This is a genomic window from Achromobacter veterisilvae, assembly GCF_037619525.1.
In the GTDB taxonomy this organism is placed as follows: domain Bacteria; phylum Pseudomonadota; class Gammaproteobacteria; order Burkholderiales; family Burkholderiaceae_B; genus Achromobacter; species Achromobacter veterisilvae.
Map to the genome: position 1 here is coordinate 5,592,030 of NZ_CP148753.1, position 110,696 is coordinate 5,702,725.

Genomic DNA, 110,696 nt, shown 5'->3' on the forward strand with positions numbered 1-110,696 from the left:
GAACAATCTGCGGCTGGTCGACTACGCGATGACGGCGCAACTGGACCAGGTGATCCGCACCGGCTGCCGGGTCTGGCGCTCGCGCGGCGCGTTCGACCATTCCAAGCTGATGACCGTGGACGACGCCTGGGCCTATGTCGGGTCGTCCAATCTGGATCCGCGCAGCCTGCGGCTGAACTTCGAACTGGACACCGAAATCTACGACGCCGGCGTGGCGCGCTGGATCGCCGCGCGGGTCGACGAACTGATCGGCCAGGCCCGGCGCGAGACGCTGGAAACCCTGCAGCAGGCGCCTTTCGCCAAGCGCCTGCGCAACAAGGTGATCTGGCTGGCAACGCCCTATTTGTGACGCCGCCGCCGCAACTACGGTAATCTTGCGCGATGCGCTATGAACTTACCGATCTCCGCCTGTTTCTCGCGATCGCCGAGGCGAAAAGCCTGTCCGGCGGAGCCAACGCGGTGCACTTGACCGCGTCCTCGGCCAGCTATCGCCTGAAGAACCTGGAGTTCGCGATGGGCGTGCCGCTGTTCAAGCGCGAGGCCCGCGGCATGGAACTCACGGTGGAAGGCGCTTTCGTGCTGAAACACGTGCGCTCGCTGCTGGCAGGCGTCGAACGCATGCACGGGGAGGTCAGCGGCTTCGCCAGCGGCCTGAAGGGCAGCGTCAAGCTGTTCGCCAACAGCAGTTCGCTCAACGGCTTCATCGTCCCCAGCCTGAGCCGCTTCCTGTCGGCCAACCCCAACGTCAATATCCTGCTCGAAGAGCGTTCCAGCAATACCATCGAGGCCGCCATCGCCGGCCAGGAAGCGGACATCGGCATCTTCGCGGGCCGGGCGGAATCCGCCGGGGTCAACGCAACGCGCTATGCGGTCGACGAACTGATCATCGCGGCGCCCTTGAACCACCCCGTGGTGGAAAGCTCGCCGGTGCGCTTCCCGGCGGTGCTGGACCTGGATTTCGTCTGCATGAGCCGCACCAGCAGCAATTACGTCTTCCTGCGCGACATGGCCAAGCTGGCCGGGAAGGCGCCCAAGGTGCGCATCCACGTGCATACCTTCGACGCCGTGCTGTCCATGGTGGAGGCTGGCGTAGGCGTGTCCCTGGTGCCGCGCAGCGTTGCCGCCAGCGCGCTGCGCGAAGAGCGGATCGCGGCCGTGGCCCTGCGCGAACCCTGGGCCCTGCGCGAACTGACGCTCGTCACCCAGGCCGGCGTGCCGCCCTCGCCCTTCGTCGAACAGGTGGCCGAATACCTGCTCGACGATCCTATCGTGGCGGCCACGCGCGAACAGGATTGAGCGTCCTCGCGGGACGCGGGAGCGCTCAACTGCCCAGGCAGGCCTGCGCCGCGGCGACTGTGCGCTGAATGCTGCGCTCCAGCCTGTCGGCCGTCAGGCCATAACCGGGCAGGCGGCGCCACAGGACCAGCCCGCCCGTCTGCGGGTCGATGCCGGCGGCGGCGCCGGCCAGGTTCTGCCCCAGGTAGGCGTCGCCCAGCAGTTCGACGGCGGCCTCCCCGTCCAGCTCGATCGGCTCGGCGCCCACGGGGGCCAGCAGCAGCAGCTCTTCTTCCGCGGCGTCCCATGCCAGCACGACCGCCTGCCCGGGCTGCGGCAGGAGCACGCAATGTTCGTTCTCGAGCACGGCGGGGGGCAGGCCGGCCCGCGTGCAATAGGCATTGACCAGGGCGAGGAAAGTGTCGATGTTCATGTGGCGATACGTTCGGCTGGAAAGTCCGGAATCAGGCGAAATTGGCCGGCGTGAAAATCGGCTGTTCGGGCGCAACGGCAAGCTCGGCCGGATTGTCGTCGCCCGGCTGGCCCAGCCGGGCGCCCCAGTTGAGGGCGGCATCGCTGAAGGCATGGAACCTGCCCGCCAGGGCTTCGGCGTCCAGCTCGGCAAGGTCCAGCCGCAGCATCAGCATTGCGTGATGGCGCGTATCGTCCAGGGCCAGCGCGCCGCCGGCGACCGAGCGCCACGAGGTATTCGCCGCCAGCATCATGGGATAAACGCGGGCGCGCGCGTCCGGCGCCACGGGGCCCAGGTCGGCGGCCAGCACCAGGGCCTGGACTTCGCCTTCGACGAAATACTGCAACAGCAGGGTAACGCCGCCGACCCGCAGCGCGCCCGCGCCCTGCTCGTCGAAAAGCGTGGCGTCCTGGCCCAGGGCCTTCGCCAAGGCCGCCAGTTTGGCGGGCAGAGAAATGGACATTGCGGATTTCCTTTGGAGGCGGAAAGGATGGAGCCGGGACGGCTCAATGCTTGTGGTTGAGGATGGAGGTGGAGGTGAGCATCGCGCCGATATGCGGCACCATGCCGACGGGCACGCGCAGCGAGACCTCCTTGCCGTTGGGGGACGTCGTAAGAGCCGTCCCCCCCTGGCCCATGAGCGGCCCGAGGTAGCTCTGAAGCGCTTTGTTCATCTTGGCGACGTCGCTCTTCGAGCCCGAACACGTGAACAGCAGGTCATTGGTGCCTGCTTCCTGGCGGATATGCCATTCCTTGCGCTTCGATGGATCGGAGATCTGCGGATGCCGCAACGGAATGCCGCTGTCGGTCTTCGCGGTCGTCGGGGAGGTCAGCTTCTCCAGGCCGTCGAGCAGGTTGAGGGAAATGTCGCGCAGGTTCGTATGGTCGATGCCGGTGTTCGGGACGCCGAAATCGAAATCGTCCACCGCAAGCCGCTCCTGGAATATCTGCAGGATGTCGTCGCGGCGCCCCTCGTACTGAGCCTTGATGCCCTGGATATGCTGGCCGAAATTGGCGGAATCGGGCCGTTGGTCGCCGAACTGCTGGGCATACAGGTCGAACAGTTGGGAGTCGGCGCCGGATTCTTTCAGCCTGGCGATCTGCCGCACTCCCTCCATTTTTTCGGAAAGCGGGCTCTGGTCGAACATGGAGAAATTCTTGTAGCCCTGGCCCGGGAGGATACTGGGCTGCTTGAACGAGAAATCCGAATTGATGTCGCCGCGCCGGCCCAGCAGGCCGCCCTCCAGCGCATGGCCGGGATCGATGCCGACAAAGGTGTCGCCCACGTAACCCTTGTTTCCGCCCTTGGAGCCGAGCGCGTCGCGGTCGGCCATCAGCAGCAGCAGGATCTTGTTGCGGCCCAGTTCCTTCATGCTGGAATCCAGCGTGGGCGGCCCGCTGTATACGCCGTTCGCATCGCCCTGCGCCTTCGTGTTGCGCACCAGCACGCCATCCTTCAGATAGCGTTCGCCTCGCAGGGGCTTGCCGTCGAAGTCGCTGAACGAGTGCTCGTCCGTGCCGTCCACGTGCGTGCCGTCCAGCATGAGCTTGGGCGTCCCGTCGGCATATTCGCCCTCCACGATCTTGAGCTTCTGGCTCTGGATGCCCAGGCTGCGCATCAGGTCGTTGGCCAGCGCTTCGCGCACCGCGCCCTCGTTGCGGTCCTTGGCGGTGGCGCCCGTGAACCAGCGGTGCAGCGCGTTCTTCGCCTTGTCGCTGGGAATCTGGTAGCGGTCCCCGGATTTGTCGGCCTCGTAATAATCGAGCTTGATGTAGTGGTTCTTGTTGAACTTCGGCTGCGTTTCCATGATGCCGTGGCGCAGGCTGTCCATCATTTCGTTGGCGTGCCCGGCGCGCGCCCCGTCGGCGGTCTGCGCGCTTCCGGCGAAGGCCTCCTGCACCAGGCCCGAAACCAATGCGTTCGTGAAGCCAGGATCCCGGTCCTGGTCGGCCCGCAGGCTTGCCAGCACGTCCGGCGCATCGCCGTCCTTAACGGACTGCAAGAGTTCCCGGGCATTTTCCGCATGCGGCGAATCGGACTCGGAGAGGGACGTCAGCACCTGGTTCAGCATGGCCTGCAGGGCCTGGTCGCCGGGCGCGCCCTGCGGGGGTTGCGGGCCCAGCCACTCCTCTGTCATCCGCAGGGCGTCCTGGTGGAACTTGTGCTGCGGATTCTGCAGTTTGACGGAGTCGCCCGGCGTCCAGTCGCGCTTGGCGATGAAACCCGGTTCGACGCCCTTCGCCTTGTCGCCCATGACCCGGTAGCCCGCCACGCTGCCCTGGAAGGCGTTTCCGTTGACCGGGGCGTAGCGGCGGCCGAACTGGGGTGCGGGATCGTCCTGCGCGCGCGCCAGGACGCGGCTCAGCCCCTGCCCGATCGCCGCGGCGAAATTCTGGAACTGATTCCCGATGCGGGCGAGCAAATTCGTTTGAAGTTGGCCCGAGGCTCCCTGCACTTGCGTAACCATGGCTTTCCCGTGAATCGATGTCCGAAGGGCGACGGACATGGACTGCCCGCCAGGCTCATGGTCTGAGTAACGGGGCGCGCGGGAAAGTTCCAACGGCGGTCCGGCACCCCGGGGACGTATTCAACGTGGGGGCCAGGTCTACCGGCGGCGCTTGCTTTCCAGGAATTCATTCATGAACTTCTGGGGTTCGCCGGTATTGAAAGCGGCCCCGAATTCCGCGACGCTGTCCTCGATCGCCTGGTCCACCGACATCGTCTCCCAGCGGCGCAACAGCTTCTTCTGCTGGCGCAGCGCCGCCGGGCCGAGCGCGGCGAAGCCCTCGGCCAGCTTGCGCACGGCGGCGTCCAGGTCGGCCCGGGGCACCGCGGCGTTCACCAGGCCCCAGTCCCGCGCGCGCCTGGCGTCGATCAGATCGCCCGTGAGCAGCATCCAGGCGCTGTTGGCGGCGCCGATCAACGGCGGCATGAGCGCGGCGTGTATCACCGAGGGAATGCCCACCTTCACCTCGGGCATGCCGAACTGCGCGTCGTCGGCGCTGATGCGCAGGTCGCAGGCCAGGGCGAACTCCAGGCCGCCGCCCAGGCACCAGCCCGGAATGCGCGCGATGACGGGCACCGGGAAGTGGCGGACCGCATTGCAGAGGTCGCGCAGGTTCGAAATGAAGGTCCGCGCCTTCTGCTCGTCGAGCGCGGCCATTTCCGCGATGTCGGCGCCGGCCACGAAGGCGCGGTCGCTGGCGCCTCGCAGGACCAGCACGCGCACCGCATCGTCGTCGCGCAGTTGCGCGAGCGCTTCTCGAAGGCCATCGATCACCGGCGTGCTCAGGATATTCAGCACGCCGGCGTCCTGCATGGTCAGGGTGGCGATGCCGGACGCCTCGATCTCGGCGCGGGCATGGGGAACGGTAAAGGATCTGGTGCTCATGAGGGTTCCTGGTTACTGCATTTTCTCGAATTTGATGTCCTCGACCACGGTCTTCCAGTGGCCGTAGGATTGCGCGATCAGCGCGCCGAACTCGTCGCGCGACATCGGACTGGGCATGGCGCCCTGCTTCTCGATGGCGTCGGCGGTGGCGGGATCGGCCAGCGCCTCGCGCACCGCCGCGTTCAGCTTGTCCAGCACGGCGGCCGGCGTTCCGGCGGGCGCGGCCAGCCCGAACCATGAAGGATGGTTCATCGCCGGCAGGCCCGCTTCGGCGTAGGTCGGCACGTCGGGCAGGACTTTCAGCCGCTGCTTCGCCGCCACGGCGAGCGGGCGGATACGCTGCGCCTGGATCAGGGGATTGGACGACGGGATATTGTCGAACACGACCTGTACCTGCCCCGCCACCAGATCGTTGAGCGCCGGCCCCAGGCCTTTGTAGGGGACATGCAGCATGCGGGTGCCGGTCGTCTTCAGGAACAGCTCGCCATTCATGTGGCTCAAGCCGCCGTTGCCGGAAGAACCGAAGGCGTACTTGTCCGGTTCCGCCTTCAGCAGCCGCAGGAATGCCGCGAGGTCCGGCGCGGGCAGCGCCGGGTTCACCACCAGCACGTTGGGAACGTCGGCCAGATTGCTGATGGGCGCGAAATCCTTGACGGGGTCGTAGGCGCTTCTTGCGTAGACGTTCGGATTGACGGCGTGGGAGCTTTCGACCGCCATCACCAGGGTATAGCCGTCGGCGGGCTGCTTGGCGGCATAGGCCGAACCGATGCTGCCGCCGGCGCCGGGCCGGTTCTCGACGACGACGGATTGGCCAAGCCGCTCGCCAAGCTTGTTGCCGACCACGCGGGCGATGATGTCCGTCGTGCCTCCGACGGCATAGGGAACGACCAGGCGGATGGGCCGGTCGGGATACTCGGCGGCGGCCATTGCCGGCAATACCAGGCAGGCGCATGCCGCCGCCAGAGGGAATCGTATGGATTTCATTGTTGTCTCCTCGGATGAATCACAAAGTGGCGGGACTCGGCAGCACGATATCCGTGTGCTCGCCCAGCAGCGGCGGCGCGGCGCCCATCGCTGCTGGCGGAGTCCCCGCCAGCAGCGGGTTGCGCACCAGGCGCAATTCGCCCAGCACGGGATGCGTGGCGGTCTGCAACAGCCCGCGGTGCAGCACCTGCGGATGCGCGAACACCTCGTCCAGCGTGTGGATGGGCCCCCAGGGCACGCCAGCGGCGTCGAAGGCGTCCGTCCAGCGCTTGCGCGCGGCGGCCGCCAGCGTTTCGGCTATCAGCGGCCGCAGGCTGTCCATGTGCGCCAGGCGCGCGCTGTTGGTGGCGTAGCGCGCATCGGCCGCCCATTCCGGGCGCCCCGCCACGCCGCAGAAACGCGCGAACTGGCCGTCGTTGCCGATGGCCAGGATGAGGTGGCCGTCGGCGCAGGCGAAAACCTCGTACGGCGCGCAGTTCGGGTGGGCGTTGCCGCTGCGTTTGGGCGCCTCGCCGGACACCAGGTAGTTGGCGCCCTGGTTCGCGTTCAGCGCCACCGCGACGTCGAGCAGGCAGATATCCAGCGGCATGCCTCGCCCGGTCTGGTCGCGCTGCCGCAACGCGGCCAGCACGGCCGAAGTGGCGTACATGCCGGTCATCAGGTCCACCACCGCCACGCCGGTGCGCAGCGGCCCCGCGCCCGGCGTTCCATCGGGCTGGCCGGTGTAGCTCATCAGGCCGCCCATGCCTTGGAACACATAGTCGTACCCCGGCTTGCCGGCCATGGGGCCGGACTGGCCATAGCCGGTGATGGACAGATAGATCAGGCGCGGATTGAGGCTCGCGAGCGAGGCGTAGTCGAGCCCGTACTTGCGCAGGCCGCCGGCCTTGTAGTTCTCGACCAGGACGTCGGCGTCGGCGACCAGCTCCCGCACGCGGGCGGCGCCCGCTTCCGTGGAGAAATCGATGGCGACGGATTGCTTGCCTCGGTTGCAGGCCATGAAGTACGCCGACATCGACGCGCCGCCGTCGGCCGACCGCAGGTCTGGCGGCCCCCAGCCGCGCGTATCGTCGCCGCGTCCGGGATGTTCGACCTTGATGACCTGCGCGCCGAGGTCCGACAGGTTCTGCGTGCACCAGGGGCCCGCGAGGATGCGCGACAAGTCCACGACTTTGACGCCGCGCAAGGCATTGTGAAGCATAGTGTCTCCGTGATTCAGGCGATCCGGAAAATTATGCCGGCCGCGTTGCGCGGCGAGGAGTCGAATGTTTCGAACGCTGTGTTCGTCGGCGTTCAAGCGGCGAGCGCCCCAGCCGGGCCGCCGCGCCGCGTTAGAAAGCCGCGAACGTTGAGTTCGAATATTTCGGATGGAGTATTGCGCGAGGCGCCGCCATACTGCCCTCGCGGAGGCGCATTGGCAGTCGCGCCCCCCTCACGATAAGACTCCTGGAGACAACCATGATCCGCAACATCCTGCGACGCGGCGCGCTCGGCGCGCTGCTCGTGAGCAGCCTGGCCGCGGGCGCCGCCCGCGCCGACTATCCCGACCACCCCGTCACCGTCGTCGTGGCCTTCGCCCCCGGCGGCATGACCGACATCGTCGCCCGCCTGCTGTCGGCCGAACTGGGCAAGCGCTTCAACCAGACCTTCGTGGTCGAGAACAAGCCCGGCGCCGCCGGGCAGGTCGGCACCGAACTGGTTTCGCGCCAGAAAAACGATGGCTATACGCTGCTGGTCAGCGCCACCGGCCACGTGATCGGCCCGGCGGTCAACGACAAGGTCCGCTATGACCCGGTAAAGGATTTCGAGCCCATCGCGATTCTTGCGCGCGCCCCGAACCTGGTGGTGGTCAACGCGGGCCTGCCCGTCAAGACCATCCCGGAATTCCTTAGCTGGGGCAAGTCGCAGCCCGGCGTGCCCTACGGTTCGGCGGGCTTCGGCGGCTCCACCCATCTGGGCGGCGAATGGCTGAAGAAGATCACGGGCGTGCCGATGGAACACGTGCCCTACAAGGGCGCGTCCCCGGCCACCAACGCGGTCGTGTCGGGCGAGCTGAAGGTCGCGGTGCAGGACGCGATGAGCGTGGCGCCCTTCATCAAATCGGGCCAACTGCGTCCCATCGGCGTCGCCAGCGCCGAACGCAGCAAGCTCTTCCCGGACCTGCCCACGTTCGCCGAATCGGGAGCGCCGGGCCTGGACGTCTACACCTGGCTGGGCTTCTACGCGCCGGCGGGCACGGACCCGGCGATCGTGGCCAAGCTGAACGAAGCCACCAACCAGATCATGAACTCGCCCGAGATGGTCCAGCGGCTGGCCGGGCAGAACAGCGAACCGCTCGGCCCCATGACGCCGAAGCAGGTAGCGGGCTTCGTCGCGGACGAAACGGCCAAATGGCGCAACGTGGTCCAGACCACCGGCGTCAAGGTGGAGTAAACGGGATGGGCTAGGGCGGGCCGCTCCCGCGGCCCGCCCTAGCCGTCCGACGCCGGCGTGTGCGCCGCGCGCACGGCGAACACCGCGTTGGCCTTGAGCATGACGCGGCCCTCCACCTGCAGCAGGCAGGTGGCGTAGATCAGGCGCCGGCCCTGTTTGTCGATCCGGACGTGCGCCTCGAGCCAATCGCCGGGCTTGACCGGATTCAAGAACTCCACCGACATCTGCACGGTCACGACCGAGACCTGCGCCTGGTGCGCGATAGTGTGCCCCAGGGCGCTGTCGGCCAGGGTCGCCAGCAGCCCGCCATGGGCGATGGAGTGCATATTCGTGTGCGCGTGCTCCACGCGCAGGGCGAGCACGCTGTCGGCGTCGCGCTTGTACAGCGCGCCGAGCTCAGCCAGGTGCGCCATGAAGGGACTGCTCGGGCGCCAGGGCGCGAAACCGGAAGGAATGGAGTCTGTCATGGCTGGGGCCAAGGTCTAGGAAACGACAGTATCGCAAAGAAGGCCGCGGCCGGCTGGACGCCGGGCGCGGCCCTGGCCATGGCGCGGACGCGTCAGAAAACCGTCGCGCCCTCTTCCACCCGATGCTCGAGCAGGGCTGCGGGGGCCCAATGCCCGCCATGGACGCGCTGCAAGGCCCGGATTTTCTCCAGCGTCGCCGCCAGCCCCAGCGTCTGGGCATAGAACATCGGGCCGCCGCGCGCGCCCGGAAAACCGTAGCCATGGACATAGACCACGTCCACGTCCGAGGCACGCTGCGCGATGCCCTCCTCGATGATCCGCGCGCCCTCATTGACCAGCGCCAGCATGCAGCGTTCGACGATTTCCTCGTCGCTCACCGGCCGGCGGACGATGCCGGCCTCGCGCGCGCATTCCTCGATGATGCCGTCCACCACGGGATCGGGCAGCGGCTGCCGGCTGCCCGGCTCGTAGCGGTAGTAGCCCGCCTGGGTCTTCTGGCCGAAACGGCCGAGTTCGCAAATGCGGTCCGCCACCTTGGAATAGCGCAGGTGCGCGGGCCGCGTGGGGGCCAGGCGCTTGCGCGTGGCCCAATTGATGTCCATGCCCGCCAGGTCGGCCATGGCCAATGGCCCCATGGCCATGCCGAAGCGCGTCAGCGCGCCGTCGATCTGCTGCGGGCTGGCGCCCTCTTCCAGCAGGAAGCCGGCCTCTCGCCAGTAGCCCGTCAGCATGCGGTTGCCGACGAAACCTTCGCACACCCCGACCAGTACGGGAATCTTGCCGATTTTCTGCGCCACGGCCATGCAGGTGGCGATGACGTCGGCGCCGGTGCGCGCGCCGCGCACCACCTCCAGCAGCTTCATGACGTTGGCCGGGCTGAAGAAGTGCAGTCCGATCACCGCCTCCGGACGCGCCGTGCAGGCCGCGATCTCGTCGATGTTCAGGCGCGACGTGTTGGTGGCCAGAATCGCGCCCGGCTTGCACACGGCGTCCAGTTGCCGGAACACGGCCTGCTTGACCGCCATGTCCTCGAACACGGCCTCGATGACGAGATCGGCTGGCGCCAGGTCCTGGAGGTCCAGGCTGGGCGCGATGCGCGCCAGCCGGGCCTCGACGCCGGCGGCGTCGAGCTTGCCCTTGGCGGCGGTGATCTCGTAGTTCTTGCGGATCAGCGCCATGCCCCGGTCCAGCGCCGCCTGATCGCGTTCGTACAGCGTCACGGAATAGCCGGCGTTGGAAAACGCCATGGCGATCCCCCCGCCCATGGTGCCGGCGCCCAGGATGCCCACGCGTCCGACCTCGCCCGCACGGCCGCCGCCGGAAACGCGCGGCGCTTCCTTCTCGGCGAAGAACAGGTGGCGCAGCGCCTTGGAGGCGTCGCCTTCGACCAGCGCGTCGAACAACCGGCGTTCCTCGTCCAGACCCGCCTCGATCGGCAGGCGCGTCGCGGCCTCGACGCAGTCGACCGCCGCGCGTTGCGCGATCGCGTTGCGGGCCTTGGGATTGACGCGGGCACGCGCCGCTGAAAAATCCACGCCGTCCGCGCTCAAGGCGCGGCGCGAAGCGACCGGATGCGATGCCAGGTGCGCGCGCTCGAGGGCGTAGGACAGCGCGGCATCCAGCAGATCGCCTTCGGCGACCGCATCCACCAGCCCCGCGGCCAGGGCGGCCGCGGCATCCAGCGGTTTGCCGGACTGGATCATTTCCAGCGCGGGCAACACGCCGATCAGCCGCGGCAGGCGCTGCGTGCCGCCGCCGCCCGGCACTAGGCCAAGGTTCACTTCCGGCAGCCCCAGCCGGGCGCCCGCCTGCGCCACGCGGTAATGGCATCCCAGGGCCAGCTCCAGCCCGCCGCCCAAGGCGAAACCGTGGATGGCGGCCACCACCGGCTTGCCGGACGCCTCGATGGCCGCGATCACGTCGCGCAACATGGGCCTGGCGGTCGCCGCCGGCGTATTGAACTGACGGATGTCGGCGCCGCCGCAGAAGGCCTTGCCGGCGCCGGCGATAACGATGGCGTCGACGCCGGCATCCGCTCGCGCCAGGGCCAGGCCTTCATGGACCCCGCGGCGCACGGTATCGCCCAGGCCATTGACGGGCGGGTTATCGAGGAAGATGACGGCCGCGCGCCCATGCAGGGCGTAGCGGACGGTGTCGGAAAGATCGCGGGACGGCGAGGTGGCGGTCAAGCTCATGGGTATACCCTTTCGGCGGCGCGGCTCAGGCCGTCGCCAGCCGCTGATAGCGGTTGAGATGGTGGCGGGCGTCGCCCAGCGTGTGTTCGATGGCCAGCAGGCGTTTGACGTAATGGCCCACGGGCAGCTCGTCCGTCATGCCCATGCCGCCATGCAGTTGGATGCTCTGCTGGCCGATGTAGCGCGCGGCCGCGCCGCAACTGGCCTTGGCTGCCGACACCAGACGGGCCCAATGCCGCGCATCGGCCTGGTCCGCGCCGGCCGCCAGCCAGGTCAGCGAGCGCGCCTGCTCCAGCGCCAGCAGCATGTCCACCAGCCTGTGCTGCACCGCCTGGAAGCGGCCCAGCGGCTGGCCGAACTGGCGGCGAGCGGCCACGTGATCGCGGGTGGCGTCCAGCAGCGCCTGCATGGCGCCCAGCGCTTCCGCGCACAGGGCCACCCGCGTGGCGTCGGCCGCCCGTTCCAGGGCTTCGCCCGCCAGGCCCAGGCGGGCATCGGCATCGACGCGGCAACCCTTCAGCACGATGTCCGCGTAGGGGCGGCCGTCCAGTCCGGGCGCGCCGTGGCGCTCCAGCCCCGCCGCGCCGGCCTCGACCAGGAATACGGCCATCCCCTCGGCATCGCGCGCCGTGACCAGCAACTGCCGGGCGCCCGCTCCGTAGGGAACGCGCCGTTTGACGCCGTTCAGCACCCAGCCGCCGCCATCGCGCTCCGCCGTCGCGCAGGGCGCGTCCAGCGGCCAATCCGAATCCGGCTCCGCATGGGCCAGCAGCGGCGCCGATCCCTGCGCGATACCGGCCAGCAGGGCTTGCGCCCGCCCGCTCTCGGGCAGGCGCGACAGCATCTGGCCGCAAAGCAGCGCGCTGGCGTCGTACGGTTCGGTCACCCGATGACGGCCGAAACGCTGCATCAGCACGCACAGGTCGCCAAGCCCGCCCCCCATCCCGCCGGCCGACGCCGGCAGCCCCAGCCCGAGCAGCCCCATGTCGGCAAAGGCGCGCCAGTGCGGCGAGGCCTCGGGGTCCGCGTCGGCCGGCAGCGCCGCCCGGGCCGCCGGCGGCGGGTATTCCCCTTGCAGATATCGTCCGACGGCGTCGTCGAGCGCGCGCTGGTCGTCGGTATAGTCGTCGGCCTCGCCCAGCGCGAGCTTGGCGATGATGTTCTTCTGGACCTCGTCCGTTCCGCCGTAGATCGAGATCTTGCGCAGATTCAGGTAGAAGCCGGGCATGGCTTCCAGTTCTTCTTCCAGGGTCGGGCCGCCTTGCGCATAATCGCGCTCCAGCGCGTCGGAGCGATAGGCGAGCGCGTGCGTGCCGGCGGTGTCGACCAGCGCCTCGCTGATGCGCTGCGCCAGCGTGGACCCCAGGTACTTCAGTATCGAGGCTTCCGCGCCGTGTCCGGCGCCGCGCTGGTCGCGCGCGATCAGCCGCAGATTGGTCTGCTCCAGCGCCAGGGTGTCGATCTCCAGTTGCGCCAGCCGCTGGGCGAACACGGGGTCTTCGGCCAGCGGCCGGCCGTCCGCCTTGCGCTTGGCCGCCAGCCGCTGCAGGTGGCCCAGTTCCCGTTTGGCGCGCCCCACCCGCGCCGCGCCGAAGCGTTCGTGCGACAACAGGTACTTGGCATAGGTCCAGCCCCGGTCCACTTCGCCGACCAGGTGCGACGCGGGCACCCTCACGTCGTCGAGGAAGACTTCGTTGATCTCTTCGCCGCCGTCCAGCGTCCGGATCGGCCGCAGCGACACGCCGGGACTGCGCATGTCGATGAGCAGGAAGGAAATGCCCTCCTGCGCCTTGGCGTCGGGATTGGTCCGCGCCAGGCAGAACATCATGTCGGCGTATTGGGCGTAGGTCGTCCAGGTTTTCTGGCCGTTCACCACGAAGACGTCGCCTTCGCGGCGGGCGCGGGTGGCCAGCGACGCGAGGTCGGAGCCGGCGCCCGGCTCGGAATACCCCTGGCACCACCAGTCCTCCCCGCTCAGGATGCGCGGCAGGAAGTGGCTTTTCTGCCAGTCCGAGCCGTAGGCCATGATGACGGGCGCGACCATGCGCAGCCCGAAGGGCACGGTTTCGGGCGCGCCCGCCAGCGCGCATTCTTCGTCGAATGCGTTGCGCTGGCCTATGCTCCAGTCCGCGCCCCCGTGCTCGGCCGGCCAGTTCGGCGCGACCCAGCCCTTTTCATGCAGGATGCGGTGCCAGCGCAGGAAATCCTGCTTGTCCAGCCGCTGGTGGTCCAGCACCTTGCGCCGCAGGTCGGCGGGCAGGCGCTCGCGCAGGAACGCGCGGACCTCGCCGCGGAAATCCTCCAGCGAAACGTCATTCGGCATCGCGCAGATCCTCCGCGAAACGCAGCGGCGCGTCGGTCGCGGCCTGCAGCGCGGCGCGCGTCAGGCCCGGGGCCATGTCGCGCACCACGAAACCCTCGGGCGTGACGTCGAGCGTGGCGAGGTCGGTATAGACCCGGTCCACGCACGCCGCGCCCGTCAGCGGCAGGTCGCATACCCGGCGCAGGCGCGGCACGCCTTCGCGGGTCAGGTGTTCCATCAGCACGTGGACCCGCTTGGCCCCCACGGCCAGGTCCATGGCGCCGCCGACCGCCGCGGCGACGCCAGGCTGTCCCAGCGACCAATTGGCCAGGTCGCCGGTCTCCGAGACCTGGTAGGCGCCCAGGATGCAATAGTCCAGGTGGCCGCCGCGCATCATGGCGAAAGAGTCCGCGTGGTTGAAGAAGCTGCCGCCCGCGGCCATGGCGACGTTCTGCTTGGCCGCGTTGGTCAGGTCCGGATCGACCGGATCGGCGTCCGAGCGCGCCCGCATGCCGAGGATGCCGTTCTCGCTGTGGACGATGACGCCATGCGCCGGCGTCCAGTAGTCCAGCGCCCTGACGGGCAGGCCGATGCCCAGGTTGACGTAGGAACCGGCAGGGATGTCGGCCGCGGCGCGGCGCGCGATGTCCTCGCGGGAATATCGTTGGGTCATTGCAGGGCTCCGGTCAATTGGGCGTCGGGAATGCGCAGCACGCGCTGCACGAAGATGCCGGGCGTGACGATGTGCTCGGGATCCAGGCCGCCGACCTCCGCCAGCGCATGGACCTGGACGACGGCGGTGGCCGCCGCCATGCACATGAGCGGGCCGAAGTTGCGTCCCGCCTTGCGGTAGACGAGATTGCCCATGGGATCCGCGCAGTAGGCCTTCACGAGCGCGTAGTCGGCATGCAGGGGCTCCTCGAACACGTGGCCCACGCCCTTGATGATCCGCGTCTCCTTGCCTTCGGCCAGCAAGGTGCCGTAGCCGGTGGGCGTGAAGAAGCCGCCCAGGCCCGACCCGGCCGCCCGCAGGCGCTCGGCCAGCGTGCCCTGCGGCACGCATTCGTAGTCGATCAGTCCGTCGGCGTAGGCCGACTCGAAGGCCTGCGACTCCGCGCCGCGCGGATACGAGGCGATCAGCTTGCGCACGCGGCCCAGCCGGATCAGGCGGGCCAGGCCGCTGTCGCGGGCGCCGCTGTTGTTGCACACCACGGTCAAGCCGCGCGCGCCGTGCTCCACCAGCGCGTCGAGCAATTCGACGGGTTGTCCGGACAGGCCGAACCCGCTGACCAGGACGGTGGCGCCGTCCGGAATATCCGCCACGGCCTGCGCGGCGGAATCGACTGTCTTGTTCATCATGGCGTGCGTCACAGGGAATGGGAAAGAATGGCGGTGGCCTGGCTGGACAGCACCCCGCCGTTGCCGTGCACCAGCGCGACATCGGCCTTGGGCACCTGGCGCTCGCCCGCTTCGCGGCGCAGTTGCGCCACAGCCTCGATCACCAGGAAAATGCTGTACATGCCGGGATGGGTGAACGACAGCCCGCCGCCGTTGGTGTTCATCGGCAGGTCGCCGCCCGGCTCGATGCGCCCGCCGCCGATGAACGCGCCGCCCTCTCCCTTGGCGCAGAAGCCCAGGTCTTCCAGGAAAAGGATGGGGTTGATGGTGAAGGCGTCGTAGAGTTCGACCAGGTCGATATCGGCGGGCGTCAGCCCCGCCTCGGCGAACGCGGTCCGGCCGGAGTCCACCGCCGGGGTGACGGTAACGTCGGGCATGCACGATATCTGGCGGTGCCAGTGCGCATGGCCGGTGCCCAGCACGTAGATGGGACGCGGATGCAGATCGCGGGCCCGGTCGGCGCGCGCGACCACGAAGGCGCCCGCGCCGTCGGTCACCAGGCAGCAATCGCGCACGGTCAGGGGGTCCGAGATCATCTTCGCGCCCAGCACCTCGTCGATCGTGAGCGGCGTGCGCAGGAAGGCGTCGGGATTCAACTGCGCCCATTTGCGCGCCGCCACCGCGACCTCGGCCAGTTGCCGCCGGGTGGTGCCGTACTGGTGCATGTGGCGCGCGGCCGCCAGCGCGTAGCTGGATACCGGGTTGAACGGCTTGTAGGGGTGCTCGTAGGGCTGCGGATCCAGCGCCGCCCGCATCTGGTTGATCTGCGTGCTGCTGGGCGCGCTGCGCGGATTGGCGCCGTAGCAGACCAGCACGTGGTCGCACTGGCCGGCCTCGATGGCCATCGCCGCGATCTTCAGGTCGGCGATGAACGACGATCCGCCGAACATGGTGCTGTCGGAGAAGCGAGGCCGGATCCCCAGGTACTCCGCCATCCGCATCACCCACCAGGGCGAGGTCAGGCTGGAAGTGATGATGCCGTCGATATCCTGCATCTTCAGGCCGCTGGCGGCCACGGCGCGGTGGGACGCCTGCGCGATGATTTCCTGTTCGGTACGGCCTTGGCAATCGCCCAGTCCGGCCATGCCGGTTCCCAGGACGGCGATCGCGCCGCGATGGCTTCGGCTCATGCCCGTTCCTCCGTCTGCGCCACGAATACCAGCAGCGGCGCGCCGTCCACGGCGTCGATCCTTGCGCGGACCCGCAGGCCGATGGCCACGGCCTCCACGGGCATGTCCACCACGCGGCTCATCAGGCGCGGGCCCTCGTCCAGGTCCACCAGGCAGACGGTGTAATCGCCGCCCTTGCCGCGCACGACGGTCGAGGAATAGACCTCGCCCCGGCCGCTGGGCTCGACCCACCGAAGCGAGTCGGACCCGCAATGCGGGCAGACCACCCTGGGATAGAAATGGTGCCGGGCGCAGGCCTGGCATTGCGGGATGACGAAGCGGCCCTGCGCGAGCTGCTCGAAATAGTGTCGTTCGGCGCTGGGGGCCGGCTCGTTTTCGGTTTGCGGCATGCTGATGTGTTCCGCCCGGCGGGCGGCTGTCTCCGTTGTATTTCGATCCGCGCCAGGCATGGCCCGCGGCAGTGGAACGATTTTAGGAATGGCTCCCGCCGCTTACCATCCGAAAGATTCGAAGGCTTCTTTCGGCATATTCGAAGCGCCGCGAGTCGGAGTAAGATTTACGCGATAACAAACACCCTTACATGGCAGGAGCACTGGAAGATGGCGAAAGTCGGCATGGTTGGAATCGGCCTCATGGGCCATGGCATCGCAAGCAATCTGGTCAAGCACGGTCACGCGCTGACGGTGCTCGAACACCCCGGCAACCAGCCGCTGGACGCGCTGAAGGCCGCCGGGGCGGCCAGCGTCGCCGATGGCGCCTCGCTGGCGGCGCAGTCCGACGTGATCATCCTGTGCGTCACCGGCAGCCCGCAGGTCGAAGCCGTGCTGCTGTCGGCGGGAGGCGTGCTGGAAGGCCTGCGGCCCGGCACGGTCATCATCGACTGCTCCACCGCCATCCCCTCCTCCACCGAAAAGGTGGCGCAGGCCGTGGCGCAAGCCGGCGGCCGCTTCCTGGATGCGCCGATGACGCGCACCCCCAAGGAAGCCGCCGAAGGCCGGCTCAACCTGCTGGTGGGCGGCGAGGCGGCGCTGTTCGAGGAATGCAAGCCCTTGCTGGCCTGCTTTGCCGAGAACATCACGCACGCCGGCCCCGTGGGCGCCGGCCACCGCATGAAGCTGCTGCACAACTACGTGTCGCTGGGCGTGATCGCCCTGTTGTCGGAAGCGGCGGCCTGCGCGCTGCGCGCGGATATCGATCCCGCCGTGTTCGCCGACGTGCTGGCCAAGGGCGGCGGAGGCGGCGTGGCGCTGGAGCGCATCAAGCCGTACCTGCTGGAACAGGACCCGTCCTCGCTGCGGTTCTTCATGTCGAACGCGCAGAAGGACCTGTCCTACTACAACACCATGGCCGCCGAAACGGGCGCCGTGCGGGAAATCGGCGCGGCCGTGCTGCACACCTACGACCAGGCCGTGACGCAGGGCGGCGGCGACCGCTACGTGCCCGAACTGGTGTCCCTGCTGAAAGACCGCTAGCCGGCTCAGCGTCCGCCGGCGGCGGCGGCCGCCTGCCCGCGCAGCAGGCCGCGCACCGGCAGGCGCAGGGAGATCAGCGCCGCCGCCAGCAGCAGCGCCCCGGCCGAGCCGAAGGCGACCCAATGCGTGCCGAAGGCTTCGAAGGCCCAGCCGCCCAGCCATGAACTGATCATGCCGCCCACCTGGTGGCCCAGGTAGGCCAGGCCGTACAGCACGCCCACCAGGCGGATCCCGTAGACGTCGGCCAGGATCGCCGACGACAAGGCGACGCTGCCGGCCCACACGATGCCGCCGATGGTGGCCGCGGCGTACAGTTCCCAATGCGCGCCCACCATGACCAGCGCGAAGAATCCCAGCCCGCGCACCAGGTAGATGGCGGCGAGGATGTTGCGCCGCTCGACCTGGTCCGACAGCCGGCCCAGGACCAGCGTGCTGAAGATCGCCACCAGGCCGATCAGGCCGATGCCCAGCGAACTGGTGGTGGCGTCGAAGCCATGGTCCATCAGCATGGGCACGCCGTGCGTGCCCAGCAGGTTCATGCTGAAGCCACAGGCGAACAGGCCCAGCGCCACCTGCCAGAAAGGCAAGGTGCGCAAGGCGTCGCGCACATTGGGAGCGGGCCGCTTGGCCGCGGGCTTGGCGGCCCCGGGTTTATCGACGATCTGGTGGGGCAGCAGGTCCGTGTGTTCGGGCGCCTCGTCGCGCATGACGAAGAGCGCCACCGGCACCGTCAGCAGGGCGAACAGGACCGCGAACCCCAGCAGCGTTTCCTTCCATCCCACGGCCGAGATCGCGAAGGTCAGGGTGGGCGTCATCAGCGCAATGCCGGCCATCGAGCCGGTGGACAGGAAAAACAGCGCCATGCCGCGCTGGCGCGTGAACCAGCGGCTGATCACCGGCGTCAGCGCCACGGGGCTGGTGAAGGCCAGGCCGATCGACAGGGCCACGCCGAAAGACAGCAGGAATTCGATGGGCCCGCTGGCGAACACCGTCCAGATCGACGAAGCGACGACGATGGCCGCGCCCGTCAGCAGCACGAAGCGCGTGCCCTGCGTGCTGACCAGATAACCCGCCAGCGGCATGCCCAGGCCATAGCAGAGCATGCCGATCGCCACGATGCCCGACAGCGTGCTGCGCGTGAAGCCCAGGCTTTCCGCCATGGGCAGGAAAAACGGCCCGATGCCCATGCGCAGGCCGACGGTCAACAGGGTGAGTGCCGTAGCGGCGCCTACGATATTCCAGCCGAAATACCAGCCGCCCGACTCTTGCTTGTCCACGTATGCTTCTCCTCGATGTCTTCTTGTGGCCGCTTGCGCGCCCAGGTTCGTAGACGCCGCCGGAAGCGCGCGCGGAAGACGGGGCTGACGGCAAGGCGGGAAGGACGAGGCGCGAATCGGCTTGTGATCCGGCAACCGAGGGCCGCCGGACGCGTCATATTACTCCTGGCTATATGCCGAACAGGCGGAAGCCCCCAGAACCTGTTCGGTGAACGGGCACCGCGGCCGGCGCGGCGCAGTATATTTGCCCCCACTCGTAGCACTCAAAGTAAGCCGTGACGTCCAAGACATCGATGTTCGCCCTGTCCCGCCAGGAAATCGCCCTGGTGCTGGTCACCATGCTGTGGGGAAGCACCTTCCTCGTCATCCACATCGCCATGCAGCACAGCGGGCCGCTGTTCTTCGTAGGCGTCCGCTTTACGATCGCCGGGGCCATGGCGCTGCTGCTGTTCCGCAAGCACATGGCCGCGATCACCCGCCGCGAGATCGGCGCCGGCATCGCCATCGGCAGCGCCCTGTTCCTGGGCTACTTCCTGCAGACTTACGGATTGCAGACCATCACCAGCAGCCAATCGGCCTTCATCACCGCGCTGTACGTTCCCATCGTGCCGCTGCTGCAATGGGCCGTGCTGAAGAAGCCGCCCGGCCTGATGAGCTGGGTCGGCGTGGCGCTGGCCTTCGCCGGCCTGGTCCTGCTGGCCGGCCCGCAGGCGGGCGCCCTGAATTTCAGCGCCGGCGAAGCCGCGACGCTGGCCGGGGCCGCGGCCATCGCCGCCGAAATCATCCTGATCGGGCTGTTCGCGAAGTCGGTGGACAGCCGCCGCGTGACCGCCGTGCAGCTACTGACGGCGGGCCTGGTCTCGTTCGCCCTGATGCCGGCCATGGGGGAATCGGTGCCGGCGTTCTCCTGGCTGTGGGCTGGCGCGGCCATTGGCCTGGGGCTGGCCAGCGCCATCATCCAACTGACCATGAACTGGGCGCAGAAATCCGTGTCGCCCACCCGCGCCACCGTCATCTATGCGGGCGAGCCCGTCTGGGGCGGCATCGTCGGGCGCCTGGCCGGCGACCGCCTGCCGGCGCTGGCGCTGGTGGGCGCGGGCCTCATCGTCGCGGGAGTGCTTGCCAGCGAGGCCAAGCTTCCGCGCCGGAAAAAGCCGCCAGCCGCGGCGCCGAAGGCGCGGACCAGCTAGCGCGCCAGGCGCGCGATCAGGTCGCCCTGGGCCGGATACTGGCGGCGCAGTTCGGCGGCGTCGGCCAGTTCGAACTCGCTGAATTCGAAGCCGGGCGCGACGGTGCAGCCGGTCAGCGCGTAGCCGCCGGGTTCGGCCAATTCGGCGGCGAACCAGCTACCGGCCGGCACGACCGCCTGGAACTCGGCGCCGGCGTCCTCCAGCGTGTTGCCCAGCCGCAGGCGCCGGTAGCCGCCGTCCGGCGCCAGCACATGGATATGCAGCGGCGCGCCGGCATGGAAATGCCAGAGTTCGTCGGCGCGGATGCGGTGCCAGGTGGACCACGCGCCGTCGCACAAGAGGTAATAGATGGCGGTGCTGGCCGCGCGGCGCGCGCCGTCGGCGCGCGTCACGGAATCGGCGGCGCGGTAGGTTTCGCGGTAGTGGCCGCCTTCGGGGTGCGGCAGCAGGTCCAGGCGGCGGATCAGGGTGGCGGCGGAGTCGGTCATGGCAGGGCTCATCGCGTTGCGGATGGCCCCAGTCTAAGCCAGGCCCGGCCCTTCAGGCAGCCTGTTCCAGGAACGCCTGCAAGGCGGGCACGGTATTCAGCACGTGTTGCCGCATCGCCGCCTCGCAGCGCGCCGGATCGCGCGTGCGCAAGGCGTCGATCAGTTCCTGGTGCGATTCGCGCACGCGCAGGACGCGCCCGGGCTGGGCCGCCCACAGGCGCATATAGGGTTCGACGACGGAATGCAGTTCGGATATCTGGCGCAGCAGGCGCGGCTGCTGGCAGAAACTGCACAGGTACTCGTGGAATTCGCGGTGGGCGGTGGTCCAGTCCAGGTCCTCGCCCGGCCCCTGCTCCAGCAGTTCCAGTGAATTCGACAGGCGGCGCAGATGCTCGGCATTCATGTGCAGCACCGCATTGCGCATCGCCAGGCCTTCCAGCACGGAACGCATTTCGAATACTTCCAGCATTTCCTGCTGGTTCAGGCCACGCACCACCGCGCCGCGGTTGGCGCGGATTTCGACCAGGCCCTCGGATGCCAGCCGGCGCAGGGCGCCGCGCACCGGCATGCGGCTGGTGCCGATCTCGGCGGCCACGACCTCGGGCACCAGGCGCTGGCCGGGCGCGTAGCGCCCAAGCCGGATCTCACGCTGCAGGTGCAGGTACGCCTCGTCTTCGGCGCTGATCGCTGTCTTCTGGAATTGCAGCATCGTCGTCCCACGGCTCGGAAAGCCGCCATGATAGATAAACGCAAAAATAACACAAATTGGATCCAATGATCCATGGATGCAAACACCAATAGATGGCGTCCGGTCCATTCCCGTCTAATCCCCTCCACGCTTTCCATAACGCGATCAAGGGGTATCCATGAAGTTTCGTCTCATCCGGGCGCTGGCAGGCGCCGCGGCCATGGCCTTCGCGGCCCAGGCCGGCGCCCAGGCCACCGATTGGCCGCAGCATCCCGTGCGCATCGTCGTGCCGTTCCAGGCAGGCTCGGCCACCGACCTGATCTCGCGCCAACTGGGCGCGGCGCTGTCGACGGAACTGGGCCAGCCCTTCGTCGTCGAGGCGCGTCCCGGCGCCGCCGCCGCCATCGGCAGCGCCTCGGTCGCGCGCGCCGCGCCAGACGGCTACACGCTGCTGATGGGCGGCCCGGCCGCCATCGTGACCAACCGCTATCTGCAAAAGCGCCTGGCCTACGATCCCGACGCCTTCGAGCTGGTGTCGATGGTGGCCTACACGCCCAACATCCTGCTGGCCAATCCCTCGCAGCCTTTCAAGACCCTGCCCGAAATGGTCGCCTATGCCCGCGCCAACCCCGGCAAGCTGACCTATGCCTCCTTCGGCACCGGCACGACCTCGCACATGGCCGGCGAAATGCTCAAGTCGGTGGCCGGCATCGACATCCTGCACGTGCCCTACAAGGGCGCGGGCGAAGCCATCCCCGCGCTGCTGAGCGGCCAGGTGTCGATGTACTTCGACACCATCATGACGGGGCTGCCGCAGGCCAAGAGCGGCGCGCTGCTGGCGCTGGGCATGTCCAATTCCAAGCGTTCGGCGCTGGCGCCGGACATCCCCACCATCGCGGAACAAGGCTACGCCGGCTACGACATCGCGCCGTGGTACGGCCTGGTCGCCCCCGAAGGCACGCCGGCCCCGGTGCTCGACAAGCTCAACCGCGCCGTCAACAAAGTGCTTGCCGATCCCGCGCTGCGCGGTAAGCTGGCGGAAGCCGGCGCCGAGCCCCGCGGCGGCTCCCGCGAGGAATTCGCCGCCTTCATCAAGGCCGAAATCCCGCGCACCAAGCAGTTGATCGACCAGGCCGGCATCACCCCGCAGTAATTTCCACGACGAGCTCCAGTACCCATGTCCTCACCCTTCGATTGGTCCTTTCCGTACGCCTCCCGCAAAATGCCTGTACTGGCCGCCAACGCGGTCGCGACCAGCCAACCCCTGGCGGCGCAGGCCGGCCTGCGCATGCTGCTGGCCGGCGGCAACGCGGTCGACAGCGCCATCGCCACCGCGATCGCGCTGACGGTGCTCGAGCCGGTCATGAACGGCATCGGCGGCGATATGTTCGCGCTGGTCTGGCACGACGGCCGCCTGCATGGCCTGAACTCCAGCGGCTGCGCGCCAGCCGCCTGGACGCCGGAATATTTCAGCGGCCGCGACGCCATGCCCGGCACGGGCTGGGGCACGGTCACCGTGCCGGGCCAGGTGGCCGGCTGGAAGACGCTGTCCGACCGCTTCGGCAAGCTGCCTTTCGCCAGGCTGTTCGAACCGGCCATCGCCTATGCCGAAGAAGGGTTCGCGGTATCGCCCACCATCGCCCGCCAGTGGGCGGCGCAGGCGCCCAGGCTGGCGCAGGAACCGGGCTTTGCCGCCGCCTTCCTGCCCCAGGGCCGCGCGCCCCAGGCCGGCGAATGGTGGCGCTTTCCGGCGCAGGGCAAGACGCTGCGCGAGATCGCCGAAAGCGGCGGCGAGAGCTTCTACCGGGGAGAACTCGCCCGCAAGATCGCCGACTTCGCCAGCCAGACCGGCGGCGCGCTCAGCGCGGTGGACCTGGCGGAACACCGCCCCGAATGGGTCGCGCCCATTTCGCAGTCGTTCCGCGGCTACGAACTGCACGAGATCCCGCCCAACGGCCAGGGCATTTCGGCGCTGATGGCGCTGGGCATGCTGGAACAGTTCGACCTGGAAAGCATGGGCCGCGACAGCGCGGACTACTATCACGTCAGCATCGAGGCCATGAAACTGGCCTTCGCGGACCTGCATCAGCACGTCGCCGATCCGCGCCACATGCGCACCGACGCCAACGCCCTGCTGGACCGTTCCTACCTGGCCGAGCGCGCGCGCCTGATCTCCATGGACCGCGCCAGCGTGCCGGTGGCGGGCACGCCGGCCACCGGCGGCACGGTGTACCTGACCGCGGCCGACGCCGGCGGCACCATGGTGTCCTTCATCCAGTCCAACTACCACGGCTTCGGCTCCGGCGTCGTCGTGCCGGACACCGGCATCAGCCTGCACAACCGCGGCCTGAACTTCGTGCTCACGCCCGGCCACGCCAACCAGGTCGCGCCGCGCAAAAAGCCGATGCACACCATCATCCCCGCGTTCGTCACGCGCGGCGGCCAGCCCGCGATGTCGTTCGGCGTCATGGGCGGGTCGATGCAGGCGCAAGGGCATTTGCAGATGGTCACGCGCCTGGCCGCGTTCGGCCAGAATCCGCAGGCCATGAGCGACGCGCCGCGCTTCCGCGTGGAGAAGGGTCCCGTGGTGAACGTGGAATCGCACTTGCCCGCGGACGTGGTCGACGCGCTGCGCGCCCGCGGCCACAACGTCGCGGTGGCGCCCGCCGACAGCCTGGAGTTCGGTTCGGCGCAATTGATCTGCCGCCTGCCGCAGGGCGGATACGTGGCCGCCTCGGATTCGCGGCGCGACGGTCAGGCCGTAGGGTTCTGATCCCGGGCAGGCCCCAGGGCGCGGCCTGCGCGCCTTGGGGCCTGCCCCGGCGGTCCCATCGCAAGAAACGGAGCCCCGGGCCCGCGCCCGCGATCTACACTGGACGCGTTGCCCACGAACATCCGGTGAAAGACCATGGAATCCAGTATTTCCCCTGGCCTGGACGCTGTCGAGGGGCGGGATTGGGAAGCCATCGGCCGGTCGCTCGACCGCCACGGCAACGCCGTGCTGCCCGGATTTCTCAGCCCCGCCCAATGCCGGATGCTGGCGGCGCTGTACCCGCGCGAGGACGGCTACCGCTCCCGGATCGTCATGGCGCGCCACGGGTTCGGCCGCGGCGAATACAAGTATTTTTCCTACCCGCTCCCGCCGCTCGTCGATGCCCTGCGCCATGCGCTGTATGCCCGGCTCGCGCCGATCGCCAACCGCTGGAACCGCCTACTGGGCCTGGACGTGCAGTACCCCGGCGCGCTGGACGACTTCCTGGCGCGGTGTCACCGCGCCGGGCAGCATCGGCCGACGCCCCTGATCCTCGAATACCGCGAAGGCGACTACAACTGCCTGCACCAGGACCTGTACGGCGAACACGTGTTTCCCTTGCAGACCGCGATATTGCTGTCCGAACCCGGAAAGGACTTTACCGGCGGCGAATTCGTCATGACGGAAACCTCCTCCGGCGGGCAGGTGGCCGAGGTGGTCCCTTTGCGTCAGGGAGACGCCCTGGTATTCACCGTGAACCGGCGCCCCGTCGCCGGCAAGCGGACCGGCTTGCGCAAGGCCGCCATGCGGCATGGGGTCAGCCGGCTCCTGGGCGGGCGGCGGCACACGCTGGGGGTTATCTTCCATGACGCGAGCTGAGGCCATGCAGGCGGAACTGCCCCTGGGGCCGCCCCCCGACGTGGACAGCCCGATCCCCCTGGGCATGGGCGCGCCCGTCATCGACGGCCTGGATTGGACCGGCATCGCCGCGCAACTCGACGCGGAAGGCTACGCGCTCCTGCCGCGATGGCTGGCGCCGGAACAGGCGCGCGCGCTGGGCCGCCAGGCCGCCAGCCTCCGGCGCGCGCCGCTGGCGCACGGCGGATTGGGCCAGGGCGACCTCTGCCGTTTCCCGGCCGGGCTGCCCGCGCCCTTGGCCGGGTGGCGCGAAGCCCTTTACCGCCATCTCGCTCCCATCGCCAACCGCTGGAGCGAGCGGCTGGATTCCGCTTATCGCTATCCCGGCGAACTGGCGGACTTCCTGCGGCGCGGCCGGCAGGCGGGCCAGGCGCATGCGCTGTCGCACCTCAGCCTGCTGCGCGAAGACGGCTACGTGGCGCTGCACCAGCGCGGCGAAGGCGCGCACGTGTTTCCCTTGCAGTGCGTCGCCCTGCTGTCCGAACCCGGCCAGGATTTCACCGGCGGCGAATTCGTGATGACGGAACAGCGGCCGCGCATGCAGTCGCGGCCCATGGTGCTGCCCTTGCGGCTGGGCGACGCCGCCCTCATCGCCACCGCGCACCGCCCCGCCCGCGGAACCCACGGCGATTACCGGGTCAACCTGAAGCACGCCATCAGCCGCGTGCGCGGCGGCGAGCGCGTCGGGCTGGAACTGTCCTTCCACGACGCGCCCTGAATGCGGGGCCGGCACGCCGCTTGCTGCACAGCCTGGGCCATCCCTGGCTGGCTCAGCCATTCGGAGAACCGTCATGCCCCGCTCGCCCTCCCCCTTCCGCCCCGACCTCGAGTCCGAAGAGTCGACCCGCCCCGACCTCGGGCCGAGCGATTCCTCCGATTCGGCCAGCGACCTGCCGCCGGACCTGGTCCATACCGACAGCGACTCGCAAGGCACCGGCGACCGCGAGAGCGCCAATCCGCGCGACCGCGACCATGAGGGCGCCGACATCGGCGCCGACCACGTCACCGACGCGGAACACGCCGGAGTCTCGCGCAGGCGGCCCGACCCAGTGCGCAACGGCGGCTAGGCCGCGGACACCGGCCGGTCCGCGCCATCCGCCATGAACGCCATTGAACGGGTCGCAGCCTTTATGCATGAACACGGCTTGACCCTGGTCACCGCGGAGTCGTGCACGGCGGGCCTGATCGCCGCCACGCTGGCCGACGTGCCCGGCGCCGGTTCGCTGCTCGACTGCGCTTTCGTGGTCTATTCGCCCGAGGCGAAGGCGCGCTGCCTAGGCGTTTCGGCGCGGACCCTCGCGCGGCACAACCTCACCAGCGAAGCGGTGGCGCGGGAAATGGCGCAAGGCGCTTCGCGGAAAAGCCCGGCGCTGGTCGCCATTTCGAACACAGGCGTCACGGACTCCATAGACAGCGACATTCCGGCGGGCACGCAATGCTTCGCCTGGGTCTTCAAGGCGGGCCGCGCCGACGCGGCGCCTGCCGTCTATTCCGAAACCCGGCGATTCTCCGGCAGCCGGAACGGCATACGGCAGGCCAGCGCCCGCTACGCGCTGGTCCGCCTGGCCGAGTACTACGCCGGACTGGGCGGCGGCCCGAACCCCGGGTGAGCGGGCCCTTCGCCGGGAACGACGATTGCTGGCGGAGGTTGAACACCGGCTCTCAACGGCGCCTCGCGCCCAACTTGGAGGTTTCCATGAAAACCCGTTACCTGACCGCTACCCTCCTCGCCACGATGACGCTGGCCGCCGCTCCCGCGGCTCAGGCCCAGACGGCGCCGCCGGCGGCTCCCATGGCGTCGGAAGCGAAACTGGACAGCGCCGATCGCGACTTCCTGGAAAACGCGGCGCAAGCCGGCAATATGGAGGTCGCGGGCAGCAAGCTCGCCCTGGAAAAGGCCCGGGATCCGGACGTAAAAGCCTTTGCGCAGAAAATGATCGAAGAACATGGCAAGGCCGGCCAACAGCTTGCGTCGCTCGCGCAAAGCAAGGGCTACGAAGCGCCAACCGAGCCGTCCCTGGTGCAGCAGGCGAAGCTGAAAGCGCTGGGCCTGCGCGACGACAGCTTCGACAAGGCGTACATCGACGAAATCGGCGTATCCGCGCACCAGGACGCGGTCAAGCTCTTCGAAGAGGCCTCGAACGAGGTCAAAGACCCGGACGTCAAGCAATTCGCCACACAGACCCTGCCCGTCCTCCAGCAGCACCTGGAGATGGCGCAGGCCCTTCAACAACGGGCCAACGCGGCGAAGCAATGAGCGCCCGGCCAAGGCGGCAGAAAGCAGGAAGAGGGACTGACACGCGCACTGCAGGCGTGTAGAGAACGATAGGGTAGCTGCGGGACACGCATATGGATCGAGAGGAACTATTGGCACAAATGATCGCCACCCCGGCGGCCGATCGAAGCTTTCAGGATTGGCCCGAAGTACTGGCCAATTACGCGGAATGCCTGGCTGCGATCCAGCCCAGGCTCCGCCGCGAGGAAATGGACAGGCTGATCCAGGCGGGTGCGGATTTCTACCGCACGCTGGCGCGCGCCGAACAGTACCGGCGCGCTTCCGTGTGGGACGAGCCTCCTCCCTAGCGCCTCAATCGTAGGAATGCCGGCGGTATGCCTGCTTCACATACCGCTTCAGCTCCGCCTCGACCGACACGACCGGCGCCACCGACTGGGGGTCCATCAGGCGCCGGGCGGCCTCAAGCGTGCGTTGCGCCCTGAGTTCTCCCTCGCTCAATTCACCGGAAGGCTCCACCATCGCACTGCGCTCGAACTTGTCCATGACGACTCTCCGAAAAGGCTGGGGAATGCAGCAGCCGACCGGATCAGCAAACGCCGTGCCCGCCGCCGCCGGAAGTCCCGGCGCGGGGCGCCGGCCGGCACGCCGCTTGCTGCACCGCCGGTTTCCGCCCTGGAGACGGCATGCACGCAGACTGGCTTTCCGGCATCCCCGCGCTTCCGGATCATCCCATCATGCTGTGGGCGTTCGCGCTCACGGCGGGCGCTGCCCTGTTCTTCGCGATGAGCGCCGCGTTGCGGATCCTGCGGTCCCGCCTGCGACAGCGCGCCGAGACGCCCGGGCACCCGCTCGCGAGGTCGTTGTCCGAAGTGTTGCGCCGCACGAACAGCGTCGTGCTGCTGATCCTGTCGATGCTGATCGGCGCCGCGATCGTCGGCGCGCCCCTGCCCTGGAGCGGCAGGAACGCCCAGCATCTCTGGTTCGTCCTGCTGACGCTGCAGATCGCGCTGTGGCTGGACCGGGCGGTGGACGTGGGGCTGGATCACGCGCTCGCCTCGCGCGGGCAAGTGAGCACGGTCACGGCCACCCTGTTCCGGTTCCTGCTGCGCACCTTGGTGTCGGTCATCGCCCTCCTCGCCATGCTGGACAACCTGGGGGTGAACATCACCGCGCTGGTCGCCAGCCTGGGCATAGGCGGGGTCGCTGTCGCGCTGGCCGTGCAGACCATCCTGAGCGATCTTTTCGCATCGATTTCGATCGGGCTCGACAAGCCCTTCGAGGCGGGCGACTTCATTGTGTTCGGCCAGGTGGCCGGCAGCATCGAACACGTCGGCCTGAAGACGACGCGCATCCGCAGCCTGGGCGGCGAACAGATCGTCTGCTCCAACACGGAGCTGCTCAAGCAGACGATCCAGAACTACAAGCGCATGCAGCAGCGGCGCATTATTTTCACCGTCCGCATCACCTACATGACCGATGTCGACCGCGCCGCCGCCGTGCCGGCGCTGATCCGCGGGCAGATCGAACGCCAGCCCGACACGCGCTTCGACCGCGCGCATCTGGCCCGCTTCGGCGAAAACGCCCTGGAATACGAGGCCGTGTACTACGTAATGACGGCCGACTACAACCGCTACATGGATATCCAGCAGAACATCAACCTGGGCATCATGCGCGACCTGGACGCCGCGGGAATCGCGCTGGCGCTGCCCGAACGCATCGTGCACCTGCCGCCCGCCGCGCCGTCCGATGAAGCCCCCGCCTGACGCCCGCCGTCCTGGGCACGGCGTTTGCTATACCCCGGCACCACATAGACCGAGGGGCTCAAATGAAGCGCATCCGTATTGCCGTTTTCCCGGTGGCGGGCCTGGGAACCCGCTTTCTCCCCGCCACCAAGGCCATGCCCAAGGAAATGCTGCCGGTGGTCGACAAGCCGCTCATCCAGTATGCCGTGGAAGAGGCCGTCGCCGCCGGCTTCACGGAACTCGTGTTCGTCACCGGCCGGAACAAGCGCGCGATAGAAGACCATTTCGACCGGGTCCCGGAACTCGAACTGGACCTTGAAGCAAAGAACAAGGTCGCGCTGCTCGATTCCGTCCGCAATGTCCTTCCGTCGCACGTCAACTGCGTCTATACCCCCCAGCCCGCCGCGCTGGGTCTCGGCCATGCCGTGCTGTGCGCGGCGCCTATCGTGGGCGACGAGCCTTTCGCGGTATTGCTGGCCGACGATATGATCGACGCGCCCGCCCCCGTCATCGGGGAAATGGCGAAGGTGGCGCGGGAGTTCGGCGGCAGCGTCCTCGCGCTCCAGAAAGTCCCCCCATCCAGCACGCGCCAATACGGCATCGTGTCGGGATCGCCGCTGGCCCGCGGCGTCCTGAAGCTGAACGGCATGGTGGAAAAACCGGACCCGGCCGACGCGCCCTCGGACATGGCGGTGGTCGGGCGGTACATCCTGGATCCGCGCATTTTCGACTGCCTGCGCCGGACGCAGCCGGGCGTGGGCGGGGAAATCCAGTTGACGGATGCCATCGCCGCGCTGCTGCGCGAGAACGCGGTCTTCGGATACGAGTACGAAGGCACCCGGTATGACTGCGGCAGCAAGGCGGGCTTCTACCAGGCCACCATGGAAATCGGCAGGAAATACCACGGGCTGGGCGAGCGGAACGCCTAGCGGACCGGCTCCGGCGGCAATGCCCGCTCCAGCAGGCCGGCCAGTTGCGCCAGGCCCGCCTCGAGCGGCCCGGAGATGTGGACGCGCAGGCACGGCCGGCCCCGCGCGGCCAGTTCCTCCATGTCGCCCAGCGCCTGCGCGCGCTGCGTAGCGGAAAATCCCAATGCCTGGCCGGGCGCTTCCAGTTCGGCCGGCGCATCCGCCGTAATGAACAGAAACCGTCCGCCCGCGGGTCCTCCCTTGTGCAACTGCCCGCAGGAATGCAGATAGCGGGGGCCGAAGCCGCCCATCGTCGCGGCCCCGGTGGCCTGCCTCAGCCGGCCCCGCATCGACGCGAGCCACGTCTCGTGCCCGGCGTCCCGCGCGACATAGGCGAGCAGCGCGGCGTAGCCGCCCGCGCCCAGGCCGCCGAAGCAGGACGCCAGCAGTTGGGCCGCCGATGCGGCGCCCTCGAACTCGCCATGAAAAGCGAGCGCGCCCTCGACCAGCAACGGCTTCCCGTCCGCGGCGCCGATGCCGGCCTGATGGCGCGACGCCAGGGCGCGAGTGCGGACCTTGCTCGCCTCCACGTCTGGCTGGTCGAACGGATTCACGCGCAGGACGGCGGCGGCGACGGCGGTGGCCATCTCCCAGCGGAAGAATTCCTGGCCCAGCAGGCGGGCCGACGGCAGGTCGCAGCGCAACACCGGAAAGCCCGCGGCCGCCAGGCTCCGCACGTGGGCGTCCAGTTCCGCGCACGGCGCATCGCTTTTCGCAAGATGGACGAACAGGCGGTCGCGCCCATAGTCGGACGGACATCCGACGGGCTCATGGTCCACCGGGACGATGCCCCGCCCGTCCTTGCCGGTGGACTCGGCCAGCAATTGTTCCAGCCAGCAGCCCAGGCTTTCCAGTTCGGGATTGGCCAGGATGGTGAGCTTGTCGCGCCCGCCTATCGCGGCCTCGCCCAGCAACGCCCCCAGCAGCAGGCCCGGATTGGCGCGTTCCGGCGTTCCCGCCGCGCAGGCGCGCAGCATGGGCCGGGCGCCGCGCAGAAACGCGGCCGGATCGTGGCCCAGAAGCGCCAGCGCAACCAGGCCGAAGGGCGACAACACGGAATTGCGCCCGCCCACCGACGGCTCTCCATCGAACACCGCGGCATAGCCTTCCTCGCGCGCGCGGGCGTGCATGGCCGACCCGGGATCGGTAATGGCGACGAACCGCCTGCCCGCCTCCTGCCGTCCGAGCTTCCGCGCCAACTGCTCATGGAAGTAGGAGGCCAGCATGCACGATTCCAGCGTCGAACCGGACTTGCTCGCCACGATGAACAGGCATCGCGTCAGGTCCACGGCGGACTGCAACGCCAACACTTGCGCCGCGTCGGTGGAATCCAGCACGTGCAGCCGCAGCCCTCCGCCACCGACGCCCAGCGTATGGACCAGCACGTCGGCGCCCAGGCTGGCGCCGCCCATGCCCAGCAACACCGCATCCGAAAACCCGGCGACGCACAGCCGGCGGCACACGGCCGTCAGGTGGCCGAGTTCCCGGGGCGCCGTTCCGGGCCTCAGCCAGCCCAGCCATTGTCCTTCGTCCGAGCCTGTCCACAGCGTCGCGTCGCGCTCCCACAGGCGCGCCATCCACGCTTCGCTTTCCGCTTGCGCCAGCCGCAGGCGGACCCGGCGAGCCAACGGCGGCGGCACGTCGAAGGAAAAGCCGTTCAGCGGCGGATCCCGCCGCGCGGGGCGCGCGGCAACGCTTTTCCCAACGGGATTGCGGGCGCGCGCCGCGGAATAGGAGTTGAATTGAAGATGACCGTGCATGGCGGAAGGCCGGCCGACCGGCATGGGACGAGGGACGCTGGGGAAACGAAGTTCCGGCGGAGTGAACACGCCGGGTTCCGCGCAGACAGGCGGAACCCGGCGAGAGCAAGGCGGGCATGGCCGCGGCCCCGCCGGACGCGCCGCCTACCAGTAGGGATCCTGGTTGTAATACTTGTGCAGGCTCAGGGCCCAGGTCTCGTCCGCCATCCTGGGCCAGTCGTCCTTGTCGAAGCCCGGCGCGTTCTTCAGGACTTCCTTGTCGATGTTCAGGACGAAGCACTTGCGGTCCGTGTCCAGCGTCAAGGCGGCCCAGGGAATGGCGAACAGCTTGTCCCCCATGCCCAGGATGCCGCCGCGCGACAGGACCGCGTAGGCGACGCGGCCCCGGGGAACGTCGATCATGATGTCCTTGATGGACCCCAGCTCCTCTCCCCCGGCGTTGTAGACGTCATTGCCTTCCAGGGTATCGGCCGCCATGATCTCGGGGCCCGGGCCGGTGGGCGAGCCCTTGGGTCCGCCAACGATATTGGTTTGATGCTCCATGCTGCTCTCCTGTACGGGGCCAGTCCCCGCGTTGAACTTCGGTTTCGGCGATACCGCCGCGCCGTCTTCCCGCATGCCTGCGCCTGCCGGGTCTTCCGATCCGGCACGGGAAGCAAACGCCGTGCCCGCCTCGCTCTGCCGGATGGGCGGTTTCAGACCTTGCTTCGCGCGCCGGCGCCGCGATTACGCTGGCTCTGCTGGTCCTGTCCCGTGCCGATCTGCGCGACGTGGCCTTCCTTCTTGGTCCGGTTCTGCACATCGCGATGACTGGCCTGGGCCTCGCGCGGCGTATCGTCGCCGGACGGATTGGGCTTGCTCTCTTTGGATTTCATGGCGGGCCTCCTTGGGTGGACGGAATCCTCGTTCCGTAGCAAGCGTCATGCCCGTCCCCGGGGCACGGCGCTTGCTTCGCCTGCGCCATGGACACATTCATCGAAGTCTTCGCGCTGCAGGCGGGATTTGCCGAGATGGCCATCCGCGGCACGACCATGTACTGGGTGCTTTACGCGTTGTTGCGGATTTCCGGACGGCGCGACCTGGGCTCCCTGGGCATGGCGGACATGCTGGTCCTGGTGCTGGTGGCGGACGCCGCCGGCAATGCAATGTCCGGAGACTCGTACTCCATGGGCGACGGCATCATCGTGGTCGCCACCATCGTCGGCTGGAGCTATCTGCTCGACCGGCTGGGCTACTACGCACCCCCAGTGCGCCGCCTGCTCGAACCGCAGCGCGTCTGCCTGATCCGGTCCGGCCGAGTGCTTGCCAGCGGTCTCAAGCGCGAACACATCACGCGCAGCGAACTGATGGAGCAACTACGGCTCAAGGGCATCGCCAACCTGGCGGAAGTCGAAAGGGCCTACCTCGAGTCGAACGGCGAATTCAGCGTGATCCGCGCCCCGCGCGCGTCCGGCGACGGGCCTTCCACGCTGGACGACGACGACCGGTCCGACTGAGTCCACCGTCCGCCGCCTTGGCCTTTTGGCGCAGATATTCCATATGCCGGTACATTTTTCCGATGCCGCTCCGGGCCATCCATCGGCCAACGCGCGCGCCGAGCAATGGGCATGGCGCTTGCGGATCCGCCCAGGCCCATTCCCACAAGGAGCGTACCCATGAAGATTCGAGCCCTCACCTATGCGCTGGCCCTGTCGGCAGGACTGGCTTCGGCGGCGGCGTTCGCCCAGTCCGCGACACCTTCCTCGCCGTCCAATACCCCGAACGACGGCACCGCCGTCCCCCCCAACCAGCCGGTTCCGCCGGGGCAAATACCGCCCGCGCCAAACGCGACGCCCAATACGCCGGCCAATCCGCCCAACCTGGACAAGCATGGCCAGATGAAGTCGGACAGGCATACGAACGGAAAATCGGGCCACCACCGCGAAGCCAACGACAATGTGCCGAGCACGCCGAGCGGCGGCGCCGCGCCGCCTCCCGGATACCCGAACACGGGCGGCTCGAAGTAGACGAACCCGCCGGGTCATCGCCTGGGGCGGGCGCCGAAACCGTCGCGACACGGACGGAATGGAAAAGCGCGCCCGCCGATTTTCTCCCTACTGAAGAAAGCGTTTTGGCTGCCGGCAGACACTCACGTCCGGCCGGCGCGACGGTTTCGCGGCTCCGCGGAAAGGAAATAGGTTTGTTTCAAAGGAACCCTAAGCAAGTTCAAAGACTAGGCGAGGCTCCGTTTTTTCCTGTAATGCCTCGCGCGACACACCGGGCGCCATCTCCGTCACCACGAGCCCTTTTTCGCTGACGTCCATCACCGCCAGGTCGGAAATGATTCTATGCACAACGCCTCGGCCGGTAAGCGGCAAAGAACATTCGTCCAGAATTTTCAGCCCACCGTCTCGCGTGTTGTGCTCCATGAGCACAATCACTCGACGGGCGCCGCCGACCAGATCCATGGCCCCGCCCATGCCTTTGACCATTTTCCCGGGAATCATCCAGTTGGCCAGATCTCCCCGCACGCTGACCTGCATGGCTCCCAAGATCGTGAGATCCATATGGCCGCCCCGGATCATGGCGAACGACATCGACGAGGAACAGATCGATGCGCCGGGCGCCATGGTCACCGTTTGTTTGGCGGCGTCGATCAGGTCGGGGTCGATTTCATCCTCATAGGGAGGAGGCCCGATGCCGATCAGCCCGTTCTCCGATTGCAGCCAGACCTGCATGTCGTCGGGAACATACTGAACTACTTTCGTGGGCAGACCTATGCCCAGGTTTACATAGTCGCCGTCGTGCAGTTCCCGTGCAGCGCGCGCCGCCATTTGCTCATGTGTCCAAGCCATCGCGGATTCTCCTTATTGGGGCCGTGAACGGAAACTCTTGCGCTCGATACGCTTTTCCGGATTGGGCACAACGACGATGCGATCGACGAAAATTCCGGGCAAATGCACTTCGTCGGGGTCGATGTGTCCTTCGTCCACCAGATCCTCCACTTCAGCGATCGTCACCGCTCCGGCCATCGCCACGTCAGGATTGAAGTTTCGCGCCGTGCGCGCGAAGACGAGGTTGCCGGAGCGATCCGCACGTTTCGCCTTCACCAGCGAGACATCCGGGCGAAGCGCCAGCTCCATGATGTAGGTTTGGCCGCCGAACTGCCGCGTCTCTTTGCCATCCTCGACGACGGTGCCTACGCCGGTTCTTGTAAAAAAAGCTGGAATTCCCGCACCACCCGCGCGCAGGCGCTCGGCCAATGTCCCCTGGGGGTTGAACTCCAATTCCAGTTCACCGCTCAGGTACTGCCTTTCGAACTCTTTGTTCTCGCCCACGTATGACGCGATCATGCGCCTTATCTGGCGCGACTGCAGCAGCAGCCCCAATCCGAAATCATCGACACCGGCATTGTTGCTGATGCAGGTCAGATTGCAGACGCCGCTGGCGCGCATCCCCTCTATCAACGCCGAGGGGATGCCGCAAAGGCCAAAGCCTCCCACGGCAATGGTCTGGCCGTCCATGATCACCCCGTCCAGGGCGCCGGCCACATCTCCGAATATCTTTCTCATTCTCTAACCGAGTTATTGGGGGTTGAGTGCGTGGTTTAACCCCCCAGATACTAGGGACTCGAGCAGTTCGGAACAATGGATTTGCCGCAACCTTATTGTGCAATTCTGCACAGTGATCACGAGGGGGGGTAGAAAAACTCCGGCTGGGATTCGACTTGCTCCCGGATGAAGCGCCAAGCGAACTGGTAACGCTTGATCCTCAGCAGGTCTTCCGGGGCCGCGATCCAGAGACTGCGGGTGATAAGGGGCTTATCGGGAAAAACGCTGATCAGGTCACCGCTCCGGATATTCGCCACATAGGGCGTGAGCAACACCAGCCCCAGCCCGGCCGCGGCGGCTGAGCGCTGGGCGAGCACGCTGTTGGAGGTGAAACATCGCTTGGGCTGGGAGACCAGCTCCTCGAGCACGCGATAGCGCTCGCTGACCGAACCATCGTGGATATAGTCCACGAAATCATGCTGGGCGAGGTCGCCGAGTTCGCGAATGGGAGGATGCTCCTTCCTGTAGGCGGGAGAGCAGTACAGGAAGTAATCGATCTGCGCGAGCTTGGCGACTTTATAACGGCCCATCTCCGGCGGATCGAGCGTGACCAGTATTTCGACTTCCCGCGTCACAAGGCTGGGGAACTGGGGCTGGGCCATCAATTCTATGCGCAGCCCGGGATGCTTCTGGCGCAACTGGGCCATGCCAGGCGCAAGGACGTGTATGCCGAACGCCTCCGGGGTCCCCACGCGCACGTTCCCCTTGATGAAGTCCGCGACCTCGAGGCTCTCCTCCACCGCCGCGAGCAGCGCGCTTTCCATCTTCTCCGCGTGGGGGATCAGCGCATGGCCGGCATCCGTCAACGAATAGCCGCTGCGGCGCCGATCGAACAGGACCACGCGCAACGTCGCTTCGAGCCGGTCGATACGGCGCGAAACCGTGGAGTGCTCGATTCCGAGTTTCTCTCCCGCATCGGAGATCGTGCCAAGCCGGGCGACGGCAAGGAAAACTCTCAGGTCGTTCCATTCGGGGTGCTTGTCCATGGCTCATTGTGCATCAGCGCACAGTAAGGGTGCAACGGTGACCTTTGATAAAGCGAATGCGGATCGCACAATTGCGCCAGCAGCTACGCGCAAGAAGGCGCGTTTCCGCCGGCCTCGGGCGCACGCAACGCCGAGACCGTCCGCCGAATTACCTGTCTGGAGTTGGAGTCGAGGATGACTGAAAGCCATCGCTATAAGAACTACACGGCAATCGAATTTGACCGTCCGCTGGAGCGCGTCCTGCGCCTGACGCTGAACAATCCCGAGCGCATGAATTCGCTGGATTCAAGGGGCCACGCCGAACTGGCGGAGGTCTGGCGCGAGATCGACACCGACCCGGAAGTGAGCGCCGTGGTGATCCGCGGGGCCGGACGAGCCTTCTCGGCCGGCGGAGATTTCCGCATGCTCGAAGAAATCAACGATGATTTCAAGGCCAGGGCCCGAGTGTGGCGCGAAGCGCGCGATCTTGTCTACAACATCATCAACTGTTCCAAACCCATCGTCTCCGCCATTCATGGCCCGGCGGTCGGCGCCGGCCTGGTCGCTGCCTTGCTGGCCGACATCTCGATCGCGGCGAAATCCGCCCGCATCGTGGACGGCCATACCAAACTGGGCGTGGCCGCGGGCGACCATGCAGCCATCATCTGGCCATTGCTGTGCGGCATGGCAAAGGCCAAGTACCACCTGATGCTCTGCGAACCCGTAAGCGGCCAGGAAGCCGAAGCGTTGGGCCTGGTTTCGCTGTGCGTAGAAGATGATGCGCTTCAGGAGAAAGCGCTGGAGATCGCGGGGAAACTCGCGGGAGGCGCGCCGGCGGCGCTGCGGTGGACCAAGTATGCCCTGAACAACTGGCTGCGCCAGGCCGGCCCCATCTTCGATACTTCCCTCGCGTTGGAATTCATGGGCTTCGGCAGCCCCGAGGCCAGGGAAGGCGTGAGCGCGCTGCAGGCACGGCGCCCGTCGAAGTTCGACCCGGACATCGCCGTCTAGGCGGAGCGGATCGCATGGAATCGATCAAAACGGTAGCCTTCATCGGCGCGGGAAACATGGGCGCGCCGATGGCGCGCCGCGCATGGCGCGGCGGTTTCGATGTCATGGTCTGCGATATCAGTCCAGCCACGCGGGAAAGTTTTTCCCGCGAAGGCATCCCGACGACCGCCGACGTGGCGGACTGCGCCGCCGCGGACGCGATCATCGTGCTTCTCGCCAATGACGCTCAAATCACGGACGCCCTGCTGGGCGAGCGCGGGCTGGCAAACGCGATTCCGCCTGGCCACCGCCCCGTCGTGTGCATGATGAGCACGACCCTGCCCGATACCCTGCGGACACTCGAAGCGCCGCTGGCCGCGGCGGGTGCGCGCCTGATCGACGCGCCAGTGAGCGGCGGCATCGTCGGGGCCCGGGATGGCACGCTCACGCTGATGCTGGGCGGCAGCCGGGCCGACATACAACAGGTGCGACCGCTGATGAGCACGATGGGAAAGCGAATCTTCCATTGCGGCGCCCTGGGATCGGCCGAGGTCGCCAAGATCATCAACAACATGCTGTGCGTGACCAATATGTTCCTGACCGCCGAAGCCATCGAATTGGCGCAAGCGCACGGGGTGGCCTTCGAAGATCTTGCCCCCATCCTGGCCGTCAGCACGGGAATGAACTTCCTGACGGCGGACGCGGCCGTGGGGCGGGCGCAGTACCGCGCGTGGGCCCCGAGCGAGGACGCTTATCCGGCCATCCACCGCATCGTCAGCAAGGACCTGCATCTGGCCCTGGCACTGGGCGATCTGGCCAGCCTGGACCTGGGTCTTCTCAAGCAGGTTTCCAGCTACGTGGACGACGGCGGCCCGACGGCCGCCGCCCGTTGGACACACGCGGGGCAGGCATCCCGCCGCGCGTGACGACATACCGGAAATCCGGTAAGGCCGGCTCGTGCCGGCATCACTACACCTATAAATACGGAGACTACAGGATGAAGAACTTCAACAGCGTTCTGGTTGCAGCATCGTTGGCGGCAGCCTCATTCACGTCGGGCGGCGCCTTCGCGCAGGAATCCAAGACCCTGATACTGGGTGTGTCCGCACCGATGTCGGGCGCCGCGGCAACCTGGGGACTGGGACAGGAATGGACTGCCAAACAGGCCGCCAGGGAGATCAACGACGCCGGAGGCGTGAAGATCGGCGGCACGACCTACAAGTTCGAAGTCCGCGCCTACGACAACAAATACAACGCCGCCGAGGGAACCAAGGTCGCGCAGAACATCGTGAATCGCGACAAGTCGCGTTACGTCGTCGGCAGCATCGGCACCGCGCCCATCCTGGCGCTGCAGTCGCTGACCGAACGCAACCACGTCATTCTGTTCACGTCGGCCTGGGGCAAGACCGTGAAAGGGCCGACCAAGCCTTATACGCTGACTCAATCGGCGACGCCCTTCGAAATCCTGGAGCCGCTGTATGCCTATGTCAAGGACAAGCACGCTTCCATCAAGACGGTCGCGATGCTCAATCCCAACGACGCGACCGGCAAGGAAACCGAACCGGTCGCGCAACAGGCGTGGGAAAAACTCGGCGTGAAGGTGGTGTCGGTCAACTGGTACGAACGCGGCACCACACAGTTCCAACCCATTGCGCAGAAGCTGGCCGCGGCGAAGCCGGACGTCATCGACCTGGGCGTCTCGCCGCCGGCCGATGCGGGCGTCCTGTTCCGGGAATTGGGCGTCCTGGGCTGGAACGGCGTCAAAGTGCAGCCGGTGGGCACCGGCGCGGCGCAGCTCGTGGACATCGGCGGCAAGGCGGCCGACGGTGTGTACATGGGTTTCTCGGGAGATTACGCCGGCGGACAGGCGACCAGCAAGCAGCGTGAGCTCAACGAAGGCATGAAGAAAGCCGTCGGCGAATCGCTCAACCCCTTGCAGCTTGCGCCCTACGACTCTGTCTACGCCCTCAAGGCAGGCATGGAGGCCGCGCAAAGCATCGAGCCCGCCGAGATCCTGAAAGTCCTGCCCAAGATCATCTTCGAAACCTCTTACGGTAAGACCGCATTCGGCGGCGAGGCAACTTACGGATCGCCCCAGCAATTGCTGGTCCCGGTCATGATCACGCAGATCCAGGATGGCAAGCTGGTCGAAGTCGAGCGCGTGGTTCCGGAGGAACTCCAGAAACGCCTGGCCGCAACCAAGTAAACAAAATACCGGACGGCTATAAGTCGGGGGGGAGACAAGTTGGACGTTTACATGCAATTGACCATGAACAGTATGCAGATCGCCGCGGCGTACATACTGTTCTCGCTGGGTTTGACGCTGATATTCGGTGTCATGCGGATCGTCAACTTCGCGCATGGGGAATTCTTCACGCTGCCTTTGCTGGTCATGAGCGTGACGGTGCCGCTACTTGTGGGCGCCAAGTTGCCGCTCGTCGTGTCGTATGCGCTGAGCGGCGCATTGGGAATTGCCTTGACGCTGTTGTTGGGGGGACTGATCTACAGGTTCGCGCTGCAGCGGTTCCAGCGCGACATGACCGGATCCTTCGTGGTTTCGGTCGGTCTCTCCCTCTTGCTCCAGGGCATATTCCTGGAGTCTTTTGGCGGCGTGCCGAACAAGCTGCCCGCGCTGGTCGAGGGCACCGTGAACATCCTGGGCGCCTACATCACCGTCCAGCGTTTGATCATCACGTGCTGCGCGCTGCTGGTGGCCGGGCTCATGTGCTGGACCATCGTCTCCAGCCGCCTGGGCAAGGCTTTGCGCGCCGTGTCGGAGGACCACGAGGCGGCCATGCTGCAAGGCATACCCTACCGGCGGATCGCCCTCGCCGGCTTCTTCATCGCAACCGCGCTCGCGGCGATCGCGGCGGTCCTGCTCTCTCCCGTGACGGTGTCCAGCCCCAACATCGGCAGCGACTATCTCATCCGGGGTTTCATAGCAATCGTGATAGGCGGGCTGGGCAGCATACCCGGCGCGATCCTCGGCAGCCTGCTTATTGCCGTCATCGAGAGCCTGGGCGGCTACTACTTCGATCCCACCTGGGCCACGATCTCTATGTTCGCGTTGACCATGTTTGTACTTCTCGTTCGCCCGAAGGGAATTCTCGGAAATGGCTAAACCGCTACTCGCTCCCGCAATCGCCTCGGCCGGCCTGGTGCTGCTGGCCGGCATCCTGCTACAGGGTGGCGGCCTCGCCGCCAGCCTGGTCCTGTGGCTGGCCATCAACGTGTTGATCACCGCCAGCTTCCGTTTCGTCACGTTGATAGGCGAGCTCAACTTCGCCGTGGCCGGTTTCGTCGGGCTCGGCGCGTATATGGCGGGCGTCGGAACCGTGACGCTGCAATGGCCCTTTCTGCTTGCATTGGCCGCCAGCGCCGTCTTCGCGGGGCTGGTCAGCCTGGTGTTCGGCTACATCACCCTGCGCGCCAAGGGCCCCTATTTCATGCTGATCAGCTTCGCCTTCACGGAAGTGGTCCGCATGATCTACACCAAGACCGAGGCGATCGGCGGAAGCTCCGGGATGGTGGGGATCTTCCCGCCCGCCTATCTCGAGGACTACTTTCCCGCCGTCGTGGTCGCGGTAGTCCTCGCACTGCTCTGGGCGCTGTGGTTCATCGAGAAGTCCGATTTCGGAAAAGTCCTGGTGGCCATCCGCAATAACGATGCCATCGTCGAGACCGTAGGCATCAACGTGCATTTGACCAAAGTGCTTTGCCTGGCGGTCTCCTCGTTCGTGGCTGGAATCGCCGGCGCCCTGCTGGCCTTCTCGAACAACGTGATCAGCCCGGGAGACTTCGGCTTCCTGCTCGCGGTGTACGCCCTGGCCTATTTGAAGGTCGGTGGAGAGTCTCATATCCTGGGCGCGATGATCGGGGCAATCGTACTGACCCTGCTCGGCCAGTTCGCCCTGAGCTTCGGTCCCTACGAGCATATTTTTTACGGCGCGGCCATCGTCGTCTCGGTACTGCTGATGCCGGGCGGCCTGATCGGCCTGGACCGTTGCTTCCGCAAGCGCGCGCCACGGCTGACCGCTGCGGCGAAACCTCAAGCCTGAGGTCCTTCATGGAAAACCAAGTACTACTCAAAGTCGATGGAATGAGCCGTCGGTTCGGCGGCCTGGTCGCGGTCAAGGATTTGAGCTTCGAGGTCCGCAAGGGAGAGATCCTTGGACTCATCGGTCCCAACGGCGCCGGCAAGAGCACTACCTTCAATGTGGTCAGTGGCTATTACAAGCCGTCGGGCGGCAGGTTGACGTTCATGGGCAGGGACATCACGGGCCAAAGCGCCGCCAGGATTTCCCGGCACGGTCTGGTGCGGACCTTCCAGCACGACAGCATGCTGCGCGACATGACCGTCTACGACAACATCGTCGTCGGCACGTTCGCGATGATACGCAACAAGGCCGAACGCGACGCCCGGGTACGCGAAACGGCGGCGCTGATGGGCCTGGCCGATGTGCTGGACGAAATCGCGGGCAACCTGTCCCACGGCCTGCAGCGGCTCGTCAGCATCGCGATCGCCTTCGCCGCCAGACCGAGCCTGCTTTGTCTGGACGAGCCCCTGACCGGCCTGAATCAGACCGAGGCGGCGTCGGTGCTGGCGATCTTCCGCAAGATGCGCGAGGAATACGGCGTCTCGATGCTGCTGGTCGAGCACAACATGAAAGCGGTCATGGACATATGCGACCGCATCGTGGTGCTGGACTATGGCGTGTTTCTGGCCACCGGCACGCCGGATGAAATACAGCGGGACCCTCGCGTGATTTCGGCCTATCTGGGGAAGCGGCATGAACAATAACGAAAATGTGCTCGACGTCGAGGGCCTCTCGGTAAAGTATGGCATCGTGCCGGCGGTCAGCGCGGCGAGCTTCACGGTGAAGCGGGGATCCATTTCTACCATCGTCGGCTCCAATGGCGCGGGCAAGTCGACCATCATGAAAGCGTTGACGGGGCTGGTGACTCCCTCTTCCGGAAAAGTCCGCTTCTATGGCGAAGACATAACCGGCTTGGCCCCGGACGCCCTCGTCGCCCGAGGGCTGGTCCTGGTGCCTGAAGGACGGCGCCTGTTCAAAGCCATGACCGTAGGTGAAAACCTCGAACTCGGGGCGTACCGGGAAAGCAGCAAGAACGCCATCCAACAGGGAATGGCTGGCGTTCTGGAACGCTTCCCCGCCTTGAAAAGCCGGCTCAAGTCGCCGGCCGGAAGCCTCAGCGGCGGTCAGCAGCAGATGGTCGCCGTGGGACGCGCCCTGATGGCCAAGCCGCGGCTGCTGCTGCTCGACGAACCCACCATCGGGCTCGCGCCCGCCATCGTCGACACCATCGCGCAAATCATCCAGGACATCGCGGCCGAAGGCGTGGACGTGATGCTGGTGGAACAGAACGCCGAGATGGCACTGGAGATCGCCACCCATGCCTTCATCCTGGAGCGCGGCGAGATCCAGCTCCAGGGCCTGGCCGCAGACCTGGCCAGCAGCGAAGCGGTCCGCAAGGCGTACCTGGGCATTTGATCGTGCGCAGCGCAACGCTCTCCCCTTTGTCGTTTACCTAACGAGGAATCCATGCACCGACTCGAAGGAAAGGTCGCCTTCATCACGGGCGGCGGCGCCGGCATCGGCCGCGCCAGCGCATTGCTGTTCGCCACGGAAGGCGCGCAAGTCGTCATCGCCGAGCGCGACGCCGCGGCGGGCGAAGAAACGGCCGCCATGGTAAAGGAATTGACGGGTGCCCCTGCCTGGTTCCTGCAAACCGATGTCACCGAGCCCGACAGCCTGGAAAAGGCAGTCAAACAGACCGTGGCGCGGTTTGGACGCTTCGACGTGCTCTACAACAACGCGGGAGGATCCACCGTGCGGGACGGCCGCGTAACGGACGCGCCAGTCGATGAGTTCTGGTCCAAGATGAAACTGGACCTGTTCGGAACCTGGCTGGGATGCCGTTACGGCATCCAGGCGATGATGGACGCAGGCCATGGCGGTTCGGTCATCAACAGCACATCGATCTTCGCGCTGATCGGCACCCATGGCAAAGATGCCTACACGGCAGCCAAGGGCGCGGTCGGCGCGCTGACCCGGTCGATGGCGGTGGAGTACGCCCGATACCGGATCCGCGTCAACGCGGTCGCGCCGGGAGCAACCGCGACGGAGCGCGTGCTCAAGCTGCTGAAGGACGACGGCGTCACGAGCAAGTCATTGGAAGGCCAGCTTTTCGGGCTGGTCCAGCCCGAGGACATCGCCCACGCGGCGCTGTACCTGGCATCCGAAGAGTCCCGGTCCACGACCGGCCACATCCTTGCCGTCGACGGCGGATTGACCATTTCCTGAGCAGCCCCTCGCCGGCCGTCGGCCGGCACGCCAGAACGGAGCCACCATGTTTCGCCATATTGTCATGCTCAGCTTCAATGCCCCGCTTAGCGGACGGGACCACGAGGAAATCGTCCGCCTGTGCCAGGCCATCAAGGACGAACTTCCCGGCATACTTGAATTGCGCTTCGTCGCCAATGCGTCGGATCGAGCCCATGCCTACACCCACGCCTTCGTGGCAAACTTCGACGATGCGGCCGCCCATGATCATTACCAGCAAGCGCCCGCCCACGCGCCGCTGAAGCAGAAAATCATGGCGCTCAGCCGGCAGCTCATCGTGCTGGACTATGAGGGCTGACCGCCGTCAATGACGCGGTCGCCGCGGGCCTGATCGTCGGCCCCGGCTACCCCGACTGGCCCGAGCAATACGGTTGGCGGCAAAACGCGGACCGAGAGTCTTTCAAGGTTGGCAACCGGACCGCCAGGCTTCATCCGCCCGGACACGGATCGGGCATCGGGACCGCGCCTCATATCTCGCGGGCTTGCTTGTAGAATCGAGTCTAATTTCATTTTAAGACTCGATGAACACGTCCATTGATCCGTCCTCCGTAAAGCCGGCCATTCGCGAAGTGCGGGTGCTATCGCGCGGGTTGACCATTCTTTCGGCGTTTGAGCCGAACAACGAGTGGTTGAACAATTCCGAGATTGCCGCGCTCACCGGCCTGCCCAAGCCGACCGTGTCGCGTCTTACCGCCAATCTACTGGAAGCCGAGTACCTGCAGTATTCGGCCCAACGGGCCGCCTACCGCCTGGGCACGGCCGTGCTCGCCCTCGGGTTCATCGCAGCCTCGCATCGAGACTTCGTCGTGCTCGCGCGGCCGCTGATGCAGCAATTCGCGGACCAGCACCAGGTCTCGGTCGTGCTGGCGTCGCCCGATGCCGGCAGCATGGTCTGCAACGAGGTCGCGCATAGCCGCGACATGCTTTTCACCTTGCGCGTGCGCGCCGGCTCGCGTCTGCGCATAGACCGTTCGGCCCTCGGCAGGGCCTTGATCGGCGCCATGAGCGATGCCGAACGCGCCGCGTTCCTGGAGAAGCTCAACGGGGCCGACCCGCAAGCCTGGGAGCTGCTCAACCGCGAAGTGCCGGCCGCGGTTGAACAAATGGCAAGCGACGGCTACTGCATCGCGGCCGGCACCCTGGAGGCTGGGACCAACGGCGCCGCCGTGGTCGTCGACACGCCGGAAGGGCCGCACACCTATGCGTTGGGCTGCGCCGCGCCGTCGAACTCCCTGGAGTTGCCGCGGCTGGAGCGGGAGGTGATCCCGGACTTGTTGGCCCTCAAGGCCAGGCTCGAAGCCGAACTCAGCAACATGCAGGCGGAATGACATGGTACGGACTCGCCAACTGACGCCGGGCACGCCCCGCGACGATGCGCAGGTGGATTCGCTGCGCCGAGGCCTGGAGGTGCTGCGCCTGTTCGATCTCCGCCACCGCAAGCTTTCGCTGACGGACATCGCCCGCAAGCTCGACCTCTCGCGCCCGACCACCGAAAAGCTGGTTCAGACGCTGCTGTCCCACCATTTCCTGCAAGCAACGGGCAACGACAGCTACGAACCCCATGCCGCCTGCCTGGCGCTGGGCCGCGCGGCCCGGAAAAGCCTGGCGGCGGGCCAGGCCGCCCGGCCGCTCATGCGCGAGCTGTCCCAGCGCTTCGGCGTGCATGTCACGCTGAGTACACGCGACCGGCTGCACATGCTGGTGGTCGAGCACTGCGTCCCCGCCGGCAGGGTGCAATTGGGCCTGACCAGCGGGGCGCGTTTTCCCATGGCCACCTCGGCCTCCGGCCGCGCCTATCTGTGGGGAAGGCCGGAAGCGCAACGGCAGGAACTGCTCGGCCTGATCGCGGCCGAGATGCCTTCCGGAGCCTCCCGTCAGCTCGCCGACGTCCAGGCCGCCTTTCGGGAGCTCGAGGCGACGGGCTGGTGCCACGTCGCCGCGCCGGTGGCAACCCAGACCGCCTCGATCGCCACGTTGGTAAAGACGGGCTCGGAATTCGCCTTGGCCGCCATGGCCGTCGGCGCGGATGTCACGGAAGCCACGCTGCGTAATCAGGTCGCGCCGGCGCTGCTCGCCATGGCGCAACGCATCGCGCTCGCCGCCGAAGAGGATGCCTAGCGGGCGTGGCCCAAGGCGCCCACCGCGTCGCGCACCGCCCGCAAGTGCTCGTCCGATGCGTGCGCAATGGCCTGGAACGCCGCCACGACGTCCAGATGCGTCGCCAAGGTATGCTGTTCCGCATCCCGCAACAAGCGCTTGTGCATGCGCAAAGCCTGGGCGGGATGGCGCGCGATACGGCGCGCCAGGTCGCCGGCGCGCCCGGCCAGCGCCTCATCGGGCGTCACCTCCGATACCAGCCCGATACGCCATGCTTCCTGGGCGTCGATGGGTTCGGCCGTAAAGGCCAGTTCCATGGCCTTCGAGCGCCCAACCAGCCGTGGCAGCATCCAGGCCCCTCCATCGCCGGCCACGATGCCCAGCCGGGCAAAGCTCACCGAGAAACGCGCGCTCTGCGCGGCGATACGGATATCGCAGAAACAAGCCAGATCGCAACCCGCCCCGTAGGCCGGGCCATTCACTGCGGCGATGGTCGGGATCTCGGTCTCCGCCAGCGCCGCGGGCAATTGGTGCACGGTCTCGCGATAGCGCGCCTGCACCTCGGCGACGTCGCCCGCCGAGAATCCCTCCCGTTCCGCCATCTGGCGCAGGTCGCCGCCGGCGCAGAAGGCCTTGCCCATGCCGGTGATGATCAGCACGCGGACCGACGGGTCGGCGTTGGCGCGGCGCACATGGCTGGCCAGTTCGAGGAATTGCGAACCGTCGGAGAAGCGGTTCAACGTGCCGGGATGGCAGAGACTGAGCGTGACGACGCCGTCGTCGTCATCGCGGCGTACAAAACCCGGTCCTGAGACCATGGCTACGCTCCGATCCAGCGCGGCGCGCGTTTCTCGGCGAAGGCCAAAGGCCCCTCAATCGCGTCGGCGCTGCCGTACACCCGCTCATGATACCGGCACGCCGCCTCCAGGCCGCGCTCGCATCCAAGGTCCATGGCCGCCCCGACGCTCTTTTTGGCGGCCCAGACGGTAAGCGGGGCGTTGTCGGCGATCGTGCGCGCAATCGTCTGCGCGCGGGCACGCACCGCGTCGGGTGTGGGTTCGACGTAGTTCACGAAGCCCAGTTGATAAAAACGCTCGACAGGATGCATTTCGCCGGTAAGCATGAGTTCCAGCATGAAAGGCTGCGGCAGCATCCACAGCATGGGTACTCCCCACGGCGATCCTCTTCCCACCTTGGCCTCGGAGATACCGCCCAGAGTCCCCTGCAGCCCGACGCGGATATCGCTATTGGCGGCCAGGACCATGCCGCCGGCCGTGAAATGGCCCGTCATGGCTGCGATGATGGGCTTGGGAACACGGCGCATGCGCTGGTGGAAGGGATCCCGCAGCATCTGCAGCATGTCCTTGCCGGACTCGGCACGCACCTGGGCGGCCTCCTTCAAGTCCATGCCGGCCGAGAACACGCCGCAGTCGGCGGAGGTCAGGATCACCACGCGCACGGCGTCGTCGCGTTCGACCTCGTCCCAAAGATCCAGCAGGCGCTCGCAGATCGCGATGGACAACGCGTTGCGTTGCGCGGGGCGATCTATGCAGATCGTGGCGATGCCATCTTGCACGGAGTACAGAACAGGAGCGTCGGTTTTCTTCATGATGCTGGGCAGGCTCGCAAGTCAATGGAAATCAAGAAAATTCATGCCACGCGGGCTGCGCGCCGGCAAGGCGCGCAGCCCGGTACTCATTCAGGCTTGATGCCTGCTTCCTGGGTCAGCTTGCCGTAATGCGCGCTCTCCTCGGCGATGTATTTGCCGAAAGCCTGGGGCGCCATGGGCGGCAGCAGCTCATAGCCGGTGCTATCGATCTGCTTGCGGACCTCCGGCTGCGCGAGCGCGCCGGTAATTTCCCGATTGAGTTTTTCGACGATTTCAGGCGATGTTCCCTTGGGCGCGAACAATCCATTCCAGTTCCCGATCTCGAATCCCGGCAACGCTTCCTTCATTGCAGGCACGCCGGGAAGCTTGTCCGATCGAGTCGGCGTGATAGCCAGCGGCTTGAGCTTGCCCGAGGTCATGTAGGCCAGGCCGGTGGAAAAGTCGATGAACATCATTTGCGTCTGGCCGCCCAGCAGCTCGGACACGGCCTGGCCATACGCCTTGTAGGGGATTTCGGAGATATCGGTATGTGTCATTACACGGAAGGTGCTCCCGGTGATGCGCGTGGTGCTGTTCGCGTAGGGAAACGAGAGTTTCCCTGGATTGGCCTTGGCGTAGGCGATCAGCTCCGCCACGGAGTTCACCGGCACGGAGGGATTGACCACGAGCGCATGCGGCACCCCGCCGACGATGGCGACCGGCGCGAAGTCCTTCAGGCCGTCATAGGAGACGTTCTTGAAAAAGTACTTGTTCGCCACCTGGGTGGTGTTGGTGCCGAACAGAAGGGTATAGCCGTCCGGCTGCGAGCGGGCGACATACTCGCTGCCGATCATGCCGGTGGCGCCAGGGCGGTTCTGCACGATCAGCGGCTGGCCCAGACGCTTGGACAGCGAGTCGGACAGCACGCGGGCCACCGCGTCGGTCGGACTGCCCGCGGCAAAGGGAACCACAACAGTAATAGGCTTCTCCGGGTAGGCGGAAGCAGGAGCCGCCACCACGCCTTGAGCGCACATCGCCAACACAACCAAACCCGAAAGCAAGGGGAATTTCATTGATGTCTCCTAGAGTGAATCGGGGCCGTCTGCGCGTCCCTCGAGTAAGAATTCATGAGGCCCCGCCCTACGGCCGGGTCTTGACCATACGCAGCGGGCTATAGGTAAGCACGACTTCTCCACGCTGGTTGATAACCCGATTGGAGGTGCGCACCACGCCGCGTTCCGGCTTGCTGGTAGCCCTGGCTTCGACGACTTCGCACTCGACGTGGATGGTGTCGCCAGCATTGGTGGGCCGATGGACTTTGATATCCGCCTCCATGAAGGCCATGCCGGTACGCTGCATCGTGCTCTGCATCAGCAGTCCTTCGGCGATGCAGAACACCAGCGATCCGGGAGCCGGACGCGAACCGATGATGGATTGCGAGGCGATGTAGTCCAGATTGGTGAACATCTCCTCCACCATGCCCACCGTTCCGATGAACAAAGTGATATCGGCCTCCGTAATCGTCCGGCCCAAGGTGCGAAAGCGGTAGCCGGGCTCCACGTCGTTCCAGTAAAAGCCCAGGCCCAGCACCTCCAGCCCGTTCTCGTCTACATTGATCGATCTGCGCATACTGTCTTCTCCTGGTTATAGGGTTGTCTTGGCGGTCAGTCAGAGCACGCCGGCGGCACGCAGTTCCGCCATCTGGTCCGGCGCGATCCCCAGCGATTGCAGGACCTCTTCGTTGTGCTGGCCCAGGGCGGGCGGAGCGCCCGCGGGGTCCAGCGGCGTTTCCGAAAAGCGGATGGGATTGCGCACGGTCGATACCGGCCCGTAGACCGGGTGCTCCAGCTCGGCCCTCATGCCGCGCGCGATCACATGCTCGTCGGCGAACACCTGGTCCATTCCGTTGATGGGGCCACCGGGAACCTGCGCCCGCTCCAGCAGCGCCGTCCAGTCGGCCAGGCGGCGCGAACGGGTGACGGGAACCAGCCAGGCGTCCAGTTCGGCGCGGTTGTGCACACGATCGGCGATGGTGGCGAAGCGGGGGTCGGTGCCGACCTCGGGTTGCCCGACGGCCTGGCACAGGCGGCGGAACTGGGTGTCGTTGCCGACGGCCAGCACCAGATGGCCATCGGCCGCGGGATAGACGGCATAAGGCGCGATATTGGGGTGGCCGCTACCCATGCGCTGGGGTACGCGGCCGCTGACCAGATAGTTCATGGATTGATTCACCAGCGAACCCACCATGCAGTCCAGCAGACTGATGTCGATATGCTGGCCGCCATGGCCGCGATCGCGGTGCTGCAAGGCCGCAAGAATGGCGGTGGTTGCGTACATGCCGGCCAATAGATCGGCCACGGCAACGCCCGCCCGCTGCGGGCCGCCGCCGGGAAGGTCGTCGCGTTCGCCCGTCACGCTCATCAGGCCGCCCATTCCCTGTATCAGGTAGTCGTAACCCGCGCGGTCCTTATAGGGGCCCGTCTGCCCGAATCCCGTCACGGAACAATAGACAAGCTGAGGGTTGATTTCGCGCAGCGTGGAGTAATCCAGGCCGTACTTTTTCAATGCCCCGACCTTGTAGTTCTCGACAAAGACATCGGCCTTGCGCGCCAGTTCGCGCAAGATCTCCTGGCCTCTGGGATTCGAAAAATCGATGGCCAGGGACTTCTTGCCACGGTTGCAGCTCATGAAGTACGCGGCATCGCCATCCTCGCCGGTATGCCGATCCTTGAGAAAAGGAGGCCCCATCTGCCGCGTGTCGTCGCCGGCTCCGGGCTTCTCTACCTTGATGACCTCGGCGCCCAGATCGGCCAGGTTTTGCGTGGCCCACGGGCCGGCCAGAATGCGGGAGAGGTCCAGAACACGGATATGGCTGAGCGGTTTCTGCATGGTGATCTCGGTGCTAGCGACTGTTGCCGGACGGAAATTTCGGTTCATCGATTTGCCGGTCGCCATCGCCCACCGCCGCGGTGGCCTGGACGATGTCGGCAATGAGTTCGCCCTCGCGCACGCTGTCGCCAGGCCCATAGCGCAGATGCGCGACGGTGCCCTCCACATCGGCGACTATCGAATACTCCATCTTCATGGCCTCGATAACGGCCAGGACGTCACCGGGGCGCACGCGGTCACCCGGCTGCACCGTCACGGCGGCGATGACGCCGGACATCGGAGCCGTCGCCCCGCCGCTGTCCTGGGCGCAGGCCTCTCTTTCTTGGAGGACCGGGCGCACGGTGTAGTGGTCGCCCGCCACCTGCATATGCCAGCCTTCTGCCGCAAGGCAGGCCTCCCAACGCCAACCGTCCACGTCGCCACCCAAGCCGGACGCATCGCGCGACACGGTCCAGCTTTGCCGGGCATCGCCCACGCGGACATGTCCGCCTTCCACCATCTGGAGCGCCGCCCACGCCGGCTCGGCGTCCAACAGGAAACGCGCTCTGCCCAATGGCGCGTCCGGGTCCAGGAACTTCCGGTCCATCGCGCCGCGGGGCGTACCGGCCTGCCAGGGCGCAGCAGGCGCGGCGGACAGCGGCAAGGGCAGCGCGGCGCCGACCGCCGCAGCCGCAAGTCGGCTGCGTGGCATTTGCAGCGCTTTGCGTTCATCCAGATAACGGGTATGGACCTGCCCGGCCTGTACGCCTGGATCGTCCAGCAGCCGCAGCAAGTAGCCGATATTGCTGGCCACGCCCAGCAGCGCGGTCTGGCCCAGGCCCGCCTTCAGTGCGGCAAGCGCGGCCGGACGATCGGCGGCGCTAGCGATGACCTTGGCCACCATCGGGTCGTAAAAAGGCGGAACCTCGCCGGATTGATCCAACGCGGCGTCAATGCGCAGGCCGGAAGGCCAGCGGGCGCGCACCACCGTGCCCGGCGAAGGACGAAAGTCCTGGGCAGGATCTTCCGCATAGATTCTCGCTTCGATGGCGTGGCCGCGGCAGGAAATCTCGGACTGGGGCAGCGGCAGGGCCTGCCCAGCCGCCACGCGCAACTGCCACGCTACGAGGTCCAGGCCGGTGACCGCCTCGGTGACCGGGTGCTCCACCTGCAGGCGCGTGTTCACCTCCAGGAAATAGCAATTGAAATCCCGGTCCATGATGAACTCGAAGGTCCCGGCGTTGCGATAGTCCAGGCTGCGCGCGCCCTGCACCGCCGCCTCCAGCAGCCGTTGGCGCGCGCGCTCGGGCAGACGCGGCGCGGGCGCTTCCTCCATGACCTTCTGGTGGCGGCGTTGCAGCGAGCATTCGCGCTCGAACAGATGCACCACGTTGCCTCGCCCATCGCCGAACACCTGAACCTCGATGTGGCGAGGCTCCTCGATGTACCGTTCCACGATCATCCGGCCATCGCCGAAACTGCTGCGGGCCAGGCGGATGGCCGACTCGATGAGCCGCGGCAGGTCATCGTAGTGAGTAATGATCTGCATACCTTTGCCCCCGCCTCCGGCGGAGGGTTTGAGCAGAATCGGAAGTTCAATGGCGCGCGCCAGCGCCTCTATGGTCGCGGGGTTGTCGCTGGCCTCGTCGGAACCGGGCACGACCGGCACCCCGGCCGCGCGCATCAACGCCTTCGCCCTCGCCTTGTCCCCCAACGCCGCGATCGTGGCGGGCGACGGACCGATGAACGCCATGCCCGCGGCTTCCACGCTTGCCGCGAACTCGCTGTTCTCCGAGAGAAAGCCGTAACCCGGGTGCACCGCTACGCAGCCGGTTTCCCGCGCGGCCTGAAGCAGCTTCGCGGCATTCAGATAACTATCCGCCGCCGCCCCCGCGCCCAGGCAGACGGTCCGGGCAGCGCCGCCCAAGTGCGCAGCGCTGGCGTCGGCGGAAGAGTACACGGCGACATATTCGATGCCCAGCCGCTGGCAGGTGCGCGCGATACGGCGGGCGATCTCTCCCCGGTTCGCGATAAGAATTCTCTTGAACATGGGCTACATCCTGAACACGCCGAAGCGCGTGGGTTCTTTCGGTCCGCCAGCCGCCAGCGCCAGGCCCAGGGTCAGCCAGTCGCGGGTATCGGCGGGCTCGATCACGCTGTCTACCCACAGACGCGACGCCGCGTTCAAGGCAGTGCTTTCCGCTACATAGGTATCGCGGATGGGCGCTTTGTAGGCCTCGGCCTCCTCGGCGCTGAAGTCTTTCCCCTGGCGGGATAGTTGCTCGGCGCGCACCAGCGCCAGGACGGTGGCGGCCTGCTCTCCGCCCATCACGGAGGTTCTGGCGTTGGGCCACATGGCCATGAACCGCGGCCCGAAGGCACGGCCGCACATGGCGTACGCGCCCGCCCCATAGCTGCCGCCGACGATGACACTGAATTTTGGCACCCTGGCGGTGGACACGGCATTGACCATCTTGGCGCCGTCCTTCGCGATACCGCCCTGCTCGTACTGCACGCCCACCATGAAACCGCTGATGTTGTGCAGGAACACCAGCGGAATATTCTCCTGGCAGCACAGTTCGATGAAGTTGGCCGCCTTCTGCGCACTCTGGCCGAAAAGCACGCCATCGTTGGCAAGTACGCCCACGGGGTAGCCGCCGATGGCGCCCGTGCCGCAAATGAGGCTGGTGCCGTAGCGCTCGCGGTACTGCGCCAGCTCGCTGCCGTCCAGCAAGCGCGCCAGCACGTCCCGCATCGGCATTGCCTGCTTGGCATTGGCGGGAATGATCCCGGGCAGCTCCGCCGCATCGTATCGGGGCGGCCGGCACGGGCGAGGCGGCGGCGCCAGAGCCACTGCCTCGCAACGTCCGAGGATGCCTCGCACCAGTTCAAGCGCGTGCAGTTCATCGTTCGCGAAATGGTCGGCGACGCCAGACAGGCGGGTGTGCGTATCCGCGCCCCCCAGCTCCTGGGCGTCGACCACTTCCCCGGTGGCGGCTTGCACCAGTTGGGGGCCGCCCAGGTAGATCATGCCGGCCTTGTCGACGATCACGGTTTCGTCGCACATCGCCGGAATGTAGGCGCCGCCGGCCGTGCAGGCGCCCAGCACCGCCGCAACCTGTTTCAGGCCAAGGGCCGACATCTCGGCGATATTGCGGAAGATCTTGCCGAAGTGCTGCTCGTCCGGAAATATGTCGCCCTGCAATGGCAAGTAGGCGCCGCCCGAATCCACCAGATAGATGCAAGGCAGGCCGTTCTCGCGGGCAATGGCCTGCGCGCGCAACTGCTTCTTGATGGTCAGCGGATAGTAGGTCCCCCCCTTGGCCGTCGCATCGTTGGCCATGATCATGCAGGCCCGCCCGGCCACGATGCCGACGCCGGTAATGATGCCGGCCCCGGGCGACTGGCCCTCGTACGCGCCTTCGGCCACCAACTGGCCGACTTCCAGGAAAGGCGTGCCGGGATCCAGCAGGGTATTGACGCGCTCGCGCGGCAACAGCTTGCCGCGCGCCAGATGCGCCTGGCGCGCGCGTTCGCCACCGCCGGCGACCGCGCGCGCTCTGGCGGCGAGCAGCGGCGCGCGCAATTCGTCATACGCCGCCGCATTCGCGGCGAACTCCGGGCTGCCCGACCAGGAACGGGAAGAAAGAATGGCCATTTGTGGAATATCGTCGGAAGTATGGGTTGGGGGAATTCAGCTCGGATCGCGCACCGGCAAGCGCAAAAGCGCATGCCCCAGCGACTTTCCTGTTTGGTCCAACCGCAAGGTACGCGTCGCTCCGCCTCCCAGCGCATGGCGCATGATCACCATCATGGCGCCTATGTTGTCCATGGGATGGCATTCCACCTCGCCCTGGACCCAATCGCCGTACAGCGCCTTGACGTCGGCGGGCGTAACGCTGACGAGCAGCCGCGCGTATTCGTCAGGTCCGCGGGCCACCAGCCCCACGCTGCACACGTCCCCCTTGTCACCGGACCGGACATAGGCAATGTCTTTCACTTGAAGCGTCATCAGGGTCTCCTCAGGCCTTCAGGATTTCGGTCTTCTGTTCGACGGCGGCACGCGGGATCAGCGTCGGCCACAAAGAGATGACCGGACGCGGCTTCATCGGCGTGCCGAAGGACGTGCCGCCCGGCCCCATGATCCACAGATTCGTGCCCGCGCGGCGCACTTTGTCAGCCTCTTCGGCGGTACGGGTACGCACCGCGCAGCGCAGTCCGATTTCGGGCAGCTCGTTGGCCTGTTCGCGCCCCGGGAAGGCGGCAGCCGGCCCGTGCAAGGTATTGAGGCCGACGAAATCGAAGTGGATCTGGTCCGCCGCCAGCCCCATGCGCTCGAAACGTTCAAGCATGGTCTCGCGCGCCTTGACCGCGCGGTCATAGGCGTGGGGCCAGGGGAAGAACGCCATGGTCTCGCCTATCCAGCCGTCCTGGTATCCGACCACGAGTTTCCACAGGTCCGGCGCGGCTTCCCCGCGCACCCCGCTGACACGCACCCGGTCCTGCCCCTCGTCGGCCAGCCGCAAGGAAGTGAAATCGGCCACCGCATCGGGCATGAGATACCGCCGCGGGTCGCCCACCTCGTACACGAGGTGCTCCTTGATCGTCCATTGATCGATACGGCCGCCAGTGCCGGGCAGCTTGGTCACGATGGCCTCGGCTTCCGCGTCCACCTCCAGGATGGGAAACCCGGCCCGCCCCATGTGCGGCATCTCGGCGAAGCGCGAGGACATTCCGCCCGAGCAGCCTGCCGCGCACTCGACGATGTGGCCCAGCGTCACGGCCGCCGCATAGCGGTCTATGTGCGCGGCGTCGCGCCGCCACCCGAATTCGTGGGCCAGTGGTCCGACATACAGCGCGTTGTCCGACACCCGCCCGGCGATGACCACGTCGGCGTCTCCCGCCAGGCCTTCGGCGATACCGGAACTATCGGTGTAGACGTTGGCGCAGACGACGCGGTCGCGGATGGCCGCGAAATTCTCGTCGCCCGTATCCATATTGCGCAGCGGGACGCCCTGTCCCATCAGGTCGTCGAGCTTGCCCAGCATGTCGTCGCCTTCGACCAGGGCGATACGGCTGCCGGCAAGTCCAGCCTGGCGCGCGCCTTCGGCGATGCGCTGGGCAGCGGCGCGCGGATTCACGCCGCCGCCATTGGAGATCAGCTTTGTTCCCGCGGCGGTGGCCCGCGGCAACAGATTGATCATGGTCTGGACGGCATCCGGCACGTAGCCGGCATCCGGCCGCTTGAGCTTCTGCCGCTGCAGCAGCGCCATGGTCAGTTCAGCCAGATAGTCAAAGCAGAGGTAGTCCAGATTTCCCCGTTCCAACAGCTCTTGAGCCGGATCCTGAGCATCCCCCCAGAACCCCGAACCTGCTCCAAGCCTTACGCGCTTGACCATGTCGGTCTCCTTGTCCCACCGTTCTAATTTCGTTTTAATAACTTGAATTTCATTTTAATAGTTTGGCTCGGAGAACGTCAAGACCCAGGAAAACCCGGGCGCGTGGCGCGTTCACGGCCACCAAGACGACAGCCTGGAGGGGTGCCAAGGCGCAGGTGCTGAATGAACAGCCGCAGAACTACCGCCCGGAAAGCGCGAAGGCCGCAGGCACATAGGTTGAGCTGGGGGATGGAGTGATCGCGCGGCGGTCCGCATGGAACCCCGTGAGGGTCAAGCCCAAGCAGACCGCGTCCCGGCTGTACTACACGTCCCTCGCTGAGAACCGCCTGCGGGAGCGTGGACGCGGGTGGGTTGTGCAGTCCATCGGATAAGCAAGTCCGCTGCTGGCTTCCAGCAGAACCGCGAGTGCGAAGTTACAGCGGCAGCTAGTTTTTTTTGGCTGGACCGCTGATCTACCGGAAATCCTGGCTCGGCAGGAGGGGCTCGAATTCTTATATTCGGAGCCGGAAGGCGGGCCGACGCCAAGTTTCGCGCAAGCAATTGAGAGACAGGGTTTTCTTCAACTTTCTAAATGTGCGCTCGGCTGCGCATTACGGGCACAGCCTTCCCGTGCAGTACTCTCGCCCCCCCTCGGGACAAGCCGGGTCGGGACAACGAGGCGCCCCTTGCACTCACTCGGCATCCATGTCAGGGAAAGGCGTCGTCCGCCGTGCCGGCATGGTCGGCCGCGCTCAGGAGCCTGCGCATGCAGCACGCCAACGAAGCTCCAGACAGCGAGCCAAGTGCGCTGAACCAAAAAAGGCGCGTCGACCGCGCCAAGTTTCTGCCAACCAGCCGCTACGGCCTAACCGAACAGGCCGCGCACGAGCGGCTGCTACGGGCCGCCGCGGACGGGGGTGTCGCTGGCGGAAGTGGCACGACAGATCGTCAGATAGTTCGGCGAAGGCGGAGCGCCTGCGCGGCGCATCAGCCCAGGCCGATGCGCCATGCGCTGGATCGAGGAAAGTTCGACCGGCTTTTGCATTTCTCGCAAAGGACCCTGCCATGGAGATGCATTGATGCTGCCGCGCGTTTCCCGTGAACATATGATCCTTCATGACCGACATTGGAGGACTACATCGTGAAAGCCGCAGTTGTGACCGGAGGCGGTTCCGGTATCGGGAAGCGAACGGTGGAACGCTTGCTGGAGGAAGGTTGGACCGTATGGTCCCTGGATGTGTGCGATCCGATAATCGCGGAACCGGCAGAAGCGCTGAGTGCCGGTAGTCGGTTTCGATTCCATCATTGCGACGTCGGAGATTCCGACAGCGTCGAAGCCGCCTTCACCGCCATCAAGAGCGTCACCCGGAAAATCGATGCTTTGGTCTGCTCTGCCGGGGTGGCGCGCGTCGGGCTGCTGGAGGAAATCTCACCCGACCAGGTCGATCTGATGATGGACGTCAACCTGAAGGGACCTTGGCTATCGATACGCGGGGCGCTGTCCCTTTTGCGTCATGGATCGAGCGTCAGCGATCCGGCCAGAGTCGTCATCGTGGGTTCCATAGGCGGCATCCGTCCCAAGATGGGAAACGGCTTCTATTCAGCCACGAAGGCTGCGGTGCACGCGTTGACCGGCGTTCTGGCGGTCGAACTCGCGTCGTCGGGCATAGTCGTCAACGCCGTGGCGCCCGGCACAGTGGACACCCCGATGATGTCCTCCCTACTGCAGGGCAGCACGCCCCCGTCGTACCGATCCTCGGGCGAATCTCCGCTCGGCCGGATTGCGCAACCCGACGACATTGCCGACGTGATCCTGTTCTATCTGAGCGACGCGGCCAAATATGTCAACGGAACCGTGCTGCCCGTGGACGGCGGCACCAGGGCGGCGTTCATAAAACGTTGAGCACCGCGCCATGCGGACGTCTGGACGTTCGCTTGCGCTACCCTGGCGCAGGATCGCCGAGATCCTCTGGCCCCAGCCGATAGAACCGGGCGGCACTGCGCCAGAAGAGATCGTCCTTCTCTTCCCGGCTGGCGCCCTCGCATACGCGCTTCATGGCGTTCCAGCCCACCCGGTAGCTGAAGGCGCATTTGTCCACGGGGAAGTTGCTTTCGAACATGCATCGGTTCGCGCCGAACAGGCCGATGGCGGTTTCCATCCAGGGACGCCAGGCCTCGGCCAGGCGAGCCGACGGCGCGGGCGTATCCAGCGCGTCGAATCCGAAGCCGCACATCCGCATGCCCAGCCCGCCCAGCTTGATCATCACATTGGGGCAGGCCGCCAAATCCCGCAAGCCGGCCTTCCAACGGGCGAACACCTCGTTCCCGGCGCCGGCATAGGGGCCGATGCCCAGGATGCCGCCGCAGTGGTTCAGCACGATGGGCGTCTCCGGAAAGGCGTAGGCCAGGTCGGTCAGGCGCGGAAGCTGGTGGAAGAACAGCCAGGCGTCGAAGCTCAGGCCCAAAGGCGCCAGTTGGCCAAACCCCGCGCGGAATTCCGGCGTCGCCAGCAGGTCCTCGCTGACCTTGTACGCCGGGTTCAGCAGCGAACTGTCCGCGTCCCAGGCCGCGGTGTGCCTGATGCCGCGGAACCGGGCCGGCGCGGCGGCGATGTGCGCTTCCAGGACCCGCCGCGCGGCAGCGCCCAGGGTCAGGTCGGCTCCGCTGACGATGCCGGCGCAGAGCCGGGCGGCGCCGAACATTCCGCTCGCCGACATCGCCGCCATGCCGTTCGCAAACTCGGTTTCCCCGATCGGTTTCATTTCCTCGGGGCCGCCGGCCCGGTGCATCGCGCGCGCCTGCACGAATACCGTCGCGCGGATATCGTGGCCGTCGCCCACGTCCTCGAGCATGTCGTGGAACAGGTAGCGGATGCCCGGCCGGTCGTACAGGTGATGGTGCGCATCGACGATGGGCTGGCCGGGATCGATGACGTCCTCGGAATGGCTGGCCAGCCAGGCTGGCCGGATTGCGGCATGCTGCGGGTGATTGGCCGTGCCCATCTCGTGGCTCCGATTGCAGGGGTAGCGGTGGATATCCGAAAGCAGCATCAATGCGCCAGATGCCGTGACGAGCGGATGTAGGCGAGGAACCCGACCACGCCCACGATCTTCAGCACGGCAGCCACTTGCTTGAAGGCGACGCCCGCCTTCCTGGCGTTGCGGAAATGGATGCGCAGGCCCAGTTCCGACATATGGTTGACCGACGCGTCCACCGAGATATAGATCATTTCGCGCTCCGCAGCCGTCAGGGAGCCGTGCCTGGCCGCGGCGGTGGAATAGTTACCCGCAGCCACGAGGTAGTCCGGCAACACCCGTCCCAGCACATCGCGCTCGGGATTCCAGAACCCGCGCACTTTCACGAAATCGTCCTTGAGCCGCTGCACGGCAGACAGGGTCGCGTCGTCCACGCCCTCCAGGATCTCCTCCTTCGAGAAGGCCTCCTCCGCCAGCGGCAAGGCGAAGTACAGCGCATGATTGGCGATGCCGGCCACCGAGACGAGCACGTCGGCGACGTCGCCGGCCGACGCGCCCGCCTGCGTCGCCCGGTCTATCTGCATGTCCACCACGGCCTGGTCGTAGCCAGCCGGAGAGGCGAAGATCGCGAGCAGCACGAGTTCTTTCATGCGGGGCGTTAGCGCCAGATTGTCCATAGCGGTGTTCCAGAGGTTCCTGGCCGCGTCGTGCATGCCCGGGAACCGGCGCGCCATCTCGGCCGCCGTTCCCGCGCTCTGGAACCGGGTATCGAAATCGTTGCTCATGTAGCGATCCTTTTCATCAAAGCCGTTGTCCAGGGAAGTCGATGCGGGCGCCTACGCCCGGGCGCCCGAGACCAGGGGGCCCAGCACGTGCACCGCGGTCGCCGCCTCTTCCACGCCCCAAAACCCGCCGCCGTTCTCCACCACGCCCATGCGCACGCCCTGCACCTGCGCGGCGCCGGCCTCGCCGCGCAACTGGCGGACGATGTCATGCACCATGATGAGGCCGGTGGCCCCCACGGGATGGCCCTTGGATACCAGCCCGCCCGAGACGTTGATCGGGATGCGTCCGCCCAGCGTCGTCGCGCCCGACACTGCCAGGGGACCGCCATCGCCGCGCGGGCAGAAGCCGAGGTTCTCGGCCTGGATGACTTCGGCGATCGAGGTCGCATCATGCACTTCCGCGATGCCCATGTCCTCGGGTCCGGCTCCGGCTTTCTCGTACGCTTTCAAGGCGGCGATGCGCCCGGTGTGGCGATCGAAATCGGCCGGATCGCGGTCCGAGCTCGTGACGATGGCGGAAGACGCCACGCGCACGGCGCGCCGCGTGCCCAGGCGCTTTCTTCCCGCTTCGCTGACCAGCACGACCGCCGCAGCGCCGTCGCTGACCGGCGAGCACATGGCGCGCGTCAGCGGCCACACGACCTGGCGGTCGGCCAGGACCTCCTGCGCGCTCATCGGCTTGCGGTACTGCGCATACTCGTTATGAACGGAATGGCCGTGGTTCTTGGCGGCGATGGCGGCAAGCTGCTCCTGGGTGGTGCCGTACAGCGCCATATGGTGGCGCGCCATGCCAGCATACAGGTCCATGAAAAACGTGCGGCCGGGCGCGCCGAACTGGATGTCGTCCAGCACGGATGCAGGCACCGCAGACCTTCCCAGCTCGACCAGCGGATCGAAGAAGTCGCGCACCTTGTAGACATCGGTGCCGCCGTTGAAGGCACGAAACATGTCGTCCGGCCGGTCGGGAAAGAACTGCTTGTCGCCGCCGACCGCGATCACGATGTCATGCTGGCCGGCCATGATGCTCGTCATGGCCTGGTTGAAGCCGGTGCTGCCGCCGGCGCAGGCATTCTCCACGTTGACGATCGGGGCGGTCTGCCAGCCCATGGAGCGCAGCGCGCATTGCCCGCGCACCGAATTCTGGCCTTCCATCTGCCCCTGCCGCGCATTCGAAAACCAGCCGGATTCGATGTCGGCGAGCGCGACGCCCGCATCCTGGAGCGCGGCATTCACCGCCTCCGCCACCAGGTCCTTGACCGACCGTTCCGGGAACTTGCCCAGGCGGGTCATGCCCACCCCTGCCACGTAGACTTGGCTCATCGTACTTTTTCCTTGTAAGTATTCCTGTCAGGCGGCCGGATCCGGCAGGCCCATGGCCATGCCGCGCGCCTCGCGCCTGAGTACCTTGCCGACGGGACTGCGCGGCAGGGCCTCCACGAAATGAATCCGCTTGGGCGTCTTGACCGATCCCATCCTTTCCTTGCAATAGCCGATCAGGTCTTCCTGAGTGGCCAAACACCCCGGGCGCAATTCCATCGCCGCCTCGACGCGCTCTCCCCAGTGGTCATCCGGCACCCCGAAGACGACGACCTCGGACACCGCCGGATGCTCCGCGATGGCCGCTTCCACGTCGGAGGGGTAGACGTTGAATCCACCGGAAATGATTACGTCGCGGATGCGGTCCTTCAGGTACAGGTAGCCGTCCTCGTCGATATAGCCCACGTCGCCGGTATGCAGCCATCCGTCGACGAGCGTCTTTGCCGTTTCCTCTGGCATGTCCAGGTAGGCGTTCATCAGCAGATCGCCGCGGGCGCGGACCTCACCCAATTCGTTCGGCCCCAGCCGCCTGCCGTCGTCGCTGAAAATGCCCACATCGGCCAGCGGCCCGACCCGCCCCACGGAAGCCAGGTGTTTCTCGTCCGCCACGTCCTCGGCCCGGGCGGCCGCGAGCATCAGGGGGGCTTCGGTCTGGCCGAATATGGTTTCGACGACCGGGCCGAAGGCATGCCGCGCCTCGCGCAGCCGCGCCAGCGCGGCCGGCGCGCCGCCCCAGATCAGGTGCCGCAGCGCCGGCAGCGCCCGCGGCTGCGCTCGCTGTTCATCGATCAGGGTGTACATCATGGTGGGCGGCATCCAGATCGCGGTGACGCCGGCACCCGCCATCAGGTCCAGCACCGGCGCCGGCTTCGGATCGGCGGAGCAGACCACGCAGCCGCCGGCGGCCAGCACGGGCAGGATGAACGCGCCCGCGGCGTGTGTCATGGGCGCGACGCACAGATACCGCTCGTCGGCTTCGAAGCGAAAGGTGATCATCACGCTGGCGATCAAGGTGTTCAGCGATCGGAACGACTGCATCACTCCTTTCGGAATTCCCGAGGAGCCTCCGGTGAACTTGATCGCGTTCACGTCCGTCAAGGCTGCCGTCCACTCAGCGCGCCGGCCCCGATGCGTCTGTTCCAGGGCGGCCATGGCGCGGGGATCGCCGGCATCGGCGTCCGCGATCACCGTGGAAATATCGACGGCCGAATATTTCTCGACATAGCGCTTGTGCACGACCAGCACGTCGGGCCTGACGCGCAGGATCTGCGCGTCCAGCTCGGCATTGGCGTTGCGGCCGTTCAAGGGCACGAGGATAGAGCCGCCGGCGTGGATGGCCATCAGCGCGACCAGCATTTCCATGCTGTTGGGCCCCAGGATGGCGACCGTCGGGCGGGCTTTGCCCGCCAGCGCCTGCAGCCCGGCGGCCAGGGCGTCGGCCCGCTGCAGCAGCTCCGCGTACGAGCAGGCGCGCTCGCCGTCCAGGACGGCTGTCCTGGACGGCGTCGCCACCGCCGCGTGGCGCAGAAAATCGATAGGGAACATGAAATCTCCGTTGGGGGCCGCGATGCCCGATATCAAGCGCGTGCGAGTGCCGCCGGATCCTCCAGCTCGGGCGCGTAGCCCTCCGGCAGCCCGAGTTCGAAGGTATTCAGCGTGAAGGAAGCGAGACAGTAGTAGCCCAGGAGAGCGACCAGCTCCGCCAGTGCGCGCTCGCCGAGGATGCCGACCGAGCGCTCGTACAACGCGTCGGGCACCCGGCCGCCGGCGAGCAGCACCGCCGCCACCTCATAGACGGCGCGCGCGCGCTCATCGCTGAAGGACGGAGGGCGGCGCGCCGCGATGGCATCGGCGATCCGCGGATCCAGGCCGTGCTCCAGGGCATAGGCCTTGTGCGCCTTCCATTGCAGGTGCGCGGTCCAATGGCGCGCGCATACCAGGATCGCCATTTCGGCCAGATGCGGCTCCAGGGTGGTGTCGAAGCGCAGCAGCTCTCCCAGCTTCTGGATGCGGCGGGCGAGTTCGGGGTTGCGTATCCATGCGATCATCGGCGCCGGAACCTTTCCGCGCTTTCCGGCGGCGACTTCGGCGCAGGCGGCGGCCTGTTCCGGCGTCAACGCATGTTCCGGCGGCATTGCTATACGGGCCATGGGCCTGCTCCTGTAGAGGCGTTCAACGCGCGGCGGTCACGCCGCCATCCACGACAAGCTGCGTCGCGGTGATGTAGCCCGCTTCGTCGCTGGCCAGGAACAGCACGGCGTTGGCGATGTCCCAGGCCTCGCCCATACGGCCCATCGGTATGCTGGCATTGCGCTTGGCCACCAGTTCCTCCAGGTCCACGCCGAGCTGCCCGGCCAGGCGGGTCGCGACCAACGGCGTGTTCATCATGCCGACCACCACGGTGTTGACCCGGACTCCCTTCCTGACGTACGCGATGGCCGTCGAACGGCTGAAGGCGCCCAGACCCGCCTTGGCCGTCGCATATGCGACGTTGACCCGCCCGCCTACCTGATGGCTCATGTGGGCGATGCTGGAGACGTTGACGATGGCCCCGCCCACGCCCTCTTCCTCGAATTGGCGTTCCATCACCGGCAGCACGTACTTGCATCCCAGGAACGCCGTCTTCAGATTGAGGTCCATCTGGCCGTCCCAGGCCTCTTCGCTCAGGCTGACCGGATCGCCCGGCGCGCTGCCCCCGATGTTGTTCACCAGGATGTCGATGCGCCCGAACCGCCGCACGCATGCCTGGACGGCCGCCTCGACCTCCGCGGCCGAGGTCATGTCGCAGGTGTGGGGAAACCACTGCCTGTGGTCTTCCAGTTCCATGACCGCGCTGGTGCCCTCCAGAGCCTCGGCGCTGCGGTCGGTGCCGAACACCTTGGCCCCCTGCCGCGCCATGAGCACGGCCGTGGCCCTTCCGTTCCCCCATCCTTCGCCTACGCAGCCCGCTCCCGCAATGAAGGCGACTTTTCCTGACAGATCTAGCATGGCTATCTCTCCGGTGTGGCCGCTCAGGCAACAATGCCCAGTTCGCGCGCCTTGATCTGCAACGCGATGAAACGCGAATAGATGCGGGCCTGCGACAGCCCGCTACCCATGAACCACAGCCCATCCTGCGGCGTCGGCCGGTACATGTTGTTCAGTTCGCCGTCCGGCGAGATGCCCCAGATCGGGCCGACCTTCTCGGCGATGTCGCCGCCAAGGTACTCGCGCACCACCTCCTGCTGGCTCTGGTAGCCAGTGGCCGCCACGATCAGGTCCGCCGGCTCGATCCGGCCGTCCTTCATGAGCGCGCCCTCGGGCACGAAGCGCTCGATCTGCTCGAACTGGATCAGCCCGACCTTGCCCTCGGCGATCAACTCCGAACACCCGCAGTTCAGGTAATACCCGCTGTGGGAGCGCCGGACCTTGGTCTGGTAGCCGCCGCCGTCCTCGCCCAGGTCCAGCTTGAACCCCCGCGCCTCGAGCGCGTCCAGCAACGGCCGGTCCATGTCCTGCATGCGCCGGGCCAGCATCCTGGCGCCCTGCACCGCGAGCGGAAACGTCTGGGATGTGGCGATGAGATCGCAGTCTTCGGTGGGCAACCCTTCGTCGTAGTACACCGTGTAGGCCAGCGTGGCAGCCTTGATGCTGACGATGGTGATGGGGCCGCGCTGGATCATCCCGACCTGGGCGCCATGGCCGTACAGGTCCTGGGCGATGTCGTGGGCGCTGGTGCCGGCGCCGATCACCAGTGCCCGCCTGCCCTTCCAGGCGGCGCCGTCCGTGTAGCCATGGGTATGGACGAGCGTGCCCTTGAACGAATCCAGCCCTGCGATGTTGGGCATTTTCGGCGCGCCCACGATGCCGTTGGCGAACACGAGGTGGCGTGGCCGCAGCGTGCGCGCAGCGCCGTCGGCGCATCGCAGCCGGGCGTTCCACGCCCCGGCCTGCGCGTCGTACTCGGCTCCCAGGAAGGCCGTGCCGGTCCAGACGTTGCACTCCATAGCCCAGGCATAGTGCTCCAGCCAGTTCGCGATCATGTCCTTGGGCAGGTACTTCGGCCAGCTCGGCGGAAACGGCATGTAGGCCATCTGGTTCAGCGCCACCTGGTTGTGCAACGCCAGCGAGTGATAGCGCTTGCGCCAGGTGTCGCCGATGCGGGACTCCTTGTCGACGCACAGGGCATCGACGCCCAGCAGCCTCAGCCGCGCGGCGAGCGACAGCCCCGACTGGCCCGCGCCCACGATGAGCACAGCCGGATCCCGGTCTGCGAAGGCCTGCTCCTTGGCCCTGCGGTCGGCCCAGTTGTCGCCTCCGAACTCGCGCGAATACGCGGCGCCGTCCGGCCGGCGCGCGTGGATGGGTTCCTCGTGGCCCTTGATCTCATGGAGCGAGGTCATCAACACCCAGGCATGCTCCGGCTGCTCGGCCAGCAGGCGCACCAACCCATCGGCGCGGCCGGTGGCGGTTTCAAACTGGAACATGGCCTCGATGACTTGGACGCCCAGACGGGAGACCTTGCGCACCGGCGTGCGGTTTTCCGCCACCTTGAAGCCGTGCGCCTGTACGATTCCCTGCCGCAGGATCAGCCGGTCTACGATGTGGTCGCGGCGATCGTGGGGCGTAATGCTCCAGGTGAACGCGCACAGATCGCGCCAATGGCTATCTTCGACGAAGAGCCTTTGCAGCGCGCCGCGCTCGCATGCGTTCACCGCTTTTTCGAACCGCCCCAGCCACTGCTCGACCAAGCCCTGAAGTTCGGGGTCCCCGATGTGCGTTGATGCCAAAATCGCCTCCTTCCGCTTCCCTTCCAACCGCCGGTTTCAACGGCGCGGGATCATGGACAAGATTCTAGGGAAAGGGTCCTTCCCGACCTACTGGGCTGGGCGGTAAGGATCATTGCCTTCTACGCAATAGTCGCTTCCCGCAAGGGCGGCCGCGGGGAAGGCGTGCTATCGTCATCGCTCGGTCACTGCGTGCTGCGGCGCGGCAGTTCGAGGTGCCAAAATTGCTAGGAGCGACCAACATGGATGACCTCAGCAGGATCAGGACTTTCATCAAGGTTGTAGATGCCGGCAGCTTCTCCGCGGCAGCCCGTCATGAGTTCTCCGTCAGCTCCGTGGCCCGCCAGGTCAAGTCGCTCGAGGATGAGCTGGGCATCCGCCTCCTGAACCGCAGCACCCGCCATCTATCGCTGACGGAGCCGGGGCGCCTGTTCTACGAACGCGCTGTGGCGATCTCCAACGACCTGAACACCGCGAAGCGCGAGGCGGCCTCTTTCCAGGGCAACGTCAAGGGCTTGCTGCGGGTGTCGCTGCGCATCTCGGCAGGCGCCTGCGCCATCGTTCCCGCCCTGCCGAAGTTCCTGGAGCAGTATCCCGAATTGACGGTGGACGTATCGTTGACCGACGAGCGCGTCGATCTCATCGCCAACAATATCGACGTGGCGGTCTGGAGCGGCGACCTGCCCAACGCCGACATCGTGGGCCGCCAGCTCAGCCCCAGCCGCCGCATCGTCTGCGCATCGCCCGCCTACTTCGCGCGCGCGGGCACGCCCGCTGTCCCCGAGGACCTGAAGCGGCACAACTGCCTGCTGTTCAAGGCGCCGACCCACGCTGACATCTGGCTGTTCGAGCGCGACGGCGTCAGCCAGGAAGTCAAGATCGACGGCAATATGCAGTCGTCCAACGGCATCGCCCTGCTGTCCGGGGCCCTAGCCGGCCTGGGCATCATCGTGGTCCACGAATGGATGGTGCGCTCCGACCTGGAACAGGGACGCCTGGCGCGGGTGCTGAACGACTACGTAGTGCGGCCGACGACGGTCGAAGCCCCTGTGCACGTAGTGTTCCCCAGCAGTCAGGGAATGTCCCTGAAGGTGCGGGCGTTCGTGGACTTCCTGGTGCAGTTGTTCCGCGAGCCCGGCCTCGGGCCCGCGGTCCAGCGGTCTACAAAGGCTTGAAGCCGATCTTTTTCAGGAAGCCCTGCCACTGCTCGGTGTCGCGGCGCAGGGATTGCTCGAACTCGACGCGGCCGCCTGCCGGGATGACGCCGGTGAAGGTCGACTCGATACGTTCCTTCATGCCCGGCTCCGCCGACACCTTCTGGATGTCGCTGACGATCTTGTCGATGACCTCCGGCGGCGTGCCCTTGGGCGCGAACAGCCCATTCCAGATTTCCGGCAGGAACCCTTCGTACCCGGCCTCGCGCACCGTCTGCACGTCCGGCATGTCCGCATAGCGCTTCTCGGACAGCACGGCGATCGGATACATCGTCTTCTCCTGCAGGAAGGAATTGAGCGAAGTCGGGGCGTTGATGATCACCTGCACGTCGTCGCGCACCAGCGCCAACGAAATAGCGGAGATGCCGTTGTAGCTGACGCTCTGGTACTTGACGTCCAGGGCGTTGAGCACGAATCCCATGGACATGTTGAACGCGGTGCCGGGCCCCGTGTCGCCGGCGAAGATGCCGTTGGACAAGGTCTGGCTGTAGGCGGCCAGGTCCCGCAGGGTCTTGGCCTGCGCGTAAGTGCGAGGATTGGTCGCGAAGATGATCTTGAACGTCAGGTATTTGTAGACCGGCACCAGTTCGACCTGCGGGTCGAAATCGAGATTGGCCTTCGTCAACCCGGCCATGCTGGTGGACAGGCTGCCCAGCAGCAGCGTGTGCCCGTCGGGCTTGGCATGCCTGACGTGTCCCATGCCGATCAGGGCGCCCGCGCCAGGCTTGTTCTCCACCAGGACGGGCTGGCCCCAGAGCTTGCTCAGCGACGGCGAAATCATCCGCGCCCACAGGTCTCCGGCGGAACCCGCCGCATAGGGCACGACGAACGTCACCGGCCTGCTTGGAAAAGCCGGCGCCGCCATGGCCTTCGCCTGCATGCCTAGCAGCGGCACGGCCGCCAGCAGCAGGCACGCCTTCCGGCGCCCCGGGAGCATTGGTGGTACGTGTTCCGTCATCGATGTCTCCATTTATCTTTGTATTCCTGGAGGCCCGACGCATCGGGCCGGACTTGAATATAGGGCGAGACCCCGGTGCTGAACAGGCCAAAAAACGGCAAGCAGCGTTGCGTCGGCCGACAAGCCGGCGGCCGCCCCGGCGGCAGCTTTGCTCTCCCCGCAAAGCACCTTCCCACCGCATCGATTGTCCCTGCAAATCTTCGCCGATATTCTGGAAAAACGACGCAAGGCGGGGACGGACATCCGCCGCGGCCCGTGCGCGCATCGCCCCCGGCACCCCGATCGAATGACAACGGAGACATCATGAACACACCAAGAAAACCCTGGCTGCGCCTGGCGTCGGCGGCGATGGCCGCCGCCGCGCTCGCGTTCGGCCCGGCCGCCGCGCATGCGGACGACGGCTTTCCCAATCGGCCCATCCGGTTGGTCGTCGGATTCGGCCCCGGCACCTCGGTCGACATCGTGGCCCGGATCGTCGCCGCCAAGGTCCAGGCCCTGGCGAAACAGGCCGTCATCGTCGAGAACAAGCCCGGCGCCGGATCGCTCATCGCATTGAAGGAGGTGGCCCGGGCCAACCCCGACGGCTACACGCTGATCATCGCCGCCATGCCCAATATCAGCATCGCCCCGTCCATCAACGCGGACCTGGGCCTGGATCCCGAGCGGGACCTGGCGCCCGTCGTGGGCATCGCGGATTCGGACCTCGTGCTCGTCGTCAGCGAAAAGCGCAATCCCGCGACCACCCTGCAGGAATTCGTGGACTGGGGAAAAAAGCAGAAGAGCGTGTTCTACGGAACCCTGGGCGCCGGGACGCTCGGGCATTTCGGCGGGGTGCTGTTCTCTGACACCACCGGCATCAAGATCGACCTGGTCCACTACAAGGCCGCCTCGGACAGCTATATCGGACTGGTGAACGGCGACGTGCAGGCGACCTTGCTGGCTTCGTCGGTCGCGGCCTCGCAGCTCCGATCGGGTTCGGTCAGGGTGCTGGCGAGCACGGGCGCGGCGCGTTCGCCTTCGTTCCCCGACGTGCCCACGTTCAAGGAATCCAATTTTCCGGACATGCAGTTCGGCGCCTGGTACGGAATCTTCGCGCCCGCCAAGACCCCCGCCGGCATCCTGGAGAAAATCAATGCGGAATTCGTCGCCGCCACCCGCGACCAGGAAGTGCGCAGCAAGATGGAAGCCGCGGGCTTCTCCGTGACGGGCACCACCCGCGCCGACTTCGCGCGCGCGGTCCACGATGACACCGTGCGCTGGGCCAAGGTCGCCAAGAGCGCCGGCCTGTCGGCCAATTGAGGGGGACGCGGACATGAACCCAACCAGCCGGGATACGGCGGACTCTCCCGTGGCGGTGGTTACCGGCGGCGGCTCGGGCATCGGCGCTATGACGTGCCGGGCATTGAGCCGCGACGGCATGCGGATCGCGGTGTGGGACCGCAATCCGCAGAGCGCCGAGGCGGTCGCATCCGAGATCGATGCCGAGGGCGGGACCGCCGTGGCGGTACATGCCGACGTGGCGAACGCCGAATCGGTGGCCCGGGCCGCGCAGGCCACGCGTGACCGCCTAGGACCGGCCACGGTATTGGTGAACAACGCCGGCATACGCGACCTGATTCCGTTCTTCGACCTCACCGCCGAAGACTGGCACCGGGTGATGGACGTCTGCCTCTCCGGCGCCTTCCACTGCACCCGCGCCCTGGCGCCGGCGATGAAGGCCGCCGGGCATGGGGTCATCGTCAACATCGCGTCGATCGCGGGAATTTCCAGCCGGCCGAACCGCACCGCCTACGTCAGCGCCAAGACCGGCCTGGTGGGCCTGACGCGCTCGAACGCCGAGGACCTGGGACCCTATGGCATCCGCGTCAATGCGATCGCGCCGGGATTCATCTCGACGCCGCTGCAGGCGCAGTCCGACGCGCTGAACGGCGACATCCTGGAACGCATCCCCTTGCGCAGAAAAGGCATACCGGAGGACATCGCCGGCGTCGTCTCCTTTCTTTGCGGCGACGCATCGCGCTACGTGACCGGGGTCGTCATCCCGGTCGACGGCGGGCGCTCCGTCGTCTACTAGCCCTGGCCGCCTCGACCGGGCGCACGCCCCCCCCCCCAAGGAACCCCCATGACGAAGAAGACACTTGTAGAACAATTGGTCGATTTCGCGTCCTCCGCCGCATTCGACAGTCTGCCGGAGGACGTGGTCCATGAATCCAAGCGCGCGCTGCTGGACAGCATAGGCTGCGCGCTGGGCGGTCTGAGCCTGGACAAGGGCAAGATAGCGGTCCAGGTCGCGCGCGGCCTGGGTGGCCCTGCCGACGCGCGGATACTCGGGACCGGCCAGAAGGTCTCGGTCAACGCCTCCGCCTTCGCCAACGGCGAACTGATCACCGCGCTGGATTTCGACGTCTGCCACATTCCCCCGGGCCATGTCTCGCCCTACGTCATCCCGTCCATCCTGGCCATGGCCGAACGGCACCGCGTCAGCGGCAAGCGCCTGGTCGCCGCGCTGGCCGTGGCCCACGAAGTCTCGGTCAGGTTCGGCCCGGCCATGGCGTACTACCGCGACATCAAGCCGGGCGAGCAGATCAGCTTCCCCAGCATCATGGGTTATAGCAGCAGCGTCTTCGGCGGCACGCTGGGCGCCGGCATGCTGATGGGGCTGGATCCCAAGCGCCTGGCCCATGCCCTGGGCATGGCGGGGCGGATAGCGCCGGCGCAGTCGATGACGCAGTGGGCCCGGTCCCTTCCGGCCACCGACGAGAAGTACCTGATGGCGGGCTGGGCCAGCCAGGCCCAGGTCATGGCGGCGCTGCTGGCCCAGGGCGGCTACCGGGGCGACGTGGGCGTGCTGGACGGCGAATTCGGCTTCGCCCGCTACATGGGCTCTTCCAAGTGGAACCCCGAGAGCATCACCGCCGGCCTGGGCAGCCAATGGCTCACCCCGGCCATCACCATCTACAAGCCCTACCCCCACTGCCGGATCACGCATACGGCGCTCGACTGCCTGAACAGCCTGATGGACAAGCACGGGCTCGCGCCCGAGGAAATGAAGGAAGTGAGGGTCTATTGCGATCCCCACGCGGCCAACCTGGACCTCTGGAAGACCACCGAGGTGATTTCCCCCATGGAGGCGCAGATGACGGTGCCCTGGGCCATCTCCATGGCCGCGCACAACGTGCCCAGAGGCCCCGAGTGGCAGGACTACGCCACGCTGGCGAACCCAAGGTACCGCGGCTTCATGCAGAAGGTACGGACGCTGCCGCACCCGGGATTCGAAGCCGCCCTGGCGGAGAATCCGCACAGTCGGATCGGAAAGGTCGAGATCGACGCCCGCGACACCACCTTCGTGGAGGAACGCAGATTCCGCAAAGGGTCGCCCGCCACGCCCGAGACCCGCATGTCGGACGCGGAAATCGTCGCCAAGTTCAAGCACAACGCCGGCCGGGTCCTGACGGCCGAGGCGATGGACAGGCTGGCCGACGGCATCCTCAGGCTGGAGGAAGCCGACGATATCGAAGCCTTGGCGCAATGGTGGTAGCCCCCATGGATTCATCGCAGATCATCGCCCGGCACGTCGCCGGCCTGGCGTTCCGCGACCTGCCGACGTCCGCCGTCGAAGCGACCCGCAGGAACCTGCTCGACACGGTCGGCGTGGCGATCGCGGGGGCCGCTGCCCCGGGGTGCGCCGCGGCGGTCGGCGCCATACTCGGCAGCGATACCGGCACGCAGGCGGCGGTATGGGGGACCGGGCGCCGGGCGAGCGCGGCCGAGGCCGCGCTGGCGAACGGCATGATGGCCCATGCGCTGGACTTCGACGACACGCACGACCTCGCGGTCCTGCATGCCGGCGTATCGGTGGTGCCGGCCGCGCTGGCGATGGCGGACCGCATCGGCGGCGTCAGCGGCGAGGAACTGGCCGTGGCCGTGACGGCGGGCCTGGACCTGGCCTGCCGGCTGGGCGTGGCGACGCGGGTCTCGCCCGTGGTCCGTGGCTGGGCCTACACCGCCACCCACGGCCTGTTCGGCGCCACCGCGGCGGCGGCCCGGCTGCTGAAGCTGGACGCGGAACGGACCGGCCATGCCTTGGGCATCGCCTACGCCCAGGCGGCGGGCAACTGCCAATGCCTGGTCGACGGCGCGCTGACCAAGCGCATGCAGCCTGGCTTCGCCGCGCGCAACGCCGTGCAGTCCGCGATATTCGCGGAGGCGGGCATCACTGGCACGATCCACACCTTCGACGGCATCCACGGGCTGGGCCGGGTCTACCTGGGCGGCGAATTCGACCGCGACGTCCTGCTGCGGGATCTGGGAAGCCGCTACGAGCACGAGAACCTCGGCTACAAGCCCTATCCCGCATGCCGGCACACCCATGCCGCCATCGACGCGGCCCTGCACTTGGCCAAGGAGCACGACATCGCCCCGGACACGATCGAGGCGATCGCGGTGGGCGTGAACGAAGAGGGTTATGCGAACGTCTGCATTCCCGCCGAGACCAAGTGCCGGCCGCGCGTCGTGGTGGACGCGCAATTCAGCATTCCCTTCTGCGTCGCAACCGCGCTGGCCAGGCGCCGGGTCTTCATTCCCGACCTGGCGCCGGACGCGCTCGGCGATCCAGCGGTCCTGCGCCTGGCGTCGCTGGTCCGTGCGCACGTCGACCCGCGGCTGCAGCAGGAGCACGGACGCGGCGTCTCGCCGGCCGCCGTTTCCATCGTCTTGAAGAATGGCACCACGCTGACGGCGGTGCGCGAGGAGGCGCTCGGCGGTCTGGGGGCTCCTATGGACTTCGACATGCTGGCTGCCAAATTCCGGCAATGCGCGCAGCATGCCTGGGGTCCGGCGGCCGAAGCGCGCGCGGACGCGCTGGTTGAGATGTTCCGCGGTTTCGAGTCCCTGCCGGACGTCCGGGCCCTGACGTCCGCCCTGGGTTGAGGGACCGGAGCGCAGGCGACCTACACCGCCCGCTCGGCCGCGTCCCGCTCGTGGCCGGCCCCCCTTTGTCGATGGCGAACCAGCGATCGCAAATGAGGTCGGTGAGCTTGATGTTCTGTTCGGCCAGCAGTATGGGCAGGCCACGAGCACGCAGCGCCCTCTTCATCATGCGCAACTGCCGGTCACATCGCATGTACTTCAGCCTGTCCTCGAAGATGCCCATGCCTTGTTCTAAGTCCGGTAGTGTGGCGTCATGTCCGAACATGAAGAACGCGCCGGACTGGAAGGAGATGCGGCTGTTGGTGTGCTTGCCCTTAACGCAGATGACGGATCGCATGTCTGCGGGTCTGATTCGACCTTCAAAATAAGGTTTTTCTTCCTTGATGAAGTGAAGCAGTCGCTTTACTGCTGGCTGCTGGTTGAACTTTCGGATGTCCATGCTCGAGTAGTCGATGCTTCTCTTATCCTCTTGAGACAGGCGAGCTATATTTGCGATACAACTGGCCGTATCGGAGTCGAAAGTCGAGCAATCCCTAGCGCCTGGGCATGGCCAGGATCCGCTGCGCTTGCGTCAAATGGGGTTTGTCCAGCATTACGCCGTCCAGTTGCACGGCGCCTTTGCCCTGCTGTTCCTGGAATGCCTGCACGATGGCCTGCGCACGCGCGACCTCCATCGCATCGGGGGAAAAGCCCTCGTTGATGGCTTGCACCTGGGCGGGGTGGATCGCGAATTTGGCGTTGAAACCATCTCGGCGCGCTTGCGCCACCTCGGTCTGCAGCACATCGAGGTTCCGGAAATCCGGGCAAATGCCGTCTATCGCCAGTACGTCCGCGGCCTTTGCGCCAAGCAGGCACGACGACCTGGCCAGCAGGTACGGCAGCGACAAACCTCCATGGCTGTCCTTGTTGCTGCTGGCGCCCACGGCGGCGGACAAGTCTTCGGCGCCCCACGTCAGCCCCAGTAATCGGTCCGAACTGCCGCTGTACGTGTCCAGTCCGAACATGGCTCGCGGCGTTTCCGTCGCGACCGGCACGACGGCGATGCGGCCTACCGGCAGGCCCTCGCGTCGTTCCAATGCGGTCAGATAATGCGCCAGCACCTGCACGTCGGCGCCCGACGCGCACTTGGGCAGCATTAGTGCATCGGGTGCGGCCCTGACCACGGCTGCCAGATCGTCCAGCAACAATTCCGAACCCAGTTGGTTGACCCGTATCCACAGTTGCTGTTCCGAGCGATCCGGCCTGGATTGCAGATAGCGCGCGGCCAGATCCCGCGCGTACGGCAACCGATCCGGAGAAATGGAGTCCTCCAGATCCAGCACGACGGCGTCAGCGCCGCTGCTTGCCGACTTTTCCAGTTTTCGGTCGCTGTCGGCCGGGACGAACAGGATCGAACGCAGCAGCGTCGCATTCATGGCTTTTTCCTCATCAACGCGCTGCGGCGTATGGTCGCGATCAACACGCCATCCTGGTTGTAGCCACGATGTTCGAACAACACGATTCCGTTGTCAGGCCGGGATTTGCTTTCCCTGACGCTGATCACCTCGGTCTCGGCATGCACCGTATCGCCGTGGAACACCGGCGCAAGGAATCGAACTTCCTCGAATCCCAGGTTGCCAACCGTCGTACCCAATGTCGTGTCCTGCACGCTGACGCCGACCACCAAGCCCAGGGTAAACGCGCTGTTGACGATACGACGCCCGAATTCCGTGTTCTTTTGGCAATAATCCTCGTCGATATGCAGCGGCGCGGGATTGTGCGTCATGGCGGAAAACAAGACGTTGTCCATTTCGGTGACGGTCCTGCGCACGCTGTGCGCAATCACCCGCCCCACCTCGAATTCATCGAAATACAAGCCTGGCATCACTGACTCCTTTTTGATCCGGCTCCGCGCAACGTGATGGCGCGGCTAGAAGCGAACGTTGTCCCGGCCCTTCAGGGCCAGCAACCCCCGCGCTTCATCGGGCGTGGCAATGGATAGCGACAGTCCCTCCAGGATCCCGCGCACACGGCGCACCTGGACGGCATTGGACTCGGCCAACGTGCCGGGCCCGTCCCACAAGGAATCTTCCAGCCCCACGCGCACGTTTCCACCCATCGACGCGGCCATCGATCCTATGGGCATCTGGAAGCGGCCGGCGCCCAGCACCGACCATACATACTCATCGCCAAACAGCCGATCCGCCGTGCGCCGCATGTGCGACACATCGTCGGGATGCGTCCCGATCCCGCCCAGGATCCCGAACACGGTCTGGATGAACAGCGGCCCCTTGATCAGGCCGCGATCCACGAAGTGCGCCAGGTTGTACAAATGCGACGTGTCGTAGCACTCGAACTCGAATCGCGTGCCGTTGTCCTGGCACGATTCCAGGATGAATTCGATGTCCTTGAAGGTATTGCGGAACACCAGGTCGCGGGTGGATTCCAGGTACGCGGGCTCCCAATCGTGCGTGAACGCGCGGTACTTGCCCAACATCGGATACAGCCCGAAGTTCATGGACCCCATGTTCAGCGACGCCACCTCGGGCGCAAGCACCAGCGCGGGCTGCAACCGTTCCTGCACCGTCATCGCGGGCGACCCGCCAGTGGTCAGGTTGATCACGCCGTCGCACTGGCCCTTGATGTCCGATACGAATTCCCGGAACAGCGCCACGTCCTGCGACGGCCTGCCGGTAGCCGGATCCCTGGCATGCAAGTGCACGATGGCGGCGCCGGCTTCGATGGCGCCGATCGCCGCATCGCGGATTTCCGCCGCGGTCACGGGCAGATGCGGCGACATCGTGGGCGTGTGGATGGCGCCCGTCACAGCGCAGGTCACGATGACTTTTCTAGGTTTTGCCATGGTTTTTCCTTGGTTTCCGGTCTATTGCGGCCAGTTGCGGGCCAAGGCGCTCAATACGACTTGGCCTGGCCCAAGACCTTTTCCGCGATGAAGCACAGGATCATGTTCTGGGACACGGGCGCTATGCGCGGCAGCATGGCTTCGCGCAGCAAGCGTTCCACGTGGTATTCCTTGGCATATCCCATCCCGCCGTGGGTCAGGACCGCCGTTTCGCATGCCTTGTATCCGCTTTCGGACGCGAGGAACTTGGCGGCATTGGCATGCGCGGCGCAGGATTCGTTGTTGTCGTACAGCCAGGCCGCTTTCTGGTACATCAGTTCGGCCGCTTCCAGCTCTATCCAGCGCTCCGCCAGCGGATGCTGTATGCCCTGGTTCATGCCGATGGGCCGGTTGAATACGTGGCGCTCCTGGGCATAACGCGACGCATACCGCAATGCAGCCCGGCCCAGGCCGACCGCTTCGGCGGCCACCAGGATGCGCTCCGGATTCAGGCCATGCAGCAGGTAGCGAAAGCCCTGCCCTTCTTCGCCGATGCGATCCTCGACTGGCACCGCCAGTTCGTCGATGAACAACTGATTCGAGTCGACGGAGGCGCGTCCATGTTTCTGGATCTCGTGGATATCGACAAAATCGCGGTCCAGCTTCGTGTAGAAGAGAGTCAGGCCCTCGGTCTTGGACTGCACCTGATCCTGGGGCGTTGTACGTGCCAGCAACAGGATGCGATCGGCGACCTGCGCGGTCGAGATCCAGATCTTCTGCCCGGACACCACATAGTGGTCGCCTTTCCTGACAGCCGATGTCTTCAGCGCCAGCGTATTCAGGCCTGTGTTGGGCTCCGTCACGCCAAAGCAGGCCTTCTCTTCTCCCTGGATCAGCGGCGGCAACCAGCGCTGTTTCTGCCGTTCGGTGCCAAACACCACCACCGGATGCAAGCCAAAGATGTTCATGTGCAGCGCCGACGCGCCCGACATGCCGGCGCCCGACCCGGACACGGTCTCCATCATGATCGCCGCTTCCAGGATGCCCTGGCCGCTGCCGCCGTATTCCTGCGGCATGGCTATGCCCAGCCAGCCGCCCCGGGCCATGGCCTGGTGGAAATCCAGCGGAAACGTGTGGTCGTTGTCTTTCTTCAGCCAGTAATGCTCGTCGAAATCCCGGCAGACCGCGCCGATAGCCTCGCGTATCGACACGTGATCGTCATTGGGTTTGAAATCCATCGTTGTGCTCTCTGTGAAAGTGTCGTCGGATCGGATCAAGCAGCGGTGGACGCCCGCCACGGCCGCACGACGTCCCTGGCCGCCAACTCGCGGATTTCATCGGGCGCCAGGCCTAGTTCGGCCAGCACCTGTTCCGTGTGCTCGCCCAGCATGGGCGCGGGTCCGCGTAGAGGGGCCCGATTGCCGTCGAAGCGTATGGGTTGCGACACAGTCTTCAGCGGCCCCAGCACGGGGTGTTGATATTCGCGCACCATTTCCGACGCCGCCGTATGCGGATGGCCCGACAGATCGCCCAGGTTATTCAACGGCGAGCACGGAATTCCCGCGGCATCCAGCCGTTCGATCCAATAGCCGCAGGTATGCCGCCGTATGACATCGCGCACCAGCGCGACGGTTTCCGCGCGATGGTCAACCCGGCTGGCGTTCGTGGCATAGCGCGGGTCGTCCGCGTAGGCGTCCAGGCCGGCCAGCGCGCAGAACTTTCGCCACAGGCTGTCGTTCGCCACCCCCAGGATCAGCGCCTTGTCGCTGGCCTGGAAAATCTCGTACGGACACAAGGATTCGTGGCCGCTGCCGGGCTTCTCGGGTTCCGTGCCCCGCTGCCAGAATCCCTGCAGGAAATACCCCAGGAATCCCGTCGCGGTATCGAACAGCGACACCTCGATTTTCTTTCCTTGTTGCGTGGCATGCCGTTCGTGCAATGCCGCCAGAATCCCGATCAGCGCATGCATGCCGGTAGCCTGGTCAACCGGCGAGAACGGACTACGCACCGGGTTTCCACCGGGCTCGCCCGTAATCGACAACATGCCGGTGAAGGCCTGCAGGATCACGTCGTAGCCCTTGCCATCCTTCATGGGGCCTTGCGCGCCGAACCCCGAGATGCTGCAGTGGATCATCCGGGGATTGATCTTGCGCAACGTATCGACGTCGACCGCCAGGCGCGCCGCGACGCCAGGGCCGAAACTTTCCACCACGATGTCGGCGGCCGCGGCCAGTTTGTGGCACAGACGCTGGCCCTCGGCAGACTTCAGGTCCACGGCAATGCTGCGCTTGCCTCGGTTCGCCGCCAGGAAAGGCGTACCCAGCAGGTCGCCCCCCTTCGCATCGGGAAATGGCGGCCAGCGGCGGCTGTCATCGCCCGCGCCTATGGCTTCGACCTTGATGACTTCGGCGCCCATGTCGCTCAGGTACTGGGTGCACAGCGGCCCCGCCAACACTTTGGAGAAATCAAGCACGCGGATTCCGCGCAGAGGGGACACTTCCATGTTCCGCACCCGTGGTGATACTGAGATTCAGGAAATTACTGGGGTTCGATGCCAGCGGTCTGGATGCTGGTCATCCACAGATTCCGCTGCTCGGACAGGAAGGACTGGAACTCCGGCAGCGTCGTGGTCTTGACGACGGAACTGGTCTGCTCTTCAAGCTGCTTCCGTATTTCCGGCGTATCCAGCGCCGCATTCAATGCGCGATTCAAGCGCTCGACGATCGCGGGCGGCGTGCCGGCCGGCGCCATCAGGCCCAACCAGGCATACAGACGAAATTCCTTCAGCCCCGGAGTTTCGTTCACCGCCGGCATGGCGGGTGCAAACGCCAGGCGCTCTTCGGACGTAGTGGCCAGCGAGCGCAGTTTTCCGCCGTCGATCAACGGACGGGAGGCGGCGAAGTCGACAAAGCCAAAATCGACCTGGCCGCTGACGATGTCCGTGAACAACTGCGGGGTCGTCTTGTAAGGCACCGCGATCGTGTTGATCTTTGCCATATGCACCAGCATGGCGGCCGATACCTGGCCGCCCGTGTTGCCATAGCCATAGGTCAACTTTCCGGGGTTCTGCCGGGCGTAGCCAATCAGGTCCGCAGCGGTCTTGAATGGCGAATCGGCCTTGACCAGGAACGCCAGGGGATTGATCGTCATGCGCCCTATGGGTGCGAAGTCCTTGACGGCGTCATACCGCAGCGACTTGTACAGGAAGGGATTCCCGGAATGGGTGGAATTCGTGGCTACCAGCAGCGTGTAGCCGTCCGGCTGCGCGCGGGCCACGAACTCGGTCCCGATCTGGCCGCTGGCGCCTGCCTTGTTCAGCACGATGAAGTTGCCACCCAGGTCCTTGGACATGCCGGACAGAATGATCCGCGTAATGACGTCGGTGCCGCTGCCGGCTCCAAACGGCACCACCACGGAGATCGGCCGGCCGGCTTCGGGATAGCTGGACCCGGCGGCGCTGGCCGCTGGCGCGGCCGCGCAGGAACATACCGCCAGCGCGAACGCATAGAGCATCTTCAGTTTCATTTTGTCTCCGGAGTCTTGTCATTGTCGGCGGTCCTGAAGCACGTCCCTGCTCCAGTCCACGGATGCAGTGTAGGAGTCGGCTTTCCAGTAGTAAAATTAAATCTAGCGATTGATTAAGCAAAAAAAATGATTAATATATCGGTCCGATTGCTGCAGGCGTTTTGTGCGCTCGAGGAATGCCGGCAGTTCACGGCGGCCGCCAAGCGCTGCAACGTGACCCAGTCGGCGTTCAGCCAAATGATCGGGCGGCTCGAGGAACAGGTCGGCATGCGGCTATTCGACCGCGACACTCGTTCGGTGCGCCTTACCGCCGAAGGCGCCCTGTTCTCCACCAAGGCGCACGCCATCCTGGAACACATTGCCCGTGCGCTGTCTGAAATGCACGACTACGCCAACAAGCGCCAGGGACGGTTGGCGCTGGCCATGGTGCCGTCGCTGGCCGGGTCCTGGGCGCCGTCGTTGCTGGATCGTTACCGTGGCCAGTTCCCGGGCATTTCGCTGGAAATCTCGGACACGTATTCGGAGCGCTGCCTGCAACTGCTGCGCGAGAACAAAGTCGAGTTCGCCGTCACGGCGCAACCGGGCAACAGCGGCGAATTCCTGACCCGCACGCTGTTCGAGGAACGCTTCTACCTGGTGTGCGCCAAACAGCACGCGCCCAAGCCATCGGGCCAGATCGCGTTGCGCGAAATCCGCGGGCTACCCATCATCAACCTGGTTCACACCGAAGGCATACGCGCGGTGTCCGCGGGCCAGATGCATCAACTGCGTCCGTTATTGCGCACCGCGGGGACACACGACGTGGGCATCGAGGTCGAACATGCCGCCACCCTGGCCGGCCTGGTGGCGCAGGGATTGGGATGCAGCGTGGTGCCGCAATCCATGACCAACCACTTCAAACTGCCCGGCGTCGTGCTGTTGCCGATGTCTCGCGCCGCGTTGCGCAGGCCTATCTTCCTGGTGCGCCGTCACTGGGATAGTGTGACGCCTGCCGCCGCGGCCTTCATCGACCTGATGAACGCCAACCCGCCGTCGGGCACGTTCGCGGCTAAATAGCGCGCGACGCGATGGATATTCCGCGCGCGCGACGGTCCGGACCAGGGCAGCCTGGGCCAGCGATCGAAAATCTCTCGCAAGCTATTGAAAGTTCATGAGATTCTGGCGCGGCAGGAGGGGATCGAACCCCCGACCCCGGGCTTAGAAGGCCCGTGCTCTATCCAACTGAGCTACTGCCGCGCGGTCTGGCGATGGCCCGGAAGCGATCCGGGCGCCGCATTTTACCTTGTTGCGGGCGGCTTGGGCTGCCCCAGCCGGCGCCGCGCCCTATTCTTCGCCGATGTCGGCGTGCGTGGACACCCACAGCACCACCGCGTCTTCCTGGCTCAGGCTGATCACCCGGTGGCCCATGCGGCTGTCGATGTAGAAGCTCTCGCCGGCCTTCAGGCGGGCGGGTTCGTAGAATTCCGTATAGAGCTGGACTTCGCCTTCCAGGACGTAGACGAACTCCTCGCCGCGATGGCGGCTCCAGTCGTGGAACTCCTCGAAGGCGCGGGCCTTGACCCGGGTATGGAAGGGCATCATCCGCTTGTGGGACAAGGCGGTGCACAGCAGGCGGTGGTCGTAATACGGCGTTTCGTACTGGCGCCCTTCCCCCTGGCGGCTCAGGCTGCGGCGCCCGGTGCCCATGTGGGCGTCGGGCGCGGTGAACAGTTCGGCCACGTCCAGTTCCAGGCCGGCGGCGATCTTGATCAGGTTGTCATAGGTGGGCGACAGCAGGCCGTTTTCGATCTTGGACAACGTGGACGCGGACACGCCGGTGGCCGCGGCCGCCTGCTTCAGGGTCCAGGTCCGCGCCTGGCGCAGGGCTCGCAGCCGTCGTGCCAATACGCTCTGTTTGTTGCCTTCCATCTGTGCACCCTGTCATGCCCGCGACCGCCGCTCCCGCCACCAGTCGCGCGCCTGGTAAGACCAATAAGTAAGTTGAACCGCCGCCGTGCCGAAGCCGCCGCCGTTCCAGGCAAGCCCGAAGGGTGCGAATAGCTTGTAGCGCTGGGTATCGCCCGTGATCCCTTCGGCGACGACGCGGCCGCCGATCGAGGTCGTGTTCATGCCATGCCCGCCGAACGCCGTGCAATACCAGACGTCCGGCGCCAACAGGCCGATCTGCGGCATCAGGTGCCGCGCGTAGGCCATGCATCCCGACCACGCCGTCTCCACCCGCAGCCCCTTCAATTGAGGGTAGACCGAGAGCAGTTCGCGGCGCAGCGACTCGGCCAGGTCGGGCGGGTCATCGACACGGGTGGTGATTCTACTGCCCCAGCCGATGCGGCCGCCATCGAGCACCCGGTAGTAGTTGCCGGCGCGGCGGTCGTCGCCGATGGCGGCGGTACTGCGGATGGCATCCAGCACCCGGTCGCCCAGGGGCTCGGTCAGCATGATGTAGGTGGCGATCGGCAGCACCGCCCGGCGCAGGGCCGGCACCACGCCGTCGGTGTAGCCGCCGGTGGCCAGCACCACGCTGCGGGCGTCGACCTGGCCCTGCCCGGTCTTCAGGCGCTTGACCGGGCCATCCAGCTCCGCGTGCGTGACGGCGGAGTCTTCGTGGATGCGCACGCCCAGCCGCGCGCATTCGCGGGCCAGCGCGCGGGCGTAGTTCAGGGGATGGAAGTGGAAGGACGTCGGGTCTTCTATGCCCTGGAAATACACATCGGACACCAGGCGTTCACGGACCTCCGCGCGGGTCAGAAAGCGCACATCGCGGCCGAAGTCGCGCTGCTGGTCATCGCACCATTGCCGCAAGGCGTCGGTCGCTTCATAGCGGACGACGCGCAAGCGGCCGTCGACCTTGTGCGCGTCTTCTATCGCCAGGTCGCGGATGTTGGCACGGATGATTTCCACGCCTTCCATGGAAAGCCGGTAGAGCTGGCGGTAGTGGTCCTCGTCCACGTGCCGCCGGATGGCGTCCGCGCCCGCGGAGAAGGCCGGCGACACCGAGCCGCCGTTGCGGCCCGACGCGCCCCAGGCGATGCGCCGCCCCTCCAGCAAGGTGACTCCCCGGCCGCGCCGGGCCAGTTCCAGCGCGGCCGACAGGCCGGCCAGCCCTGCCCCCACCACGCAGACGTCGGCGCTGCCCGCGCCCGCCAGCGGCGGATAGTAGGTGGCGGTATCGCCCAGCGTGCGCCGGTAATAGGTGTCGATGTACTCGGATGCCATGATGCTCCGTGTCAGTGCAGGCTTGCGCCCTGCAGGCCGCCGGTCAGCCGTTTCTCGAGCCAGTTGGCCAGGCGCAGCAGCGGGTAGCAGTAGATGAAATAGATGGCCGCGATCATGCCGTAGATGAACAGCGATTTGGCGGGGAAGGTGATGATGAACACCTCGCCCTGCCGCGTCAGTTCGGTGATGCCCACTACGGACAGGATGGCGGTGCTCTTGATCAGCATGACGTAGACGCCGCTCATCGGCTGCACGATCAGGCGCATGGCCTGCGGCAGGACGACCAGCCGCAGGATCTGGAAGGGTTTCAGGCCCAGCGTCATCGCGCCTTCCGTCTGGCCGCGCGGCACGGCCTGGATGGCGCCCATGACGATCTCGGCCACGTAGCAGGACGTGTAGACCGACAGCGACACGAAGGCCGCCGTGCCGGAATCCCAATGCAGCATCTCGATGCCGGAACTGGGCAGCACGAAGTAGAAGATATAGAGCTGCACCAGGAACGGCGTGCCGCGCAGGATGTGGATGTATAGCCCCAGGAGCTGGTGCACGCCGCGGATGCGATAGCTGCGGATCACGCCGATGACGAAGCCCAGCAGGGATCCGGCGATGATCGCCACGAAGGAGATCTTCAGGGTTTCCCAGAAGCCCTTCAGCAGGAACGGCAGCACGACGCCGGCGGTGGAAAGATAGGAATCCAGCATGCTTACCTCGCGTTCCAGGCCGGACCGGCCAGCCACAGGCTCACGCTCCGGGACAACAGCAGCATGACGCCATAGATCAGCAGATAGCCTGCCGCGATGGTCAGGAAGCTTTCGTTGGGCACGATGCGGTCGCTGTTCATCTGCACGCCCGCGGCGACCAGTTCGAACACCGTGATCAGCGACAACAGCGAGGTGTCCTTGATCAGCACGGCGGTCTGGCCCAGCAGGGGCGGCAGCGTATTGGCGAAGGCCTGCGGCAGCACGACGTAGCGCAGGCGCTGGCGGTAGTTCATGCCGCAGGCCTTCGCCCCCTCGATCTGGCCCCGGGGCACGGATTCGATCCCCACGCGGATGATCTCGCTCATGTAGGCGGCGTGGTGCAGCGTCATCGCGATGATGCCCAGCAGCATCTCGCTCCAGCCCTTGGCGCCCGGGACCAGCATGGGCACCGCGTAATAGACCAGGTAGATCTGCACCAGCAGCGGCGTGGACCGGATGAACTGCACATAGGCCGCCACGGGACGCCAGACGGCCCCCCGCGGCGACATATGGGCAAGCGCGATCGGAACGCCCGCGACCACCGACAGGACGAGGCTCGCTCCCGCCGCGATGAGCGTGTTGCCCAGGCCCGTGGCGAACTGCCCCGCGTACTGGCTGACGATGCGCCAGTTATAGAAATCGATCAGCCAGTCCATGGGCTCAGTGGTCTTTCTTCCAGTCGGTGGAGTACCAGTACTTCACCTGCTCGGGCAGCGTGTTGTCGGCGGTCTTCAGCGTCTGCCAGTTGTCCAGCCAGAACTTCAGGCGGAAGGCGTTGGGGCCGACGGCGAAGGCCAGGGGCTCGCGCACCATGATGCCGTCCAGCACCCGCAGGTTGCCGAAGTCGACCAGGAACTGGTTGGCGGTGGACAGCGACATGATGCCGGCGTCCAGGCGGCCGCTGGACAGGGCCTGCCCCACCGGCGCGCTGCCGCCCGAGAACTCTTTCATGGTGGCCTTGGGCAGCATCTTCTTGCCCACTTCGGCATAGGTGCTGGCGCCCAGCACGCCCACGGTCACGCCTTCCTTGTCGAGTTCGCCGTAGGACTTGTAGGGCGAATCCTTGGGCACGACGGCCACGGTGTCGGCGTAGAACATCGGCGCGGAAAACAGCACCTGGGCCGCGCGCTGCGGCGTGGGCGTCATGTCGGCCGCCACCATGTCGGCCTTGCCGGACAGCAGCGCCGGGATCAGGCCTTTCCACTCGTAGTCCTGCAGCACCAGTTTCACGCCCAGGTCGTCGGCCATGCGCTTGGCCACTTCCACGGCCAGCCCGGTGCGCTTGCCCGTCTTGTCCATGAAGCTCATCAGCGGCCCCGAGGTCTGCACGGCGACCCGGAGCTCGCCGCGCTTGAGAATGTCCGACAGTTCGTCCGCCTGCGCCGGCGCGGCAACGGCCGCCGCCGCCAGGGCGAAGCCGGCTACGCCCAGCCATTGTTTGATTTTCAGCATGTCTAACCCCTTGTGGTGAATGGACCCATGTCATTCCGGGCAAAGCACATCGCGCCGGCAGCGCCCGGATAAGCCGGACCGGCCTGGTTACTCCGGGAAGCCGCGCCGCGCGCGGACAGCCCGTTTCGTTGCTTCTTTGCTGCTGGGACTACAGAATCTTCTCCAGGAAGGCGCGGGTGCGCGCTTCCTTGGGATGGCAGAACACCTCGTCGGGCGTGCCCGTTTCCACGATGCGGCCGGCATCCATGAACAACGCGCGGTCGGCCACGTCCCGGGCGAAGCCCATTTCGTGGGTCACCACCGCCATGGTCATGCCGTCGCGCGCCAGGGCGCGCATCAGTTCGAGGATGCCGCCCACGGTTTCCGGATCGAGCGCCGAGGTCGCTTCGTCGAACAGCATCAGTTTGGGATCCATGGCCAGCGCGCGGGCGATGGCCACGCGCTGCTGCTGGCCGCCGGACAATTGGCTGGGATAGCGGTCGCCGTAGTCGGCCATGCCGACGCGGCCCAGCAGTTCGCGGGCATAGCGTTCGGCCTCCGCCCGGCCCCGCCCCCGCACCACGCGCTGGGGTAGCGCGACGTTGTCCAGCGCGGTACGGTGTTGGAACAGGTTGAAATGCTGGAACACCATGCCGACCTCGGTGCGCCAGCGGTTGACGTCGGTGGCGGGGTCGGTGAGCGACACGCCGTCCACGCGGATGGCGCCGCCGTCGATGCTTTCCAGCCCGTTCAGGGTGCGCAGCAAGGTGCTCTTGCCGGAGCCGGACGGCCCGACCACCACCATGACCTCGCCGCGGCCGAGGTGACAATCGATGCCGTCCAGCGCCCGGTGCGGGGCCTGCCCGTCGCGCTGATAGGTCTTGGTGACTGCCTGGACAACCAACAACGGTTCCGCCACGGTTTCACCCTGGATTAGTGTGGGCGCCGGACACTGGCGCGTGCCTGGCGACTGGCTGCCTCCGCGCATTCGTGCGCAAGAGGGGCGATCAAAAAGGTTTCGCATTTCAGGCTGGAGTTTCGTATAGTAAATTTTTTTCCAGACTAGCCACTTAGGCATAACCCTTAAGCGAAGGAACCGGCATGGATACCCCCCAAGACATCTTGCGCGCGCTCGGGCTCAACCCGGAGTCGCTGACCGGCGGAACACTGAGCGCGCGCAGCCCGATCGACGGCGCCGAACTGGCGCGGGTCCATGAACACACGGTCGCGCAGGCCCATTCGGCCATCACGCGCGCGCGCCAGGCCAGCCTGGCCTGGCGCGACGTCCCGGCGCCGCGCCGCGGCGAACTGGTGCGCCTGTTCGGCGACATCCTGCGCCAGCACAAGCGCGAACTGGGCCGCCTGGTCAGCCTGGAAGCGGGCAAGATCGTCGCCGAAGGCGAAGGCGAAGTGCAGGAGATGATCGACATCTGCGATTTCGCCGTCGGCCTGTCGCGCCAGTTGTACGGCCTGACCATCGCGTCCGAGCGCCCCGGCCACCGCATGATGGAAACCTGGCACCCGCTGGGCGTGGTCGGCGTGATCAGCGCCTTCAACTTCCCCGTCGCCGTGTGGTCCTGGAACACCGCGCTGGCGCTGGTCTGCGGCAACGCCGTGGTGTGGAAGCCGTCCGAGAAAACGCCGCTGACCGCGTTGGCTTGCCAGGCCCTCTTCGCCCTGGCCGCGCAACGCTTCGGCGACGCGCCCGCCGGCCTGTCCGAAGTGCTGATCGGCGGCCGCGACGTCGGCGAGGCGCTGGTGGATTCGCACGCGGTGGCGCTGGTGTCGGCCACCGGGTCGACCCGCATGGGCCGCCAGGTGGGCCCGCGCGTGGCGCAGCGCTTCGGCCGCGTCCTGCTGGAGCTGGGCGGCAACAACGCCATCATCGTCGGCCCCACCGCCGATCTGGACATGGCCGCCCGCGGCATCGTGTTCGGCGCCATCGGCACCGCCGGCCAGCGCTGCACCAGCACGCGCCGCCTGATCGTGCACGAAAGCGTGGCCGACGACCTGGTGCGGCGCCTGCACAAGGCCTACGCCAGCGCGCCCATCGGCAATCCGCTGGACGGCGCCACGCTGGTCGGCCCGTTGATCGACCGCGGCTCGTTCGACGCCATGCAGGCCGCGCTGAAGGCGGCGCGCGAACAAGGCGGCACGGTCACCGGCGGCGAACGCGTGCTGGCCGGCGAATACCCCGACGCCTGGTACGTGCGTCCCGCCATCGCCGAGATGCCCGGCCAGACGGACGTGGTCTGCCACGAAACCTTCGCGCCCATCCTCTACGTGATGCGCTACACCGATTTCAGCCAGGCGCTGGCGATGCAGAACGGCGTGCCGCAGGGCCTGTCGTCGGCCATCTTCACCAACGATCTGCGCGAAGCCGAGACCTTCCTGTCGGCGGCGGGATCCGACTGCGGCATCGCCAACGTGAACATCGGCACCTCGGGCGCCGAAATCGGCGGCGCCTTCGGCGGCGAAAAGGAAACCGGCGGCGGCCGCGAATCGGGTTCGGACGCCTGGCGCAACTACATGCGCCGCGCGACCAACACGATCAACTATTCGCGCCAGCTACCGCTGGCCCAGGGCATCAAGTTCGGCGAATAGCCCCCTCCGGGGGCCCGGCCGGCAAGTCCCCGCGCATCGCCCCGGTGCGCGGGGACTTGCGCTTTCTACATACGATTAGCCTGCCTTACAAATTGTTTCCGTGGTCGGTGCTACATTTCCTCGTCACAAAACCAGGTTACGTCCCAATGTCTACAAGCCGTCCCGCACGCCCCGTCCCGCCCTTGCGCGCCCTGGCCGCCGCCCTCGCCATGAGCGTCGCGGGCACCGCCGCCGCGGGCGTGTCGTACCGGCTGGACCGCCCCTCGGCCGCCCCCGGCGAAACCGTCACCATCGAGGCGGTGTACTTCAACGAAGACACCGCCCGCGTCAACTGGGAAGCGCCGCCCGAACTGGTGCTGCAATGGCGCGGCCAGGACGGCCAGATCGTGCGCAGCCTGGCCAAGCTGCGCGGCGGCCCCGCCAGCTTTAGCGTGCCGGTCAACAACTTCGCGCGCATGGCGTGGACGGCCATCGTGCCGGCCACGGCGCATGGCCTGCAAGCCGTATCCATCGAAGGCCAGCCCGCGATGATGGCGCTGGACGCCACGGGACGCGACAGCGGCACGCTGGCCAGCACGCCCGCCCAGGGGCCGGTGGTGGACGCGCGCAGCGGCGAACCCGTGCCCGTGGCCGCCGTCACCGCGGTCGGCGCGTCGCCGGAAGGCGGCCCGTCGCCCGACGCCAGCGCCGTGCCCACCGTGCAGCAGCAGACCGCGTTCGACCGCTTCCGCAGTTCCATCTCCGAATACAAACCGGTGTATTTCGACATCGGCACCCGCGGACAGACCACCGCCCGCTTCCAGATCAGCGCCAAGTACCGCCTCTTCAGCCCCGCGGGCGGCCAGCCGCCGACCTGGGACGAGAACTTCTACCTGGCCTATACCCAGACCTCGCTGTGGGACTTGCAGGGCGACTCCATGCCCTTCATCGACACGACGTTCAACCCCAGCGCCTTCTGGCTGTCCGACAATATCTGGTCGTCCGCCAGCCAGAACTGGCGCTTCGGCATGAACACCGGGGTCGAGCACAACTCGAACGGCAAGGACGGCGACGATTCTCGCTCGCTCAACGACGGCTACATCGAGCCGCGCTTCCATTACCGTTTCGACGGCGGCAGCACGCTTACCTTCGCGCCCAGGGTCAAGGCCTATTTCAGCGTGGCCGACGAGAACCGCGATTACTCCGACTATGCCGGCCACGTCGACTGGCAGTTGCGCTGGGCCCAGGACAACGGCGCCGTCGTCTCGGCCCTGTACCGCCAGGGCGACCAGAAGCGCCGCACCACGCAACTGGATTTCGCCTGGCCGCTGCGGCGCACGTGGCTGAACATGAACGGCTACCTGCACCTGCAGTACTTCAACGGATACGGCGAAACGCTGCTGGGCTACAACCAGCGCAACGAATCGCAGTTCCGCATCGGCCTGTCGCTGGTGCCGTAAACCTCTTATTCGTCGACGGCCAGCTCTTCCCAGGCCAGTTCGCGGGTGCGCTCCAGCGCGACGGTGACCTGGGCGGCCGCCTCGCGCGCGGCCTGGACCAGGTCCGTGCCATTCAGCAGCCGGGCCGTCACGCTGGCCATGAACACGTCGCCCGTGCCATGCACCGACGGCGGGATGGCGATTTCGGGATGGGTCACCACGGTGGCCTCGTCCCGCGTCACCACCACCAATTGCAGCGTGCCCGGCGCGGCCGCCATGGGCGCGGCGCTGGTCACCACGACCCAATCGGGTCCGAGCGCGATCAGCTCGCGCGCGGCGGCCACCACCTCGTCGATGGACGACAGGGCCCGGCCCACCAGCAGTTCCAGTTCGAAATGATTGGGCGTCATGCCGTCGGCCAGCGGCACCAGCAGGCCGCGGTATTGCGCGACCAGCCCTTCGTCCACGTATAGGCCGTCGTTGCGGTCGCCCATGACGGGATCGATATGCACCTTCAGGCCGGGCCGCGCGGCGCGCAGCGCGGGCAGCCAGCCGGCCAGAAGATCGGCCTGCCCGGGCTGGCCCAGGTAGCCGCAGACCACCGCGCGCGCCACCCGCGTCACGCCGCGCTCGTCCAGCCCCTGCAGCAGCCCCTGGAACCAGTCCAGCGGCGTCGCGCCTCCGTGCAGGGTCGGATAGTGCGGCGTATTGCTCAGGATGACGGTGGGCACCGCGATCGCGCGCAAACCCGCCTTGCGGAAGACGGGCATGGCGGCGTTGTTGCCGACGTAGCCATAGACGACCTGGGACTGGATGGAAATAACGTCCACCTGCGCGGTGACGGCGGGCAGCGCCGCGCCCGGCGCGGGGGCAGCGGGAATTGCGGTCATATCGCTTGCTCCTGGGAGGCGGCGCCTTCGCGCGCGCCAGGCTCTACGCCATGCGGGTGATGAAATAGATCTTCTTGACGAACTGGTCCACTTCCCAGCGGCCGGTATAGCCCTCGGGCATGACGAAAGCCTCGCCCACGGTCAGTTCATGCACGGTGCCGTCCGGGTCGACCAGGCGGGCCGAACCCTCGACGATGTAGCCGAACTCGATATAGCCGGTGGTGTTGGACTGGAAGACGCCCGCGGTGCTTTCCCATACGCCGGCCTCGGCCTTGCCGCCGTTGCCCTCGAAGGCGGTCACGGTGCGGAACGCCGCGTCGCCTGAAATCGGGCGCCGCGGCTTGCCGGGCACCGGGTTCTTCATGGGGCCGGCATCGATGCGGACGAGCCGCGATTGGTCATTTTTCATGTGAAGACAGTTCCTGTATCTGTATGGGCATTATGCGGCGCGCCGGCGCGGGCTCAGTGCGCCGCCACCACCAGCACTTCGGCCATGGCGCGGCTGACGGTGCGCATGCGGTGGGGCAGTTCCGAATCGAAATAGACCGAATCGCCGGTTTCCAGGCGGAACTGGCGTTCGCCCACCTGCACCTCGATGGCGCCCTTGAGCACCAGCAGGAATTCCTCGCCGGGATGGGGGAACACGGCGGCGGCATCGGGAAATTCGCGCGGCGGATGCACCACGAAGGGCTCCATCGCCTTGACCTTGCGGCGCCCGGCCAGCGATTCGTAATGGTATTCGCTCCCCAGGCCCCGGCGCTGAAGCGCCTCGCGGTCGGCGACGCGGACCACGCTGACGACCTCTTCCTGGGCGGCGTCGTCCGACCCCACCAACTGGGACACGCCCAGGCCATAGGCCTCGGCCAGCCTCAGCACGGTGGAAATGGACGGTTCGCTCAAGCCGCGCTCCAGCTTCGAGAGGTAGCTCTTGGTCAATCCGGTGCGCTGCGCCAACTGTTCCAGGGACAGGGTTTGCTGGCGGCGCAGGGCGCGCAAGCGGTGCGGCAGGTCGATCATGGAGAAGGGGGTTGCGACAATACAACCGCTAAGAATGCCCTAAACCGGCCCGGCCGTCGAGCCGCTCCCGCCTCTTCCATGACTTAGGACAGAACGTCCGGATGCGCCCGCAGCGCCCGCCGCGCGTAGTACGAGAAGCCCACCTGCGAACGCTTGGGTGTCAGGATCCAGTCGTGGGCCTCGCGGCCCAGCGCCGGCGGGATCGGCTGGATTTTGCCGGCGGCCATGGCCAGAAGCTGCATGCGGGCCGCGCGCTCGAACTGCAGCGCCAGCACGCAGGCCTCTTCCACCGACCCGGCGGCGACCAGCATGCCGTGGTGCGACAGCAGGATAGCGCGCTTGGCCCCCAGCGCCGCCGAAATGATCTCGCCTTCCTCGTTGCCCACCGGCACGCCCGGCCAATCCTTCAGGAAGGCCACGTCGCCGTACAGCGGGCAATTGTCCATGTGCGAAATCTCCAGCGGCACTTCCAGCATGGAGAGGGACGCCGCATGCAGCGGATGCGTGTGGATGATGCAGTTCACGTCCGGGCGCGCGCGATAGATCCAGGAATGGAAGCGGTTGGCCGGATTGGGCATGCCCCCGCCTTCCTGCACGCGCAGGTCCTCGTCCACCAGCAGCAGGTTGCTGGCGGTGATCTCGTCGAAGCCCAGGCCCAGCCGCTGCGTGAAATAGCGGTCCGGCTCCGGCGCGCGGGCCGTGATCTGCCCGGCCAGGCCCGAATCGTGCCCGCCGTCGAACAGGATGCGGCAGGTCAGCGCCAGGCGTTCGCGCAGGCTCCAGTCGGGCGTTTCGAACTGGCGCTGCATCTCGGCCTTCGCCCGCGCGATCAGTTCGTCTTTTCCCAGGTGCATCGTATCAGCCATCATTTCTCCATCGGATTGAGTCGCTCATGCCGTTTCAATCAACGGCGTAAAACCCGGCAAGGCGCGCATGCGCGCCAGCCAGGCGTCGATATGGGCAAAGCCGGACAGGTCGTAGCCGCCTTCGGCCGCCATGCTCGTGTAGGGGAACAGCGCGATGTCGGCGATGGTGGGCGCCGTCCCGACCAGGTAGGTCCGGCCCGCCAGGTGCGCGTCCATCCATGCCGCCGCCTTCATGCCGGTCTCGCGCCATGCCCGCATGGCCGGATCGTCCGCCCGCGCCGTCCGGCGCAAATGGATCAGCAGGCGCGGCTGCGCGAAGGCGTGCATATGCTGCGTCTGCTCGAAGCTCAGCCAACTGCTGACCCGCGCCTGCGCCAGGCGGTCGGCGGGCAGCCACGGCGTGCCCTGCCCCAGATACCAGAGGATGGCCTGCGACTCCGCCAGCCATTCCCCTTCCGGGGTCAGCAGGGCGGGGACCTGCCGCCATGGATTGATGCGCGCGAACGCCTCCGTCTCCAGGTCGCCCTGGACAATGTCGAAAGTGCGCCGCGCGATCGGCAGGCCCATATAGCCGCAGGCCAGCCGGATCTTCCAGGCGTTGCCCGAACGCAGCGTGTCGGCCAGTTCCAGCGGCTTGCCCGCCAGGGGGTGAGGTGTCCGGCCCATCGTCAGTCCATCCTGATGTTGGCGCGCTTCACGATCTCGGCCCACTTGGCCTTCTCGCCGGCGATGAAGCGCTGGTACTCGCCGGGCGTCCCCGTGTAGAGTTGCGTGCCCTGCGAGGCCAGCCGGTCCTTCAGCTCCGCCGAGGACAAGGTCTTCTGCAAGGCGGCGCTCAGCTTTTCCAGCACGGCGGGCGGCGTGCCCGCCGGCGCGAAGAACGCATTCCAGGAGCTGATCTGCAGGCCGGCATCGCCCACTTCACCCGCGGCCGGAACGCCAGGCGCGGACGGCAGGCGCTTGTCTGCGGCCACCGCCAGCGCGCGCAACTTGCCCGACGCCGCGTGCGGCATGATCACGGGGCTGGCGTCCATCACCACGTCCACCTGGTCGCCGATCGCGGCGTTCACCGCCTCGCTGCCGCTCTTGAACGGCACGTGCACGATGTCCACGCCCGCCGTCAGCTTCAACAGTTCCAGACCCAGGTGCGGCGAACTCGCGTTGCCCGCCGAGCCGAAATTCAGCTTCGCGGGATGCGCCTTGGCGTAGGCCACGAATTCGCCGAACGTGGCCGCCGGCACGCCCGCCCGCACCGCCAGCAGGTACGGCGAACCGGACACCATGCCCACGGGCGCGAACTTGTCCGCGTCGTAGCCGAGCTTGCTGTAGATCAACGGGTTCACTACCTGCGTGCCCACCGTGCCCATGAAGATCGTATAGCCGTCCGCCGGCGCGGTGGCGGCCAACTGCGCCGCGATCACCCCGCCCGCGCCCGGGCGATTCTCGACCACGATGCCCTGCCCCAGCGCGTCGCCCATGCCCTTGCCCACCTGGCGCGCGACGATGTCCGTGATCCCGCCCGCGCCGAACGGCACCACCAGCCGGATCGGCCGCTCCGGATACGCCGCCTGGGCCCCGCCGCCCGCCATCCCCGCCGCCAGCGCCAATGCGCCCGCCATGCCCCGAAACATCATCTTCGTTCCCCTTTGTGTCGCGGATCGATTCCGCCATGACACAAAGTGTCCTATAGAACATTGATTTTCCGCAAGGAAATTTGATTTAGGGGAAACCCTGTGAAGCAGGAATAAAGTTCGCCTTTTTCGTTGAAGTTCGCCTTTCGGCTTTGGCGGGCAACACCAGCCATTGCGCGGACATCTTCTCTTCTTCTGCGCAGATGAACGGCCTGAAGGTTGAAGAAAGGCGAACTTCGCGATAAGCGCGATTAAACCGGCGCAACAGTCTTAGGCCGCGGATTTTGGCCACCTCGTACGTGCACTGAGGATGAGACGCAAGCTGCTCGAGGCACTCGGTTGTCGGCAGGGAATTGCCAGAGTGGGAAACGTCGTGCTTTGCATTAATGACACGGAGGCGTTTGCGGCCAGTGGCCGATTTCGGCCAGATACGGACGCCAAGTTCAATTGCACATGAAACGATTGCGCACACCCATGGAAAGCCATGTTGCGTCTATGGGGAACCGGCTCTCGGAATCGAAATCCGTCGCGCGGACTAGGGCCAGTGCGAGGCTCCTTTTAGTGTTAACAGGCCCTAGTGCCACGGATCGTCGGCCATGTTATTGCTGTAATGAGAATCATGATTGATAATGCCGGCCTGGTCCCCCTGCAACAGCCTCCTGCCGTTCCATGCCCCGCCATCCGCCATCCGAAAAAGGTTGGCTCGCGCATTATCGCGAGCTGATCGGGACGTGGACGCGGCGCAGCGCCAGCCGGCACGATGCGGAAGACGCCGCGCACGACGTGGTGACGAACATGTTGCGCAATGGCGACGCCGCCGTGTTGGATCCGAAGGCCTACCTCTATGGCGCCAGCCAGAATCGGTTGAATGGAGAATTCCGGCGCCAGTCGCGGCGCGAGGTGATCAGCCTTGAGGGGCTGCCGGACGCCGAGCATCCCGTGCAGACAGATCCCGAGTCCGCGATCCGGACCGCGCAACTGGCCGATGCGCTAAAGTCTGCGCTGGCCGAATTGCCGCTGAAATGCCAGCAAGTGTTCCTGTGGAACAAGCTTGAGGGCTACACGCAGGCCGAGATTGCACAGAAACTCGGGTTGACGCAAAGCACAGTCGAAAAGCACATGAAGCGCGCGTTAACCCACATCCACGACCGGTTGCAAGATCATGCCCCGCACTGATTCCCGCCCGGATCCTTCCAGCACGGCCCGCGACCAGGCCACACACTGGTTCGCGCGCGAACGCCTGGGCGCGTTGGATGCGGATGAACGCCAGGCGCGCGACGCCTGGCTGGCCGCCGACCCCGAACACCTGCGGCAGTACCAGTCGATGCAGGCCCTGTGGCGCGTGGCGGATGGCCTGCCGGACGATGAGATGCGCGGCATCCTGGCGCAGTCCGATGGCATGCCTGCGCACCCGCGTCGCCGCCGATTCGCCATGGGGTTGACGACCGCTTGTGCCTTGACGCTTGCCGCTGGCGTACTAGGCCCCCGGCTATGGTCGCCCACGCCGGAATTCAGCCAGACGCTGACGACGGCTCGCGGCGAACGCAAGCGCGTCGCCTTGCCGGACGGGTCCCTGCTGGAGCTGAACACGGATACGCAGGTCCGCGTCGTGCTGTACACGGACCACCGCCAGGTGGAACTGCTGGCGGGCGAAGCCCTGTTCACCGTCGACCCCGACGCCGCTCGGCCTTTCACGGTGCAAGCGGGGGACGCGCAGGTCGTGGTGACGGGCACGCGCTTCAATGTCCGGCGCGACGGCGATACCGTGGCGCTGGCGGTGGACGAGGGCAGCGTGGCGTTTTCCGCCGGGTCTTGGTGGAACAGGACGACCCGCCTCCTAACTGCCGGCTATGTGGCGCAGTACACACCCGGGGCCGCGCTGGCCGCGCCGCACCAGGAAAACGTGGCGGCAGTCACCGCGTGGCAGCGTGGCCGGCTGGTGTTCCGCGATACGCCCCTGGCGCAGGTGGCGGCGGAACTGAACCGCTACCTGCGCAATCCGCTGCGGATACGCGACCGGAAGCTCGCGCAGTTGCGCGTGGCGGGCACCTTGCCCATCGATGAGCCAGAATCCGTCCTAAACGTGCTGCCACAGATTGCGCCTGTGACCGTGCTCTACCTCGGCGACGGCAGCGCCGTCCTGGTCCCGCGCTGAGCACCGCTCCTCCTTATTCCTTTCAGGGATTCGTTCCGGCGGTCGCATTGCATGCCCATTCCCTGCGCGTCGGGTATGAATTATTTTGTTTCAAACTATCTATCGAGAATCATTCCGGTTTTCCCCCATCTGCGGCGTCTAGGCATTGAAGGGGGACGTCGCAAGCCGATCTCGACCCTGAAAGCAACCTTAGGCCAAGGGTATCGGGCGCTAAATGCGCGGGCAGTTGAACGGGATTTTCTCTACTGATGATGAACAAGCAAGACAAGCAGCGCGCCTCGGCGCACGGCGCATGCGGCGCCCTGGCGATTTCCTTGGCGCTAGCGTGGGGCGCGATGCCTCGCGACGCCGTGGCGCAGACGGCGCCCGTGCAGATCAGCATCACGGCGCAGCCGCTGGGCGATGCGCTGATCCAACTGGGCGAACAGGCGTCGCTGGTGATCTTCTACCTACCCGAAACCGTGCGCGGCCGCTACGCGCCGGCGGTGTCGGGCCGTCTGACCCCGGACGATGCGCTGCGCCGCCTGCTGGCCGGTACCCAACTGACTTTCCAGATCAGCGGCAACAGCGTCACGATCGTTCCGGCCGCGGCGCCGGGCGGCGTCACGACGTTATCGCCGATCTCGGTGACGGGCCGCGTGGAATCAGCCACCGGCCCGGTGGACGGCATGGTCGCTCGACGCAGCGCCACGGGCACCAAGTCGGACGTCAGCGTGCTTGAAACGCCGCAATCCCTGAGCATCATCACCCCCGACCAGATGGACGTGCAGGGGGCCACCAACCTCGAACAAACCGTGCGTTACACGCCCGGCATCCGCAGCGAAATCCTGGGCGCGGGCACCGAACGCGACAAGATCTACATCCGCGGCTTCGAGCCGAACTACTACCTGGACGGCATGATGCTGCCCTATGGCGCCGCCGGACAGGGGTCGCGCATCGAGCCCTACGGCCTGGAGCGCATCGAAGTGCTGCGGGGTCCCTCGTCCGTGCTGTATGGGCAGAACCCGCCCGGGGGCATCATCAACATGGTGAGCAAGCGCCCGACCGCGGAGCCGCTGCGCGAAATCGCCCTGGAAGGCGGGAATTTCGATCGCCGCCAGGTGGCCGCGGACTTCAGCGGCCCGATCGACGAGGAAGGCAAGTTTCTCTACCGCCTGACCGCGCTCAAGCGCAACAGCGACACGCAGGTGGACTACGCGCGCGACGACCGCGATTACGTGGCGCCCAGCTTCACCTGGAAGCCTTCCGCCGCCACCAGCCTGACCGTGCTGGGGCAGTACCAGCGCGACGACGCGGACGTGTCGGTGATGTACCTGCCGGCCTGGGGCACGCTGTACAAGAACCCGTACGGCGACATCCCGCGCGACCGCAACGTCGACGAGCCCGACCACGACAAGTTCAAGCGCTACTACCGGTCGATTGGCTATCTCTTCGAGCATCACTTCAACGACAAGCTCACCGTCAGGCAGAACCTGCGCTATGCCGACGTGGACGTCACGGCCTATTCCGTCTACGGCACGGGCCTGATCATGAACCCCGTCACGCAGCTTCCCAGCGACTACCGCACGTTGTCGCGCTACCAGTGGGACGTCGACCGCTATCAGTCGTTCTTCACACTGGACAATCAGGCGCAGGCCAAATTCCAGACCGGCGCGCTCAGCCACGACCTGCTACTGGGCCTGGACTACAAGCGCGCAACGCTGGACCAGACGGTGCACGGCGGCGTCGGGCCCACCATCGACATCTACAACCCGGTCTATCGCGACATCGGCCGCGGCGCGAAGGTGGTCGACGGCTACGAAGAGCAGCACCAGATCGGCCTGTACCTGCAGGACCAGGTCAAGCTCGAGCGCTGGCTGCTGACGATGGGCGGTCGCTATGACTGGACCGACAAGACCAACCGCAACCGCATGACCAACGTCAAGACCACCTCCGACGACAACGTCTTCACCGGCCGGATGGGCCTGACGTACCTGGCGGAGTCCGGCCTGGCGCCGTACGCCAGCTATTCAACGTCGTTCGAGCCCGTCTCCGGCACCGGCTATGGCGGAACGCCGTTCGAGCCCACCAAGGGCCGCCAGTACGAAGTGGGCGTGAAGTACCAGCCGCACAACTCCAACAGCCTGATCACGGTGTCGGCCTTCCATCTGACGCAGGAAAACGTGTTGACGCCGGACATCGAGCACCGCAACTGCGCGCTCTATCCCGGCACCTGCGGCAACTTCAATGAGCAGACCGGCGAAGTCGAGGTCAAGGGCCTGGAATTCGAGGGCCGCGCAAGCCTGACCGACAGCCTGAACCTGATCACGACCTACGCCTACACCACGTCGGAAATTACGCGCAGCAACACGGCCACCCTCGGCAAGCAGCAGCCGCTGATTCCGCGCCACCAGGCGTCGGCGTGGGCGGACTACACGATCGGCGGCGGGCCGCTCGCCGGCCTGCGCATCGGCGGCGGGGTCCGCTACGTAGGCACGTCCTATGGCGACAGCACCAACACCCTGAAAACGCCGTCGTACACGCTGGTGGACGCCGCCCTGCAATACGACCTGGGAATGCTGAGCTCGCAGCTCAAGGGCGCGCGGGTGTCGCTAAACGTGAACAACCTGTTCGACCGCCGCTACCTGACGACGTGCGCCGCCGTCAGCGCGTGCTTCTACGGCCCAGGCCGCGTGGTCGTGGCCCAGGTGCGCTACCGCTGGTAGCCGCCCGTCAGGCGCGCATCGGCCGGGCCAGCTCCCCGGCTATGCGCGCATGGGCCTCGCCGGCCTCGGCCACCATGTTCCTGACCTTCCCCCGTAATTTGGACAGTTCAAAACTGGAGGGTGGCCATGAAACCCAAGCGGATCAGCGAGCCGCAGTCAGTTCGCATGAACTGGGCGAGAAAGCGGTGGCGATACCGGTGTTTCCCAAGACCTACAAGGCCGGCCTCGTCGCTGCCGGCGGGCATGGGGCTGGAAGGCTCCAAGATCACGCGCATCACGCCCTGATCACTCTTATCTCGCCGCGGCGGTGCGCAGGCGGTCCAGGATGACCGCCAGGATGATGACCACGCCGATGACCAGCGTCTGATAATAGGCGGACACTCCGACCATATTCATGATGTTGGACAGCATGCTCAGTATCACCACACCGTATACCACCTGGCGTATGCCGCCCGCGCCCCCGGTCAGCGCCACGCCGCCCAGCACGACGGCGGCCAGCGACTCCAGCGTCAGATTCGGCGCCGCCACCGGTTGCGCCGACCCGACCCACGCGGTCAACACCACGCTGCCGATCGCGGCGCACAGGCCGCTGGCCGCATAGGTCAAGATCGTGGTCATCTTGACGTTGATGCCCGATTTGGTCGCGGCCGACAGGCTGGAACCGACGGCATACACATGGCGGCCGAAAACGGTGTGGCGCAGGACCAGTCCAGCGGTTGCCGCGCAGATCACCCCGATCCAGACCGTGGAAGGAATGCCCAGCAACGCCCCATAGCCGATGGTGTCCGCGTAGGCGGGGTTGATGTTGTAGATCGGAACGCCGCTGGAGAGAATCAGGGCCGTGGCCTGGGCGACCGAAAGAATGCCCAGGGTCACCACCAGCGGACTGACCCTGAAACAGGCGATGATGGCCCCGGAGAGCGAGCCCACGGCTACACCCGTGCCCAACATCACCGCGACACCCGCGACCGGGCCGTATTGCTCCATCGTCAATACGCCGACGACGCCGGCCAGGGACATGACCGCCGCCAGCGACAGGTCCAGCCCGCCGCTGATGATCGCGAAGGCCTGGCCGACCGCCAGTATCAACAGCGGCATCATCTGCGTGGCGAGGTTGCGCAGGTTGTCGAGCGAAGCGAACTTCGGCTCCACGAGCGACGTCCCCACGGCCATGATTACGATGAATATGGGCAACATCAAGCTCGAGCCGATCTGCCTCGGCTTTCCGGTTCCCGCCCTGCCGCCATTGCCGAATTCCATCCTTAGACCTTGCATTCTGGATATCTCTATATAGTGGGTTCACCGGTCTCGCACCCGGCGCCGTGGCGGCGCCGCGCCTGCTCAGTGCGCGGCCGAGTTCTGGCCGAGCACGTCCGCGACTATCTCCGCCTGGTCGCCCAGCGTCGGGTTTTCATACCGTTGAGCCACCCTGCCTTCGTAGAAAGTCAGCACGCTGTGGCACAACTGGATCGTTTCCATGAGATCGCTGGAGAGCAACACGACGCAGACGCCGGATTGCGCCAGATCCCGTATGCGATCGTGCAGACTGAGCTTGGCACTGATGTCGATGCCCGCGGTAGGTTCCTCCAACACCAGGACGTGGCGCGCCCGCGCCATCGCTCTGGCCATCAGGACCTTCTGCTGGTTGCCTCCGCTCAGGCCCGTGATCGGCAAGTCCATGTCGGCGTATTTGACTCCGAAATGGCTCAAGGTCCTCGACGTCTCCGCACGCTCGGCATTGCTCGAGACAAAGCCATACCGGCCGAGCCTGTCCAGCATGGACAGGCACAGGTTCTCCCGAATCGAGAGCGAGGGAAAAATGCCGTTGCTGGCCCGGCCGGCGGGCAAGTACGAAACGCCGCAAGCTGCCGCATCCGCGGGATCCCGGGGATCGAAGCGCCGCCCCGCCAGTTCGAATTGGAACTCCCTGCAACGCGCAGCCCCCGACAACGCATGAATCAGCCGCTCGGCGCCGGAGCCGACCACCCCGTATAGTCCTATGATTTCTCCACGCCGCACCCCGATGGACTCCGGGGCGCCGCAACGCCTGCGCAGGCCGTCAATCCGGAGCACTTCTTCACTGTGTTCCTGGCGGCCATCCGTCGGCGTCGCCTTGGGCAGCTTGCCGCCCGTCAATCTTTCCAGAATATGGTTGGCGTCCAGGCCCGGATGCATGAGAAACGAATCGACCAGGCTGCCGTTGCGCATGATGCTGACTCTGTCGGCCAGTTCCACGACGTCGTCGACATGGTGCGTGACCAGCACCAGGGATTTCCCCGCATCGCGCAGGCCGCGCAGCACTTTGAAGAGGTTTCCCTTTTCCGCGGCGCCCAGCATGGCCGTGGGCTCGTCCAGGATCAACAGGGTAGGCGCCTGAAGCAGCGCCTTGGCTATTTCCACCAGTTGCTGCGAACCGACGGACAGCTCCCTGACCGGGATCTCCACATCCAGTTCGCAACCCAGGCTGACGAGCACGGCACGGGCCTCCTCCGTTTCCTCGGCATGGCGCAGCAGGCTGAACGGCCCTCCCGCCTTCTGCGAGCCCAGGCGCAGATTCGCGCGGACCGACAGGTCCGGTGCCAGCGAAAGCTCCTGGAACACCATGGCCAGCCCGCGCGCGCGCGAATCCTTGATGGTCTTGAACGCGACGCCGCCCCCGCCGACTTCCAGCGTGCCCTCGTCGGGCGCGTACAGGCCGCCGATTATCTTCCCGATGGTCGACTTGCCCGCCCCGTTTTCCCCCAGCACGCAGTGGATCTCGCCGGGATGGAAGTCGATCGACACCTGGTTCAATGCCAGCGTGGCGCCGAATCGCTTGGAGACACCTTTCAGTGACACCAATGCTTGCGCATGATCGATTGCCGGCACCGGCCCGGCCGCCTCGCGTTGTTCGCCTTGCATATGCGCCCCTTGCCTAATCCGGACCGGTTGATCGAACGCAGCTCATTGCGACGACGTGATGTTCCAGCCCTTCGGCGGAATGTCGTATTCATCGAACGCGTATTTCGAGACGTTCTCGGGCGTGATGACGACCGGAGGCGTCAGCAGATGCGGATACTTCAGCGAACCGTCCTTGACCATGTTCGGCATCGGTTTGCCTTCGCGGTCCCGGATCGCATATTGGACGATAAGGCGTCCCATCAGGATTCCAGGCTCCGACGCCACGGCCAGCATGCGCCCGTCCTTGACCAGAGGAATCGCTTCACGGACGATGGCGCTCGACACGACCTTGACGTTCTTGCGCTGCTGGCGAACCGCCTGCACCGCGCCCATGCCCAGCGAGATCACCGGGGTGTAGATGAAATCCGCGCCGGGATCCCGCAGCAGAAGGTCGGAAGCCTGGGACATGCCATAGGCAAGGTCCAGCGAGCCGCCGAACGCCCCCGGCTTGACGGTCATGCCCGGGCACTTCTTGGCCTCGCCTTGAAACGCCTCGAACCGCAGCCGCGCCCATTCCGCGCCGGCCGGGCCCGGAATGGGCAGCGTGGTCGAGTTCGGCTTTACCGCGCACAGCGCCTTGGCCAGCGCGATCCCGATCGCGCCCTCATCCTGGCCCACGCCGAAGGCGACATTGGGGCTGTTTACCGGGATGCCCGCGGCCAGCACCTTCGTCCCGCCCTCCCGCAGGTTCTTGAACATGGCGTCATAGCCATCGAAGCTTGCGGCGCCGACGACGACATAGTCGGCGCCCCGCGCCTTCAGGCTTTCCAGTTGGGCGAACTGTTCCCGCACATTGCCGTATGCGCCGGCGACGGAAACCTGCAGCACATTGACGCCGCTGCGCTTGGCTTCGTCTTGAATGCCATACGCGATGCCCTTCCAGAAATCATCCTGCAGGTGAACCAGCGTCACCCCCAAGGTGAACGGCTTGTCGGCCTTCAGCGGCTCGACCAGCCCCTTCAGCCGGTCGGCTTCCGCCGCCGTGGCGGCATTCATACCTACGCCCAGAACCGCCATTGCGGCCAGGACGGCGCCCAGAACCGCCGGAAAACGCTTGAAACCATAGCCAAACATCTTCATACGACCTCCAGATGAGGAGAGTTGTCGGGTTTTATTCGGGAAGAAAGTTGCCGCGCCGGTTCGCCTCGTCGTAGACGTACAGTCCGGACAAGAAGGTCTTGGTGCGCTCGTACCACATCCTGCGGCGCGGATTCGGGGCGATTCTGTCCACCGGCTTTCCCCCTTGCAAGATGTAGTCGAACTCGCCGGGACGCTGAAGCAGGGTGATGTCCTTGGTCGGGTCGCCAGGCAGGACCAGGATGTCCGCATAGCGCCCTTTCTCTAGCTTGCCGACCTTGTCGCGGTAGCGCGGCGAGAGAAGCCGGGTCACGGCCAAGGTGTTTGAATGAATGGCCTGCAACGGCGTCAGTCCCAACAGCTTGACGAATATTTCCATCTCGCGCGCGTGCCATTGGCCGTAAGGCACGGGGGACCAACCGCTCTCGCTGCCGGCCAGTAGCGGCACGCCGGCGTCATAGGCCTGGCGCAGGTTCTTGCGGGCGGCGTCGACCTCGCGCTGGAACGCCGCGGCCCCCGAAGCGCCGGCGCTGGCCTGGTTGGCCTCGATGAGGTTGACCAGCAGCGTCAGCGTCGGCGTGATAACGCTGCCGGACTTCAGGCAGGCCTCGATGCCGGCTTCATCGATATACGACGCGTGGAACAGGTTGTCGAAACCCGCCAGGGCGGCGTCGCGCGCGGATATCCTGGAGCGCGCATGGATGCTACAGATCTTGCCGAGCCGATGGGTCTCGTCGGCGATGATTTTCAGTTCTTCGACCGTGAAGGCGGACACGTCCGCCGAATCGGGCGTGATGAGGTTGTCGTTGGATCCGGAAACCTTGATGGCATCGACGCAGTCCTTCACTTGCAGCCGTACCGCCTCGACCAGGTCGTCCCGGGTCTTGACCAGCACGGCAGCCTGGCCCGGCGGGAACGCCATCTCGCTGGGAAACGCGTCCTCCAGGCCTTGATGATTGGTGATCTGCCGGCCGGACACCGTGTAGCGCGGCCCGGGAAACATGCCGCTCTCGATGGCGTCCCGCACCGCCTGCGCCACCGCGTAGGTGGTGGCGGCGTCGAATGCGCTGGTCACTCCCGCCTGGAGTATCTTCTTGGCGTTATAGATGGCCTTGATCGAACGGAACTCGACCGGCGAGTACAGCGCATTCTCTTCTTCGGAGCGCGACTCGCCGAAAGAAATATGCGTATGGCCGTCGATCAAGCCGGGCATGATCGACCGGCCGGGCAATTCCACCACCTCATAGTCCTGGGCCGCGAAGTGGGCCGGCAATGCCCCGGACTCGCCTACCCAGGCAATGTGCTCTCCTTCGGTCACGACGATTCCGCGTTCAATGGGCGCATCGAGCGTCCCGTCGATGACCCTGCCCTTGAGCAAGTAGCCTTTCTTGTTCATGGATTCCCCTTTACTTTCATTCGTTGTCCAGATGGCGGCGGAAGAAATCCGACGCCAGTGCCAGGAACGTAGCGGTGCGCTCGACGGCGACGGAGTGGGAGCATTCGCTCAACAACACGACATCCGCGGTCGCCAGGCCGCCGGCCAGCTCGATCGTCGACGACATGGGAAAGGCTTCGTCGTCCCTGCCGTGGAGCATCAGCACCGGTTGCGCAATGCGTTCAAGTGTCGGCTTCGCGACGACCGCGGCATCGATGTATTGCTGCTTGTCGCCGCCGAACATTGAATCGAAATAGTCGGCGTAGCCTTCGGCGTAGATGACCTTTTCACGCGCCTCGTAATAGGCCTCGCCAATTCCGGACGTATCGTGGATCAGCCCGCCGATCGCCTTGCGGAGTTCTTCCCGGTTACGCGGACAGGTCCAGGTTCGCGCGGTGCCGTCCTTCAGATCGAACCTGGCGCCCATTGCGCCCGTGGTCATCACCGCCGCCACCTTGGACGACCGCGCGGCCACCGTGAGCGCGATCGAAGCGGACAGCGAATGGCCGATCACCCCCGCGCGTTCGGCGGGAATGAGATCGAGCATCGCGGCGGCCTGCCGCACCCAGAGTTCGTAGTCGAAAAACGGCGCGGCAGGCTTTCGGCCGCTGCCGCCAAAGCCAATCAGGTCCATTGCGAAGACCTCGTACTTGCTGGCCAACGGCTCCATGACGGCCTTCCAATTGCCGATACTGGATGCCCCCGGCCCGGAGCCGTGCAACAACAGCAGCGGCCGGCCCTGGCCGGCGCGCAGATATTGGACCTCTGTACCTTCGAAGCTGAACGATTCGGTTCTCAACGGACTTCCCCTACGGTCAAACACAACTGCCCCCCCGGCGCGAAGCGCGGCTTCGGGCATCGCGCCCGGGCGGACTCGGGCGTGTCAGGCGACGTGCACGATGGCTTCCACCTCAAGCAGGAAGTCCTCCTTGACCAGGCGGTCCACTACCAGCAAGGTGTTGGGCGGCAGTTCCGCCCCCTTGAACCACTTCGGAAAATATTCGGCACGCAGCTTCATGAATAGGTCGATGTCCTGCGAATGCACGAAGTACGTCGTGAACTTGACGACGTTGTTGAAGTCGCCCCCCATGCCGCGGAGCACGTCGCCGAGATTGCGGAAGATCTGCTCGAACTGGGCCTTGAAATCGTTCTTGCCAACCACATTGCCGTCTGCGCCCACCGACAACTGGCCCGCGACGAACAACAACTTTCCGTCCGCCGTTCCGATATGCGAATACAGACCTTGCGCGGGCGCGCAGCCTTTCGGGTTGACGTACTTCACTTGGCTGGACATGACTGCTCCTGGAACGAGGGATGGGAGGTTGACGTCACGGCGCAATGGGCGCCGCGGCATCGAGCGGGCGTCGCGAGGCCTGCGCTACGGCACAGACCATCGGCCCGCCTTGCCTGGAAAAATTGTATAAAATTTGTCGCTAACAGGATTGAAGTCTAAGCTCGTGGCGACAAGTATGAATTAGTACATACCCTTGTCTGGCTGTGGTATTTTGGCTTTTGTCCTGGATTTTCAGGTGCTTCAGCGCTAGAATCCGCCTGTGCACGATTCCAAAACCACGCTCGGATTCCAAGAATCTATTTTGTATAAAATCTTGAAAACCAGCGTGTTACCCGGCCCAGCCCCATGTCTATCGACCAACTTTCAGCCCAGGCTTCCAATCAGACTTTGCCGAGCATGGTCTACCAGAAGGTGCGCGATGCCATCCTGAACGGCGTGTTCCGTCCCGGCCAGATGTTGCGGCAGGACGAGGTGGCCAATCGGCTCGGCGTCAGCCGCAGCCCCCTGCGCGAAGCCCTGCCCCGCCTGGAGGCGGACGGAATCGTCGTTCTCCATCCGCGCCGAGGCTATGCCGTGGCAACCCTGGACCCGCAACAGATCAACGAGGTCTTCGACCTGCGCCGGCTGCTGGAGACCGAACTCGCCAGGCGCGCCATCGTGAAGCGCACCGAGGCCGACATCGCCGCGGTCTATGCGATCGCCTCGGAGATGGGCGGCCTTGCCGAGCACACCGACGACGAAAGCTGGGCGCAATGGTTCGACCTGAATACGCGCTTCCACAAAGCCATGCTGAGTCCGGCGGACAGCCCTCATCACCTGCGCGCGCTGGAGCATTCGCGAACCCTGATCGAAAGCTACATACGCACCGAAACCAGGCTCACCGGCGATCTGCGGGAAGCGCAGCAAGAGCACATCCAGCTCGCCCAGGCATTCGTGCTGGGCGATGCCGACCGATTCGTCCAGCTCACCCGGGACCACTCCGAGCACACCCGCGCCCGCCTGCTTGCCGGCTTGCCGCAAGCGGAAATCGATTCGACCGACGAAAAGCAGGAGCAGCCGTGAAACTCGCAACACGATCTGTTGAAGACTAGACCGTCCCGGCCTCGGTGGACGAAGGCCGCGGCGAATCGCGCGCAGCGGTTTTGACAGCGGCGCGTCTTCGGCGGCCGATGCGATTCCCAAGGCGCCCCTTATCTTTACGAAAATGCCGGAGTCGGTCGTGGCGTCACAAACCCGGATCGGCTATCCCGACAAGGCCTGCGGCCAACTCGATTACGAGGCCGAACCGGGTGTGATCATCGGAAAGCCCGGCCTGGGCATTTCCAGGGCCGACGCGCCCGGCCGCGTGTCTGGCGGCCTGACAGAACGCGGCCTTCAGGCCAGCCACAAGCAGTGGTTCCCGGGAAAATCCTTCGAAACCTCGTGCCCCATGGGCCCCTGGACCGGAACGGCGGACGAAGTCGACGTGACCGGCCAGGACGTCCGATGCTGGGTCAATGGCGAACTACGCCAGGATTCCAATAGGCGCGATCTGATCTTCGACGTGCCTATGCTCATCGAAACGATCTCGCGCGGGACGAAGCTGCCGCCGGGCCCGGCGGCGTCGTTTACTTCTGCGCGACCTTGCCGGCGTAGGGATTGAAGGCGTTGGTATAAATCGCCTTGATGTCCACCGGCTTGGCGCGGGCGCCTGCGCGCGCCTGCTGCCAGGCCTCCCAGCGCGCGAAGTCTTCGTTCAGGATTACGCCGCCCTGCGTGGCGACGGACTGCCCTTGCCAGTATTGCAGGCCATTCACGGCCGAACCTTGGCCATGGGTTTCCAGGTACTGCTTATAGACGGCAACCGCCTCGTCGCGCGGGTGGGCGCGCAGCCATTCGATGGCCTTGCCCACCGCGCCGACGAAGTGCCTGAGGGTCTCGGGGTTCTTCTCCACATAGTCGGCGCTGAACACGATGCTGGCAAGATTCACGTCGCCATAGAGTTGATGGTCGTCGAACAGCTTGCGGATACCGCCGCGCTGCTCGGCCTGCACCTGGAAGCCGGCCGATAGCAGGGCGAGGTCGATCTGGCCCTGGCGCAACGCCTGCTCGATGTTGGCGGCGGGCAGCACGATGAGCGTGACCTGCTTGCGCTCCTGTTCGTTCAGGCCGCCGCGCTTGAGGTATTCCTCGACCGACGCATCCCACAGCGCGCCCAGCGTGTTGACGCCGACCTTCTTTCCGATGAGATCGCGGGCGCCGCGCACCTGGCTGTTTTCGAGCACCCAGGCGCCCACGGCGTTTTCTTTCGAGGTGGACATGTAGGCCGCGACCGCCTTGAGCCTGGCGCCGGCAGCGACTGCGTTGATGATGCTGCCGTTGAATGACTGGGCGAATTCCGTCTGGCCGGTGGCCGTCAATTGCAGGCCGCCCGGGCCGCCCGCCTGCACGCCGACGCGTTCGAGTTTCAAGGGAGCGAGATAGCCCAGCGCGTCGGCCAGCTCCGCGTAGGCGATCTGGCCCACGCTGGAGGCCTGGTAGCGCAGGACGGTCTGTTCGGGCGCCGCGGCCGACGACGGCGGAACGAGGGCGACCCAGCCCAGCACCGACAGCGCGGCTATCCGGCGAATGACTGATTTCATGAATGACTCCTTCAGATCGAAAACCGGCAAGGCGGCGTGAAGACAGGCAGGTTATAGGAAGGTGCGCGCGCCAACTTCGATTGTTTTTTCATATCCAAAGCCCTGCCGGTTCTATTGCCGACAAGAACGTCGACATTTATGGCGACGTTTATTGCCGCAGTTTTTTTGGATATACGAAATTCGTTCTTCGCTTTGCTCGCCGCTGACCTCAAGATTGCCTGGCCGCGGCATTTGGCCGCGCTCGTCAGGAGAGACTCATGCCGCAAGTGCTCAGCAAGCCCGCCACGATCCGCGAACAGGTCAGCGAGGCGGAGTGGGCCGCGCGCGTGGATCTGGCGGCCTGCTACCGCCTGGTGGACCTGTACGGGATGTCGGACATCATCAACAACCACATCACCATGCGGGTGCCGGGCGAGCCCGAGCATTTCCTGATCAATTCGCACGGCGAGCTGTATGGCGAAGTGACGGCCTCCAGCCTCTACAAGATTCACCACGACGGCGAGGTCATCCTCAGGCCGCACAACGACTACGGCATCAACCGCGCGGGTTACGTCATCCACAGCGCCATTCATGAGGCGCGTCCGGATGTGAACTGCATCGTGCATACGCACACGCGTGCCGGCATGGCGGTGGCGGCGCTGGATTGCGGCATTCTTCCGATTTCGGTGACGGCCTTGCGCTTCTATGGCCGCTACGGCATCCATGAGTACGAGGGTGTCACCATCTACGACGGCGAGAAGCCGCGGCTGGTGCGGTCGCTGGGCGACCATGACCTGCTGCTTCTGCGCAATCACGGCCTGCTGAGCTGCGGCCGCAGCATCGCCGAGGCCTTCAACATCATCTACAACGCGGAACAGGCCTGCCAGATCCAGGTCGACGCCATGGGCACGGGCGCCGCGCTCGTCTATCCGGAAGAGCGTATCCGCCGCGAAGTCGCGGAGCTGTTCGTACCGGGCGTGCGGCGCACGTTCGGCGAACTGGAATGGCCTGCGCTGTTGCGCCGGCTGGACGCCATCGATTCTTCCTACCGGCTATGACACATCACTTGGAAACCAGCGGATCGCGCATCGATCTCGAACACGTCGAGCAGGCGTTCACGCGCGGCCAGGGCAAGGCCGCCAGCAGCCTGACCGTGTTGCAGGACGTGAATCTGAGCATTGCGCCGGGCGAATTCATGGCGCTGGTGGGACCCAGCGGCTGCGGCAAATCCACGCTGCTGGACCTGATCGGCGGCTTGACGCGACCCTCGCGGGGCGCGGTGCGCCTGGACGGCCGCGTGGTCACCGGCTCCGGCCTGGACCGCGGCATTGTGTTCCAGCAATACGCTTTGCTGCCTTGGCGCACGACTTTGCAGAACGTGGGCTTCGGGCTGGAAGCGCAAGGCAGGCTGTCGCGCGCCGAACGCGTGGAGAAAGCCCGGCACTACCTCGAACTGGTCGGCCTGGCGGGGTTCGAACAGCACTACCCGCATGAATTGTCGGGCGGCATGAAGCAGCGCGTCGCCATTGCACGCAGCCTGGCCTTCGAGCCCAAGGTGCTGCTGATGGATGAACCGTTCGCGGCGCTGGACGCGCAGACGCGCGAAACGCTGCAGGACGAGTTGCTGCGCATCTGGGAGACCACGGGCCGCACCATTCTTTTCATCACGCATGGCATCGACGAAGCGGTGTACCTCGGCCAACGGGTGGCCGTCATGACTTCGCGCCCCGGACGCATCAAGCACGTGGTCGACATCGAAGGGCGGGAGGGGCGCGATGCCGACGGCGACTGGCGTTCCAGCCCGGAATTCGTGCGCCAGCGCCACGCCATCTGGACCTTGCTGCATGACGAGGTCCGACAGAGCCAGCGCCATGAGGCGCTGGCCTGATCCCGATCCAATCCTTGAAAGACCGACCCATGACCGATTCCGTTTTGCACCGCGCCGCGCCGGCCGGCATCGCCTTGCCGTTCGCCGCGCTGGCCAGCGTGCTGAGACGCCTGCTGCTCTTGATCCTTTTGCTGGCGCTGTGGGAGATCGCGCCGCGCGCCGGCTGGGTGGACGCGGCCTTCTTTCCGCCGATCTCGGTGGTGGCGCATGCCTGGCTGGATATGTGGCACGACGGCACCACGGGCGAGAACCTGCTGGCCAGCCTGCTGCGTTCGATCTCCGGATTCGGGCTCGCGGTGCTGGTGGGCATTCCCCTGGGTTTGCTGATCGGGTGGTACCGGCGCCTGGCGGAGCTGCTCAACCCCATCATCGAGCTGTTCCGCAACACCGCGACGCTCGCGCTGTTGCCCGTGTTCATTCTGCTGCTGGGCATCGGCGAAGCCTCCAAGATCGCCATCGTGTTCTATGCCTGCACCTGGGCCATCCTGTTGAATACCATCAGCGGGGTGCGCAATGTCGATCCGCTGCTGATCAAGTGCGCGCGCTCCATGGGGCTGTCGCCGCTGCGGCTGTTCCAGAAGGTGGTGCTGCCCTCGGCGGTGCCGACGATTTTCACGGGTATCCGCCTCGCGGGCGCGACCTCGATCCTGGTGCTGGTCGCCGCCGAGATGGTCGGCGCCAACGCCGGGCTGGGCTACTACATCACGTACGCCCAGAACAATTTTCAGATCGACCGCATGTACGCCGGAATTCTGACGGTATCGGCCCTGGGTCTGGTCATCAACTACGGGCTGGTGGCGCTGGAGCGGCGCTTCTCGGCCTGGAAACAATGAGATGAGCATCATGAGCGCATCGCTGTACCTGAACCTGACGTTGCCGGGACCCGGCGCGCATCCCGCCGCCTGGCGCCATGCGGGTTTTCATCCGGCCGATCTCGCCTGGTATCAAGGCATCGCGCGGCTGGCCGAGCGGGGCAAGTTCCATTCCCTGTATTTGCCGGATAGCCTGGCGGCACCCGCCACGCTGGCCCATGGCCCGGCCGGACTTGCCGCCGAACCGCTGACGCTGCTGGGCGCGCTGGCGGCCGGCACCGAGCGCATCGGCCTCATCGCCGCCATCGCGCCTGAACTCAGCCAGCCCTACAACATCGCGCGGCGGTTGGCGACCCTGGACCATGCCAGCCAGGGCCGGGCGGGCTGGCTGCCGCGTGCCGTTACGGGCGAGGAACGGCTCAACTTCGACCGCCGGCCGGAACCGGACGACGATTTGCCGCAAGAGTACGACCAGGTGCTGCGCGCCCTGTGGGATAGCTGGGCGGACGACGCCCGGCAGGTCGACAAGCCCCAGGGCACCTATGTCGACACCGGCCGGGTACGGGCGATCGACCACGTCGGCCGGCATTTCCGTGTCACCGGCCCCCTGGACATTCCGCGTCCGCCTCAAGGCCACGTGGTGCTGGCGGCGCAGCATGACGGCCCGCTTGCCGGTTCCGCCGACATCGTGTTCCTGAATGCCCCGGATCTGCCGTCGGCGCGGGCCGTGCTGCCGGCCGCGCGCCGCTCCGGCGCGCGGGTGCTGGCGACCTTCAGTGTGATCGCCTCGCCAAGCGAAGCCCAGGTCGAGCGCCGTCTGCGCGCGCGCGCCGGATACGGCGGCGCCTGGCAGCCCGGTTGGCCGGTGCTGGCGGGCACGCCGCCGGAGATCGCCAGCCAGTTGGCGCCCTGGGTCGAGGACCTGGGCGTGGACGGCTTGAACCTGGTGCCGGCGGTGGTCGACGAAGACCTGGGCGACATCGTGGACTACCTGCTGCCGGAGCTGCGGCAGCGCGGCTGGCTGGACCGCGATTACGCGGCCAATACCCTGCGCGGGCATTACGGGCTGGAACGGCCCGCCAATCTCGATCTGGCACCGGCCTGAGCCGGGCATTCATCAGGAAGCTAATGCAATGGCTCTCTCTCAGCGGAAACTCATCCTGGGCGCGGAATTCCATCAATCGGGCGACCACGAAGGCGGCTGGCGCATGCCCTCGGCCCAACCGTGGCGCGGAACCGACCTGTCGTATTACCAATCGCTGTCCCGGCTGGCCGAGCGCGGCAAGATGGACTTTGTGTTCTTTGCCGAC

At 66.2% G+C, this 110,696-nt stretch carries 112 protein-coding genes, 1 tRNA gene and 1 pseudogene (2 of these 114 cut by a window edge); 47 read left to right on the forward strand and 67 right to left on the reverse strand.

The genetic code is table 11. The features are described from left to right. Positions 1–349, forward strand: the 3' portion of a protein-coding gene (cls, locus tag WHX56_RS25965; RefSeq protein WP_287752451.1) for a cardiolipin synthase. Its footprint begins 1,109 nt before the window's first position; only the last 349 of its 1,458 coding nucleotides appear in the window; its start codon lies off the left edge, out of view; the stop codon is at positions 347–349. A 32-nt stretch (positions 350–381) separates the two neighbouring features. Then, positions 382–1,296 carry a LysR family transcriptional regulator gene (locus WHX56_RS25970; RefSeq protein ID WP_129241204.1) on the forward strand — a complete coding sequence of 305 codons (915 nt, stop codon included), beginning with the start codon at positions 382–384 and terminating at the stop codon, positions 1,294–1,296. A gap of 25 nt (positions 1,297–1,321) precedes the next feature. Here WHX56_RS25970 and WHX56_RS25975 read toward each other — a convergent pair whose 3' ends face one another. The 6 genes from WHX56_RS25975 to WHX56_RS26000 form a co-directional block, all read right to left on the reverse strand. Next, on the reverse strand, positions 1,322–1,708 hold the full coding sequence (locus WHX56_RS25975) for a type III secretion system chaperone (protein ID WP_165360165.1): 387 nt from the start codon (positions 1,706–1,708) through the stop codon (positions 1,322–1,324). A 31-nt stretch (positions 1,709–1,739) separates the two neighbouring features. Continuing rightward, a complete protein-coding gene (locus tag WHX56_RS25980) occupies positions 1,740–2,210 on the reverse strand; it encodes a type III secretion system chaperone (protein WP_129241202.1) in 471 nt (156 codons plus the stop codon). A 43-nt stretch (positions 2,211–2,253) separates the two neighbouring features. Then, on the reverse strand, positions 2,254–4,215 hold the full coding sequence (locus WHX56_RS25985) for a hypothetical protein (protein WP_338879382.1): 1,962 nt from the start codon (positions 4,213–4,215) through the stop codon (positions 2,254–2,256). 138 nt (positions 4,216–4,353) lie between these two features. After that, entirely contained in the window at positions 4,354–5,139 is a 786-nt protein-coding gene (locus WHX56_RS25990; RefSeq protein ID WP_129241200.1) for an enoyl-CoA hydratase, read from the reverse strand. Positions 5,140–5,151: 12 nt separating this feature from the next. Continuing rightward, positions 5,152–6,123, reverse strand: coding sequence for a Bug family tripartite tricarboxylate transporter substrate binding protein (locus WHX56_RS25995; protein WP_129241199.1), 972 nt, complete (start codon positions 6,121–6,123; stop codon positions 5,152–5,154). A 19-nt stretch (positions 6,124–6,142) separates the two neighbouring features. Next, positions 6,143–7,324: a CaiB/BaiF CoA transferase family protein gene (locus WHX56_RS26000; RefSeq protein ID WP_129241198.1), complete on the reverse strand. Its 1,182-nt coding sequence runs from the start codon at positions 7,322–7,324 to the stop codon at positions 6,143–6,145. Between the two features lie 257 nt (positions 7,325–7,581). On the opposite strand from WHX56_RS26000, the gene WHX56_RS26005 reads away from it, so the two are divergent. Continuing rightward, positions 7,582–8,556 (forward strand): Bug family tripartite tricarboxylate transporter substrate binding protein, encoded by a 975-nt coding sequence (locus tag WHX56_RS26005; RefSeq protein WP_129241197.1) that lies wholly within the window; start codon positions 7,582–7,584, stop codon positions 8,554–8,556. Positions 8,557–8,594: 38 nt separating this feature from the next. On the opposite strand, the gene WHX56_RS26010 is transcribed toward WHX56_RS26005, so the two are convergent. The 8 genes and pseudogenes from WHX56_RS26010 to WHX56_RS26045 all read right to left on the reverse strand — a co-directional run bounded on the left by WHX56_RS26010 (position 8,595) and on the right by WHX56_RS26045 (position 16,437). Next, positions 8,595–9,023 carry a PaaI family thioesterase gene (locus tag WHX56_RS26010; protein ID WP_129241196.1) on the reverse strand — a complete coding sequence of 143 codons (429 nt, stop codon included), beginning with the start codon at positions 9,021–9,023 and terminating at the stop codon, positions 8,595–8,597. A gap of 92 nt (positions 9,024–9,115) precedes the next feature. Further along, positions 9,116–11,218, reverse strand: a complete 2,103-nt coding sequence (locus WHX56_RS26015) for a 3-hydroxyacyl-CoA dehydrogenase NAD-binding domain-containing protein (protein WP_338879383.1) — start codon at positions 11,216–11,218, stop codon at positions 9,116–9,118. Positions 11,219–11,243: 25 nt separating this feature from the next. Beyond that, positions 11,244–12,377, reverse strand: a complete 1,134-nt coding sequence (locus WHX56_RS26020; RefSeq protein ID WP_338881839.1) for an acyl-CoA dehydrogenase family protein — start codon at positions 12,375–12,377, stop codon at positions 11,244–11,246. Beyond that, a pseudogene (locus tag WHX56_RS26025) lies at positions 12,354–13,541 on the reverse strand (acyl-CoA dehydrogenase family protein); the annotation flags it as partial. The gene WHX56_RS26020 and the pseudogene WHX56_RS26025, both read right to left, overlap by 24 nt. Further along, entirely contained in the window at positions 13,531–14,193 is a 663-nt protein-coding gene (locus tag WHX56_RS26030; RefSeq protein ID WP_129241193.1) for a 3-oxoacid CoA-transferase subunit B, read from the reverse strand. The pseudogene WHX56_RS26025 and the gene WHX56_RS26030, both read right to left, overlap by 11 nt. Beyond that, a complete protein-coding gene (locus WHX56_RS26035; RefSeq protein WP_287752438.1) occupies positions 14,190–14,879 on the reverse strand; it encodes a 3-oxoacid CoA-transferase subunit A in 690 nt (229 codons plus the stop codon). The genes WHX56_RS26030 and WHX56_RS26035 overlap by 4 nt, the downstream gene beginning before the upstream one ends. Before the next feature lie 8 nt (positions 14,880–14,887). Further along, complete coding sequence (locus WHX56_RS26040; RefSeq protein ID WP_129241191.1) at positions 14,888–16,048, reverse strand: thiolase; 1,161 nt, start codon at positions 16,046–16,048, stop codon at positions 14,888–14,890. Beyond that, positions 16,045–16,437, reverse strand: a complete 393-nt coding sequence (locus WHX56_RS26045) for a Zn-ribbon domain-containing OB-fold protein (protein WP_338879384.1) — start codon at positions 16,435–16,437, stop codon at positions 16,045–16,047. Before WHX56_RS26045 ends, WHX56_RS26040 begins: the two co-directional genes overlap by 4 nt. 210 nt (positions 16,438–16,647) lie before the next feature. On the opposite strand from WHX56_RS26045, the gene WHX56_RS26050 reads away from it, so the two are divergent. Beyond that, positions 16,648–17,520 (forward strand): NAD(P)-dependent oxidoreductase, encoded by an 873-nt coding sequence (locus WHX56_RS26050; RefSeq protein ID WP_129241189.1) that lies wholly within the window; start codon positions 16,648–16,650, stop codon positions 17,518–17,520. A gap of 5 nt (positions 17,521–17,525) precedes the next feature. Here WHX56_RS26050 and WHX56_RS26055 read toward each other — a convergent pair whose 3' ends face one another. Then, entirely contained in the window at positions 17,526–18,797 is a 1,272-nt protein-coding gene (locus tag WHX56_RS26055) for an MFS transporter (protein WP_129241188.1), read from the reverse strand. 293 nt (positions 18,798–19,090) lie between these two features. Here WHX56_RS26055 and WHX56_RS26060 point away from each other — a divergent pair, with 293 nt between their 5' ends. Continuing rightward, entirely contained in the window at positions 19,091–19,987 is an 897-nt protein-coding gene (locus WHX56_RS26060; RefSeq protein WP_338881840.1) for a DMT family transporter, read from the forward strand. Here WHX56_RS26060 and WHX56_RS26065 read toward each other — a convergent pair. Then, a complete protein-coding gene (locus tag WHX56_RS26065; RefSeq protein ID WP_129241187.1) occupies positions 19,984–20,475 on the reverse strand; it encodes a cupin domain-containing protein in 492 nt (163 codons plus the stop codon). The genes WHX56_RS26060 and WHX56_RS26065 overlap by 4 nt on opposite strands. 52 nt (positions 20,476–20,527) lie before the next feature. Continuing rightward, the gene (locus WHX56_RS26070) at positions 20,528–21,184 is read right to left on the reverse strand and encodes a GntR family transcriptional regulator (protein ID WP_129241186.1); all 657 of its coding nucleotides are present in this window, start codon (positions 21,182–21,184) and stop codon (positions 20,528–20,530) included. A 157-nt stretch (positions 21,185–21,341) separates the two neighbouring features. Here WHX56_RS26070 and WHX56_RS26075 point away from each other — a divergent pair, with 157 nt between their 5' ends. From WHX56_RS26075 to WHX56_RS26110, 8 genes are all read left to right on the forward strand, one after another. Next, on the forward strand, positions 21,342–22,316 hold the full coding sequence (locus WHX56_RS26075; protein WP_129241185.1) for a Bug family tripartite tricarboxylate transporter substrate binding protein: 975 nt from the start codon (positions 21,342–21,344) through the stop codon (positions 22,314–22,316). Positions 22,317–22,340: 24 nt separating this feature from the next. Then, positions 22,341–23,936 carry a gamma-glutamyltransferase gene (gene ggt / locus WHX56_RS26080; protein WP_338879385.1) on the forward strand — a complete coding sequence of 532 codons (1,596 nt, stop codon included), beginning with the start codon at positions 22,341–22,343 and terminating at the stop codon, positions 23,934–23,936. A gap of 135 nt (positions 23,937–24,071) precedes the next feature. Further along, positions 24,072–24,794 (forward strand): 2OG-Fe(II) oxygenase, encoded by a 723-nt coding sequence (locus tag WHX56_RS26085; protein ID WP_287752431.1) that lies wholly within the window; start codon positions 24,072–24,074, stop codon positions 24,792–24,794. A gap of 64 nt (positions 24,795–24,858) precedes the next feature. Then, a complete protein-coding gene (locus tag WHX56_RS26090) occupies positions 24,859–25,551 on the forward strand; it encodes a 2OG-Fe(II) oxygenase (protein WP_338881841.1) in 693 nt (230 codons plus the stop codon). A gap of 73 nt (positions 25,552–25,624) precedes the next feature. Continuing rightward, positions 25,625–25,900, forward strand: coding sequence for a hypothetical protein (locus tag WHX56_RS26095; RefSeq protein ID WP_129241182.1), 276 nt, complete (start codon positions 25,625–25,627; stop codon positions 25,898–25,900). Between the two features lie 33 nt (positions 25,901–25,933). Then, positions 25,934–26,443: a CinA family protein gene (locus WHX56_RS26100; RefSeq protein ID WP_338879386.1), complete on the forward strand. Its 510-nt coding sequence runs from the start codon at positions 25,934–25,936 to the stop codon at positions 26,441–26,443. Positions 26,444–26,529: 86 nt separating this feature from the next. Then, positions 26,530–27,090, forward strand: coding sequence for a DUF4142 domain-containing protein (locus WHX56_RS26105; protein ID WP_129241180.1), 561 nt, complete (start codon positions 26,530–26,532; stop codon positions 27,088–27,090). 119 nt (positions 27,091–27,209) lie between these two features. Then, a complete protein-coding gene (locus WHX56_RS26110) occupies positions 27,210–27,416 on the forward strand; it encodes a DNA-3-methyladenine glycosylase (protein WP_338879387.1) in 207 nt (68 codons plus the stop codon). Between the two features lie 4 nt (positions 27,417–27,420). On the opposite strand, the gene WHX56_RS26115 is transcribed toward WHX56_RS26110, so the two are convergent. Further along, positions 27,421–27,612: a hypothetical protein gene (locus tag WHX56_RS26115; protein WP_338879388.1), complete on the reverse strand. Its 192-nt coding sequence runs from the start codon at positions 27,610–27,612 to the stop codon at positions 27,421–27,423. A 140-nt stretch (positions 27,613–27,752) separates the two neighbouring features. Here WHX56_RS26115 and WHX56_RS26120 point away from each other — a divergent pair, with 140 nt between their 5' ends. Together WHX56_RS26120 and galU are read left to right on the forward strand one after the other, a co-directional pair. Next, positions 27,753–28,832: a mechanosensitive ion channel family protein gene (locus WHX56_RS26120; protein ID WP_338879389.1), complete on the forward strand. Its 1,080-nt coding sequence runs from the start codon at positions 27,753–27,755 to the stop codon at positions 28,830–28,832. 62 nt (positions 28,833–28,894) lie between these two features. Next, positions 28,895–29,740 carry a UTP--glucose-1-phosphate uridylyltransferase GalU gene (gene galU / locus WHX56_RS26125; RefSeq protein ID WP_338879390.1) on the forward strand — a complete coding sequence of 282 codons (846 nt, stop codon included), beginning with the start codon at positions 28,895–28,897 and terminating at the stop codon, positions 29,738–29,740. On the opposite strand, the gene WHX56_RS26130 is transcribed toward galU, so the two are convergent. The 3 genes from WHX56_RS26130 to WHX56_RS26140 form a co-directional block, all read right to left on the reverse strand. Continuing rightward, on the reverse strand, positions 29,737–31,539 hold the full coding sequence (locus WHX56_RS26130) for a hypothetical protein (protein ID WP_338879391.1): 1,803 nt from the start codon (positions 31,537–31,539) through the stop codon (positions 29,737–29,739). The genes galU and WHX56_RS26130 overlap by 4 nt on opposite strands. A gap of 144 nt (positions 31,540–31,683) precedes the next feature. Continuing rightward, the gene (locus WHX56_RS26135; protein WP_129241174.1) at positions 31,684–32,082 is read right to left on the reverse strand and encodes a PRC-barrel domain-containing protein; all 399 of its coding nucleotides are present in this window, start codon (positions 32,080–32,082) and stop codon (positions 31,684–31,686) included. A 152-nt stretch (positions 32,083–32,234) separates the two neighbouring features. After that, positions 32,235–32,414: a hypothetical protein gene (locus tag WHX56_RS26140; protein ID WP_287752424.1), complete on the reverse strand. Its 180-nt coding sequence runs from the start codon at positions 32,412–32,414 to the stop codon at positions 32,235–32,237. A gap of 87 nt (positions 32,415–32,501) precedes the next feature. On the opposite strand from WHX56_RS26140, the gene WHX56_RS26145 reads away from it, so the two are divergent. Both WHX56_RS26145 and WHX56_RS26150 read left to right on the forward strand, forming a co-directional pair. Next, on the forward strand, positions 32,502–33,035 hold the full coding sequence (locus WHX56_RS26145; RefSeq protein WP_287752423.1) for a DUF421 domain-containing protein: 534 nt from the start codon (positions 32,502–32,504) through the stop codon (positions 33,033–33,035). 159 nt (positions 33,036–33,194) lie between these two features. Next, positions 33,195–33,545 (forward strand): hypothetical protein, encoded by a 351-nt coding sequence (locus WHX56_RS26150; protein WP_287752421.1) that lies wholly within the window; start codon positions 33,195–33,197, stop codon positions 33,543–33,545. Positions 33,546–33,734: 189 nt separating this feature from the next. Here WHX56_RS26150 and WHX56_RS26155 read toward each other — a convergent pair whose 3' ends face one another. The 3 genes from WHX56_RS26155 to WHX56_RS26165 form a co-directional block, all read right to left on the reverse strand. Beyond that, complete coding sequence (locus WHX56_RS26155) at positions 33,735–34,373, reverse strand: CoA transferase subunit B (protein WP_338879392.1); 639 nt, start codon at positions 34,371–34,373, stop codon at positions 33,735–33,737. Positions 34,374–34,385: 12 nt separating this feature from the next. Beyond that, positions 34,386–35,090, reverse strand: coding sequence for a CoA transferase subunit A (locus tag WHX56_RS26160; RefSeq protein WP_287752417.1), 705 nt, complete (start codon positions 35,088–35,090; stop codon positions 34,386–34,388). 116 nt (positions 35,091–35,206) lie between these two features. Further along, positions 35,207–36,115: a LysR family transcriptional regulator gene (locus WHX56_RS26165; protein WP_338879393.1), complete on the reverse strand. Its 909-nt coding sequence runs from the start codon at positions 36,113–36,115 to the stop codon at positions 35,207–35,209. Positions 36,116–36,289: 174 nt separating this feature from the next. Here WHX56_RS26165 and WHX56_RS26170 point away from each other — a divergent pair, with 174 nt between their 5' ends. The 11 genes from WHX56_RS26170 to WHX56_RS26220 all read left to right on the forward strand — a co-directional run bounded on the left by WHX56_RS26170 (position 36,290) and on the right by WHX56_RS26220 (position 45,567). Beyond that, entirely contained in the window at positions 36,290–37,105 is an 816-nt protein-coding gene (locus tag WHX56_RS26170) for an enoyl-CoA hydratase/isomerase family protein (protein ID WP_338879394.1), read from the forward strand. Between the two features lie 14 nt (positions 37,106–37,119). After that, positions 37,120–38,010 (forward strand): NAD(P)-dependent oxidoreductase, encoded by an 891-nt coding sequence (locus WHX56_RS26175; protein ID WP_338879395.1) that lies wholly within the window; start codon positions 37,120–37,122, stop codon positions 38,008–38,010. A gap of 71 nt (positions 38,011–38,081) precedes the next feature. Beyond that, positions 38,082–39,290, forward strand: coding sequence for an ABC transporter substrate-binding protein (locus tag WHX56_RS26180; RefSeq protein WP_287752410.1), 1,209 nt, complete (start codon positions 38,082–38,084; stop codon positions 39,288–39,290). Positions 39,291–39,341: 51 nt separating this feature from the next. Further along, entirely contained in the window at positions 39,342–40,205 is an 864-nt protein-coding gene (locus WHX56_RS26185) for a branched-chain amino acid ABC transporter permease (protein WP_338879396.1), read from the forward strand. After that, the gene (locus WHX56_RS26190; RefSeq protein WP_338879397.1) at positions 40,198–41,142 is read left to right on the forward strand and encodes a branched-chain amino acid ABC transporter permease; all 945 of its coding nucleotides are present in this window, start codon (positions 40,198–40,200) and stop codon (positions 41,140–41,142) included. The genes WHX56_RS26185 and WHX56_RS26190 overlap by 8 nt, the downstream gene beginning before the upstream one ends. Positions 41,143–41,150: 8 nt before the next feature. Then, entirely contained in the window at positions 41,151–41,885 is a 735-nt protein-coding gene (locus WHX56_RS26195; RefSeq protein WP_338879398.1) for an ABC transporter ATP-binding protein, read from the forward strand. Further along, on the forward strand, positions 41,875–42,597 hold the full coding sequence (locus WHX56_RS26200) for an ABC transporter ATP-binding protein (RefSeq protein WP_287752403.1): 723 nt from the start codon (positions 41,875–41,877) through the stop codon (positions 42,595–42,597). Before WHX56_RS26195 ends, WHX56_RS26200 begins: the two co-directional genes overlap by 11 nt. Before the next feature lie 51 nt (positions 42,598–42,648). Beyond that, on the forward strand, positions 42,649–43,410 hold the full coding sequence (locus tag WHX56_RS26205) for an SDR family NAD(P)-dependent oxidoreductase (protein ID WP_287752402.1): 762 nt from the start codon (positions 42,649–42,651) through the stop codon (positions 43,408–43,410). 46 nt (positions 43,411–43,456) lie between these two features. Then, positions 43,457–43,747 (forward strand): Dabb family protein, encoded by a 291-nt coding sequence (locus tag WHX56_RS26210; protein WP_287752401.1) that lies wholly within the window; start codon positions 43,457–43,459, stop codon positions 43,745–43,747. Between the two features lie 223 nt (positions 43,748–43,970). Then, a complete protein-coding gene (locus WHX56_RS26215) occupies positions 43,971–44,777 on the forward strand; it encodes an IclR family transcriptional regulator (protein WP_287752399.1) in 807 nt (268 codons plus the stop codon). A gap of 1 nt (position 44,778) precedes the next feature. After that, positions 44,779–45,567, forward strand: coding sequence for an IclR family transcriptional regulator (locus WHX56_RS26220; RefSeq protein WP_338879399.1), 789 nt, complete (start codon positions 44,779–44,781; stop codon positions 45,565–45,567). Here WHX56_RS26220 and WHX56_RS26225 read toward each other — a convergent pair. The 9 genes from WHX56_RS26225 to WHX56_RS26265 all read right to left on the reverse strand — a co-directional run bounded on the left by WHX56_RS26225 (position 45,564) and on the right by WHX56_RS26265 (position 55,401). Then, positions 45,564–46,364 carry an enoyl-CoA hydratase-related protein gene (locus WHX56_RS26225; protein ID WP_287752396.1) on the reverse strand — a complete coding sequence of 267 codons (801 nt, stop codon included), beginning with the start codon at positions 46,362–46,364 and terminating at the stop codon, positions 45,564–45,566. The genes WHX56_RS26220 and WHX56_RS26225 overlap by 4 nt on opposite strands. 2 nt (positions 46,365–46,366) lie before the next feature. Then, a complete protein-coding gene (locus tag WHX56_RS26230) occupies positions 46,367–47,155 on the reverse strand; it encodes an enoyl-CoA hydratase/isomerase family protein (protein WP_338879400.1) in 789 nt (262 codons plus the stop codon). A gap of 86 nt (positions 47,156–47,241) precedes the next feature. Beyond that, positions 47,242–48,207 (reverse strand): tripartite tricarboxylate transporter substrate binding protein, encoded by a 966-nt coding sequence (locus WHX56_RS26235; protein WP_338879401.1) that lies wholly within the window; start codon positions 48,205–48,207, stop codon positions 47,242–47,244. A gap of 67 nt (positions 48,208–48,274) precedes the next feature. Next, positions 48,275–48,763 carry an FAS1-like dehydratase domain-containing protein gene (locus tag WHX56_RS26240; RefSeq protein ID WP_287755213.1) on the reverse strand — a complete coding sequence of 163 codons (489 nt, stop codon included), beginning with the start codon at positions 48,761–48,763 and terminating at the stop codon, positions 48,275–48,277. Between the two features lie 39 nt (positions 48,764–48,802). Continuing rightward, positions 48,803–50,023 (reverse strand): CaiB/BaiF CoA transferase family protein, encoded by a 1,221-nt coding sequence (locus WHX56_RS26245; RefSeq protein ID WP_287755214.1) that lies wholly within the window; start codon positions 50,021–50,023, stop codon positions 48,803–48,805. Positions 50,024–50,036: 13 nt separating this feature from the next. After that, complete coding sequence (locus WHX56_RS26250) at positions 50,037–52,052, reverse strand: acetyl/propionyl/methylcrotonyl-CoA carboxylase subunit alpha (protein ID WP_338879402.1); 2,016 nt, start codon at positions 52,050–52,052, stop codon at positions 50,037–50,039. 3 nt (positions 52,053–52,055) lie between these two features. Further along, entirely contained in the window at positions 52,056–53,660 is a 1,605-nt protein-coding gene (locus tag WHX56_RS26255; protein WP_338879403.1) for a carboxyl transferase domain-containing protein, read from the reverse strand. 36 nt (positions 53,661–53,696) lie between these two features. Continuing rightward, entirely contained in the window at positions 53,697–54,014 is a 318-nt protein-coding gene (locus WHX56_RS26260; protein ID WP_287755649.1) for an AtuA-related protein, read from the reverse strand. A gap of 10 nt (positions 54,015–54,024) precedes the next feature. Further along, entirely contained in the window at positions 54,025–55,401 is a 1,377-nt protein-coding gene (locus tag WHX56_RS26265; RefSeq protein WP_287755648.1) for an acyclic terpene utilization AtuA family protein, read from the reverse strand. A 1,120-nt stretch (positions 55,402–56,521) separates the two neighbouring features. On the opposite strand from WHX56_RS26265, the gene WHX56_RS26270 reads away from it, so the two are divergent. Beyond that, positions 56,522–57,283 (forward strand): SDR family NAD(P)-dependent oxidoreductase, encoded by a 762-nt coding sequence (locus tag WHX56_RS26270; RefSeq protein WP_287755646.1) that lies wholly within the window; start codon positions 56,522–56,524, stop codon positions 57,281–57,283. 37 nt (positions 57,284–57,320) lie between these two features. Here the strand turns inward: WHX56_RS26270 and WHX56_RS26275 are convergent, their stop codons facing one another. From WHX56_RS26275 to WHX56_RS26305, 7 genes are read right to left on the reverse strand one after another with little or no spacing between them, the layout of a single operon-like run. Then, complete coding sequence (locus WHX56_RS26275; protein ID WP_338879404.1) at positions 57,321–58,430, reverse strand: amidohydrolase family protein; 1,110 nt, start codon at positions 58,428–58,430, stop codon at positions 57,321–57,323. Then, positions 58,430–59,140 carry a carboxymuconolactone decarboxylase family protein gene (locus tag WHX56_RS26280; protein WP_287755644.1) on the reverse strand — a complete coding sequence of 237 codons (711 nt, stop codon included), beginning with the start codon at positions 59,138–59,140 and terminating at the stop codon, positions 58,430–58,432. The genes WHX56_RS26275 and WHX56_RS26280 overlap by 1 nt, the downstream gene beginning before the upstream one ends. A gap of 51 nt (positions 59,141–59,191) precedes the next feature. Then, a complete protein-coding gene (locus tag WHX56_RS26285; RefSeq protein WP_338879405.1) occupies positions 59,192–60,460 on the reverse strand; it encodes a thiolase family protein in 1,269 nt (422 codons plus the stop codon). A gap of 27 nt (positions 60,461–60,487) precedes the next feature. Continuing rightward, positions 60,488–62,002, reverse strand: a complete 1,515-nt coding sequence (locus WHX56_RS26290) for a class I adenylate-forming enzyme family protein (RefSeq protein ID WP_338879406.1) — start codon at positions 62,000–62,002, stop codon at positions 60,488–60,490. Positions 62,003–62,034: 32 nt separating this feature from the next. Then, positions 62,035–62,607 carry a carboxymuconolactone decarboxylase family protein gene (locus WHX56_RS26295; RefSeq protein ID WP_287755641.1) on the reverse strand — a complete coding sequence of 191 codons (573 nt, stop codon included), beginning with the start codon at positions 62,605–62,607 and terminating at the stop codon, positions 62,035–62,037. Between the two features lie 22 nt (positions 62,608–62,629). Beyond that, a complete protein-coding gene (locus WHX56_RS26300; protein ID WP_338879407.1) occupies positions 62,630–63,445 on the reverse strand; it encodes an SDR family NAD(P)-dependent oxidoreductase in 816 nt (271 codons plus the stop codon). Positions 63,446–63,468: 23 nt separating this feature from the next. Next, complete coding sequence (locus WHX56_RS26305; protein WP_287755639.1) at positions 63,469–65,226, reverse strand: flavin-containing monooxygenase; 1,758 nt, start codon at positions 65,224–65,226, stop codon at positions 63,469–63,471. A 239-nt stretch (positions 65,227–65,465) separates the two neighbouring features. On the opposite strand from WHX56_RS26305, the gene WHX56_RS26310 reads away from it, so the two are divergent. Continuing rightward, positions 65,466–66,398 carry a LysR family transcriptional regulator gene (locus WHX56_RS26310; protein WP_338879408.1) on the forward strand — a complete coding sequence of 311 codons (933 nt, stop codon included), beginning with the start codon at positions 65,466–65,468 and terminating at the stop codon, positions 66,396–66,398. On the opposite strand, the gene WHX56_RS26315 is transcribed toward WHX56_RS26310, so the two are convergent. After that, positions 66,385–67,395 carry a Bug family tripartite tricarboxylate transporter substrate binding protein gene (locus WHX56_RS26315; RefSeq protein ID WP_287755637.1) on the reverse strand — a complete coding sequence of 337 codons (1,011 nt, stop codon included), beginning with the start codon at positions 67,393–67,395 and terminating at the stop codon, positions 66,385–66,387. The two genes, WHX56_RS26310 and WHX56_RS26315, sit on opposite strands and share 14 nt — an antisense overlap. Before the next feature lie 303 nt (positions 67,396–67,698). On the opposite strand from WHX56_RS26315, the gene WHX56_RS26320 reads away from it, so the two are divergent. From WHX56_RS26320 to WHX56_RS26335, 4 genes are read left to right on the forward strand one after another with little or no spacing between them, the layout of a single operon-like run. After that, entirely contained in the window at positions 67,699–68,694 is a 996-nt protein-coding gene (locus tag WHX56_RS26320) for a tripartite tricarboxylate transporter substrate binding protein (protein WP_338879409.1), read from the forward strand. Positions 68,695–68,707: 13 nt separating this feature from the next. Beyond that, entirely contained in the window at positions 68,708–69,469 is a 762-nt protein-coding gene (locus WHX56_RS26325; protein WP_338879410.1) for an SDR family NAD(P)-dependent oxidoreductase, read from the forward strand. Positions 69,470–69,517: 48 nt separating this feature from the next. Beyond that, positions 69,518–70,933, forward strand: a complete 1,416-nt coding sequence (locus WHX56_RS26330; RefSeq protein WP_338879411.1) for an MmgE/PrpD family protein — start codon at positions 69,518–69,520, stop codon at positions 70,931–70,933. A 5-nt stretch (positions 70,934–70,938) separates the two neighbouring features. Then, positions 70,939–72,324: an MmgE/PrpD family protein gene (locus WHX56_RS26335; RefSeq protein ID WP_338879412.1), complete on the forward strand. Its 1,386-nt coding sequence runs from the start codon at positions 70,939–70,941 to the stop codon at positions 72,322–72,324. A 533-nt stretch (positions 72,325–72,857) separates the two neighbouring features. Here the strand turns inward: WHX56_RS26335 and WHX56_RS26340 are convergent. Genes WHX56_RS26340 through WHX56_RS26365 form a run of 6 tightly spaced genes read right to left on the reverse strand, consistent with a single transcriptional unit; the run spans position 72,858 to position 78,670 of the window. Further along, on the reverse strand, positions 72,858–73,739 hold the full coding sequence (locus WHX56_RS26340) for a CoA ester lyase (protein WP_338879413.1): 882 nt from the start codon (positions 73,737–73,739) through the stop codon (positions 72,858–72,860). After that, on the reverse strand, positions 73,736–74,188 hold the full coding sequence (locus tag WHX56_RS26345) for a MaoC family dehydratase (protein ID WP_338879414.1): 453 nt from the start codon (positions 74,186–74,188) through the stop codon (positions 73,736–73,738). Before WHX56_RS26345 ends, WHX56_RS26340 begins: the two co-directional genes overlap by 4 nt. Positions 74,189–74,233: 45 nt before the next feature. Continuing rightward, positions 74,234–75,166 carry a 3-keto-5-aminohexanoate cleavage protein gene (locus WHX56_RS26350; protein WP_338879415.1) on the reverse strand — a complete coding sequence of 311 codons (933 nt, stop codon included), beginning with the start codon at positions 75,164–75,166 and terminating at the stop codon, positions 74,234–74,236. A 50-nt stretch (positions 75,167–75,216) separates the two neighbouring features. Beyond that, positions 75,217–76,383 (reverse strand): acyl-CoA dehydrogenase family protein, encoded by a 1,167-nt coding sequence (locus tag WHX56_RS26355; protein WP_338879416.1) that lies wholly within the window; start codon positions 76,381–76,383, stop codon positions 75,217–75,219. 35 nt (positions 76,384–76,418) lie between these two features. Further along, positions 76,419–77,648, reverse strand: coding sequence for a CaiB/BaiF CoA transferase family protein (locus WHX56_RS26360; protein WP_287755629.1), 1,230 nt, complete (start codon positions 77,646–77,648; stop codon positions 76,419–76,421). Between the two features lie 35 nt (positions 77,649–77,683). Further along, positions 77,684–78,670, reverse strand: a complete 987-nt coding sequence (locus tag WHX56_RS26365) for a tripartite tricarboxylate transporter substrate binding protein (protein WP_338879417.1) — start codon at positions 78,668–78,670, stop codon at positions 77,684–77,686. A gap of 126 nt (positions 78,671–78,796) precedes the next feature. On the opposite strand from WHX56_RS26365, the gene WHX56_RS26370 reads away from it, so the two are divergent. Beyond that, complete coding sequence (locus WHX56_RS26370; protein ID WP_287755627.1) at positions 78,797–79,726, forward strand: LysR family transcriptional regulator; 930 nt, start codon at positions 78,797–78,799, stop codon at positions 79,724–79,726. 103 nt (positions 79,727–79,829) lie between these two features. On the opposite strand, the gene WHX56_RS26375 is transcribed toward WHX56_RS26370, so the two are convergent. The 7 genes from WHX56_RS26375 to WHX56_RS26405 all read right to left on the reverse strand — a co-directional run bounded on the left by WHX56_RS26375 (position 79,830) and on the right by WHX56_RS26405 (position 84,973). After that, positions 79,830–79,906 (reverse strand) — tRNA-Arg (locus WHX56_RS26375). A gap of 87 nt (positions 79,907–79,993) precedes the next feature. Continuing rightward, the gene (locus WHX56_RS26380) at positions 79,994–80,578 is read right to left on the reverse strand and encodes a helix-turn-helix domain-containing protein (protein ID WP_129241151.1); all 585 of its coding nucleotides are present in this window, start codon (positions 80,576–80,578) and stop codon (positions 79,994–79,996) included. A 12-nt stretch (positions 80,579–80,590) separates the two neighbouring features. Beyond that, positions 80,591–81,883, reverse strand: a complete 1,293-nt coding sequence (locus WHX56_RS26385) for an NAD(P)/FAD-dependent oxidoreductase (RefSeq protein ID WP_287755626.1) — start codon at positions 81,881–81,883, stop codon at positions 80,591–80,593. Between the two features lie 11 nt (positions 81,884–81,894). After that, positions 81,895–82,584, reverse strand: coding sequence for an amino acid ABC transporter permease (locus WHX56_RS26390; RefSeq protein WP_287755625.1), 690 nt, complete (start codon positions 82,582–82,584; stop codon positions 81,895–81,897). Positions 82,585–82,586: 2 nt separating this feature from the next. Then, a complete protein-coding gene (locus tag WHX56_RS26395) occupies positions 82,587–83,279 on the reverse strand; it encodes an amino acid ABC transporter permease (protein WP_338879418.1) in 693 nt (230 codons plus the stop codon). 4 nt (positions 83,280–83,283) lie between these two features. After that, positions 83,284–84,075 carry an ABC transporter substrate-binding protein gene (locus tag WHX56_RS26400; protein ID WP_129241147.1) on the reverse strand — a complete coding sequence of 264 codons (792 nt, stop codon included), beginning with the start codon at positions 84,073–84,075 and terminating at the stop codon, positions 83,284–83,286. A gap of 148 nt (positions 84,076–84,223) precedes the next feature. Then, positions 84,224–84,973, reverse strand: a complete 750-nt coding sequence (locus tag WHX56_RS26405) for an amino acid ABC transporter ATP-binding protein (RefSeq protein WP_338879419.1) — start codon at positions 84,971–84,973, stop codon at positions 84,224–84,226. Between the two features lie 182 nt (positions 84,974–85,155). On the opposite strand from WHX56_RS26405, the gene WHX56_RS26410 reads away from it, so the two are divergent. Both WHX56_RS26410 and WHX56_RS26415 read left to right on the forward strand, forming a co-directional pair. Next, entirely contained in the window at positions 85,156–86,658 is a 1,503-nt protein-coding gene (locus tag WHX56_RS26410; RefSeq protein ID WP_338879420.1) for an aldehyde dehydrogenase family protein, read from the forward strand. 146 nt (positions 86,659–86,804) lie between these two features. Further along, positions 86,805–88,097 (forward strand): phospholipase A, encoded by a 1,293-nt coding sequence (locus WHX56_RS26415; protein ID WP_129241144.1) that lies wholly within the window; start codon positions 86,805–86,807, stop codon positions 88,095–88,097. Between the two features lie 5 nt (positions 88,098–88,102). Here WHX56_RS26415 and pdxK read toward each other — a convergent pair whose 3' ends face one another. From pdxK to WHX56_RS26445, 6 genes are all read right to left on the reverse strand, one after another. Next, entirely contained in the window at positions 88,103–88,966 is an 864-nt protein-coding gene (pdxK, locus tag WHX56_RS26420) for a pyridoxine/pyridoxal/pyridoxamine kinase (protein WP_338879421.1), read from the reverse strand. Positions 88,967–89,009: 43 nt separating this feature from the next. Beyond that, positions 89,010–89,375 carry a cupin domain-containing protein gene (locus WHX56_RS26425; RefSeq protein ID WP_129241142.1) on the reverse strand — a complete coding sequence of 122 codons (366 nt, stop codon included), beginning with the start codon at positions 89,373–89,375 and terminating at the stop codon, positions 89,010–89,012. 53 nt (positions 89,376–89,428) lie between these two features. Further along, a complete protein-coding gene (locus WHX56_RS26430) occupies positions 89,429–89,983 on the reverse strand; it encodes a helix-turn-helix domain-containing protein (protein ID WP_129241141.1) in 555 nt (184 codons plus the stop codon). Between the two features lie 83 nt (positions 89,984–90,066). Beyond that, the gene (locus WHX56_RS26435; RefSeq protein ID WP_129241272.1) at positions 90,067–90,849 is read right to left on the reverse strand and encodes an aldolase; all 783 of its coding nucleotides are present in this window, start codon (positions 90,847–90,849) and stop codon (positions 90,067–90,069) included. Between the two features lie 24 nt (positions 90,850–90,873). Continuing rightward, on the reverse strand, positions 90,874–91,515 hold the full coding sequence (locus tag WHX56_RS26440; RefSeq protein ID WP_129241140.1) for a glutathione S-transferase family protein: 642 nt from the start codon (positions 91,513–91,515) through the stop codon (positions 90,874–90,876). A gap of 2 nt (positions 91,516–91,517) precedes the next feature. Continuing rightward, entirely contained in the window at positions 91,518–92,483 is a 966-nt protein-coding gene (locus WHX56_RS26445) for a tripartite tricarboxylate transporter substrate binding protein (RefSeq protein ID WP_338879423.1), read from the reverse strand. 666 nt (positions 92,484–93,149) lie between these two features. On the opposite strand from WHX56_RS26445, the gene WHX56_RS26450 reads away from it, so the two are divergent. From WHX56_RS26450 to WHX56_RS26460, 3 genes are all read left to right on the forward strand, one after another. After that, complete coding sequence (locus WHX56_RS26450; protein ID WP_062684209.1) at positions 93,150–93,656, forward strand: RNA polymerase sigma factor; 507 nt, start codon at positions 93,150–93,152, stop codon at positions 93,654–93,656. Continuing rightward, on the forward strand, positions 93,643–94,635 hold the full coding sequence (locus tag WHX56_RS26455; protein ID WP_338879424.1) for a FecR family protein: 993 nt from the start codon (positions 93,643–93,645) through the stop codon (positions 94,633–94,635). The genes WHX56_RS26450 and WHX56_RS26455 overlap by 14 nt, the downstream gene beginning before the upstream one ends. A gap of 248 nt (positions 94,636–94,883) precedes the next feature. Next, positions 94,884–97,340 carry a TonB-dependent siderophore receptor gene (locus WHX56_RS26460; protein WP_338879425.1) on the forward strand — a complete coding sequence of 819 codons (2,457 nt, stop codon included), beginning with the start codon at positions 94,884–94,886 and terminating at the stop codon, positions 97,338–97,340. Between the two features lie 291 nt (positions 97,341–97,631). Here the strand turns inward: WHX56_RS26460 and WHX56_RS26465 are convergent, their stop codons facing one another. The 6 genes from WHX56_RS26465 to WHX56_RS26490 all read right to left on the reverse strand — a co-directional run bounded on the left by WHX56_RS26465 (position 97,632) and on the right by WHX56_RS26490 (position 104,086). Then, positions 97,632–98,537: an ABC transporter permease gene (locus WHX56_RS26465; protein WP_244235025.1), complete on the reverse strand. Its 906-nt coding sequence runs from the start codon at positions 98,535–98,537 to the stop codon at positions 97,632–97,634. A gap of 144 nt (positions 98,538–98,681) precedes the next feature. After that, entirely contained in the window at positions 98,682–100,241 is a 1,560-nt protein-coding gene (locus tag WHX56_RS26470) for a sugar ABC transporter ATP-binding protein (protein WP_338879426.1), read from the reverse strand. Positions 100,242–100,283: 42 nt separating this feature from the next. Further along, the gene (locus WHX56_RS26475) at positions 100,284–101,360 is read right to left on the reverse strand and encodes a substrate-binding domain-containing protein (protein WP_338879427.1); all 1,077 of its coding nucleotides are present in this window, start codon (positions 101,358–101,360) and stop codon (positions 100,284–100,286) included. Between the two features lie 31 nt (positions 101,361–101,391). Further along, positions 101,392–102,753, reverse strand: a complete 1,362-nt coding sequence (locus tag WHX56_RS26480; RefSeq protein WP_129241131.1) for a metal-dependent hydrolase family protein — start codon at positions 102,751–102,753, stop codon at positions 101,392–101,394. Between the two features lie 16 nt (positions 102,754–102,769). After that, complete coding sequence (locus WHX56_RS26485) at positions 102,770–103,591, reverse strand: alpha/beta fold hydrolase (RefSeq protein ID WP_338879428.1); 822 nt, start codon at positions 103,589–103,591, stop codon at positions 102,770–102,772. Positions 103,592–103,675: 84 nt separating this feature from the next. Next, the gene (locus WHX56_RS26490; protein WP_129241129.1) at positions 103,676–104,086 is read right to left on the reverse strand and encodes a RidA family protein; all 411 of its coding nucleotides are present in this window, start codon (positions 104,084–104,086) and stop codon (positions 103,676–103,678) included. A gap of 345 nt (positions 104,087–104,431) precedes the next feature. Between WHX56_RS26490 and WHX56_RS26495 the strand changes: the two genes are divergently transcribed. Together WHX56_RS26495 and WHX56_RS26500 are read left to right on the forward strand one after the other, a co-directional pair. Beyond that, positions 104,432–105,148 carry a GntR family transcriptional regulator gene (locus tag WHX56_RS26495; RefSeq protein ID WP_129241128.1) on the forward strand — a complete coding sequence of 239 codons (717 nt, stop codon included), beginning with the start codon at positions 104,432–104,434 and terminating at the stop codon, positions 105,146–105,148. Positions 105,149–105,260: 112 nt separating this feature from the next. After that, the gene (locus WHX56_RS26500; RefSeq protein ID WP_338881842.1) at positions 105,261–105,728 is read left to right on the forward strand and encodes a fumarylacetoacetate hydrolase family protein; all 468 of its coding nucleotides are present in this window, start codon (positions 105,261–105,263) and stop codon (positions 105,726–105,728) included. Here WHX56_RS26500 and WHX56_RS26505 read toward each other — a convergent pair. Further along, positions 105,694–106,707, reverse strand: coding sequence for an ABC transporter substrate-binding protein (locus WHX56_RS26505; RefSeq protein WP_338879429.1), 1,014 nt, complete (start codon positions 106,705–106,707; stop codon positions 105,694–105,696). The genes WHX56_RS26500 and WHX56_RS26505 overlap by 35 nt on opposite strands. A gap of 257 nt (positions 106,708–106,964) precedes the next feature. On the opposite strand from WHX56_RS26505, the gene WHX56_RS26510 reads away from it, so the two are divergent. The 5 genes in view from WHX56_RS26510 to WHX56_RS26530 are tightly spaced (at most 29 nt apart) and all read left to right on the forward strand, a layout consistent with a single transcriptional unit that may run on beyond the window. Continuing rightward, positions 106,965–107,744 (forward strand): class II aldolase/adducin family protein, encoded by a 780-nt coding sequence (locus WHX56_RS26510; protein ID WP_338879430.1) that lies wholly within the window; start codon positions 106,965–106,967, stop codon positions 107,742–107,744. Continuing rightward, positions 107,741–108,574: an ABC transporter ATP-binding protein gene (locus WHX56_RS26515; RefSeq protein ID WP_338879431.1), complete on the forward strand. Its 834-nt coding sequence runs from the start codon at positions 107,741–107,743 to the stop codon at positions 108,572–108,574. Before WHX56_RS26510 ends, WHX56_RS26515 begins: the two co-directional genes overlap by 4 nt. A gap of 29 nt (positions 108,575–108,603) precedes the next feature. Continuing rightward, on the forward strand, positions 108,604–109,407 hold the full coding sequence (locus WHX56_RS26520) for an ABC transporter permease (RefSeq protein WP_129241123.1): 804 nt from the start codon (positions 108,604–108,606) through the stop codon (positions 109,405–109,407). A gap of 1 nt (position 109,408) precedes the next feature. Next, positions 109,409–110,491 (forward strand): LLM class flavin-dependent oxidoreductase, encoded by a 1,083-nt coding sequence (locus WHX56_RS26525; RefSeq protein WP_338879432.1) that lies wholly within the window; start codon positions 109,409–109,411, stop codon positions 110,489–110,491. A 28-nt stretch (positions 110,492–110,519) separates the two neighbouring features. Then, positions 110,520–110,696, forward strand: the start of a protein-coding gene (locus tag WHX56_RS26530; RefSeq protein WP_338879433.1) for an LLM class flavin-dependent oxidoreductase. It continues 1,170 nt past the right edge of the window; the window shows 177 of its 1,347 coding nt (coding positions 1–177); the start codon lies at positions 110,520–110,522; its stop codon lies beyond the right edge, outside the window.

Bases quoted from the DNA above. Each gene is read 5' to 3' on its own strand.
- WHX56_RS25970 (WP_129241204.1), top strand. From the start codon at position 382: ATGCGCTATGAACTTACCGATCTCCGCCTGTTTCTCGCGATCGCCGAG.
- WHX56_RS25975 (WP_165360165.1), bottom strand. From the start codon at position 1,708: ATGAACATCGACACTTTCCTCGCCCTGGTCAATGCCTATTGCACGCGG.
- WHX56_RS25980 (WP_129241202.1), bottom strand. From the start codon at position 2,210: ATGTCCATTTCTCTGCCCGCCAAACTGGCGGCCTTGGCGAAGGCCCTG.
- WHX56_RS25985 (WP_338879382.1), bottom strand. From the start codon at position 4,215: ATGGTTACGCAAGTGCAGGGAGCCTCGGGCCAACTTCAAACGAATTTG.
- WHX56_RS25990 (WP_129241200.1), bottom strand. From the start codon at position 5,139: ATGAGCACCAGATCCTTTACCGTTCCCCATGCCCGCGCCGAGATCGAG.
- WHX56_RS25995 (WP_129241199.1), bottom strand. From the start codon at position 6,123: ATGAAATCCATACGATTCCCTCTGGCGGCGGCATGCGCCTGCCTGGTA.
- WHX56_RS26000 (WP_129241198.1), bottom strand. From the start codon at position 7,324: ATGCTTCACAATGCCTTGCGCGGCGTCAAAGTCGTGGACTTGTCGCGC.
- WHX56_RS26005 (WP_129241197.1), top strand. From the start codon at position 7,582: ATGATCCGCAACATCCTGCGACGCGGCGCGCTCGGCGCGCTGCTCGTG.
- WHX56_RS26010 (WP_129241196.1), bottom strand. From the start codon at position 9,023: ATGACAGACTCCATTCCTTCCGGTTTCGCGCCCTGGCGCCCGAGCAGT.
- WHX56_RS26015 (WP_338879383.1), bottom strand. From the start codon at position 11,218: ATGAGCTTGACCGCCACCTCGCCGTCCCGCGATCTTTCCGACACCGTC.
- WHX56_RS26030 (WP_129241193.1), bottom strand. From the start codon at position 14,193: ATGACCCAACGATATTCCCGCGAGGACATCGCGCGCCGCGCCGCGGCC.
- WHX56_RS26035 (WP_287752438.1), bottom strand. From the start codon at position 14,879: ATGATGAACAAGACAGTCGATTCCGCCGCGCAGGCCGTGGCGGATATT.
- WHX56_RS26040 (WP_129241191.1), bottom strand. From the start codon at position 16,048: ATGAGCCGAAGCCATCGCGGCGCGATCGCCGTCCTGGGAACCGGCATG.
- WHX56_RS26045 (WP_338879384.1), bottom strand. From the start codon at position 16,437: ATGCCGCAAACCGAAAACGAGCCGGCCCCCAGCGCCGAACGACACTAT.
- WHX56_RS26050 (WP_129241189.1), top strand. From the start codon at position 16,648: ATGGCGAAAGTCGGCATGGTTGGAATCGGCCTCATGGGCCATGGCATC.
- WHX56_RS26060 (WP_338881840.1), top strand. From the start codon at position 19,091: ATGTTCGCCCTGTCCCGCCAGGAAATCGCCCTGGTGCTGGTCACCATG.
- WHX56_RS26065 (WP_129241187.1), bottom strand. From the start codon at position 20,475: ATGACCGACTCCGCCGCCACCCTGATCCGCCGCCTGGACCTGCTGCCG.
- WHX56_RS26070 (WP_129241186.1), bottom strand. From the start codon at position 21,184: ATGCTGCAATTCCAGAAGACAGCGATCAGCGCCGAAGACGAGGCGTAC.
- WHX56_RS26075 (WP_129241185.1), top strand. From the start codon at position 21,342: ATGAAGTTTCGTCTCATCCGGGCGCTGGCAGGCGCCGCGGCCATGGCC.
- ggt (WP_338879385.1), top strand. From the start codon at position 22,341: ATGTCCTCACCCTTCGATTGGTCCTTTCCGTACGCCTCCCGCAAAATG.
- WHX56_RS26085 (WP_287752431.1), top strand. From the start codon at position 24,072: ATGGAATCCAGTATTTCCCCTGGCCTGGACGCTGTCGAGGGGCGGGAT.
- WHX56_RS26090 (WP_338881841.1), top strand. From the start codon at position 24,859: ATGGGCGCGCCCGTCATCGACGGCCTGGATTGGACCGGCATCGCCGCG.
- WHX56_RS26095 (WP_129241182.1), top strand. From the start codon at position 25,625: ATGCCCCGCTCGCCCTCCCCCTTCCGCCCCGACCTCGAGTCCGAAGAG.
- WHX56_RS26100 (WP_338879386.1), top strand. From the start codon at position 25,934: ATGAACGCCATTGAACGGGTCGCAGCCTTTATGCATGAACACGGCTTG.
- WHX56_RS26105 (WP_129241180.1), top strand. From the start codon at position 26,530: ATGAAAACCCGTTACCTGACCGCTACCCTCCTCGCCACGATGACGCTG.
- WHX56_RS26110 (WP_338879387.1), top strand. From the start codon at position 27,210: ATGATCGCCACCCCGGCGGCCGATCGAAGCTTTCAGGATTGGCCCGAA.
- WHX56_RS26115 (WP_338879388.1), bottom strand. From the start codon at position 27,612: ATGGACAAGTTCGAGCGCAGTGCGATGGTGGAGCCTTCCGGTGAATTG.
- WHX56_RS26120 (WP_338879389.1), top strand. From the start codon at position 27,753: ATGCACGCAGACTGGCTTTCCGGCATCCCCGCGCTTCCGGATCATCCC.
- galU (WP_338879390.1), top strand. From the start codon at position 28,895: ATGAAGCGCATCCGTATTGCCGTTTTCCCGGTGGCGGGCCTGGGAACC.
- WHX56_RS26130 (WP_338879391.1), bottom strand. From the start codon at position 31,539: ATGCACGGTCATCTTCAATTCAACTCCTATTCCGCGGCGCGCGCCCGC.
- WHX56_RS26135 (WP_129241174.1), bottom strand. From the start codon at position 32,082: ATGGAGCATCAAACCAATATCGTTGGCGGACCCAAGGGCTCGCCCACC.
- WHX56_RS26140 (WP_287752424.1), bottom strand. From the start codon at position 32,414: ATGAAATCCAAAGAGAGCAAGCCCAATCCGTCCGGCGACGATACGCCG.
- WHX56_RS26145 (WP_287752423.1), top strand. From the start codon at position 32,502: ATGGACACATTCATCGAAGTCTTCGCGCTGCAGGCGGGATTTGCCGAG.
- WHX56_RS26150 (WP_287752421.1), top strand. From the start codon at position 33,195: ATGAAGATTCGAGCCCTCACCTATGCGCTGGCCCTGTCGGCAGGACTG.
- WHX56_RS26155 (WP_338879392.1), bottom strand. From the start codon at position 34,373: ATGGCTTGGACACATGAGCAAATGGCGGCGCGCGCTGCACGGGAACTG.
- WHX56_RS26160 (WP_287752417.1), bottom strand. From the start codon at position 35,090: ATGAGAAAGATATTCGGAGATGTGGCCGGCGCCCTGGACGGGGTGATC.
- WHX56_RS26165 (WP_338879393.1), bottom strand. From the start codon at position 36,115: ATGGACAAGCACCCCGAATGGAACGACCTGAGAGTTTTCCTTGCCGTC.
- WHX56_RS26170 (WP_338879394.1), top strand. From the start codon at position 36,290: ATGACTGAAAGCCATCGCTATAAGAACTACACGGCAATCGAATTTGAC.
- WHX56_RS26175 (WP_338879395.1), top strand. From the start codon at position 37,120: ATGGAATCGATCAAAACGGTAGCCTTCATCGGCGCGGGAAACATGGGC.
- WHX56_RS26180 (WP_287752410.1), top strand. From the start codon at position 38,082: ATGAAGAACTTCAACAGCGTTCTGGTTGCAGCATCGTTGGCGGCAGCC.
- WHX56_RS26185 (WP_338879396.1), top strand. From the start codon at position 39,342: ATGCAATTGACCATGAACAGTATGCAGATCGCCGCGGCGTACATACTG.
- WHX56_RS26190 (WP_338879397.1), top strand. From the start codon at position 40,198: ATGGCTAAACCGCTACTCGCTCCCGCAATCGCCTCGGCCGGCCTGGTG.
- WHX56_RS26195 (WP_338879398.1), top strand. From the start codon at position 41,151: ATGGAAAACCAAGTACTACTCAAAGTCGATGGAATGAGCCGTCGGTTC.
- WHX56_RS26200 (WP_287752403.1), top strand. From the start codon at position 41,875: ATGAACAATAACGAAAATGTGCTCGACGTCGAGGGCCTCTCGGTAAAG.
- WHX56_RS26205 (WP_287752402.1), top strand. From the start codon at position 42,649: ATGCACCGACTCGAAGGAAAGGTCGCCTTCATCACGGGCGGCGGCGCC.
- WHX56_RS26210 (WP_287752401.1), top strand. From the start codon at position 43,457: ATGTTTCGCCATATTGTCATGCTCAGCTTCAATGCCCCGCTTAGCGGA.
- WHX56_RS26215 (WP_287752399.1), top strand. From the start codon at position 43,971: ATGAACACGTCCATTGATCCGTCCTCCGTAAAGCCGGCCATTCGCGAA.
- WHX56_RS26220 (WP_338879399.1), top strand. From the start codon at position 44,779: ATGGTACGGACTCGCCAACTGACGCCGGGCACGCCCCGCGACGATGCG.
- WHX56_RS26225 (WP_287752396.1), bottom strand. From the start codon at position 46,364: ATGGTCTCAGGACCGGGTTTTGTACGCCGCGATGACGACGACGGCGTC.
- WHX56_RS26230 (WP_338879400.1), bottom strand. From the start codon at position 47,155: ATGAAGAAAACCGACGCTCCTGTTCTGTACTCCGTGCAAGATGGCATC.
- WHX56_RS26235 (WP_338879401.1), bottom strand. From the start codon at position 48,207: ATGAAATTCCCCTTGCTTTCGGGTTTGGTTGTGTTGGCGATGTGCGCT.
- WHX56_RS26240 (WP_287755213.1), bottom strand. From the start codon at position 48,763: ATGCGCAGATCGATCAATGTAGACGAGAACGGGCTGGAGGTGCTGGGC.
- WHX56_RS26245 (WP_287755214.1), bottom strand. From the start codon at position 50,023: ATGCAGAAACCGCTCAGCCATATCCGTGTTCTGGACCTCTCCCGCATT.
- WHX56_RS26250 (WP_338879402.1), bottom strand. From the start codon at position 52,052: ATGTTCAAGAGAATTCTTATCGCGAACCGGGGAGAGATCGCCCGCCGT.
- WHX56_RS26255 (WP_338879403.1), bottom strand. From the start codon at position 53,660: ATGGCCATTCTTTCTTCCCGTTCCTGGTCGGGCAGCCCGGAGTTCGCC.
- WHX56_RS26260 (WP_287755649.1), bottom strand. From the start codon at position 54,014: ATGACGCTTCAAGTGAAAGACATTGCCTATGTCCGGTCCGGTGACAAG.
- WHX56_RS26265 (WP_287755648.1), bottom strand. From the start codon at position 55,401: ATGGTCAAGCGCGTAAGGCTTGGAGCAGGTTCGGGGTTCTGGGGGGAT.
- WHX56_RS26275 (WP_338879404.1), bottom strand. From the start codon at position 58,430: ATGCTGCTTTCGGATATCCACCGCTACCCCTGCAATCGGAGCCACGAG.
- WHX56_RS26280 (WP_287755644.1), bottom strand. From the start codon at position 59,140: ATGAGCAACGATTTCGATACCCGGTTCCAGAGCGCGGGAACGGCGGCC.
- WHX56_RS26285 (WP_338879405.1), bottom strand. From the start codon at position 60,460: ATGAGCCAAGTCTACGTGGCAGGGGTGGGCATGACCCGCCTGGGCAAG.
- WHX56_RS26290 (WP_338879406.1), bottom strand. From the start codon at position 62,002: ATGTTCCCTATCGATTTTCTGCGCCACGCGGCGGTGGCGACGCCGTCC.
- WHX56_RS26295 (WP_287755641.1), bottom strand. From the start codon at position 62,607: ATGGCCCGTATAGCAATGCCGCCGGAACATGCGTTGACGCCGGAACAG.
- WHX56_RS26300 (WP_338879407.1), bottom strand. From the start codon at position 63,445: ATGCTAGATCTGTCAGGAAAAGTCGCCTTCATTGCGGGAGCGGGCTGC.
- WHX56_RS26310 (WP_338879408.1), top strand. From the start codon at position 65,466: ATGGATGACCTCAGCAGGATCAGGACTTTCATCAAGGTTGTAGATGCC.
- WHX56_RS26315 (WP_287755637.1), bottom strand. From the start codon at position 67,395: ATGACGGAACACGTACCACCAATGCTCCCGGGGCGCCGGAAGGCGTGC.
- WHX56_RS26320 (WP_338879409.1), top strand. From the start codon at position 67,699: ATGAACACACCAAGAAAACCCTGGCTGCGCCTGGCGTCGGCGGCGATG.
- WHX56_RS26325 (WP_338879410.1), top strand. From the start codon at position 68,708: ATGAACCCAACCAGCCGGGATACGGCGGACTCTCCCGTGGCGGTGGTT.
- WHX56_RS26330 (WP_338879411.1), top strand. From the start codon at position 69,518: ATGACGAAGAAGACACTTGTAGAACAATTGGTCGATTTCGCGTCCTCC.
- WHX56_RS26335 (WP_338879412.1), top strand. From the start codon at position 70,939: ATGGATTCATCGCAGATCATCGCCCGGCACGTCGCCGGCCTGGCGTTC.
- WHX56_RS26340 (WP_338879413.1), bottom strand. From the start codon at position 73,739: ATGAATGCGACGCTGCTGCGTTCGATCCTGTTCGTCCCGGCCGACAGC.
- WHX56_RS26345 (WP_338879414.1), bottom strand. From the start codon at position 74,188: ATGCCAGGCTTGTATTTCGATGAATTCGAGGTGGGGCGGGTGATTGCG.
- WHX56_RS26350 (WP_338879415.1), bottom strand. From the start codon at position 75,166: ATGGCAAAACCTAGAAAAGTCATCGTGACCTGCGCTGTGACGGGCGCC.
- WHX56_RS26355 (WP_338879416.1), bottom strand. From the start codon at position 76,383: ATGGATTTCAAACCCAATGACGATCACGTGTCGATACGCGAGGCTATC.
- WHX56_RS26360 (WP_287755629.1), bottom strand. From the start codon at position 77,648: ATGGAAGTGTCCCCTCTGCGCGGAATCCGCGTGCTTGATTTCTCCAAA.
- WHX56_RS26365 (WP_338879417.1), bottom strand. From the start codon at position 78,670: ATGAAACTGAAGATGCTCTATGCGTTCGCGCTGGCGGTATGTTCCTGC.
- WHX56_RS26370 (WP_287755627.1), top strand. From the start codon at position 78,797: ATGATTAATATATCGGTCCGATTGCTGCAGGCGTTTTGTGCGCTCGAG.
- WHX56_RS26380 (WP_129241151.1), bottom strand. From the start codon at position 80,578: ATGGAAGGCAACAAACAGAGCGTATTGGCACGACGGCTGCGAGCCCTG.
- WHX56_RS26385 (WP_287755626.1), bottom strand. From the start codon at position 81,883: ATGGCATCCGAGTACATCGACACCTATTACCGGCGCACGCTGGGCGAT.
- WHX56_RS26390 (WP_287755625.1), bottom strand. From the start codon at position 82,584: ATGCTGGATTCCTATCTTTCCACCGCCGGCGTCGTGCTGCCGTTCCTG.
- WHX56_RS26395 (WP_338879418.1), bottom strand. From the start codon at position 83,279: ATGGACTGGCTGATCGATTTCTATAACTGGCGCATCGTCAGCCAGTAC.
- WHX56_RS26400 (WP_129241147.1), bottom strand. From the start codon at position 84,075: ATGCTGAAAATCAAACAATGGCTGGGCGTAGCCGGCTTCGCCCTGGCG.
- WHX56_RS26410 (WP_338879420.1), top strand. From the start codon at position 85,156: ATGGATACCCCCCAAGACATCTTGCGCGCGCTCGGGCTCAACCCGGAG.
- WHX56_RS26415 (WP_129241144.1), top strand. From the start codon at position 86,805: ATGTCTACAAGCCGTCCCGCACGCCCCGTCCCGCCCTTGCGCGCCCTG.
- pdxK (WP_338879421.1), bottom strand. From the start codon at position 88,966: ATGACCGCAATTCCCGCTGCCCCCGCGCCGGGCGCGGCGCTGCCCGCC.
- WHX56_RS26425 (WP_129241142.1), bottom strand. From the start codon at position 89,375: ATGAAAAATGACCAATCGCGGCTCGTCCGCATCGATGCCGGCCCCATG.
- WHX56_RS26430 (WP_129241141.1), bottom strand. From the start codon at position 89,983: ATGATCGACCTGCCGCACCGCTTGCGCGCCCTGCGCCGCCAGCAAACC.
- WHX56_RS26435 (WP_129241272.1), bottom strand. From the start codon at position 90,849: ATGGCTGATACGATGCACCTGGGAAAAGACGAACTGATCGCGCGGGCG.
- WHX56_RS26440 (WP_129241140.1), bottom strand. From the start codon at position 91,515: ATGGGCCGGACACCTCACCCCCTGGCGGGCAAGCCGCTGGAACTGGCC.
- WHX56_RS26445 (WP_338879423.1), bottom strand. From the start codon at position 92,483: ATGATGTTTCGGGGCATGGCGGGCGCATTGGCGCTGGCGGCGGGGATG.
- WHX56_RS26450 (WP_062684209.1), top strand. From the start codon at position 93,150: ATGCCCCGCCATCCGCCATCCGAAAAAGGTTGGCTCGCGCATTATCGC.
- WHX56_RS26455 (WP_338879424.1), top strand. From the start codon at position 93,643: ATGCCCCGCACTGATTCCCGCCCGGATCCTTCCAGCACGGCCCGCGAC.
- WHX56_RS26460 (WP_338879425.1), top strand. From the start codon at position 94,884: ATGATGAACAAGCAAGACAAGCAGCGCGCCTCGGCGCACGGCGCATGC.
- WHX56_RS26465 (WP_244235025.1), bottom strand. From the start codon at position 98,537: ATGTTGCCCATATTCATCGTAATCATGGCCGTGGGGACGTCGCTCGTG.
- WHX56_RS26470 (WP_338879426.1), bottom strand. From the start codon at position 100,241: ATGCAAGGCGAACAACGCGAGGCGGCCGGGCCGGTGCCGGCAATCGAT.
- WHX56_RS26475 (WP_338879427.1), bottom strand. From the start codon at position 101,360: ATGAAGATGTTTGGCTATGGTTTCAAGCGTTTTCCGGCGGTTCTGGGC.
- WHX56_RS26480 (WP_129241131.1), bottom strand. From the start codon at position 102,753: ATGAACAAGAAAGGCTACTTGCTCAAGGGCAGGGTCATCGACGGGACG.
- WHX56_RS26490 (WP_129241129.1), bottom strand. From the start codon at position 104,086: ATGTCCAGCCAAGTGAAGTACGTCAACCCGAAAGGCTGCGCGCCCGCG.
- WHX56_RS26495 (WP_129241128.1), top strand. From the start codon at position 104,432: ATGTCTATCGACCAACTTTCAGCCCAGGCTTCCAATCAGACTTTGCCG.
- WHX56_RS26505 (WP_338879429.1), bottom strand. From the start codon at position 106,707: ATGAAATCAGTCATTCGCCGGATAGCCGCGCTGTCGGTGCTGGGCTGG.
- WHX56_RS26510 (WP_338879430.1), top strand. From the start codon at position 106,965: ATGCCGCAAGTGCTCAGCAAGCCCGCCACGATCCGCGAACAGGTCAGC.
- WHX56_RS26515 (WP_338879431.1), top strand. From the start codon at position 107,741: ATGACACATCACTTGGAAACCAGCGGATCGCGCATCGATCTCGAACAC.
- WHX56_RS26520 (WP_129241123.1), top strand. From the start codon at position 108,604: ATGACCGATTCCGTTTTGCACCGCGCCGCGCCGGCCGGCATCGCCTTG.
- WHX56_RS26525 (WP_338879432.1), top strand. From the start codon at position 109,409: ATGAGCATCATGAGCGCATCGCTGTACCTGAACCTGACGTTGCCGGGA.